The sequence below is a fragment of the Staphylococcus marylandisciuri genome (assembly GCF_025519785.1).
Lineage (GTDB): Bacteria > Bacillota > Bacilli > Staphylococcales > Staphylococcaceae > Staphylococcus > Staphylococcus marylandisciuri.
This window is the reverse complement of the sequence record NZ_JAOPKZ010000006.1, coordinates 57,672-153,454: the sequence shown is the minus strand read 5'-3', so window position 1 is coordinate 153,454 and position 95,783 is coordinate 57,672. Positions and strand designations below refer to the sequence as shown.

At 36.6% G+C, this 95,783-nt stretch carries 78 protein-coding genes and 2 tRNA genes (1 of these 80 only partly in view); 26 read left to right on the top strand and 54 right to left on the bottom strand.

From position 1 onward, the window contains the following. The first annotated feature begins 393 nt into the window (after positions 1 to 393). Positions 394 to 1,302, top strand: a complete 909-nt coding sequence (gene rihC / locus N9R04_RS05050; RefSeq protein WP_262855469.1) for a ribonucleoside hydrolase RihC — start codon at positions 394 to 396, stop codon at positions 1,300 to 1,302. 490 nt (positions 1,303 to 1,792) lie between these two features. Here rihC and N9R04_RS05045 read toward each other — a convergent pair whose 3' ends face one another. After that, positions 1,793 to 3,454: a phospho-sugar mutase gene (locus tag N9R04_RS05045; RefSeq protein ID WP_262855468.1), complete on the bottom strand. Its 1,662-nt coding sequence runs from the start codon at positions 3,452 to 3,454 to the stop codon at positions 1,793 to 1,795. A gap of 1,396 nt (positions 3,455 to 4,850) precedes the next feature. On the opposite strand from N9R04_RS05045, the gene N9R04_RS05040 reads away from it, so the two are divergent. After that, positions 4,851 to 6,125, top strand: a complete 1,275-nt coding sequence (locus tag N9R04_RS05040) for an LCP family protein (protein ID WP_262855467.1) — start codon at positions 4,851 to 4,853, stop codon at positions 6,123 to 6,125. 20 nt (positions 6,126 to 6,145) lie between these two features. Beyond that, positions 6,146 to 6,616 (top strand): DUF2538 family protein, encoded by a 471-nt coding sequence (locus N9R04_RS05035; protein ID WP_262855466.1) that lies wholly within the window; start codon positions 6,146 to 6,148, stop codon positions 6,614 to 6,616. Positions 6,617 to 6,739: 123 nt separating this feature from the next. On the opposite strand, the gene N9R04_RS05030 is transcribed toward N9R04_RS05035, so the two are convergent. The 4 genes from N9R04_RS05030 to N9R04_RS05015 form a co-directional block, all read right to left on the bottom strand. Further along, positions 6,740 to 7,342, bottom strand: coding sequence for a response regulator transcription factor (locus N9R04_RS05030; protein WP_262855465.1), 603 nt, complete (start codon positions 7,340 to 7,342; stop codon positions 6,740 to 6,742). Continuing rightward, positions 7,339 to 8,190: a sensor histidine kinase gene (locus N9R04_RS05025; protein ID WP_262855464.1), complete on the bottom strand. Its 852-nt coding sequence runs from the start codon at positions 8,188 to 8,190 to the stop codon at positions 7,339 to 7,341. The genes N9R04_RS05030 and N9R04_RS05025 overlap by 4 nt, the downstream gene beginning before the upstream one ends. A gap of 233 nt (positions 8,191 to 8,423) precedes the next feature. Then, positions 8,424 to 9,155, bottom strand: coding sequence for an ABC transporter permease (locus tag N9R04_RS05020; RefSeq protein WP_262855463.1), 732 nt, complete (start codon positions 9,153 to 9,155; stop codon positions 8,424 to 8,426). Between the two features lies 1 nt (position 9,156). After that, a complete protein-coding gene (locus N9R04_RS05015; RefSeq protein ID WP_262855462.1) occupies positions 9,157 to 10,017 on the bottom strand; it encodes an ABC transporter ATP-binding protein in 861 nt (286 codons plus the stop codon). Positions 10,018 to 10,228: 211 nt separating this feature from the next. Here N9R04_RS05015 and N9R04_RS05010 point away from each other — a divergent pair, with 211 nt between their 5' ends. From N9R04_RS05010 to N9R04_RS04990, 5 genes are all read left to right on the top strand, one after another. Then, on the top strand, positions 10,229 to 10,468 hold the full coding sequence (locus N9R04_RS05010) for a hypothetical protein (RefSeq protein WP_262855460.1): 240 nt from the start codon (positions 10,229 to 10,231) through the stop codon (positions 10,466 to 10,468). Positions 10,469 to 10,503: 35 nt separating this feature from the next. Further along, positions 10,504 to 10,923, top strand: coding sequence for a GNAT family N-acetyltransferase (locus N9R04_RS05005; RefSeq protein WP_262855458.1), 420 nt, complete (start codon positions 10,504 to 10,506; stop codon positions 10,921 to 10,923). Positions 10,924 to 11,221: 298 nt separating this feature from the next. Next, positions 11,222 to 14,989, top strand: coding sequence for a GW dipeptide domain-containing protein (locus N9R04_RS05000; RefSeq protein WP_262855457.1), 3,768 nt, complete (start codon positions 11,222 to 11,224; stop codon positions 14,987 to 14,989). Between the two features lie 895 nt (positions 14,990 to 15,884). Next, on the top strand, positions 15,885 to 16,892 hold the full coding sequence (locus tag N9R04_RS04995) for an acyltransferase family protein (protein WP_262855454.1): 1,008 nt from the start codon (positions 15,885 to 15,887) through the stop codon (positions 16,890 to 16,892). Positions 16,893 to 16,995: 103 nt separating this feature from the next. Continuing rightward, complete coding sequence (locus tag N9R04_RS04990; protein ID WP_262855453.1) at positions 16,996 to 18,156, top strand: aminotransferase class I/II-fold pyridoxal phosphate-dependent enzyme; 1,161 nt, start codon at positions 16,996 to 16,998, stop codon at positions 18,154 to 18,156. Positions 18,157 to 18,456: 300 nt separating this feature from the next. On the opposite strand, the gene N9R04_RS04985 is transcribed toward N9R04_RS04990, so the two are convergent. The 5 genes from N9R04_RS04985 to N9R04_RS04965 all read right to left on the bottom strand — a co-directional run bounded on the left by N9R04_RS04985 (position 18,457) and on the right by N9R04_RS04965 (position 23,769). Continuing rightward, positions 18,457 to 18,909, bottom strand: a complete 453-nt coding sequence (locus N9R04_RS04985) for a MarR family winged helix-turn-helix transcriptional regulator (RefSeq protein WP_262855451.1) — start codon at positions 18,907 to 18,909, stop codon at positions 18,457 to 18,459. A 231-nt stretch (positions 18,910 to 19,140) separates the two neighbouring features. Next, positions 19,141 to 19,959: a 1,4-dihydroxy-2-naphthoyl-CoA synthase gene (gene menB / locus N9R04_RS04980; protein WP_262855450.1), complete on the bottom strand. Its 819-nt coding sequence runs from the start codon at positions 19,957 to 19,959 to the stop codon at positions 19,141 to 19,143. Continuing rightward, entirely contained in the window at positions 19,952 to 20,758 is an 807-nt protein-coding gene (gene menH, locus N9R04_RS04975) for a 2-succinyl-6-hydroxy-2,4-cyclohexadiene-1-carboxylate synthase (RefSeq protein WP_262855449.1), read from the bottom strand. Before menH ends, menB begins: the two co-directional genes overlap by 8 nt. After that, entirely contained in the window at positions 20,745 to 22,424 is a 1,680-nt protein-coding gene (gene menD, locus N9R04_RS04970) for a 2-succinyl-5-enolpyruvyl-6-hydroxy-3-cyclohexene-1-carboxylic-acid synthase (RefSeq protein ID WP_262855448.1), read from the bottom strand. The genes menH and menD overlap by 14 nt, the downstream gene beginning before the upstream one ends. Continuing rightward, positions 22,417 to 23,769 (bottom strand): isochorismate synthase, encoded by a 1,353-nt coding sequence (locus N9R04_RS04965; protein WP_262855447.1) that lies wholly within the window; start codon positions 23,767 to 23,769, stop codon positions 22,417 to 22,419. The genes menD and N9R04_RS04965 overlap by 8 nt, the downstream gene beginning before the upstream one ends. A 182-nt stretch (positions 23,770 to 23,951) precedes the next feature. On the opposite strand from N9R04_RS04965, the gene N9R04_RS04960 reads away from it, so the two are divergent. Continuing rightward, positions 23,952 to 24,890 (top strand): 1,4-dihydroxy-2-naphthoate polyprenyltransferase, encoded by a 939-nt coding sequence (locus N9R04_RS04960; protein ID WP_262855446.1) that lies wholly within the window; start codon positions 23,952 to 23,954, stop codon positions 24,888 to 24,890. Positions 24,891 to 25,545: 655 nt separating this feature from the next. On the opposite strand, the gene N9R04_RS04955 is transcribed toward N9R04_RS04960, so the two are convergent. Then, positions 25,546 to 26,115 carry a GNAT family N-acetyltransferase gene (locus N9R04_RS04955; protein ID WP_262855445.1) on the bottom strand — a complete coding sequence of 190 codons (570 nt, stop codon included), beginning with the start codon at positions 26,113 to 26,115 and terminating at the stop codon, positions 25,546 to 25,548. A gap of 225 nt (positions 26,116 to 26,340) precedes the next feature. Next, complete coding sequence (locus tag N9R04_RS04950; RefSeq protein ID WP_262855475.1) at positions 26,341 to 26,808, bottom strand: N-acetylmuramoyl-L-alanine amidase; 468 nt, start codon at positions 26,806 to 26,808, stop codon at positions 26,341 to 26,343. 225 nt (positions 26,809 to 27,033) lie between these two features. Here N9R04_RS04950 and N9R04_RS04945 point away from each other — a divergent pair. Further along, positions 27,034 to 27,108 (top strand) — tRNA-Asn (locus N9R04_RS04945). A 2-nt stretch (positions 27,109 to 27,110) separates the two neighbouring features. Beyond that, a tRNA-Ser gene (locus N9R04_RS04940) sits at positions 27,111 to 27,199 on the top strand. 1,459 nt (positions 27,200 to 28,658) lie between these two features. Here the strand turns inward: N9R04_RS04940 and N9R04_RS04935 are convergent. Next, positions 28,659 to 29,225, bottom strand: coding sequence for a competence protein ComK (locus N9R04_RS04935; protein ID WP_262855443.1), 567 nt, complete (start codon positions 29,223 to 29,225; stop codon positions 28,659 to 28,661). Between the two features lie 279 nt (positions 29,226 to 29,504). Here N9R04_RS04935 and N9R04_RS04930 point away from each other — a divergent pair, with 279 nt between their 5' ends. Continuing rightward, on the top strand, positions 29,505 to 29,729 hold the full coding sequence (locus N9R04_RS04930) for an IDEAL domain-containing protein (RefSeq protein ID WP_262855442.1): 225 nt from the start codon (positions 29,505 to 29,507) through the stop codon (positions 29,727 to 29,729). A 70-nt stretch (positions 29,730 to 29,799) separates the two neighbouring features. Here the strand turns inward: N9R04_RS04930 and lplA are convergent, their stop codons facing one another. Beyond that, positions 29,800 to 30,789 (bottom strand): lipoate--protein ligase, encoded by a 990-nt coding sequence (gene lplA, locus N9R04_RS04925; protein WP_262855441.1) that lies wholly within the window; start codon positions 30,787 to 30,789, stop codon positions 29,800 to 29,802. Next, positions 30,770 to 30,907 (bottom strand): hypothetical protein, encoded by a 138-nt coding sequence (locus N9R04_RS04920; protein WP_262855440.1) that lies wholly within the window; start codon positions 30,905 to 30,907, stop codon positions 30,770 to 30,772. The genes lplA and N9R04_RS04920 overlap by 20 nt, the downstream gene beginning before the upstream one ends. A gap of 308 nt (positions 30,908 to 31,215) precedes the next feature. Between N9R04_RS04920 and N9R04_RS04915 the strand changes: the two genes are divergently transcribed. Together N9R04_RS04915 and N9R04_RS04910 are read left to right on the top strand one after the other, a co-directional pair. Then, positions 31,216 to 31,401: a YkvS family protein gene (locus N9R04_RS04915; RefSeq protein ID WP_262855438.1), complete on the top strand. Its 186-nt coding sequence runs from the start codon at positions 31,216 to 31,218 to the stop codon at positions 31,399 to 31,401. Positions 31,402 to 31,405: 4 nt separating this feature from the next. Further along, positions 31,406 to 32,008 (top strand): CPBP family glutamic-type intramembrane protease, encoded by a 603-nt coding sequence (locus N9R04_RS04910; RefSeq protein WP_262855437.1) that lies wholly within the window; start codon positions 31,406 to 31,408, stop codon positions 32,006 to 32,008. A gap of 268 nt (positions 32,009 to 32,276) precedes the next feature. Here N9R04_RS04910 and N9R04_RS04905 read toward each other — a convergent pair whose 3' ends face one another. The 7 genes from N9R04_RS04905 to N9R04_RS04875 all read right to left on the bottom strand — a co-directional run bounded on the left by N9R04_RS04905 (position 32,277) and on the right by N9R04_RS04875 (position 42,447). Then, positions 32,277 to 33,788, bottom strand: a complete 1,512-nt coding sequence (locus N9R04_RS04905) for a bifunctional metallophosphatase/5'-nucleotidase (protein ID WP_262855474.1) — start codon at positions 33,786 to 33,788, stop codon at positions 32,277 to 32,279. Positions 33,789 to 34,012: 224 nt separating this feature from the next. Next, positions 34,013 to 35,371, bottom strand: a complete 1,359-nt coding sequence (locus N9R04_RS04900) for a TrkH family potassium uptake protein (RefSeq protein ID WP_262855436.1) — start codon at positions 35,369 to 35,371, stop codon at positions 34,013 to 34,015. A gap of 18 nt (positions 35,372 to 35,389) precedes the next feature. Further along, the gene (locus N9R04_RS04895; protein ID WP_444544742.1) at positions 35,390 to 37,312 is read right to left on the bottom strand and encodes a S1C family serine protease; all 1,923 of its coding nucleotides are present in this window, start codon (positions 37,310 to 37,312) and stop codon (positions 35,390 to 35,392) included. Positions 37,313 to 37,771: 459 nt separating this feature from the next. Then, entirely contained in the window at positions 37,772 to 38,560 is a 789-nt protein-coding gene (locus N9R04_RS04890) for a TerC family protein (RefSeq protein WP_262855434.1), read from the bottom strand. A gap of 322 nt (positions 38,561 to 38,882) precedes the next feature. Beyond that, positions 38,883 to 40,445 carry a peptide chain release factor 3 gene (locus N9R04_RS04885; protein ID WP_262855433.1) on the bottom strand — a complete coding sequence of 521 codons (1,563 nt, stop codon included), beginning with the start codon at positions 40,443 to 40,445 and terminating at the stop codon, positions 38,883 to 38,885. A gap of 12 nt (positions 40,446 to 40,457) precedes the next feature. Beyond that, positions 40,458 to 40,619 (bottom strand): YueH family protein, encoded by a 162-nt coding sequence (locus N9R04_RS04880; RefSeq protein ID WP_262855432.1) that lies wholly within the window; start codon positions 40,617 to 40,619, stop codon positions 40,458 to 40,460. A 343-nt stretch (positions 40,620 to 40,962) separates the two neighbouring features. Next, entirely contained in the window at positions 40,963 to 42,447 is a 1,485-nt protein-coding gene (locus tag N9R04_RS04875) for a UDP-N-acetylmuramoyl-L-alanyl-D-glutamate--L-lysine ligase (protein ID WP_262855431.1), read from the bottom strand. A gap of 985 nt (positions 42,448 to 43,432) precedes the next feature. Between N9R04_RS04875 and N9R04_RS04870 the strand changes: the two genes are divergently transcribed. From N9R04_RS04870 to N9R04_RS04860, 3 genes are all read left to right on the top strand, one after another. Further along, complete coding sequence (locus N9R04_RS04870; protein ID WP_262855430.1) at positions 43,433 to 44,608, top strand: diglucosyl diacylglycerol synthase; 1,176 nt, start codon at positions 43,433 to 43,435, stop codon at positions 44,606 to 44,608. Beyond that, on the top strand, positions 44,586 to 45,770 hold the full coding sequence (gene ltaA, locus N9R04_RS04865; protein ID WP_262855429.1) for a lipoteichoic acid biosynthesis MFS flippase LtaA: 1,185 nt from the start codon (positions 44,586 to 44,588) through the stop codon (positions 45,768 to 45,770). The genes N9R04_RS04870 and ltaA overlap by 23 nt, the downstream gene beginning before the upstream one ends. 105 nt (positions 45,771 to 45,875) lie before the next feature. Continuing rightward, complete coding sequence (locus N9R04_RS04860; RefSeq protein WP_262855428.1) at positions 45,876 to 46,088, top strand: hypothetical protein; 213 nt, start codon at positions 45,876 to 45,878, stop codon at positions 46,086 to 46,088. A 298-nt stretch (positions 46,089 to 46,386) separates the two neighbouring features. Here the strand turns inward: N9R04_RS04860 and N9R04_RS04855 are convergent, their stop codons facing one another. The 3 genes from N9R04_RS04855 to N9R04_RS04845 all read right to left on the bottom strand — a co-directional run bounded on the left by N9R04_RS04855 (position 46,387) and on the right by N9R04_RS04845 (position 49,550). Beyond that, a complete protein-coding gene (locus N9R04_RS04855; RefSeq protein WP_262855427.1) occupies positions 46,387 to 46,899 on the bottom strand; it encodes a YjcG family protein in 513 nt (170 codons plus the stop codon). A gap of 89 nt (positions 46,900 to 46,988) precedes the next feature. Continuing rightward, positions 46,989 to 47,735, bottom strand: a complete 747-nt coding sequence (locus tag N9R04_RS04850) for an esterase family protein (protein ID WP_262855426.1) — start codon at positions 47,733 to 47,735, stop codon at positions 46,989 to 46,991. Positions 47,736 to 47,963: 228 nt separating this feature from the next. Then, the gene (locus N9R04_RS04845; protein ID WP_262855424.1) at positions 47,964 to 49,550 is read right to left on the bottom strand and encodes an alanine/glycine:cation symporter family protein; all 1,587 of its coding nucleotides are present in this window, start codon (positions 49,548 to 49,550) and stop codon (positions 47,964 to 47,966) included. A gap of 649 nt (positions 49,551 to 50,199) precedes the next feature. On the opposite strand from N9R04_RS04845, the gene cozEa reads away from it, so the two are divergent. Next, positions 50,200 to 51,285 carry a lipoteichoic acid biosynthesis protein CozEa gene (gene cozEa, locus N9R04_RS04840; protein WP_262855423.1) on the top strand — a complete coding sequence of 362 codons (1,086 nt, stop codon included), beginning with the start codon at positions 50,200 to 50,202 and terminating at the stop codon, positions 51,283 to 51,285. 89 nt (positions 51,286 to 51,374) lie between these two features. Here the strand turns inward: cozEa and fabI are convergent, their stop codons facing one another. From fabI to N9R04_RS04805, 7 genes are all read right to left on the bottom strand, one after another. Next, the gene (gene fabI / locus N9R04_RS04835) at positions 51,375 to 52,145 is read right to left on the bottom strand and encodes an enoyl-ACP reductase FabI (RefSeq protein WP_262855422.1); all 771 of its coding nucleotides are present in this window, start codon (positions 52,143 to 52,145) and stop codon (positions 51,375 to 51,377) included. Between the two features lie 240 nt (positions 52,146 to 52,385). Beyond that, entirely contained in the window at positions 52,386 to 54,221 is a 1,836-nt protein-coding gene (locus N9R04_RS04830) for a monovalent cation:proton antiporter family protein (protein WP_262855420.1), read from the bottom strand. A gap of 9 nt (positions 54,222 to 54,230) precedes the next feature. Continuing rightward, complete coding sequence (mgtE, locus tag N9R04_RS04825; RefSeq protein ID WP_262855419.1) at positions 54,231 to 55,616, bottom strand: magnesium transporter; 1,386 nt, start codon at positions 55,614 to 55,616, stop codon at positions 54,231 to 54,233. A 25-nt stretch (positions 55,617 to 55,641) separates the two neighbouring features. Beyond that, positions 55,642 to 56,496, bottom strand: a complete 855-nt coding sequence (locus tag N9R04_RS04820; protein WP_262855418.1) for an RluA family pseudouridine synthase — start codon at positions 56,494 to 56,496, stop codon at positions 55,642 to 55,644. Next, the gene (locus N9R04_RS04815) at positions 56,496 to 57,305 is read right to left on the bottom strand and encodes an NAD kinase (RefSeq protein WP_262855417.1); all 810 of its coding nucleotides are present in this window, start codon (positions 57,303 to 57,305) and stop codon (positions 56,496 to 56,498) included. The genes N9R04_RS04820 and N9R04_RS04815 overlap by 1 nt, the downstream gene beginning before the upstream one ends. Before the next feature lie 12 nt (positions 57,306 to 57,317). Further along, positions 57,318 to 57,953: a GTP diphosphokinase gene (gene yjbM, locus N9R04_RS04810; protein ID WP_262855416.1), complete on the bottom strand. Its 636-nt coding sequence runs from the start codon at positions 57,951 to 57,953 to the stop codon at positions 57,318 to 57,320. Positions 57,954 to 57,984: 31 nt separating this feature from the next. Further along, positions 57,985 to 58,332 (bottom strand): UPF0738 family protein, encoded by a 348-nt coding sequence (locus tag N9R04_RS04805; protein ID WP_262855415.1) that lies wholly within the window; start codon positions 58,330 to 58,332, stop codon positions 57,985 to 57,987. A gap of 185 nt (positions 58,333 to 58,517) precedes the next feature. Between N9R04_RS04805 and N9R04_RS04800 the strand changes: the two genes are divergently transcribed. From N9R04_RS04800 to yjbH, 3 genes are all read left to right on the top strand, one after another. Then, a complete protein-coding gene (locus N9R04_RS04800; protein ID WP_262855414.1) occupies positions 58,518 to 59,105 on the top strand; it encodes a CYTH domain-containing protein in 588 nt (195 codons plus the stop codon). Positions 59,106 to 59,233: 128 nt separating this feature from the next. Further along, positions 59,234 to 59,605, top strand: coding sequence for a truncated hemoglobin YjbI (locus N9R04_RS04795; RefSeq protein WP_262855413.1), 372 nt, complete (start codon positions 59,234 to 59,236; stop codon positions 59,603 to 59,605). A 16-nt stretch (positions 59,606 to 59,621) separates the two neighbouring features. Next, positions 59,622 to 60,410, top strand: coding sequence for a protease adaptor protein YjbH (gene yjbH / locus N9R04_RS04790; RefSeq protein ID WP_262855412.1), 789 nt, complete (start codon positions 59,622 to 59,624; stop codon positions 60,408 to 60,410). A 1,118-nt stretch (positions 60,411 to 61,528) separates the two neighbouring features. Here yjbH and pepF read toward each other — a convergent pair. The 4 genes from pepF to spxA form a co-directional block, all read right to left on the bottom strand. Further along, a complete protein-coding gene (gene pepF / locus N9R04_RS04785) occupies positions 61,529 to 63,337 on the bottom strand; it encodes an oligoendopeptidase F (RefSeq protein WP_262855411.1) in 1,809 nt (602 codons plus the stop codon). A gap of 49 nt (positions 63,338 to 63,386) precedes the next feature. Further along, on the bottom strand, positions 63,387 to 64,409 hold the full coding sequence (locus tag N9R04_RS04780; RefSeq protein WP_262855410.1) for a competence protein CoiA: 1,023 nt from the start codon (positions 64,407 to 64,409) through the stop codon (positions 63,387 to 63,389). A 285-nt stretch (positions 64,410 to 64,694) separates the two neighbouring features. After that, entirely contained in the window at positions 64,695 to 65,405 is a 711-nt protein-coding gene (mecA, locus tag N9R04_RS04775) for an adaptor protein MecA (protein ID WP_262855409.1), read from the bottom strand. A gap of 262 nt (positions 65,406 to 65,667) precedes the next feature. After that, the gene (spxA, locus tag N9R04_RS04770; protein ID WP_262855408.1) at positions 65,668 to 66,063 is read right to left on the bottom strand and encodes a transcriptional regulator SpxA; all 396 of its coding nucleotides are present in this window, start codon (positions 66,061 to 66,063) and stop codon (positions 65,668 to 65,670) included. A gap of 485 nt (positions 66,064 to 66,548) precedes the next feature. Between spxA and trpS the strand changes: the two genes are divergently transcribed. Continuing rightward, positions 66,549 to 67,541 (top strand): tryptophan--tRNA ligase, encoded by a 993-nt coding sequence (trpS, locus tag N9R04_RS04765; RefSeq protein WP_262855407.1) that lies wholly within the window; start codon positions 66,549 to 66,551, stop codon positions 67,539 to 67,541. Positions 67,542 to 67,798: 257 nt separating this feature from the next. On the opposite strand, the gene N9R04_RS04760 is transcribed toward trpS, so the two are convergent. Genes N9R04_RS04760 through opp3b form a run of 5 tightly spaced genes read right to left on the bottom strand, consistent with a single transcriptional unit; the run spans position 67,799 to position 73,503 of the window. Further along, positions 67,799 to 69,466 carry a peptide ABC transporter substrate-binding protein gene (locus N9R04_RS04760; RefSeq protein ID WP_262855406.1) on the bottom strand — a complete coding sequence of 556 codons (1,668 nt, stop codon included), beginning with the start codon at positions 69,464 to 69,466 and terminating at the stop codon, positions 67,799 to 67,801. Continuing rightward, positions 69,447 to 70,421: an ABC transporter ATP-binding protein gene (locus N9R04_RS04755; RefSeq protein ID WP_262855405.1), complete on the bottom strand. Its 975-nt coding sequence runs from the start codon at positions 70,419 to 70,421 to the stop codon at positions 69,447 to 69,449. The genes N9R04_RS04760 and N9R04_RS04755 overlap by 20 nt, the downstream gene beginning before the upstream one ends. After that, complete coding sequence (locus N9R04_RS04750) at positions 70,414 to 71,493, bottom strand: ABC transporter ATP-binding protein (protein ID WP_262855404.1); 1,080 nt, start codon at positions 71,491 to 71,493, stop codon at positions 70,414 to 70,416. The genes N9R04_RS04755 and N9R04_RS04750 overlap by 8 nt, the downstream gene beginning before the upstream one ends. Before the next feature lie 19 nt (positions 71,494 to 71,512). Continuing rightward, positions 71,513 to 72,577, bottom strand: coding sequence for an oligopeptide ABC transporter permease (gene opp3C / locus N9R04_RS04745; protein WP_262855403.1), 1,065 nt, complete (start codon positions 72,575 to 72,577; stop codon positions 71,513 to 71,515). Beyond that, positions 72,574 to 73,503 (bottom strand): oligopeptide ABC transporter permease, encoded by a 930-nt coding sequence (gene opp3b / locus N9R04_RS04740; RefSeq protein WP_262855402.1) that lies wholly within the window; start codon positions 73,501 to 73,503, stop codon positions 72,574 to 72,576. Before opp3b ends, opp3C begins: the two co-directional genes overlap by 4 nt. 207 nt (positions 73,504 to 73,710) lie before the next feature. Between opp3b and N9R04_RS04735 the strand changes: the two genes are divergently transcribed. Beyond that, positions 73,711 to 74,082, top strand: coding sequence for a DUF3899 domain-containing protein (locus tag N9R04_RS04735; protein ID WP_262855401.1), 372 nt, complete (start codon positions 73,711 to 73,713; stop codon positions 74,080 to 74,082). A gap of 250 nt (positions 74,083 to 74,332) precedes the next feature. Here N9R04_RS04735 and fabF read toward each other — a convergent pair whose 3' ends face one another. Then, positions 74,333 to 75,583, bottom strand: a complete 1,251-nt coding sequence (gene fabF / locus N9R04_RS04730; protein ID WP_262855400.1) for a beta-ketoacyl-ACP synthase II — start codon at positions 75,581 to 75,583, stop codon at positions 74,333 to 74,335. A 12-nt stretch (positions 75,584 to 75,595) separates the two neighbouring features. Next, positions 75,596 to 76,537, bottom strand: coding sequence for a beta-ketoacyl-ACP synthase III (locus N9R04_RS04725; protein WP_262855398.1), 942 nt, complete (start codon positions 76,535 to 76,537; stop codon positions 75,596 to 75,598). 402 nt (positions 76,538 to 76,939) lie between these two features. Between N9R04_RS04725 and N9R04_RS04720 the strand changes: the two genes are divergently transcribed. Continuing rightward, on the top strand, positions 76,940 to 77,134 hold the full coding sequence (locus N9R04_RS04720) for a YjzD family protein (protein ID WP_262855397.1): 195 nt from the start codon (positions 76,940 to 76,942) through the stop codon (positions 77,132 to 77,134). A gap of 281 nt (positions 77,135 to 77,415) precedes the next feature. On the opposite strand, the gene N9R04_RS04715 is transcribed toward N9R04_RS04720, so the two are convergent. The 3 genes from N9R04_RS04715 to N9R04_RS04705 form a co-directional block, all read right to left on the bottom strand. Continuing rightward, positions 77,416 to 78,906, bottom strand: a complete 1,491-nt coding sequence (locus tag N9R04_RS04715; RefSeq protein WP_306439814.1) for an aldehyde dehydrogenase family protein — start codon at positions 78,904 to 78,906, stop codon at positions 77,416 to 77,418. Between the two features lie 392 nt (positions 78,907 to 79,298). Then, positions 79,299 to 81,914, bottom strand: coding sequence for an ATP-dependent chaperone ClpB (clpB, locus tag N9R04_RS04710; protein ID WP_262855396.1), 2,616 nt, complete (start codon positions 81,912 to 81,914; stop codon positions 79,299 to 79,301). Between the two features lie 648 nt (positions 81,915 to 82,562). Continuing rightward, complete coding sequence (locus N9R04_RS04705) at positions 82,563 to 82,871, bottom strand: metal-sulfur cluster assembly factor (RefSeq protein WP_262855395.1); 309 nt, start codon at positions 82,869 to 82,871, stop codon at positions 82,563 to 82,565. 218 nt (positions 82,872 to 83,089) lie between these two features. Between N9R04_RS04705 and N9R04_RS04700 the strand changes: the two genes are divergently transcribed. Beyond that, positions 83,090 to 83,923 (top strand): Cof-type HAD-IIB family hydrolase, encoded by an 834-nt coding sequence (locus tag N9R04_RS04700; protein ID WP_262855394.1) that lies wholly within the window; start codon positions 83,090 to 83,092, stop codon positions 83,921 to 83,923. Between the two features lie 24 nt (positions 83,924 to 83,947). Next, positions 83,948 to 85,270 (top strand): CoA-disulfide reductase, encoded by a 1,323-nt coding sequence (locus N9R04_RS04695; RefSeq protein ID WP_262855393.1) that lies wholly within the window; start codon positions 83,948 to 83,950, stop codon positions 85,268 to 85,270. A 168-nt stretch (positions 85,271 to 85,438) separates the two neighbouring features. On the opposite strand, the gene N9R04_RS04690 is transcribed toward N9R04_RS04695, so the two are convergent. The 8 genes from N9R04_RS04690 to lepB (N9R04_RS04655) form a co-directional block, all read right to left on the bottom strand. Continuing rightward, complete coding sequence (locus N9R04_RS04690) at positions 85,439 to 85,831, bottom strand: YisL family protein (RefSeq protein WP_262855392.1); 393 nt, start codon at positions 85,829 to 85,831, stop codon at positions 85,439 to 85,441. A gap of 387 nt (positions 85,832 to 86,218) precedes the next feature. Continuing rightward, the gene (locus N9R04_RS04685) at positions 86,219 to 87,136 is read right to left on the bottom strand and encodes a fumarylacetoacetate hydrolase family protein (protein ID WP_262855391.1); all 918 of its coding nucleotides are present in this window, start codon (positions 87,134 to 87,136) and stop codon (positions 86,219 to 86,221) included. Between the two features lie 247 nt (positions 87,137 to 87,383). Further along, positions 87,384 to 91,052: a helicase-exonuclease AddAB subunit AddA gene (gene addA / locus N9R04_RS04680; RefSeq protein ID WP_262855390.1), complete on the bottom strand. Its 3,669-nt coding sequence runs from the start codon at positions 91,050 to 91,052 to the stop codon at positions 87,384 to 87,386. A gap of 4 nt (positions 91,053 to 91,056) precedes the next feature. Beyond that, positions 91,057 to 94,512 carry a helicase-exonuclease AddAB subunit AddB gene (gene addB, locus N9R04_RS04675; protein ID WP_262855389.1) on the bottom strand — a complete coding sequence of 1,152 codons (3,456 nt, stop codon included), beginning with the start codon at positions 94,510 to 94,512 and terminating at the stop codon, positions 91,057 to 91,059. 211 nt (positions 94,513 to 94,723) lie between these two features. Then, positions 94,724 to 94,915, bottom strand: a complete 192-nt coding sequence (locus N9R04_RS04670) for a hypothetical protein (protein ID WP_262855388.1) — start codon at positions 94,913 to 94,915, stop codon at positions 94,724 to 94,726. Further along, positions 94,875 to 95,018, bottom strand: coding sequence for a hypothetical protein (locus N9R04_RS04665; RefSeq protein ID WP_262855387.1), 144 nt, complete (start codon positions 95,016 to 95,018; stop codon positions 94,875 to 94,877). The genes N9R04_RS04670 and N9R04_RS04665 overlap by 41 nt, the downstream gene beginning before the upstream one ends. Positions 95,019 to 95,078: 60 nt before the next feature. After that, the gene (lepB, locus tag N9R04_RS04660) at positions 95,079 to 95,639 is read right to left on the bottom strand and encodes a signal peptidase I (RefSeq protein ID WP_262855386.1); all 561 of its coding nucleotides are present in this window, start codon (positions 95,637 to 95,639) and stop codon (positions 95,079 to 95,081) included. Between the two features lie 16 nt (positions 95,640 to 95,655). Further along, positions 95,656 to 95,783, bottom strand: partial view of a signal peptidase I gene (lepB, locus tag N9R04_RS04655; RefSeq protein ID WP_262855385.1) — the final stretch only. The gene runs 394 nt beyond the window's last position; 128 of the gene's 522 nt are visible here — the last part of the coding sequence; the start codon falls outside the window, past its right edge; the stop codon is at positions 95,656 to 95,658.

The following is a 95,783-nucleotide window of genomic DNA, read 5'->3' as shown; positions in this document are numbered from 1 at the left end:
CTGAGTATTTGTGGCGAGACTCCTGAGGGAGCAGTGCCAGTCGAAGACCGAGGCTGAGACGGCACCCTAGGAAAGCGAGCCAATAATACGAAGTATGGAATATGAAGAAGCACTCAGATGAAATGAATTAAATCATCTGAGTGCTATTTTTTCTGGGATTTATGTCCCAACCTCTTTCTCTCTAGTCAAAGACCTTTATGTCCCAGCCTCCTATTTTTTTCTGAGATTTTAGTCTTTACCTCTTAGCGCTAGTAATTTGGAATTTATACTCTTCACTTTTTTTAAGCTGAGTTCTAGCTATTATTCCTCTCCCCTATTTCAACTGTTCTTTTAGCGTATCTGACCTCATAAGTTGTAGAATGATATAGAAGGACGAATATGGGAGGAATGTAAATGAAACACTCGATTATAATTGACACAGACCCAGGTATTGATGATGCAGCAGCAATCAGCATCGCGCTAACCCATCCTAGATTCGATGTTAAAATGATATCCACCGTTAATGGAAATGTAGACATTGAAAAAACAACTATCAATGCTCTGAAACTCAAGAAGTTTTTCAATAGCAAAGTGCCTGTACATAGAGGGGCTGCTCAACCCTTAATGGCTGAAAATGTAGATGCAAGCGAAATTCACGGAGAGTCAGGGATGGCTGGTTACGACTTTGAGCCAGTAGAAATGAATGAACTGGCCTCATCACGTGCTGTTGATGCTATGAGAGATATGCTGTTAAAGAGTGATGAATCGATCACTTTAGTTCCTATCGGACCATTAACTAACATCGCACTACTATTAAAAACTTATCCCGAAGTTACACCTCATATTAAAGAAATAGTACTTATGGGTGGTAGTGCCCACAGAGGTAACATCACTCCACTAGCAGAATTTAATATCTATAGTGATCCTGAAGCTGCTCATATCGTATTTGAATCAGGCTTACCACTTACTATGGTGGGATTAGACGTTGCAAGAAACTCAACCTTAATCCATGAACATGTAAATGAATTAAGAGAACTTAACAACACAGGAGAAATGTTATATCACATGTTTCAACATTACCGCGGAGATGACTTTGAACAAGGCATTAACGTATATGATGCTTATACGTTACTCTATCTTCTCTATCCTGAAGAATTCGAAGTACTAAAGGCCAAAGTGCAAGTTGAAGTGAACAGTGAACTAACTAGAGGCGCTACTGTTACAGATTTTTCTTCACTTCATCCTAATACTTCAGTGGTTATGTCTATTAATGCGAAGCGTTTTAAAGAGAGATTATTTGAATCGTTAAGCTATGCACCATGATATAGTCATTTTATAGCGTTGATAAGTTTAATTTCTATCATCCATCACTGTGCTTAAATGTAATTTATGCTTAACGGTCAAAAGGGAGCGGAACCTAATGTAATGTCTCAGTCGCTTTCAGCGTCTTGGCAGTAGATGACTGAGTTGAAAATGCGCTTGTATCAAGCTTTTTCAATTCTAGTCATCCTTGCCGGGGCGAGACTACGAAATCTTTTTATACAAATTAGATTTCTGTCCCGTTACCTTTTAGCGTTCACTTTTTAAACGTTCTTGCTATAGTTTGTCGTCACTACAAATTAGGAGCGAAACAGAAATCTTATCTATCTACTAGATTTCATAGTTTCGCTCCATTAATAACGACTAAACTTTCAATATACCTGACAGTAATGAATATCTACTTCGGGTGATTCCAGTCAATACTTTAGCACTAGCTTTGATATTCGAGCCTCTCTATGTTCAATAACATAACTAATTAGATGCTTCACTCTTTTTATTGAACTGAGTCTACGTAATGCCTTTTAAACTCTTGCGCCACGTGATTAATATCGTCTACTTCGAGTGAAAAGTATAATTTAATCTTCGGTTCTGTTCCAGAAGGTCTTAAAGCTATAAATCCTTCCTTAAATATAAAGCGAATTAAATTAGCGTGCGGTAAGCTCAGCGACTGTTGTTCACCCGTTGTAACATGAGTGATAACACCTGCCTCATAATCTTCTACTGATTGTACTTCTAAGCCGCAAATCGACAGAACTTGTTCTCCTCTAAACTGATCCATAATTGCATTTATTGTCGACTTTCCTTCAGTACCTTCAAATTTAGGAGACAACGTGATATCTTTAAATTCTCCTATTTGTCTATAAATATCATCTAACGTATCTTTAAACGTTAGACCATTATCAGCTAATAAGTTCTTATACTTAATCACTAGTGGTACCATTTGTATGGCATCTTTATCACGTGAAAATGGCGCAGCTAAATAACCATGACTCTCCTCAAATGCGAGTAGCAATGTCTCTTCTTTCTGAGACTTAGATTCTAAAAGCTCGGAAATATATTTAAATCCTGTGAGTACATTGTTAACTTCAACACCAAGTAGATCGCCAAATCTTTCGGCTAACTCACTCGTGACTATAGATTTAGCCATATATAGTTGCTGACCGCTTTCTAGAGCTTCTTGATAGCGAAGCTTCATCATGATCAGGCCTATTTCGTTGCCGTTAAAGTAAGTCGAGGACCCATCTTCATATCTTTCAATAAAACCGAAGCGATCTGCATCCGGATCGGTAGCGATGATCAATTCCGCCCCGACTCTATCCGCCAATTTGACACCTAAATCGAAAGCTGCTAACTCTTCAGGATTCGCTCGTTCTACTGTAGGAAAGTCGCCATCAGGTCTTGATTGTGTCTCTTCAATCACAAAGTTATCATAATCTAGTGATTTCAATATATCAGCTACAACAGGCAAACTCGTACCGTGTAGACTAGTTAAGACCGTTTTAATGTGATTTGAATCTATGCGTCCTACTAGTTCTCGAACCTGAGCTTTATAGTGATCAGTCACCTCTTCAGGCAAGTATTGGATGAGACCCTGCTCTAATAGTTGGTTAAAGGGTTGTGTCTCTAGTGCTAAGGGATTGTCTATTTCATCAATACATACACTTAATTCTTCAGATGGTTCGGGTAACAGTTGCCCGCCATCTTTATTGTAAACCTTTATACCGTTATACTGCTTAGGATTGTGACTTGCTGTTATCATGATACCCGCATCGGCTTCTAAATTTCGAACTGCGAATGAAAGTTCAGGTGTAGATTTATAATCTTTAGAAATGATCACCTTTACGTTATTGATTGCTAAGACACTAGCCATTTCTTTAGCGAAATCTTGCGATAAGAAACGAGTATCGTAATGAATAACGATCGTCGGTTCATCGACTTGTCTCACCATATATTTTGCAAGTCCATATGCTACCTTTCTTACAGTGAAAGCATTTAACCTCCCAGGACCAATTCCGAAAGTACTACGTATTCCTGCAGTTCCAAAGGACAAAGTATCTTTAAAGCCATCATTTCGTTCAGCTTCAGTTTGATTATTGTAGAAAGGCTCAACTAAACTTTCCTCAAGCCTATCGAGCCACATTTTGTTATCTATCATGAGCTTCCCCCTATTTAACTGATAACCATTAAATATATACTCTTTATTCATTATAGCTTAAGCACTAGTAGAATTCACGTAACGTCTGAGTTGATCTATTATACTCTTACCAGGTAGACGTGTACTTACACTTAGCTCAATTTAATCAAGTTATGCACTACCTCGCTCTCTATGTTTTATGCTCCCATGATTAAATGGGAATGGCCACCATTCTCTACCTCAATAGTTTTTAAAGGCTTTAACATGTTTTGAGTTGAAATTTTCTAGACAGAGTTATAAAATTATTATTTATAGTACATTTTATCTTTACAAAATCTTTACGTTTTTAAAGTACTACTCGAACTCGGAATTGATCTAATAAGGACGTTACAAGTAAATCAAACTAGTCTACTCTCCTAGAAGATTTATGAGATAGTTAGAAACAAGGAGGTCGGGACAACAGCGTTGAGGGTTTGAGCAGGGGGCCCAACAAAGAGGGAGCGGGACAGAAATCTAATTTGGATAAAAAGATTTCGTAGTCCCGCCCCGGCAAGGATGACTAGAATTGAAAAAAGCTTGCTACAAGCGCGTTTTCAAATCAGTCATCTACTGCCAAGATGTTGAAGCGGCTGGGATTTAAGTCCCAGTTTACACAAGCACTGCGAGTTGGGGTGGCCCCAACAAAAAGGGAGCGGGACAGAAATCTAATTTGAATAAAAAGATTTCGTAGTCCCGCCCCGGCAAGGATGACTAGAATTGAAAAAAGCTTGATTCAAGCGCGTTTTCAAATCAGTCATCTACTGCCAAGATGCTGAAAGAGGCTGAGACATTACATTAAGTCCCAGTTTCCACAAGCACTGCGAGTTGGGGTGGGCCCACCAAATAGAAAACCTTATGTCTCATCCTCAGCCTATAATATGTTGTCATCATACAAGTAAGCTCTGATTGATACATGTTAGACTCATTTCCTCATTATATCAAATGAGAATCTAGTTGGATTCTCATTTGATGAGGTATGAATGCTTGTATGCCATCTTAAAGAGTTTAATTACCATCTCGTAATAAACTATAACGAAACAATGATTAATCTAATTTGAGTCTATTTACATCAAATTTTAATAATGAAATGTTTAAAAGCTAGAAACAGTAACGATACACTTTAATATCTTGAATTTCTAGCTTCATTTTATGTGGTTATACATAATTAGAGTAGAATTAAGTGTTTAAGTATGCAACACTGAGGTTAAAGCTTAACTTACAAGCAAGGAAATCATTACATCACTTGAGTATTCTAAGCTGGGAAGTAGATATACACAAGCTATAGTGGTCCTTCACTAGGATATGCAACCAATCTCGTTCCAAATCATATTATTAACCTCTCTGAGTATAAATACAAACTAAATTGGGAGTTTCAGTTATGAATAAATTGTTTAAATACTTCTTAATACTATTATCTCTATTACTCATCGTCGTACCCATAGTTTATGCGGTAACATTGTTAAAAACATCTCAAGGGGCTTTTGAAAGCTCTCATAACGATCATGATTCAGCTCGCAAATCAAACTTAAGATCTTCTAAAGTTAACGCTTCACAAGACCCTATCTCAATCTTATTTCTAGGTATTGATGAAAATGATAATCGTAAGAAGAATGGCCAAAGTAGTGAGAATTCACGAACAGATTCAATGATTCTCTCTACCTTTAACCAAGATAAAGAACAAATAAGAATGCTCAGTATCCCACGTGATACAATTAGTTATATACCTAAAGTCGGTTACTACGATAAAATAACTCATGCACACGCGTACGGTGGACCAACTGCTGCTATGGATGCTGTGGAAGCAACGATGAATGTCCCAGTCGATTACTATGCACGCGTGAATATGGAAGCCTTCGTTGATGCCGTGGATGAATTAGGTGGTATAGAGTACGATGTACCTTACGATATTAATGAAATTAATAAAAACGATGATGGTCGTACGAAAATTAAAAAAGGACGCCATAACTTAAACGGGGAAGAAGCGCTTGCTGTTGCACGAACACGTCATAAGGATTCTGACCTTAAACGTGGCCAAAGACAAATGGAACTACTTAAATTACTTTTTGCCAAGGCTCAAAAAGTGGATTCGTTAAATAAATTAGATAAAGTAATTAAAATTGTCGGTAAGAATTCAAGTCACAACTTGAACTACAAAGAAATCCGCGCATTAGCTTCAACATACTTGAAAAGTGACGTAGACATCAAGAAATCACAATTAACAGGCGATGATGATTATCTCAATGGGGTTTACTATTATAATCCTAGTATTAAAAGTATAATGGAATCATCAAATACTTTAAGAAAAGATTTAGGATTGTCACCTATTACAGATAAACGTGATTTCCTCAATCAACGTGTTATCGATCGCTATGGGCAGCTCGTACCTCAAACGAAATTAGATGAGGACTTACTAGGCAAGAATCAAAATGATACGACCTCAGACAAAGATGATGAGAAGACTTTACATTCACGTCATGGTAGCAACGACAATTCTTCAAATCGTAGTCATCAGTCTTCAGACCAACAAGATCAATCTCATAATATGAATCCGAATGGAACTAACAACTCTTATGATAATCAAAGTACTGATCAACAAGATCAATATGATCAAAACCAAGTTCCAAGCCAAGATCAAAATGTTAATCAATATTAATGATGGAGGGAACACGCCCAATGTCACGTAAAACGTATGAAAAATTATCTCATATCCATGGCATGTTTAATGTATTAGAGCAGCAAATCATTCATAGCAAAGATATGGCTTTATTCCGTGGGGAACTGTTCTATGTAAATCATGAACACCGCGAGAATTACGAAGCCTTACGTATCTACTATAAAGATAGTGAGAATAACCCTGTAGTCGATGGGGCTTGCTATATTGTTGCGTTACCTGAAATCTTTGATAAAGTAGATGTATTTGAATCAGAATTACCATTTTCATGGGTGTATGATGAGAATGGTCTTACAGAAACGATGCAATCAATCAGTGTTCCTATCCAGTATCTCGTTGCAGCAGCTCTTGAAGTCACTGACGTCAATATATTTAAACCCTCAGGATTTACGATGGGGATGAATAATTGGAATATCGCTCAAATGCGTATATTTTGGCAATATACAGCTATTATTCGTCAAGAAGCTCAATAGTGAAGAAATAATTAAGAACCCAGCTCTAATGATTTAGAATGACTTTTCTAAATTAGAGTTGGGTTCTTGTTATTCATATTAAGTTAGTATGCAATAAAAGTGATCTCAAAGCTATGTAAACAATTAAATCCATCCTTTATCTAAAGCTTTTTTCCAAGCATCAAAGCGATTATCTGCTTGCAATTTATCTATTAGAGTTGATATATAGTTACGCACTGTGCCGTTTGATAGAAATAACTTTTGAGATATTTCTTTGCTCGTCCGGCCTTCCCCTACTTCTCTAAGAACTAATTGTTCTCTAGGAGTAAGTGGGTTTTGTTCTTTAAACACAGAGGTTACTAGCTCTGGACTATACTCCTTTTCCCCTCTCATCACTTTATACATGGTCTCGATGAGTTCATCTACCGACCGCTCTTTGAGAACGTAGGCATCTACATCATTTGCTATAGCAGATTCAAAGTACCCTGGTCGTTTGAAAGTCGTAACAATTATAACTTTAATATCTAGTTGTTGTTCTCTAATCTTAGCTAATATATCTAATCCAGAAAGTTTAGGCATTTCGATATCAAGCAAAGCTATGTCAGGTCTCGTCTCTTCAATTTCCTCTAGAGCTTTGTGTCCATCTTCAACTGTACTAACAACTTTAATATCTTCTCTTAATTCAATGAGCTGAACCATGGCTTCTCTCAACATTGCCTGATCTTCAGCGATAATAATTCGAATCACATTTTTCCACCTCTTGGTATGGTTACTATAAGTTTAAGCCCATGTTGATTGTATTTTTCTAAAGTTCCATTTAAGACACTTACGCGTTCCTCTAAACTTGTTAAATGTACTCCTTGTTCTAAACCACGACCATTGTCATGAATAGTTAGACATACATTGTCATGCCCCTCTTGAAGTGAGCATTCTAAGTTTGTCGCTTGAGAATGCTTAATCACGTTATTGACCGCTTCTCTAAGAATCATCGACAGTATAGCTTGTTTAGTAGGATTTAACGTTCGAGCGCTTTCTCGATTAATGAAATCAAACTTTAATTCAATGTTAGTTAGTAATGTCTCTATATTCTTCACTTCATCCTCAAAAGACTGTATTTTTAAATCATTAATTATACTACGTACTTTATTTAAAGCATCTTTAGAAAGTTGATTTACTGTTTGTATTTCCTCTTTAGCTTTATCAGGATCAATATCGATTAATTTCATCGCTAATTCAGATTTAAGACTCAAGCTTGAGAAGACGTGACCCAAGGTATCATGTAAGTCTTGGCTTATACGATTGCGTTCCTGTTCAGTTATTAAAACATTGATATGCTCATTTTTAGCTTCTAACTCTTCTTTCATCTCTCTTTCTCTTACTAGTTTAAAGTTACCAAATAATATCAATAAAATAATTATATAAAAAAGTGAGAGTACCATTAGTTGCGGCAAACTGTAATTCTCAAATGTTATGATTTCGCTCACAATCATAGCGATAATTAAAGTTATTGTTTCTTTTGAGATGTAATGCGCTTTGATTATAAAAGGTATGAAGAAAGCACTATAGAAAAAGAAAAGCGAAACTTCTGGAGTCATAGAGAAAACAAAATATATGATGAATAAACAGTAAATAACAAAACAACAATAGAGTGCTGACCTTGATAACATCGGATTGAAGATGATCATCGTCGTATATATTATGAAATAAAGCACGACACACATTACATTGAGCCATAATGGACCTTTTGTATTCAAGAAAAGTCCAAATATGAGCATGATAATGTAAAGCAGTGATGATAAATGAGTTAAATTCAAATCAATCTTTTTCATTATTTCACTTCTCTTTTATTCTTAATAATGAGCGCTATTAAAGTAAATACTATACTATAGCATATCAAAGTGCTCATAGATCCCCAATTAAACTGTTCCCCTTTCCCTATATCTAATGCAACTTGCTTTAAATGATAAGTTGGTGTTTTGTATGCAATTACTTTTAACCAATGAGGAAATTGATTTACAGGAAACCATAAACCGCCAGTTAGCGCCAAGACGATATAGCAAATATTTCCAATACCACTCGCTTTCTGTATATCATTTAATTGAGCAATAAGTAAACCTATTGCTAAGAACAAGCTTGCACCTAGCCATAAGGTCAGTGCAGCACCTAACCATTCACTAAAGGACATTGTAACATGTCGTATCCACGCCGCACTTAAGAAAATAATGATAATAGATAGTGCAAATTGAATCATGGTTTTCAATACTTTAACTAAATAATAGCTACTTATAGGCATTCGAGTGCTAAAAAGTTGTTTCTGCCAACCTAGCTGTTGTTCTTCAACCAAATCTATAGGAAAAGAGAGCAAGCAAAAGCTCGTTAAACTAAACGTAGTCATGCTGAACATATATTCTTTTAAGAATTTATCTTCCATACCACTTGGGATCTCGATGATAGTTGTAAATAATAAATAAAACATTAAAGGTAACAAAATTGATAAAGTGAGATACACTTTTTTTCGACACAACATTTTCAATTCAATCAATAAATATGTTGCAAGCACACTATTTTACCTCCTCTTCACTATTAGTAAGTGTCTCAAGCAATGATGTTTTCCTAATTTCAATATCATTAAGGTCTACTTTTCTTTCTCTAAGCTGTAATAACACTTCTTCTACACGGTCAGTTGTAATACTGATGACTTGAGCTAACTTGATATTTACAACTTGTTCTAAATTAGCTACTAGATTGCTGTAGCGGAGTGGTAAACGTATTTCGGAGCTTGGTTGAAGTTGCTTTACCTCTTCTGGAGATTGTTGAAAACGCACCTTTCCTCTTTCAAGTAGAACGACATTATCTGCCACACGTTCTACTTCTTCAATGTAATGAGATGTGTAAAAAATTGTCGTACCTTTCCTTTTTAACGCTTCTATACATTCCCAAAAGTGCTCACGCATATTGACGTCCATGGAGCTTGTAGGCTCATCCATAATGATGAGCGGAGGTTGCCCCATTGCTGTTAAAGCAAAATCTAATATCCTCTGTTGTCCCCCGGATAATTGCTTAACATTTTGATCTAAAGTTTCTTTATTGAAACACGTTATATTTTTAAATTCTTTCAACGATACATGTGTTTTAAAGATCTGCCGATACAAGTGAAATAATTCTTTGACTTTAATCAAAGGTGGATAACTCGTTTTCTGAAACATAACACCTATTTTACCTTTAGCTAGGACATTATTTACGTCTAATATATTTCCAGCATCAGGCTTGAGATGACCAATAATTAAATTAATTAGCGTAGATTTTCCTGCTCCATTTGTACCAATTAAAGCCGTACACTGATGTTGCGGAATGTCTAAGCTGACGCCTTTAATGACTTGATGTGATCGAAACGATTTTTCTAACCCTTTTACTCTGATCATATTTTAACCTCCTTTGTAATAAATAATATTAAGTTTTGTTTTACTTAATTAGTAGCGAGTGTCATTTAAAATAGATGACACATGTCATAAAATAACTCTTCTTCATTTTATAATTAATTTGAGCTTTTTCATTACACATGCTAAATAAAGCTATGTAAGATATAATCTAAAGGATGATAGATAAGGAGGTCAGGACAAAAGCGTTTAGGATTTGTGCAGGGGGCCCCACCCCCACAAAGAGAAACTGGTAAACCAGTTTCAACAAGCACAACAAGTTGGGGCGGGACTACGAAATCCTTTTATTCAAATTAGATTTCTGTCCCGCTCCCGAATCGCGATCTTTTCTATCGACGATCTTGCTTTTGGGAGGCCGTTAATCTGTTTTTTACAGGACAGAAACTTTATTCCTCATCCTCATTATCACTTTATACGAAATCTATTAGTATCATAATTTAACTTTTAACATTATTTAAGAAGGGTGATTAAATGTTTAGAATAGTAAGGACTAAAGACGAATTAGCCGATGCTTTTAGCATACGTAAAGAAGTATTTGTAGAAGAACAACATATTCCAATTGAGAATGAACTTGACCAATTTGAAGAAATTTGTACTCATATCATCGGTTATATAGATGAGCAACCTTTTGCTGTTGCCCGTATACGAGCCATAGACAATCAAGCTAAGATAGAGCGCGTTGCCATCACTAAACCATACAGAAAACAAGGACGAGGTCATACCTTAATGAAATACGTCGAAACAATTGCTAGTGAACAAGGCTATACTGCTATTGTGTTAAACGCTCAATATTCTGCTAAAGATTTCTACCACAACTTAGGTTATCAAGTTTCGGGTGAAATTTTTCTTGAGGAAGGGATTCAACACATTCGGATGAGCAAGCAGCTTTAAACAAGTCCCCCTAAATTATAATTTCAACTAACTTAACCAGCTATTTACTATGACAGTGCGATATGAATGTTGGAACTCACCTAATATTTGACATTAGAATAGCGAGACAACCGTTAAACTAATAATGATTACACTGCTTAAGAATGCGAGTTAGTACGATGAAGTGAAGAAAGAAAATTTTTGTCACTCTCTCGCTATCCAAGATTACTTTTGTATTACAAAATAATGAAAAGAAACTTTTTATCGTAACTCCGTATTATAATGTATTTAAATTTTAAAAATATAAAGGAGTAAAAATATGGCTAAATCATCCATGAAATACAAGGTTCCAACTATACTCGCTTTCACTTTAGCCGGTGCAACTTTCACTGCAAATCACGCATACGCTTCAGAAAAATCAGAGAATCAGAATTCAACTTCAAACATTTTGGACAAAGCACGTTTACTCGAGACTTCTCAAGCTATTAAACAAGAAGTTCAAAACCCCACTACTCATATTGCTGGTACTCAAATTTATAAAGACCCATCTATCATTCAAACACCAAGCGTAGATCAAGCTTTTCAAACTGAAACGCGTCAAAATGATTTACTACAACCTAATCGATCTACTCAGTCTCCTAATACGAGTAAGCCAAATTTAGAAGACGTTCAAAGTGCTCCCGAGCAAGTAAAAGTAACTTCTCATACTAATAAGCTAGAGGCGGCCACAGATAATTTAGCTAACTCAGAAAAAGCTCAGCAGAATGATGAAACTTCTCTTCCCCACGATAGAGATAACAGTGCAAGTTTAAGTGACGATCAACAAGTCGAAGATCAGCCACAAGAAGAAACAGCTCACTCAATTGAGGAAAAACCATCAATTCAAAAGTCTTTATTTATAGATAATAGTCACAATATTGTTTCAATTAAAGATGAAAATAAAAATCCTCAAAATCATGTGGTTCAAAATACAAAAGATGATAATGATAGTAATTACGACTTATCATCAACGATTCAATATATAGGCGCTGAAGAATATGATCAACATAATGCAAAAATAAATAGCGATAATTCAAATTCTGTTGAAACACCGAAGTTGGAGTCTAATTTAAAAATCGCAGAACCTAATAAACATCGTACTGCCCCTCCTACTTCTCAGATCCAACCATTTTCAGGATTTAGAGTGGCTCAAAATGGCCCTAAATTAAAGTTGCCTCAATACAAGCCTAAAGTGAATTCATCGATTAACACATATATCCGTAAAAATAATTTCCCTGTACCTCAATATGAACAAGATATAGCTAGTTACTTACCACAATTTAGTTACCGTTATGGCAAACCTGAAGGTATTGTGATGCATGATACAGCTAATGATCATTCGACTATTGGCGGCGAAGTTAGTTTCATGAAAAATAACTACAGACTAGCATTTGTACACGCTTATGTAGATGGAAATCGCATTATTGAAACAGCAAATACGGATTACGGCGCATGGGGTGCTGGCTCATATGCAAATCAACGCTTCATCCATGTCGAATTAGTTCACACGCACGATTACAATTCCTTTGCGCGTTCAATCAATAATTATGCAGATTATGCAGCTACTAACCTTCTATATTACGGTTTAAAACCCGATAGTGCTGAATATGATGGTCAAGGAACAGTTTGGACACATCGTGCTGTGAGTAATTATCTTGGAGGAACTGACCACGTCGATCCTCACGGCTACTTAGCAGTGAACAATTATTCCTATGATGAACTTTACGATTTAATTAATGAGAAATATTTAATTAAGACGAATCAAGTCGCTCCTTGGGGTGTAATGAGCAGTTCGAGTATGAGTTCAAGTAGTAGCTCAATTACTACCAAACCACCTGAAACTCAAACCTCCTCACCTAAACAAGGTCATTTAAGCGTCTCTAATAATAGTGGTGTGGCTCGTATTAATAACCGTAACGATGGCTTATATACTACAGTATATGACCATAAAGGGATAAAGACCTCTCAAACTAATAAGACGCTAAAAGTTACGAAGTCCGCTTCAATTGGTACAGAAAAGTTCTACCTTGTTACCGACTACAATGATGATCATTTGTTTGGCTGGATTCATCAAAATGACGTGGTTTACAACAAAGCTGGAGCAATTAAAAAAGTGAAACAAACGTATCAAGTTAAATCAGGCGAAACACTTTATTTAGTTCCGTGGGGCACTTCTACTCAAAAAGCAGGTACAGTAAGCGGTAAAGGTAATCAACTGTTTAATGCTAGTCAATCTCAACTTATAGGTTCTACACAATACGTTTACGGTACGGTTAATAAACTTAGCGGTTGGATCAAGGCAGCTAACCTAGTTACTGCCTCAAAAGCGGAGCCTGTCAAACGCACTCCTTCTGCATCAAGCACCAAACTCGTAGTGACGCCACTTACTAATGCACGAGGTACTGTAGTTAAGAATAATCATGGCGTCTATACTACTGTTTATGATCAAGCAGGAGTTCAGAAATCATATGTAAATGGTAAAACTTATCATTTAACTAAAAAGGCAACCTTAGGTAAAAAGCAATTTTATTTGCTAAATGATCAGAATACTAACATCGGTTGGATGCTTATCGAAGATGTAGTCTATAAAGAACCTACGTCCAGTAACATGACGCAAAGTGTCTCAAAGATAGGACAAGTTAAACGTACTAATGCTGGTATTAAGGCTACGGTATACGACAAAGTAGGTAAACACGCTAATGTTTATAGTGATAAAACTTTTAAAATAAGCAAACAGCGTAAAGAAGGAACAGAAACATACGTCTTGCTCATGAACGAGCGTCAGAATACACCACTGGGTTGGATCAATACGAAAGATGTCACTATCAAATCTTTAAGTCAACCCGTATCGACCAAAGCTCACTATACTTTGAAATCTAACAATCATGGTCTATATTCAATTCCCTGGGGCACTCAACTCCAACAGATTGATAATTTGAAGCAATTAAAGAACAATATTTTTGTTGCATCTCAAACAGTTAAAGTTGATCAAGCGCACTATTTATTCGGTACTATAAATAATAAAACGGGCTGGATTTTAAGTACAGATTTAACCCCGGTGAAGACAGCTTCATCAAATCAAAAAGAAAGTAACAATAAGGCAAGCCGAATTACACCTTATAAATACGATTTCGTCATAACGAATAAAGGTGGCAAATATTATTCTTCACCAAACGCTAAAGCAGGTAATTCTCTATTAGGTTCATATGAAACAATCTTTAAAGTATTGGAACAACAGTCAGTAAATGGAGAAACTTGGTATCACGGTAAACTTTCAAATGGTAAACTCGTTTGGATTAAAGCTAGTGATTTGCGGAAAGAATTAGTTAGATATTATCGTTCTCATATGACACTTAATCAAGCAGCTCGATTACAATATAACCTTTCTTACAAACCACAAGTACAACACATACCTGGAAAATGGGACGATGCAACGTTACAAGAGATCAAACAAGCTATGGATACTACTAAGATAGAGAAAGATCCAGTACAAAAGTATCAATTTTTACGTTTAGATACGGCGCAAAACCTTTCTCTTGCATCATTGAACAAGCTGCTTAAGGGTAAAGGCGTGTTAGAAGGACAAGGTTCTGCCTTTAGCGAAGCTGCAAAGCTCTACAATATTAATGAAATCTACCTTATTTCGCATGCTTTACTGGAAACAGGTAATGGTACATCTACCCTCTCACGTGGAGGCGATGTAGTAAAAGGCAAAGTCGTAACTACAGGTAAAAAATACTATAACATGTTTGGTATTGGTGCTGTGGATCACGATGCATTACGTGGAGGATTTAACTTTGCTAAAAAAGCCGGGTGGAATACCATTCAGAAGGCTATAGTAGGTGGCGCTAAATTTATAGCAGGACGATATATTCATGAAGGCCAAAATACACTGTACAAAATGCGTTGGAATCCAGCAAACCCTGGACAACACCAATATGCTACTGATATAGGTTGGGCGAAACAAAACGCAATTCGCATCAAATCTTTTTACGATTTAATAGGTCAAACAGGTAAGTATTTTGATGTGAATACTTACCAAAAGTAAGCTCACTGCTTAACGTAATCCTATATATTTGAAACTTAACGACTGAGCGAACTTCCAGGAACATATAGTATGTATAAGGCTCGTCAAACTAAATATGTGGCAATAAATAATAAAAACATTAAAAATAACTCAATAACATAGCTTTCTAAGGTTAATATGAAGAATAGAAACCAGCACTTTGTCTGACGTCTAGAGCAAAAACACTCTAGCAGATATGACTCCAAAGTGCTGGTTGAACTTTTAAACGGACAGATATATAACGTTTGGTGGACCACCCCAACTCGCTGTGCTTGTGGGAGCGGGACAGAAATCTAATTTGAATAAAAAGATTTCGTAGTCCCGCCCCGGCAAAGATGACTAGAATTGAAAAAGCTTGATACAAGCGCGTCGTCAAATCAGTCATCTACTGCCGAGATGTTGAAGGGAGCGGGACAGAAATCTAATTTGAATAAAAGATTTCGTAGTCCCGCCCCGGCAAGGATGACTAGAATTGAAAAAAGCTTGATACAAGCGCATTTTCAATTCAGTCATCTACTGCCAAGATGCTAAAAGGGTCTGGGACATTACATTATGTCCCAGCCTTATGTCCCGGCTCTCCTTAAACCCTCAACGCTTTTGCACTGACCTCTTGTATTATTATGAAAGATAACCATAGCCCAATGAGAGTAGGACTTAACCCTCCGCACACGATTTCAATACTACAAGTGAAGTATCTATAGGATGTCTAACTCAATTGAAACGTGTTACAATCAACCTTTAAGCCTCTCGTCTTTCAGGTTAATGAGACGAGAAGATTTTTATACTATGGCTTACCTATTAAATGCGATATTGTTGCAATTTACCACTTATGTATAATAAATTATTAGATATTATTAATTATTAAAGGAGACAAACAATGGGCCATTCGATGCATAGAGACTATTACTTCGACAATGCACGCGCTATACTGATCTTTTTTGTCGTGTTTGGTCATCTATTACAACCTTATACATCATCAAGTCCTATCTTATCCGCGTTATATCTAACTATTTATAGTTTCCATATGCCAGGATTCTTATTTATCTCAGGTTACTTTGCTAAAAAGATTGGCGAACAAGGTTACCTTGAAAAGGTTTCAAAGAAATTACTAATTCCTTATTTTATCTTCTTCGCTTTCTTTTCTTTATATTATTATTTTACTGGGCAAACAGACGAAGTGACCTTTGATCCCTTCAATCCGGTCTTTGCCTTATGGTTTTTATTAACACTATTCTTATTTCATGTCATATTAGTTATTGTAAAGGATTATAAACCATATATCGTTCTACCAGTAGCTATAGTATTTTCACTATTTGCTGGTTTTTCATCTAATATAAACGAATACCTTAGCTTTTCACGCACAATCATTTTCTTTCCAGTGTTTTACATCGGTTATTTATTTACACAACGCCATACTACTATTCTACGTGACAAGCGTTGGTTACCTATTTCAATAGCAATTATTATTTCATTTTTCGTCATTTATTACATCCATCCTATTAACTCAGATTGGTTGCTCGGCAGTTCGCCTTATACGTCTTTAGAAGATGGAAAGCAAGGAGTCTATAGTCCACTTAAACGACTCATACTTTATTTCATCATTCTTATAATGATGTTCTCAGTGTTAAACCTCGTGCCTCAAGGTCGTCATTGGTACACTTATATCGGGCGCCGTACATTGCAAGTTTATCTACTGCACGGCCTTGTTATTGGTGTGGTGAGAGGATTTGAAATCTATCCATTTAAAGATTCAATCAATATTTTGACTTATCTTTACTTGATTGGGTTAAGCTGTCTGATTGTTTACATTTTAACTACTAATTTCGTAGTAAAATGGTCTAACCCGATCATTCATTTACAGAAACCTTCCAAATTTAAACCTTAAATTATATACCAACCGAGTTACATGCTTAGTATGTTAAGATAGAGTTCTAATAGTTTATCTTATACATATGAGATTGTAATTCGGTTTTTTTGAGGTGAAGATTATGAAGTTATCATTAAATAAACATTCAAAACATTTGAAAGCTCCTAGCATACGACAATTCTCTAATCGCATGAAAGGCATGGATGATTGTATCAACCTTACTATCGGACAACCTGACTTCCCTATGCCAGACGTAGTTAAGAAAGCATATATAGAAGCGATCGACAACGACCAAACGAGTTATTCTCACAATAAAGGATTAATTGAGGCCAGAGAGGCGATTCGTCAATACTTTAACTCACGTTATGGGTTCAATTATAGTACCGAAGAAATTATTATTACAAATGGCGCTAGCGAAGCTTTAGATACTACCTTGAGAAGTATCATCGATGAAGGAGATGAGGTTCTAATACCCGGCCCGGTATATGCTGGCTATATCCCTCTTATTAAGACGCTCGGTGGGCAACCCGTATACATAGATACCTCTCAAACTGACTTTAAAGTTTCTCCAGAAGCGCTTGAATCACATATTTCTAAACGCACTAAAGCGGTATTATTAAATTACCCTACTAACCCTACAGGCGTCACTTTAAGTCACGATGAGGTTGAGGCACTCGTTAAAGTTCTTCAAGGTAAAGAGATCTTCGTTATTAGCGATGAGATTTATGCCGAGAATACATTTGTTGGTAAGCATACATCGTTTGCAGAATTTAGTGAGATCAGAGACCAGCTCTTACTTATAAGTGGTTTGAGTAAATCTCATTCAGCTACAGGCATACGCCTTGGATTCTTATTAGGCCCTGAGTATTTAATCGACAAGCTTACATTTATGCATGCCTATAATTGTATTTGTACTAATGTCCCCGCACAAAAAGCATGTATAGCAGCTTTAAGGGACGGCTTAGAAGCGCCTCAAATAATGAATCAAGCTTATATAAAAAGAAAGAACTTTTTAGTTAATAAATTACAACAATTAGGTTTGGAATTAACTGCTCAACCTGAAGGTGCCTTTTATGTCTTCCCTAGTATTCAAAATTTTACAGAAGATGATTATGATTTTTGTGTGAAATTATTAGAAGAAGAACATCTTGCAATGGTTCCAGGTAGCGCATTTACCGACATTGGTAAGGGGCATGTGCGGATCTCTTATGCATATAATTTAGAAGATTTAAAAGAAGGTATGAAGCGATTAGAGCAATTTTTAAAGAGACATTATAAATAAGGTAGCTTTACCATGGGACATCGCTTTCTGGGATAGCTACTCGGTTTGTATATTCAAAAGATCAACATTGAAAGATGAAGGCCAGCGCTTTAATTGTCGCCTATCACATCAGCAACTAGGAAGAAACCTTATAAAGCCGCTTCCTGATATGCTGAGTGTTGGACGGACAAACAGAACTAAAAAGTGCTGGCTGAAATTTCGGGGCCACGCTTATAGCCTTAGAATGAATTGGGCTATACATCCCAAGCTCTTCAATACATCTATAAATCAATGCATAATTTTAAATATTAAATTCTGAAATTATTGATTTTTATACTTAGCAATGATGTTACGATCAGTGAATTTGCGTAAAAGATGATAATAACTCATTGTATCCTCTTCAGACATATCAAATTGTTGAAATACATCTTCCGAAATTTTACTAAATTCTTTCTTTAGTTCTATTCCCTTATCTGTTAATTCAATCTTGACCCGTCGCTCATCCTCAAGCGTACGTATACGATTGATTAACCCTTTCTTTTCAAGTCGCTTAATAATCGGACTGATAGTACCTGAATCTAAATAAAGCTCTTCACAAAGCGTCTTTATATAGATTGGACGGTCATTATCGATATATAGCAAGACAATGTAATTTGGGAAACTAATATCGTACCGCTTTAAATACTGATTAAATTGATTCACTATTTCTTTATTTGTTACGTAGAACAAAAAACAAAGCTCTTTTCTTAGTTCATCATCGTACTTTCTTGTCATAATCCACTCACCTCATCCTTTTTAATATATTCTAAAAATAAAAATATGTCAAATATTAATTTAAGAGTAATAAGATTTGTTTTATGATGTGTTAATGTTTTTATATAAGTTGTATAAATAACTTTTAGTGAAAAATCTAAATAACTTACTTTGATCGACATATAAAAGAAAAAGCGATTGAATGCTTAAATACACTCAATCGCTGTCTTAGTCTTTATCTTGATTCTGATATTAAGGGAATTTAGGGAACTGATCAAAATCAGGTTGACGTTTTTCTTTGAAGGCGTCTCTACCCTCTTTTGCTTCATCAGTCGTATAGTATAGTAATGTGGCATCTCCAGCCATCTGTTGTAAACCAGCTAAACCATCTGTGTCAGCATTCATTGCAGCTTTTAAGAAACGCAATGCTGTAGGTGAATGTTGCATAATTTCCTCACACCATTTAACCGTTTCATCCTCAATGTCAGCCAATGGGACTACTGTGTTTACTAAGCCCATGTCTAGGGCTTCTTGAGCGTTATATTGACGACATAAGTACCAAATTTCACGAGCCTTCTTATGTCCTACGATACGTGCTAAATATCCTGATCCGTACCCTGCATCAAATGAGCCTACTTTAGGTCCTGTTTGACCGAAGATTGCATTATCAGCAGCAATCGTTAAATCACAAACGACATTCAGCACATTTCCGCCACCTATAGCATAACCTCTAACCATAGCGATAACAGGTTTAGGTATAACACGTATAAGTCTTTGTAAGTCTAACACATTTAAACGCGGGATTTGATCGCCGCCTACATAACCACCGTGGCCTCTCTTCTTCTGATCTCCTCCAGAGCAGAATGCTTTATCTCCTTCACCTGTGAGAATAATTACAGATATATTTTCATTATCACGCGCACGGCTAAATGCATCAATCATTTCTTGAACTGTATCAGGTGTGAATGCGTTACGTACTTCAGGTCTATTAATAGTTATCTTAGCTATACCATTATAGAATTCATATTTAATCTCACTGTACTCTTTCAAAGTCTCCCACTGTCTAGACATGTTTGTCCTCCTTATTTAAAAAGCTTATTACTATTCTATCAAATTTCTCTCCATCTTCCACGTTAATAGTATGACCTACATTAGAAACAATCTCTTTATCTGTAGCAGGAATACCTTCTTCGAGTTGTTTAGCGATGCTACAGAACTTTTGATCCAATTCTCCTACTAATATTAATGTATCACATTCAATAGTATTGAGGTTAGACCACAAATTCGGCATGCGACCTGTACCATAGTCGCGCAACGCTTTAGCAAGCCGATTAGGATCCTGATCTAACCTCAATTGACGTATAGCACGTTGTTTATCTCTAGGCAGTGTCTTTTGAGTGTAAAATAATGGCAGTTTCTCCCAATCATTCACAAATACTTCTAATCCTGCTATATCGAGAACTTTAGCTCTTGATTGATCCACCAACAGACGTTCTTGTTGGTGATCATACTGTTTAATGCCGGCGGTCGTACTTTCAAGGATTAACCCCTTCAATGGCAACTTACCGCAAATAGCATAATTCAGCGCCACTCGTCCACCCATAGAATAACCGTGTAAATACAAATGATATTCTTGGTATTCAGTAAACAACTCGTCCAATGATTGGTTTATAAAGTTAAAATTCCACTCGTGGTCAACTTTAGAATCATCTTTGCCATGGCCTGGCAAATCGACTAACAGAACATTTGCTTCTTGCGTTAGTACGGGTAGATGTGATTCGAAAGTTCGCTGATCACTTATGAACCCATGTAGCATAACAAGTAATTTATTAGTTTGTCGTGTTGCTGGATAAAAGCTAGAATTTAACATTAGCAATATCACTCATTTTCTTATATAGAATTTGATGCTGAGTTAGATTATCCTCACGCTGCGTTATAATTTCATAAATGTGTGAACCGACATGAGATAATTGCAATTGTTTAAACGGTTCCAATCGCTCATAACGATGATAAGTGAAATGATATAGTGAAGCTGCATGTTCAAAGTTCAAACCAGTGGGTGTACCAAACAGTTCTTCAAAATAATTGCTGGCTGCCTCTTTTTGAGGTAAATAGGAGAAGATCCCCCCACCATCATTATTAAGAAGGACAATATTTAAATTGATATCATACAATTTAGACATCAACAGTCCATTCATATCATGATAAAAAGCTAGATCACCTATAAGCAACGTGGTCTTCTGATGGACTGCCATTCCTAATGCAGTCGAAACGACGCCATCAATTCCGTTAGCTCCTCTATTAGCAAATAGCTTTGCTTCGCAATTAATCGCTAAGTTATCAACATCTCTAATAGGCATACTATTGCTAATAAATAGCGCCTCATCACTATTTAATTTATCAAGCAGATGAGCTACGTAGCCTGATTCATCAACTGCTCTCCGTTTATAATCCTCAACTTCCACTCGCGCACGCTCTTCCAACAGTCGCCATTTTTTTAACCAATCAGTACGCTGACCCTTTCTTCTTTCATTAATCTGTCTAAAGAAGTCGTTAGCAGACATTTCATAAGATATATCAGGTGCGATGGGATAAGAATCAGGTTGATCATTATTTTGAACGAGAATCTGATATGCTGTCGTTTCTCCTAACCACTTGTTCGTTGCTTTAGACACTACTGGCTTACCTACTCTGATAATGTAATCAGGTTCGGCAGTTAAATTAGCTCTAAACAATAAATCATAAGTAGTCACGATATTAGGGTGTTGAGATTGTCTCAGTTGACTGAGAGGATCTGCCAAGATAGGTACATCGTGAATAGTCGAGTACTTTAATATCTGATCAACTTCTTGGTGTTGCATATCACCGACTACAATAAGCGCTTTAGGTTTATTTAAGATCGACTCGATAGGTTCAATTGATGCACTCTTTTGATAGTGTGGGATGGTGTAGTCCTCTGTTTGAAGTTGTGTTCTTAACTCTAAATTGGGTGTTAACGGTTCTCTAAATGGCAGGTTAAAGTGTATGGGTCCTCTGTGAGGCCCATACAGGTGTTGACTGGCTTTCTGAAGTTGAAAGTTAATTGTTTTAACCATAGCTTGAGAGTCATTACCATCAGCTACTGGAAAGTCGAATTGGTATTGCGTGTAATTATCAAACATCCGACCTTGATTAATCGCTTGTGGGGCGCCAATTCCGCGCAATTCATGAGGGCGATCGCTCGTCAGGACTACTAGCGGTAATCTGCTGATGTGAGCCTCTGCTATAGCAGGTGTATAATTAGCTGCAGCAGTCCCCGAAGTACAGAGTATACCTACAGGTCTTTCACTGCCTTTCATTAATCCTAAAGCAAAGAACGCTGCACTTCTTTCATCGGGATGCACCCAAACTTTAATTTCAGGATGGGCTGCAAACGCTATAGCTAACGGTGTTGAACGTGATCCTGGACTAATCACCACCTCACGGATACCATAAGCATACATGTCAGACGCTAACTTATACACTTGTTGCGTTAATGCCTCAATATGTTTATTCATAAGATTCTACTCCTAATGCTTTCATCATTGGTTTAAACTTCACTGCTGTTTCCTCTACTTCTGCGTCAGGATCTGAATTACAAACGATTCCACAGCCAGCGAACAATGTCGCCTGATTGTGTTTGATTAACATCGATCTGATCGCTACGATAAATTCACAATCGTCGTCTAAATCTATATATCCTACTGGAGCGCCATATAGTCCTCTAGTTCCAAATTCCTTCGTTTCAATATACTCTCTAGCTTCTTCTTTAGGAAACCCGCCTAAAGCAGGTGTTGGATGGAGACGATCTAATAACCTTATATAAGCATTTTCTTTTAATTCAGCTCTAATTTGAGTATATAGATGATAAAGATGATCATTAGTTAATATTTCAGGCTCACGGTTATAATCATAGTCTGTTACATGTTCACTTATATCGTCGATAATGCTGTTAACCACAAATTGATGTTCTTTCCGGTTCTTCTTATTAGAAAGGAACGCCTGAATATTTTTTCTATCCTCTTCACAGCGATGCGTGCGAGGTATCGTACCTGCTACTGCCTTAGTGAACAACACATTATTTTTAACTTCTATCAATTGCTCAGGTGTTTGTGAAAAGAATATACTGTCTTCAGATTCTAATACAAACAGATAGCTATTTTGTTCTCCACTCAGCGCACGCTGTAACAAATAAGGAACCATGATTTCTTCTTCGAATTGTACTAATCGACGTCTTGAAAGTACAATCTTATTTGTCTCATCTAATTGCTTTATCGTTTCAGCTACTAGGTCACGCCACTCATCTTTAAAAATATCTTCTATACGTCTGATGTTTTGAGGAGCTAATATGTGATTCTCAGGACGACGTAGTAGCTGTTGAATGACAGCTTTAAAATGGTTAATGTCAAATTCCTCACGTGGCACGGTATAAGTTATATATGTTACTCCTTGTTCCATTGTCGCTAATATTTCAGGCAGAATAAAGTGATTTATACCAAATTGACGCCACTCGTCTCCAGATTTATGCGCTGAAAATTGAAAGCCCCCGCAAATTTTTAAATGATGTTTTTCAGAGTGCGGATGGATACACTCGATTTTAGCCTTGTCTTTTTCCCATTCGTGAAAGATAGATTGCTTACTTTCAAAATCATTCTTATATCTCTTTAAAGCCTTCATACCGAAAAATGAAAGCGTGTTATCATTCTTTTTATAATAAAAGCGATTGCCTGCTTCATCATCCGTCAATTGAAAGAGTTCAACCGGGTCTAACTCACGGTCAATCTTCGCTTCTACTGATACAAAATCAAGGTTACTTTGATATACAGCTTGAATGATTTCATTATCCTTGACTTCCACAGTCATTAATGTCACTTCTTTCAACTCAATTTTTTTCCATTATAACATTGTACCATCTTTATAAAATTGTGTATTTATTATTGCTTAAAATCATTTACAATTATCGCCAATTTGACCTCTTTTAAAAGTTCTATTAAAATTAATTTGATTAATAAAAAATAAATATATGAATAAGAGGATTGATACGAATGGCATCTCAATATCAGCAGTATTCCACAGTGCGTAAATATTGGCAATTAATGAGACCCCATACGCTTACAGCATCAATAGTTCCCGTGTTAGTAGGCACCGCTACAGCTAAATTGTTTATAACGGGCAGTGAAGATCATTTAAAGCTGAGTTTGTTTTTAGCAATGCTTATCGCATGTCTACTGATTCAAGCTGCTACTAATATGTTTAACGAATATTACGATTTTAAAAAAGGATTAGATGACCACACTTCAGTAGGTATAGGTGGTGCAATAGTACGCAATGGTATGAGCCCTAAACTAGTCCTTAACTTAGCAATTGCTTTTTATGTCATAGCTGCTTTATTAGGAATATTCCTTGCAGTTCAAAGCTCATTCTGGATTCTTCCAATAGGTCTCGTCTGTATGGCAGTCGGCTATTTATACACTGGTGGTCCTTTCCCTATATCATGGACCCCATTTGGCGAATTATTTGCAGGCGTATTTATGGGTATGATTATTATCTTAATTTCATTCTTTATACAAACAGGTAACTTTCAACCCTATGCCTTTTGGATTAGTATCCCTATCGTCATAACTATTGGTCTCATTAATATGGCTAATAACATCCGCGATCGAGTTAAAGACAAAGAAAGTGGTCGAAAGACGCTACCTATACTATTAGGTAAGAATAATTCAGTCAGATTGATGGCTCTGCTTTACATTTTGGCATACTTATATGTAATTGGACTCATTATTTTCCATCCGGCGGGTTCTTTATTCTATTTAATCGTACTTTTATCTTTTAATATGCCAGTAAAAGCGATCCGTCGCTTTAAGAAAAATGATACACCTCAATCAATGATGCCAGCTATGGCTGCTACTGGTAAAACAAATACTATCTTTGGTATATTGTACGCTTTAGGTATTTATCTCAGTGCCTTAGCAGGGGTTATTTAATTAACTATTTTAAAAAACTATCCGTACTGCGTTTAATTCTTAGTCTTAACACTTACAAGATTTAACTTTTCAATCTTACAACGATGACTAGGATGACGCTAAGCGAACCACTAGGTACTATAAAGTTAGCTTGATAAAGGCAAGCAACTTATATTCGAGTAACAATCGAAATAGTTCTAACTGAGACTGGGACATAATGGTCTTTGACTAGAGAGAAAGAGGCTGGGAGATAAATCCACGCCTCTTCAACATCTCGGCAGTAGATGACTGATTTGAAAATGCGCTTGTATCAAGCTTTTTTCAATTCTAGTCATCCTTGCCGGGGCGAGACTACGAAATCTTTTTTGTTCAAATTAGATTTCTGTCCCGCTCCCTTAGCCAGCACTATTGGGCTTGTATGCCTAAGGATAATTTCTTAGACATGCGAGGCAGTGCTGGCTTTTATCTTTGTTATACTAAATGGTTTCTCTTCCAGGCTGATTATAATATAGAACAATATAACAAGACGCTAAGCCTTACATGTCCGTTCTCGCGTTACCAACAGTAACCTTTATACCAAACAGCATTCATCACCCACCTATGGAGGATAGGCGACTTCTACCTGAAGTAAGTTAAATATTAACTTTAGAAATGTTTGAGCACCTAGTTATTTCGATCAAGAATCCTTCCTATCGCTCTCATAAATCATATGATAATGATCGTGGTGGTATAGATCAATCTCTGAATCAATCAGAAAGCCTAATTTCTTATACAATCTTAATGCTTTATCATTCGACTTATCACAATTTAAACTTATTTTTTCATAAGGATGAGCTTGAATAATTGCCTGAATTAAATGGGTCGCTACTCCTCTACCTCTAAATTCAGGAAATGTTGCAATCGATTCAATATAATATTCATCGTCACGCGCTTCTTTAGTTGGCATAGGCAAACCATATGCCTTGATATCCTCATCCAAGTCTAGGTCTAACCAAGCATGCTCCAGTTGCATCTCATACTGTCCTGGATAAGCAATCAGAAAACCTGCAACCCGACCTTCTAGTTCACACACCCAAGTGTGGTCTATATGACTACGATATTTAACTTCACTCATACTTAATTGTATGATACGCAGCAAACGTTCTTTCTCAATTTCTCTCACCATAGGGGTATCTAGTCCCTGCCAAATTAAATAAATGAGTTTTGCAACTTCATCCCTATCTTTCTCTCTAGCTTTCCGTATCATGAGGCCCCACCTTCTCTAATAATATTCATTATTATTATATAACTATAACTTTTGAGTGTATAATATCTAGTTCATGAATATTTTATTAACTTTATTCACAATAAATGTATAGAGTAAGCACAATAGAGTACACAAGATTAACATTACAATTATTTGTTTACAAAGTAACACTTTAAATGAACATCTTAAATATTTGTAATTAACTCTCTACCCTAATATTCTATACTACAAATAATGAGCAACTCTATGAGTGATAATTGACATTTGAGTACTAGCAAAACCACAGGCTTGTAACAAGTTCCCTGGGTCACTCTGACAAGGTTGAATATCCTGATGACCAAACATGTGCTTCCAGTGATCAATATCCCATGATTTGCATGCAGCAGCCATAATTCTACAAGCATTATCTAACGATTTGCTCGACTTATACCTACTACTAAAGTAACATGCATCTAAACCCAATGATCTATCATTAGCATCGATGCCGTACCAAATCGTATCAGTTACGGTATTATTTAACACATGCCTTGCTTTCTCATCTAAGGGTATGCAAACGATCGCTTCTTGATCGTTTACAACTATATGTTCTGCCGTTGTAATTTCACATGGTGTGTTATATGTACGGGTATAGTAATCGACCCTATTTTGAGCCGTACTATTAAGTTTGCCAGTATAATGAAATACTGCAAAGATAAGTCTTCTAGTCTCTAAAGCTTGTCCATTATATATTGATCTAGCTACTATTCAGATAAGATTAAAATAAAACGGTTGTAAAGAGTGCTCTAAAATTTTGAAAAGAATGTATTAACATAGTGTAATTGTTCTTTAATTTTTTTAAGCCAACCTCTTGAAAAATTATGTGCAATTGCTATAATAATATTTGTGCTTGATAAGAAATTAATAGTAACTTAATAATATTCCACAGTAGCTCAGTGGTAGAGCTATCGGCTGTTAACCGATCGGTCGTAGGTTCGAATCCTACCTGTGGAGCCATTGGAAACGTACTCAAGTTGGCTGAAGAGGCGCCCCTGCTAAGGGTGTAGGTCGCGAGAGCGGCGCGAGGGTTCGAATCCCTCCGTTTCCGTAAGTTAAACCCTTCAACAATAAGTGTTGAAGGGTTTTTGTTTTTCACGTGTCAAAAATGTGTCATCACTTAAATCCTTACCTAATTCAGGCGGGGTGTTTCCCTATAAACATGAGGCTTGGACATAATGGTCTTTGACTAGAGAGAAAGAGACTGGGACATAATGTAATGTCTCGGCCTCTTTCAGCATCTTGGCAGTAGATGACTGATTTGAAAATGCGCTTGTATCAAGCTTTTTTCAATTCTAGTCATCTTTGCCGGGGCGGGACTACGAAATCTTTTTATTCAAATTAGATTTCTGTCCCGCTCCCAAAATTACAGAGTACTAAAACAAATTGAACATGAAACAGACAAGGCGACTTGTATACTTTATACCTAAAATTACAGAGTACTAAAACGACCGGATACGGGAAGTAGACGAAAAACACGTATACCTTATACCTAAAATTACAGAGTACTAAAACATTGTGTTGATTTTCATCGAGCATTTTATCGTATACTTTATACCTAAAATTACAGAGTACTAAAACCTACAGAACGTAAATGAGATGACTCTTTGAGTATCTTGGCAGTAGATGACTGATTTGAAAACGCGCTTATATCAAGCTTTTTCAATTCTAGTCATCCTTGCCGGGGCGGGACTACGAAATCTTTTTATTCAAATTAGATTTCTGTCCCGCTCCCATAATTACAGAGTACTAAAACTTAGGCATTAACTTTTTTATCAACACTATAAATAAAGCGATTACAAACCATGCTATTAAACCTTGAAACTTTTCTTTAGTAGTTGTTTTTCGTACTTGAACCTTAATTTTCATAAATTTGAAATGAGGAATATGGTCTAATTATATTAATGAGGGGCGAAAACCCTCCATTTAAATTTAATTCTCAAACGCAACTTCGATGCGAACTATTATTGAGTCAATTATAGCCTAGTCGAGAATTTTTCGCATTTCCGTATTTCAATTCTTTATCCTCACGTCCTCCACCTCCTTATTTTATTATAAGATAAAATGTTTCTGTTGCCTGCCTATTTTCTCAATTTTTTAAAATTTCAAACAAAAATAGAGGCTGGGACATAAAGGTCTTTGACTAGAGAGAAAGAGGCTGAGACATAATATAATGTCTCAGACTCTTTCAGCATCTTGGCAGTAGATGACTGATTTGAAAATACGCTTGTATCAAGCTTTTTTCAATTCTAGCCATCCTTGCCGGGGCGGGACTACGAAATCTTTTTAGTCAAATTAGATTTCTGTCCCGCTCCCTCTTTCAATATCTTGGCAGTAGATGACTGATTTGAAAATGCGCTTGTATCAAGCTTTTTTCAATTCTAGTCATCCTTGCCGAGGCGGGCCTACGAAATCTTTTTGTTCAAATTAGATTTCTGTCCCGCTCCCAAGATGATGTAGTGGCTCTTATAGTCATTCTATTTCACCTATTAAATTAACATCTCATTACTCTATGGTTTTTGTTGAAATTGAGCATATTTTACTAAAGCCTCAAATATATTCATCTGTTCTTTAGAGTAATCGATTGGAGCTTCTGGATCATATGTGGTCACACGAGCAGCCCTATCCATTTTATAGTAGTAAAAGACTGCATTGTGATACTGATGTCTTAAGCTATGTTCGGAAATATTGACAGTAATAGATTGGTTGTCTACGAATATGATTTTGCATCGCTTGTCTCTTAGAGCTTTAATCGATTGAATAAAATGAATATTAACCCAAGCATTTTCAAGTTTACGATCAGAATGTGTAGGGAAGAAATAAGTTGGAAATAGTGGAGTTAATAAAATGGGGGGCTTGCTGACAATTTCTGTCATTCGAGTCGCGTCATTTTTCTTATAGGCATACGTGCTGCCATAGAATTTACATGACCGCTCTATAATTTTTTGCGTTCTTTCCTGCGCTATCAACTCAGGTGATTTAAACTTTAATATCTTTGTGTAATCAAGCAGACCTCGTTTAGTAGGATAAGGCTGAATGGCCATATCATCTTTTCTAATAACATAACTTTCATTCATGATGAAACGCCTCCATAGCAGTTAGTCGTATTAATAACCTCCTTCATTATTCATGTAACTCTACTCAAATAATATAGCAGTTGTAGCAATTTTTCAATATATATTATGCTGAATTTTCTTTATTTTCTATAATTTAAATTCTGTTTTTTATTTTCTGTTATTTTTTAAAAATTGGCTAGACAATGGAATAGAGAGTATTAAAAAATCTGAAAATTCATTGATTTCAAAATATGTATCTTGTATAATATCTCTATAGATAGATAAAGGAGTTGTATAGTTATGAACTATAATACAAATGTCCAATACAAATCTTTGGAAGATTTTGTAACTTCAATTAATGATTTAGGGATCGATCTCCTCATTGAACACGCTTTAAAAAGTGTTCGCAAAGAAAAGCTTGAGAAACTTATTGATCAAGCACTTCAAGACAAAGATGAAGAAGCATTCAATCACTACACTTCCGAATACATTAAATTGGAGGATTCTTCTGTTGATATGTTCTAATCGTTTTAATATAAATAATTTAAGGACTAGTTGTAAACTATCGAGAGTAGCTAACAACTAGTCCTTTTATTTATGACATTAGGCGTATCAATTCGTCTCGATTTATTGCACCGAAATAATGATAGATATCGTAATTTGATAACGCTTCTTTAATACTATTAAAGTCATGCAATGTGCCTATTAAAGCTTCTTCTATATCTGAAACATCCCCCTCTCCAAAGAAATCACCAAATATCTTAGAATGTTCAATACGACCACGCTTGACATCTAACTTAATTTGCACAAATCCCTTTTCAAATTTGGCTTCTCTTTCAAAATTATATTTGGGGTTATGTCCGTAGTTCCATTCCCACGTTCTATATTTCTCATTACTTAACTGTTCGATATTTGTCCAGTCTTCATCGCTTAATGAATATTCCTCCACATGATCAGCTTCCCCAAATATGGTTTCTAAGATGATTTGTTTGAATCCTTCAATACTTAAAGATTCAGTTAAGAACTCAGAAATATTAGCGATTCGACTACGTACAGATTTCACACCTTTTGATTTAATTTTAGCAGGATTAACTTTTAATGCATTCTGTACCTCACCTAATTCACTATTTAGCATTAAAGTCCCGTGACTAAACATCCGATTGCGCACTTTAACCATGGCATTCCCAGATATCTTAGCCTGACCTACCTGGATATCATTGCGACCAGTCATTTCAGCTTCGACGTTTAACGACCTTAAAGCTTCTACTATGGGCTCAGTAAACTTTTTGAAATTGTGAAAGCTATGACCATCATCATCTGTTATAAAGCTGAAATTTAAGTTGCCTGTATCATGATAGACTGCGCCCCCACCAGAGATACGACGCACTACATCAATATTATGTGCTTCCACATATTCTTGATTTACTTCCTCTATCGTATTCTGATTTTTACCAACGATAATCGATGGCCTGTTCACGTAAAACAAAAAGTAACTATCGTCATTGGGCATATGCTTCAACACATATTCTTCCATCGCTAAATTAAGCGTGGGATCGGTAATGTTATTATTGCTTATAAATTTCATTCTCCTCATACCTCCGCCGATAATGATCTATTAACTGAGGTTGAGACATAAAGAGTTCGTACTCTGGGAAACCGATGGACGGCGTCCCAACAGAAAGGTTGTCGACAGCAACGCTCACGATTCGGGAGCGGGACAAAAATCTAATTTGATTAAAAAGATTTCATAGGGCCGCCCCCTGCTCAAATCCTCAACGCTTTTGTCCCGACCTCAGGACAGGTTTAGTTAACTCTACTTTATTTATGCCTTATTTCTAGTTTGATTGCCAATCATTTACTCATTAAAAGATGAATACTTAGTGCTATTCTCTTATTTCTTATTTTAAAAATGTTCATTTCAAAGTAAACTTGCGGTTTAATAGTTATTTGTTTATTTGTCTCGATATTTTTAGTACAATACTATCTAGTTAGCATTCTAGGAGGTCGTATTATGACTGTTGCAGAAGTAGGAAATATTGTTGAATTTTACAATGGTTTAAGAGGTCGTGTTGAAAAGCTTAATGACAATTCAGTTATTGTTGATCTCACTATTATGGAGAACTTTAATGACCTTGATTTACCAGAGAAAACAGTTATTAATCACAAGCGATATAAAATAGTTGAACAAGAAGGATAGTAAGATGAAAAAAGTTTCAAAAGCATTGTTATGGTTTATCGCTAGCTTTATCGTTTTTCACGTTATTTTATTAATTATGTGGGGAGAAAAAAACGAATACTGGTATTTATATACTGGAATTATGCTTATTGCGGGAATTAGTTATGTCTTTTATCAACGTGATATTGAATCGAAACGTTTATTAACTTCAATTGGCTATGGTATCATTACAGCTATTTTACTTATTTTGTGCCAACTCATTTTTGCAGCTATTAACTCAGATGTTAAATATGCTGAATTAATTAAGATGCTCTCCAAGACAGGCGTCTACTTTAAATGGCAAATGCTAGTAACTTTACTCGTCGTCATCCCTTGCCATGAACTATACATGAGAACAGTATTGCAGAAGTATCTCATCCATTTACACATACCTCAATGGATAAGCGTTACCGTGACTGCTTTGGCTTCTGCTTCACTATTCTTCTATCTTGATAATACACCGTTACTTATTTTTATATTCATAGCACAACTGATTCTCTCTATCAGTTATTTATTTACTCGACGTATTGCAACTACTATCGTTGCTCAAATTATGGCTATAGTTGTGTTACTCATTTTTCATGGTTAGCTGTTTAGTTAAACAGTCTAATATTAAAGCTAGAGATTACAACCAAATACAGTGAATCGCAGTAGACGTTTCATTAACTCCCGACTACTGAACATAAAGGGAGCGGGACAGAAATCTAATTTGAACAAAAAGATTTCGTAGTCCCGCTCCCTTTATGTATTCGTAAAGTTTTAAAATTAATACTCACAGCACTCTGTTCGTACTAAGAATATTCTTATAACAAAAAGAAACTTAGTTTAAATTGTAATAATACTGACTAACGAATTAATTAAGCCATTTTAACTTTAAAATACGCATCTACATTAATTCTATAATTCTTGTTACTTAAGTTACGTTTAATCAGCTCAGCCATAGTAACCTCAGAAGTGTGGTGAATAATAGCAGAAGATAAAATATGTCGGTAATTTCTATAACAATAATCTGTCATACCTACACGATACATATGATTTAAGTTAATATTATCTAGTTTGACACGTTCATAGGGCGGCTTAGTCATATCGACGGTATATTCTATACCCTGCCAAAATGTACAAAGTGTCTCGTCGATAATAGTTAAACTCAGTGTCTCATTATGAAACTCAAGATGCGCATAACTATACTCCAATATTCCCTTAATCTCTTCACCTTTCAAAGTGATATCTATAGGAACATCTGGATGAGGATAAGCCTCAAATAAGTCCGCATTTGTCACTCTACCCTTGAAACCGCGTTCGCCATTTCTAGGCAGATGTACACATGAAATATCGAAATCGCACTCTTTTTTTAAAGCATCATGCAGTAATTGAGTAAATGGATGCGGTCTTGTCACCACATCTTCTAATCCATTAACAATTAAATCTGGCGCATCTTCAGATACCACTTCCTCCATCCAATGCTCTACCGCTTTACGATCATAATACGTGGTATTAAGTAATGCATTGTCTTCAGGATAAATGTTTAAGTCAACTATCTTTGAATTAACATGGTCCACTTCATAAGACGTCGTGTGCTTCTTAAAATTTACATTTACGTGTACCAGTTGTTCCGCGTTCTGACCTGCCTGAACATATAACGTCTCATTCTCACTGCCTATATAAGTTTGGTGTTGGTGCCCAGTGATGAGTAAATCGATAACTCCTAGATTCTTGATTATCTTTTCAGCTTCATTAACTTCTTGTTTATGCGCTTTAGTAGATTGATCTAATTGATTTAAGCCACCATGATAAATGACGATCAGAAAGTCTGGAGATTCACTTTCATGAATATAGCGTATCCATCTCTTCGCTGTTAACATCGTTTTAGCCATTGTTACATCAGTTTCCATTTCAAAATGCTCTCGTTTCATTAATCCGTCAGATGTTAATCCGACAATAGCAATTTTAACTCCTGCAATCTTTTTGATGGTGTATGGTGTAGAGAAATAAGGCTCTTTAGTACGCTGATATTCTATATTAGCAGATAACCACGGAAATTTAGAGAGCGCTATAGAACGTGAAAAAAATGATAAACCAAATTTAAACTCGTTAGGACTAATACCGCTAGCATCGTAGTGCATAGCATTCATTAACTTTATCATTGGATGACGTTTATAAGGTGCAACCACCGCGTAATAATAAGCCGCTAATGAGCCAGCTAAACTTCCCCCGCTGTCTAACAATATGACATTCTCATTTTCAGCTCTAACCTGGTTCACATAAGTGCCGGCCCGATAAATATTCGAGCCATCTGGCCCATTAAGAAAATAACTGTGCATATCTGAGGTAGCTATTACATCTATAGAAATATTTTCACTTTTCATTATTTCGCTCGCTCCTAACCTATCTTTAGTAGTTTATCATGAGGAAGCTAAAGATTTAATCTATCTTATCATACTGTGGTCCACGAGTATAATCAAAAAAGATTAGGGAGGAGACAGAAACCTGATGATTTCATTAGCTCACCCCCTAACAGTCGTTACACATTTATAATAAATTTTATTATCTGCAGTATTTTACTACTTCAAACTTCAAATAATTTATCTCAATCTTAACCAATTTGAATACGTTCTTTTGGATGATGATATTTGTCAGGTTCACGGCGCCCACCTATCATGATAATAAAAGTGATGAGCCCTACGCGACCAATAAACATGAGAATCATAATCACAACTTTAGATACATCACTCAATTGATCGGTCACACTGAGTGATAATCCACAGGTACCGAAAGCGGACATAGCTTCGAAAAAGACTTGTAAAAATGTCAGCTTTCCATTTTCCGCAACTAACATGATAATGATACCAACAAAGGTTAATACATTAGCCATCGTAAATACAGCGAAAGAGCGTTGGATATCTAGACCATGTATCTCGCGGTTAAAGACCTTGATGGGTGTCTTCTCACTATTATTATTAAAGTTAAGTAAGAAAAGTAATAATATAGCAAAAGTAGTAGTCCGTATACCTCCACCTACTGAACTTGGTGACGAGCCAATAAACATCAATAGTCCCATAATTAAATTAGTAGCTTGGCTAAACTCGCTCACATCAATCGTTTGCAATCCTGCGCTACGAGTTGTAGATGATTGAAATAACGCATAGAATAATTCTTTATGCCACGACATGCCGTGAAAGACGTGCGTGTGTTCAAGCAGCAATATAATAAGCACGCCGAAGATAAACAATGCAAAGTAAGTAACTGTAGTGATTTTCGCAAAAAGTGAAAACCTAAAATTAGGTATTCTATTTTTAATGTAAGCTTTAGTTTCTAATAATACTGGAAAGCCGATAGAACCGAGCACAACGAGAAACATAACTATTGTTTGAACGAAATAGTCATTGGCATATGGAATTAAGGATTTACCGGTAATATCTAGCCCTCCATTAGTAGTAGCTGAAACTGATACGAAGACGCCTTGCATCAAAGCATAATTTAAATGATGGCTATCACGATAGAAATAGAAAGCGAGTAGCATAGCGCCCACGAATTCAATGATTAAAATCGTCCTTACAATTTCTAGAATCAACTTGACCGTTCCACTCATGCTATCTTTATTATTATCAAGCATGATAAGTTGGCGTTCACGTATACCTATATGCTTTCCTAATACCACCCATAGCATCGTACCTATAGCCATAACGCCGATACCACCGATGTTAAGGATGATAATGATGATGATCTGTCCGAAAGTCGTATATGTCTGTGAGATATCTACTGGGGACAAACCAGTCACACTAACGCCTGAAACTGCAACAAATAATGAATCGATCGGATTAACATCTACACCAGATTTATGAACGAATGGCAGATTCAATAATAAAAATGCTACCACTATGGCAAAAAGGTAGTACATCACTATACCTTGTTGCGGACTAGATTTTTTTAGTAATTGGTTAAAAATAGACAACCGCTACTCACCTCAAGATTACTTCAATTTAATATCTATATCTTTAATCTTACCATTTCTATAAACTTTAGCTGGTAGAGTTTCCTTATCGTCTTTATGACTGAATAGTATTTGTCTATAACGTAGTTTATCTTCGATATCTTTATCGTCCAATTTGACGATGACATCGTTCTTCCGTAAGCCAGACTTATCTCCTAAGGATCCTGGTTTAATATCACCGACTACAATTCCTTTTTTAACATCACTAGGTAACTGAAGTGCTGAGCGTTCGCCATCACTCAAGTCTGCTAGATTCGCAATTCTAATACCAGTATTAGGATATTTAACTTCTCCTTTTTGCTCTAGCTCTTTCGCTATAGTCTGCGCATCATTTACTGGCAATGCGAATGCAATTCCTTCAACTTTATCCATATCAATTTTAAGAGAAGCCACTCCGATAAGTTTTCCTTCTCTATTTACTACCGCACCGCCAGAGTTGCCTGGATTGACTGGTGCGTCTATCTGTATAGCGTTAATTAGCTCGTCGTATTCGCCATCTTTATCTATATCAACTGGAACGTGTCGATTCAACCCAGAAATGATTCCTTCTGTAACGCTTCCTTTGAAATCTACACCTAATGGGTTTCCTACGACAATGATAGGCTCGCCTAATGTGAGATTACTAGAGTCTCCTATCTCAATCGGCTTAACACTACTGTTTTTCTTAATATTTGCTTTTACTATTGCTATGTCAGACCACTTGTCGGAACCGATAACTGTGCCAGTGGTAGTTTCATTGTTATCATATGTAATTTTCTGCTTCTTCTTATCGCCTACAACATGTGCATTCGTCATCACATAAATAGCGCCGTCTACTTTTTTGTAGACGACACCTGAACCTAATTCGTTATCTTTCCCTGACTCCTCGGTCTCTTTATCAATTGAAGAACGGTCGTTTTTGGTATCGTTTTCTACTGTTACTACTGAATGAATTGTCTTATTCGCACTTTTCATCGTGTCAGTGTAATGCTTATCATCATTATTGTTGTTACTATTGAATAAGTGGTTAGAACCTTTGCCATTGTTATTAACATTATTGAAAATGGCGACTATAAGTATAATCAATAAGATAATACCTAAAGCAATAAGTAACTTGCTCCAATGATGTGTCATAAATGAGCGAAATCTTTCAAAATAGTCATTGCTTTGGTGTGCTTGCTTGTTGTGATGTGCAGCGCTGTCTTTATATTCATCATGATAATCCGCAGGGTGTTTATCATCATCAGAAACATATTTATCTACTCGTGATTGTTGCGCTTTTTCAGAGTAAAAGTTACTTGAATCATCACTGTCGTCTGTAGTACTATTACGTTTTTCACTATTATGATTTGAGCTTTGAGCATCTTCTTTATCAGTTGAAGCACCCGTTAGCTTAGGGTTAGGAATGATACTTTCTTTATCTTCTTTAACTGAATTCTCATCTTCTGTAGCACTTTCTTTATGTTTATTATTTAACGAATAAGGATCGCGTTTCTCGTGTTGCTTCGAAGATGATTTGAGTTGAATATCTTCACCAGAATCTTGTCCTTTAATAGGTTCTTCTTTATCTTGAGGAGTCTCTTTATATTCATTAGTTGTCTCTACTTTATCTTGATGACTAGAGGTGCCCTCTTCCTTATCCGGTTGTTTTACTTCATATTGAGAACTTGTACGCGCTTGTTGATGTTGTATCTCTTCTTGAGTTAACTTTTCAATACGTGCTTTTCTCATGTTGTCCTTAACGCGAGCTTCATTATTTTTAGCAAGCTGAGCTTCTCTTTCTCGTTCTCGTTCTTTTTCAGCTTTCTCTCGCTCTACACGTGCTTCTCTATCTTCATTGTGAAAGAATTCTCTTCTTTTTCGTTTATATTGGTGTCGTGGTATGACGTGTTTCTTGCCTCTATCCACTTCTTGCCCTCCTATCACTGCCTTAGCATTTATATCATATTATGACACAGAACCGTTGGAATTGCTCTCTTGTTTAGCAAAAATTTTATTATAGTATTATTTTTACAGAGTGTTGCCATAAATACTGCAGTTTCTCTTTAAAACTATGGGATAAAAATATCAACGTACCAGATGATTAAATTCTAAATTCACACTAAAATAATCGTTAGAATTTAGATGTGTTTGAATAGTTGAATCGATATACAAAGAGACTTTTCTCCACTTCCCTTATTGTATGACAAATAGGAATGACGTATCAATTATTCTCAGTAATTCACTATATGTAAGTGTTTATGTTATTCAACTTTATAAGTTCTTATCATCACTTCCACCTAAACTATAAAAAAGCATGAGATAGCAATTCTATTTCACTATCTCACACTCTATAAGAAAAAAAGTAAAAGTAAGTCGTGTAGCGTGTATAAAGTTGAAGGCCTATTTCTTTTTGTTCATTTTTAATGAAGTTAACCAACCGATAGCTACCAGCAATAGCATTACAGACCAGAAAATAATTTGCCATAAGGCACTGTGCGGAAACGCTTCTGGTAAGATCGCAATATCTTTATGAGCTAGAACTAAGACTACTAATTTAATACCTACCCAACCGACGATAGCGAAAGCAGCACCCTCAAGACCAGGATATTTATTCAAGAGTTCTACAAACCATGTAGCTGCAAATCTCATTAAGATAACGCCAATCATTCCGCCTAAGAACATGACACCAAACTGGCCTAAGTCCATGCCACCAAAGTGCACTCCAACTTTCGGAAGTGTAAACGCGATGGCCATAGCGGCTAGCATTGAATCTATAGCAAAAGCAATATCGGCAAATTCAACTTTTAATACCGTACCCCAAAACTCACCTTTCCCAACTTTATGTTCTCCCTCATCTTCCTCGCTATCTGAAGCGTCGGGATCACCATGCTTTTCAGCCCCATGTTTGAAGAAATGGTAGAGGTTTTTACCAGACATATAGAGGAGGTAAATCGCACCTGCAGCTTGTATAAACCAGAAATTAACGATAATACTAATTAAGAATAAAGCTAGAAACCTGAAAATAAATGCACCTAACAATCCATAGAATAGCGCCTTTTTCCTTTGTTCAGGAGGAAGATGCCTAACCATAACGGCCATTACAACAGCGTTATCAGCTGCCAATAACCCCTCTAAGAACACTAATACAACAAGGACCCATAAGTAAGGGAGGATTAAACTCAGATCCATCATGGACAACTCCTTTAAGTTTATAAAATATAAATAGAGACCTATGCTATCCAGCATAACAATGTTCATCTTCTGAGAAATCAACATCATATACTATAGCAAAGGTCTCACTTAGCATTAATATTTGCCCACTTTACCGGAAGAATAAACTTCGTAATGACGACAAAGTGATACTACTCATAAATTAGTTATGAACCGTGTAGTCGCATCTTAATTATTTAACACGAGCACAACTGCATTTATAAATAGTTAAGTTACTCCCCTCTGACTTATTAGAGCCATAGGTTTTCTATTCGAAAGTAATTATACACAATTAAAACAATTATAACAAACTATATAATCTTATTTCGGGGAATTTTTCTTCAAACCAACGTGTTGCAAATTCATTTTCAAATAAGAAGACAAGTTGGTCATATCTATCTTTAACGAGAATAGAACGTGACGTGTTCATCTTTTCAGCGATATCTTCTTCGTTTTCGATCCAACGTGCAATTTTTTGCCCTACAGGTTCCATAACAACCTCTACATTATATTCATTTTTTAAGCGATGTTCAAAAACTTCAAATTGTAATTGTCCCACAGCACCTATAATAATTTGATTTGTGTGAAGGGTCTTATAGTATTGAATCGCCCCTTCTTGTACCAATTGTTCAATACCTTTATGGAAGTGCTTTTGCTTCATTACATTTTTAGGCGATACTTTCATAAAGCGTTCAGGAGTAAATTGAGGTAAATCTTCAAACTCAAATTTTTGATTGCCTCCGACTAGTGTATCACCGATTTGATAATTACCTGTATCATATAAACCGATAATATCTCCAGCAACTGCATGGTTTACTGTCTCTTTATCGTCCGCCATAAACGAAGTCGAGCGCGAAATTTTTTGCTTTTTATTCGTTCTTTGGAGTTTCAAATCCATCCCTCGCTCAAAAGCACCACTAACGATACGCATGAAAGCGATACGGTCTCTGTGTTTAGGGTCCATATTCGCTTGAATTTTAAAGATAAAGCCAGAAAAATCTGTATCAAAAGGACTCACTTGACCATCATTCTTAGTTTGGCGTGAATTAGGCATAGGTGCATGATCTACATATGCATTTAAAAAGTTCTCTACACCGAAATTAGCAAGCGCCGATCCGAAGAAGACAGGTGTTAACTCACCGTTAAGTAACGCTTCTGTATCAAACTTCTCACCAGCTTCTTCTACAAGCATAAGTTCCTCTATAGCTTGTTCAAATGCACTGTCATTCACTATTTCATGTGTTTCTTCTAATTCATAATCATCGTTTAAATGAAGAAGGTTCTCTTCATCTCTAAAGGGCTCTATCGTTCTATCTTTACGATCGATAATACCGAAGAAATTCTGACCCATACCGACAGGCCAATTCATAGGATAAGTATCGATATTTAGCGTATCTTCAATCTCATCGAGCAATTCAAATGGCTCTTTACCCACACGATCTAATTTATTGATGAATGTGAATATAGGAATGCCTCGCATTTTACAAACTTTAAATAACTTTAGAGTTTGCGGCTCAATACCTTTAGCACAATCGATCACCATCACTGCACTATCCACAGCCATCAAAGTACGATAAGTGTCCTCAGAAAAATCCTCATGCCCTGGTGTATCTAATATATTGATATTGTAATGATCGTAATTAAATTGCATGACTGAGCTCGTTACAGAGATCCCACGTTCTTGTTCAACCTTCATCCAATCACTCGTTGCAAACTTCCCTGTTTTCTTACCTTTAACCGTCCCTGCTTCTCTAATGGCACCACCAAATAGAAGCAACTTCTCCGTTAAAGTTGTCTTCCCCGCGTCGGGGTGTGAAATAATAGCAAAGGTTTTTCTCGATTCTACTTCTTCTTTAATAGACATACCTATACTCCTTTATTTATATTCTAACCATCCAACTAATTTATGCGCGACTTGCTTAGCTTCTCCTTCATCCAATAGAGAAAAGAGACTCATAACAAGCGCTTCGATTTGTTCATATTTACGCTTCGCCTTTGTTATTGTAACAGACCATTCAAGATCAGGAATAGCTATCATGTGGCTGGGACATAATGTAATGTCTCAGTCTCTTTCAGCATCTTGGCAGTAGATGACTGATTTGAAAATGCGCTTGTATCAAGCTTTTTTCAATTCTAGTCATCCTTGCCGGGGCGGGACTACGAAATCTTTTTACTCAAATTAGATTTCTGTCCCGCTCCCTTCAACATCTCGGCAGTAGATGACTGATTTGAAAACGCGCTTGTATCAAGCTTTTTTTAATTCTAGTCATCCTTGCCGGGTCGGGACTACGAAATCTTTTTACTCAAATTAGAATTCTGTCCCGCTCCCTCCATCATTATATATGTACCCATTTAGCTCTTCTTTTTCAATTAATAAATGATTAATCAGCATGGGGTTCCCCACCAAATTTCTCGTATGCCGCTTCTAAACCAATTAAGTCATCGCGATGGGGAACTTTGATATGCCCCGGCATAATCTGATAGGGTTCTCTCCCCTTTGAAGCTAACACTACAGTATCTCCTGGTTCGGCCACTTCAATAGCATGACGAATTCCCTCAGCCCGGTCCTCAAATTCGATATAATTAGAATGTGTAGCACCTTTAGCTAATTCGGCAGTAAGCATTTTTGGATCGTCATTAGCCGGATTATCAGGTGTGAAGATCACATAATCTGCACGGCATGCGACTGACCCCATTTCCGGCGTCTTACCCATATCCCTTTCACCTGCCATGCCAACTAGGAAAATGAGTCGACGTTTAACAAAAGGTTTAACAGCGTCAATCAATTTATTCATTCCATCAGCAGTGTGTGCATAGTCGATAATGAGATCTATAGGTAAGTCAGGATCCAGAACCTCTAATCTTCCTTCAACTGGTTCTAAGTTAGCAACAATTTCGCTCAGTCTTTCAAAACTGATACCTTCACTCCACACTGCTATAAGTGCTGCCATAATATTAGAGATGTTAAATTTACCTACATAAGGAGATTTAATTGTAAATTGCCCGAAAGGAGTTACGAGATCAAAGGTAACGCCTTGTAACGATTCGTGAATATTCGTAGCCATAAATTGAGCCTCGTTATCTATTCCATAAGTGAAAACTTCAAATGGGGTAACGGCTTCTAGATGCTTAGAAAATTCATCATCGTTGTTTAATACCACGTATTTTTCTTTTGAAAGGTCTTGTCCTAATTGACTAAACAATAGAGACTTTGCATGACTGTACGCTTCCATTGTGCCATGAAAATCTAAGTGATCTTGAGTTAAATTTGAGAATATAGCTACATCAAATTCCACACCTCTCAAACGTCCTAAAGACAAACCGTGACTTGATACTTCTAATGTCATCGCTTCAGCTTGTTTATCTACCGCTTCTTTAATCTTTTTAGTTAAAGAGACTGTCTCAGGTGTTGTGTTTGCACCTTTAGATTTTTCTTCATTAATTTGAAAGCCATTGGTCCCTAAATAAGCACTATTTCTATTCAACGCTCTATAAATGTTATGTATCATAGTCGCGATTGATGTTTTACCATTCGTACCCGTAACGCCATAGGTTGTCAGTTTTTTACTAGGAAAATTAAATAATTTATTAACTAATAAACTGGCCACTCTTAAAGTATCTGGCACAATTACTTGTGTGACTTCCCCATCTATTTGTTGTTCTTTAGCAACTACTACAATCTTACAACCATTATCTACAACTTGTTGACAAAAACGGTGACTATCTACAGTATAGCCAACTGACGCGACGAAGATACTTCCTGACTCAGCTGTTCTTGAATCCGTAGTTATATCCTTAATATCGTGGTCTAAAGATCCTATGACTTGTTTTACTTTTATCTTGTCAAATAAAGCCTGTGCATTCACAATACTCTCTCCTTTAAATCATTCCTATTCATTATACACCTTTTGGGTATGGGACATAAAGGGCTTTAACTAGAGAGAAAGAGGCTGGGACATAAATCCCAACCTCTTCAACATCTCGGCAGTAGATGACTGATTTGAAACGCGCTTGTATCAAGCTTTTTTCAATTCTAGTCATCCTTGCCAGGGCGGGACTACGAAATCTTTTTATTCAAATTAGATTCCTGTCCCGCTCCCTTCAACATCTCGGCAGTAGATGACTGATTTGAAACGCGCTTGTATCAAGCTTTTTTCAATTCTAGTCATCTTTGCCGGGGCAGGACTACGAAATCTTTTTATCCAAATTAGATTCCTGTCCCGCTCCCTTCAACATCTCGGCAGTAGATGGCTGATTTGAAAACGCGCTTGTATCGAGCTTTTTTCAATTCTATCCATCCTTGCCGAGGCGGGACTACGAAATCTTTTTATTCAAATTAGATTCCTGTCCCGCTCCTACTTTCATAAGTCTTATCCTTGAAGGTTCATTCTCATTGAATACGATGAACTCTTTATGTCCAAATCGATTGAAATTGTCCTACCCTCACCTATTTAAAAACAATACAAGCGTACTTAAAATATACATTTTAAACTTTGTATTTTCTATGTAAACTCTATTTAAACTTTTATATAATAAGTATAAAATTGAAATGAAAATCGTGCGATTCATGTTATGCTACAAATAGGTTAGTATTGAGTCACTTTAAAATTATTATAAGTCGTATTTAGTATGACTCATACAACTTCAAATTGTAAAATGATATAATAGTTAGAAATATAAATACGTGACTTAGTTGTTCTTGTTGAACTATATTTATTTCTATCTATTGAACTAGACGCTTCATACTGCTTTCACACATGATTAAAATGCGTTACACTAATTTTGAACTAATTATGAACTAAATTTGAATTATTTTTTGAATTAAATTTGACTACTGGAGGGTGACTTTATATGGTTACTCAATATAAAAAGATTCTTATTATTACTGGTTCGTTTGGGAACGGTCATTTGCAAGTAACTCGAAGTATAGTTAATCGATTTCAACAAATGAATTTAGATCATATCAAGATAATTGAGCATGACTTATTTATGGAAGCACATCCAATTATTACCACTATTTGTAAGAAGTGGTATATTAATAGTTTTAAATATTTTCGTAATACTTATAAACAATTTTACTATAGTCGCCCTGATAAGTTAGATAAATGCTTTTATAAATACTTTGGTCTAAATAAACTATTAAATTTATTGTTAAAAGAAAAACCGGATCTCATTCTTCTTACTTTTCCAACACCAGTAATGTCAGTCTTAACCGAACAATTTAATATGAACGTTCCAGTAGCTACGGTTATGACTGATTATCGTATGCATAAGAACTGGATTACTCCTCATTCTGAACGTTATTATCTCGCGACAGAAGAAACGAAAGAAGAGTTTAAATCCATAGGGATCCCTGAGGAAAATATAAAAGTTACAGGTATACCAATAGCTGATAAATTTGAAGAAGATATCGATAAATCAGCTTGGCTTAGTCAGAACGGTCTAGACCCGACTAAGCCGACTATACTCATGTCTGCTGGTGCTTTTGGTGTATCAAAAGGCTTCGATGAAATAATTAAGTCTATACTTAATCGTAGTCCAAATTCACAAGTAGTGATGATTTGTGGTAAAAGTAAAGAGCTTAAACGTACGCTTGATGCTCAATTTAATTCTTACTCAAACGTGTTGATACTAGGCTACACTCAACATATGAATGAATGGATGGCTTCCTGTCAACTCATGGTCACTAAACCTGGTGGTATCACTATCTCGGAGGCTTTAACTCGAAAGATCCCACTCGTCTTCTTAAACCCTGCGCCCGGGCAAGAGCTCGAGAATGCTATATACTTTGAAGACAAAGGATTTGGTAGAATAGCTCTGACACCTGAAGAAACTATAGAAGTAGTTTCAGACTTATCTAACCACCCGCGTGAGTTAGCACATATGTCTAACTTAATGAGCGAGGCTAAAGTATCTCACTCTACTTATAAATTATGTAAGGATTTATTAGACTTACTTTATACTTCTACTCAAACGCAAGAAATTTATGGAAAGGTGCCGTTATATGCAAAGTTCTTCGTCAAATAACACAACGATTAGTAAAAATTTTGTTCTCATGCTACTCATTCTCTTTTTAATGGAGTTTGCACGTGGCATGTACGTTCTCGGTTATCTTTCAATGTTACCAACCGCTACTAAAGTAGCAGTAGGTATTACTTCTTTAGCGGTATCTGTTCATTTTATAGCAGATGCCGTTACTAATTTTATCATTGGTTTTATACTTAAGCGGTTAGGTACTAAGATTGTGCTCACCCTCGGTTTTTTCTTGGCTTTTGGAAGCTTGTTCTTAGTTATTTGGTTCCCTACACAACCTTTTGTACTTATTTTAAGCGCCGTGCTCTTAGGTGTGGCGGTGAGCCCTATTTGGGTAATCATGTTGGCGAGTGTAGATGATAGAGCTCGTGGCAAACAAATGGGCTACGTTTACTTCGCTTGGCTGTTAGGTCTACTTGTGGGTTGGATAGGCATGAATTTAGTATTCAAATTCAGCCCTACCAAGTTCGCCTTTCTCATGGCTCTTGTTGTGCTGATTGCTTGGGTTATGTATTATTTTGTTAGAATACGTTTAACGAACTACGATACTAGACCTGTCAAAGCGCAACTCGTGCAAATTGTCGATGTAATGAAGCGCCATTTAGTACTGTTTCCAGGTATATTGCTTCAGGGTACAGCTATCTCAGCTTTACTCCCTATATTACCGACTTACGCTCAGAAGACGGTAGGCGTTTCAACAGTTGAATATACACTCACTTTGATTATAGGTGGAATCGGTTGTACCATTTCGATGTTATTCTTATCAAAGGTTATAGATAGAAATAGCAAACAATTTATGTATTCTATTGTGTTCGGTGGCTTCGTTCTTTATATGATTCTCATATTCGCGTTAACATTTATAACCAACGTCTATATTGTATGGTTACTCGCGCTAATCATAGGATTAATGTATGGCGTCCTGTTACCCGCTTGGAATACATTTATGGCTAGCCATATCAATCCTAAAGAACAAGAGGAAACTTGGGGAGTATTTAATAGCGTACAAGGCTTCGGTGCGATGCTAGGACCGCTACCAGGAGGGCTTATAGCTCAGTTTACTGGAAGTGAAATTAACACTTTCTATTTTTCAGCAGCTGTTTATCTCTTCCTTGCAGTCTTCTATGGAATTTACTTCATGAAGCATCGCAGGGATTAATACAATCCGTCAGAAGATATCGCGACAAAAGCGTTTAGGGTTTGAGGAGGGGGCCCCACCCCAACACAGAGAAACTGATAAATCAGTTTCCACAAGCACTGCGAGTTGGCGGGGTCCCAACACAGAGAAACTGATAAATCAGTTTCCACAAGCACTGCGAGTTGGCGGGGCCCCAACACAGAGAAACTGGTATATCAGTTTCTACAAGCACTGCGAGTTGGGGCGGGGCCCCAACAAAGAGAAACTGGTAAACCAGTTTCCACAAGCACTGCGAGTTGGGGAGACCCTATAAAAGCGAAGCCGGAGGCTGGGACATAAAGGTCTTTGACTAGAGAGAAAGAGGGAGCGGGACAGAAATCTTTTTATTTAAATTAGATTTCTGTCCCGCTCCCAAGAAGAAACACTCAGATGAAATGAATTAAATCATCTGAGTGTTATTTTTTCTGGGATTTATGTCTCAATATCTAACTCAGTACATCTAAAATCACAAATTATATTAGCAATTACTAAAAAAGCACTAAGGCGATTTCATTTAACAAATCACCTTAGTGCTTTTTCGTGTGAAACTTAATTTAACTTTACTGTGAATATTTAATAATTTATGGAGAAAGCGTTCTTATCCTTCTAATTTATAAGTTTCGACGATCTTCCATTTTTCTTCGTCATTGTCATAACGCAATAGCGTTAGTTCATCGATAGTTTCCTTGTGGTCTACGCCTGCTAACTTCATTTGGCCATAGATGTCTTCAAACTCTTGACTTGTTAGGTCTTGAGCAATTGTAAAGTGAGGTACGAAAGGATGCTCAGCCTTGCCATAGAAATTATCATCATTAAATTGATCAAACAATTTCTGCAAAGTATCATTATTATCAACTTTAAAGTAGATTACATTTTTAGTAGGTGCAAAGCTAGACGCTTTAGTAGCATGAATTTCAGCGGCCGGAATACCTTCAATGCGGTTTTTCACTTCATTCTTGATAGAATCTAAATCACTGTCATTCGCTTCAAACGCGCTTTTAATAGTTAAGTGAGGTTTAATTAAAGCATAATGAGAGTCATAACGCTTACGGTAAGAATTCACCTCATCTTGAAATTCTTTTGACGGAATTAATGTTAATCCTAAAAGCATTTAAATTCCTCCTTTGTTTATCTTATTATACATTATATCAAAATTCTGAATAGAGCGTTACTTATAACTAAAGGTTAAGCACTCTATTTCTAAAACGATATGTCATCTGATAAGAAATAGATCAGTAAATCCTCTAATAGTCCTTGCCAGGACTTCCATTGATGACCGCCCTCAAATTCTTGGTAATGTGTAGTAATGTTGTGTTTGTCTAATAGCTCATGCAACGCACGATTTGGAGTTAAAAAGTCAGCTTCAGCGCCAGTTGTCGGTAAATTAAACTTCTGTTCTTCAAGCCCCACTGCGTGCCATATTGATAGTTGTTCTTTAAATTGGCACCGCTCCACTAATTGATTGATAGGTTCGGCGTATTGAGGGCTCAACACCCCAACCTGACTAAAGATGCGTGGATAGGATAGAGCGGTAAGTAGCGCGATACTCCCCGCCAAGCTGTCGCCTAATAGCACGCGACCGTGACCAACCTTATAAGTAGCAAAAGTGTTGTCAATAAATGGCAGTAGCTCTTGCGTTACTGCCCTAACAGTTTGCGGAGCTTTATCACCTTGAGGATGAAATTCTCTTCGTCTATCATCAACAGTTTGATAATGAAAACCTATAAATATTGCTTTCTCAATTTTCTCTTCTTTTCTTAACTTTTCATACTTGCGATGAACTTGGCCAAAACTAAAAAAATCTCGACCATCAAAGCAAATCACAACTTTATGTTTAAAAAGTTCAGTATAATCTTTCGGTAAATATACTGATAAAGTGATGTTACGGTTTAGTATATCACTTGGAAATTCAAAAGTTGTAATTTTTCCAGGTTGAAATTCTGTCATAGTTAAATACGCCCCCTAGTTAGCATACTATCATTGTACCAAGAGACGTATAATTTTAAAATATTAGTATTTGAGGTCGGGACAAAAGTGTTGCGGATGAGAGCAGAACCAAACGATGAGCAAAATTATTGTTCAAATCATGTTTAACCGCGAGTGTTTCTGTCGACCATCCTGCTGCTGGGATGCCGTTGAACGGTTTCCCAGTGCCCAGAAACTCTATGTCTCAACCTAATCAGTAATATCGTTATTCAAGTGTTTTTCATTTTTTAGTCGTTCAGGATAGTCTTTTAACCAGAAAGTAGCATTCGGTACTTCCCGAGGATCTGGTCGATAAATTGCGTAACGTCCCGATCCTAATCGTTTCCTTTGTATTTCATAATCTTTTAAAGCACTCAACGCTTTTCTATGAAGTATCCAGATGGCTATAATATTAAGCCAAGCCATCATTCCTACCCCTAAGTCACCCATTCCCCATGCTAAATCAGCTGTCTTTACACATCCGTAAACTGTAGCAATTATAAGTAATACACGAGTAATATTTATCCATAACTTAGTCGTCGCATTCGACGCATTTCGAGTTAGATATGAAATGTTCGTTTCAGTAATATAGTAGTAAGCTATAATCGTCGTAAATGCGAAGAAAAATAATGCTATAGCAATAAAGTAAGAGCCTATGCCTGAAAAAGCTGGATCAAAGTGATAGTGACTACCTTGGAACGCCTTATCAATACCAGCCTGAGCATACATCGCTGTACCAGTATAATCCCTATCGCCATTCGACATCTGAACAAATATTCCATTATCTTTAATTAAATTTGGTTTCCCGTCAGAGCTTGTCCCGCCATCTGTGACATTGTAAGTTCCTGAGATTAAAATAATTAGAGCCGTTGCAGTACAAACAAATAACGTATCTACGTACACAGAAAATGCTTGAACTAAACCTTGTTTCGCTGGATGTGAAACTTCAGCCGCTGCTGCTGGGTGAGGACCAGTACCTTGACCAGCTTCATTAGAGTACAGACCGCGCTTTACACCTATCTCAATCATCGCACCGAATATACCGCCGAAAGCAGCTTCCATGCCGAACGCTGATTTGAAGATCAAACCAAATAATGCAGGCACTTGATCGATGTTTAGTACGATGATAATAATAGCCATTAAGATGTAAGCAATAGCCATAAATGGTACGAAAGCAGTAGCTACGTTGGCTATTGATTTAATGCCCCCAAAGATAATCAGCGCTAGTAATACTGCTAAACCTATAGCTACTATCCAAGGATTAATGTTAAAAGCATTAGTCATGGAGCTCGCTATCGCATTTGATTGCACACCTGGTAGTAATAACCCTACAGAAATAACAGTGACCACTGCAAACACTAGCGCATAAATCTTACCGATTCTGCCCTTAATTCCTCTTTCAATATAGAAAGCTGGACCACCTCGGTATTCGCCTTTCGTTTCTTGTTTATAAATCTGACCTAAAGTCGATTCAATAAAGGCGCTGCTTGCTCCTAAAAAGGCAGTTACCCACATCCAGAATACTGCACCGGGACCACCGATAAATATAGCAGTTGAAACTCCCACAATATTCCCCGTACCTACTCTACCTGCGAGCGATAAGGCAATAGCTTGAAAACTTGATATACCTGTTGGTGATTTCTCACCTTGAAACATTAAGCGAATCATCTCTTTGAAATGTCTCACTTGAGAGAATTTTGTGAAAATTGAAAACAAAACTCCCGTTAGTAATAAGCCAATGACGAGAGGCTTACTCCACACAATCTCATTCAACCATGATACAATCTGCTCTACCATATGTATCACTCCCCCTTATCTAACATTACATAAATCGTAATGTTTTTATAGATTATACTCTTTATCAGATAGAGCTTCAACTTAATTTATAAAGACTATGTAAAGATATGTGCGCAAATGCTCTGAATTCATTATTATAGATCGCATTTTACGTCGATAAGATTGCGTAATGGAGCCCCCCCACCCAATTATATTTATCACAAGTGAGTAAAATATTGAGCACTTATGTTTGACTCATCTTACACACCAAGGTTAGGTCACGTTTCATTCTCGTCTTAAATTCGTTTTATTGTAGGGAAAATAGCTGATCGAGTATTTAGTTGAAACGCTTAGACGTTGTTAAACTCAAGAGCAATTTCATTATTAAATAGACTTTCTGACGTATTAAATTTATTTTTAATATACTTTTAAGATATAGTAATTTGGGAAATGATATAGAGAGTGCAGTATTTACGTAATTATAGCCATTTTAACGTAACGCAAAGTATAAATAGATGATGAGCGCAGTATGATATCAATAACTTTGCAAAGGATTCTTTTCTCAGGATGTCGTGTGCAGCTCACTGATAAAAATATCCTTTTGTTAAACGTTCTAATGAGCTATACTAAAATGTAACTGTAAATTAGTTTATTAGGAGGAAGCTAACCAATGTTAAATAAAGTTTGGTTTAGGACAGGGATAGCACTTATCATCTTGTTCGTATTAATTAAATTGGTTATGGAAGTACATCAAGTTTTCACTCCATTTATCATCATTATTCAATCAGTGTTACTTCCATTCCTACTCAGTGGTTTTCTATTTTACATATGTCTACCACTGCAAAAGTTATTAGAAAAGTATAAAGTTCCTCGCTGGGGAAGTATACTCATTATCTTCATTGTGCTCTTTGCTTTAATTGCACTAGTCATAGGGGTCGTTGGCCCATTAATGGCCACACAAGTTGAAAATCTTATTTCACAAATCCCTACTCTCCAACATGAAGCACAAGATCTTATTCACTTTGCACTAAATCAAAAGGATCGTTTACCGAGCGATGTCACTGATCGAATTAATAGTATGGTGAAATCTGCTGGTGATAGTACTACAGATGTGCTCTCTAACTCTGTAAGTTATATATCATCATTTATTTCAACACTCTTCCTGTTAATCATGGTGCCGTTCTTCTTAATATTTATGCTTAAAGACCATGAACGTTTTATACCGTTTATTGCGCGTCTTTTTAAAGGAGAACGTAAAGTCTTCGTAGTCAATCTATTAAAAGACTTAGACCATACCTTGAAATCATATATTCAAGGACAAGTACTGGTAAGTATTATCTTAGGTATTATGCTGTACATCGGTTACTCATTAATTGGATTGAAATATACAGTATTACTCGTCATGTTCGCCAGTGTAGCGCACTTAATACCTTTCCTAGGTCCATGGATGTCATTTATACCCGCTGCGATAATAGGTATTATTGAAAGTCCTATTACGTTTATCTGGGTTTGTATCATTACGTTGATTGCACAACAAGTTGAAAGTAATGTGGTAACGCCAAATGTTATGGGTAAATCTTTAAGCATTCACCCATTAACTATAATCGTCGTTATCCTTGCTTCAGGCGAACTAGGAGGATTCGGTTTAATCATCGTAGCTGTTCCACTATATGCTGCAATTAAGACGATTGTTAAAAATGTCTTTAACTACCGTCAACATATTCTAGAAAAAGCTAATAGTGATGTTAAAGATTAGAAGATAAAAAACATACTAAGATGAGGGGAGCGGGACAGAAATCTAATTTGAATAAAAAAGATTTCTGTCCCGCTCCCTTTTTACTACTCTTATTTAATCGCGTGGAAACCAGCATCAACATGAATATTTTCACCAGTTACACCACTTGATAAATCTCCGAGTAAGTACGCAGCCGTTTTGCCTACTTCCTCTTGATCCACATTACGCTGTAATGGCGCACGTTCTTCAATCTCTTTCAGAATCGCATTAAAGCCACCTACACCTTTAGCACTTAGTGTACGTATCGGACCTGCAGAGATAGCATTAACACGGATGTTATCTGCACCTAAATCAGCAGCTAAATAACGCACATTAGCTTCTAAACTTGCTTTAGCTACGCCCATTACATTATAGTTCGGCACGGCGTATTCTCCACCAATATAAGTAGTAGCTACTATACTACCACCCTCATCCATGATCTTTCTCGCTTCTCTAGCTACAATCGTTAATGAGTATGAACTTATATCCTGAGCTAATAAGAAGCCATCTCTTGAAGTATCTGAGAAGCGACCTCTTAATTCTTCAACATTAGCAAATGCAATAGAGTGATAGACACCATCGATACGACCGATTTCTTTACCAATCTTTTCAAAACCGTTAACCACATCTTCATCACTTTGAACATCGATTTGGTATAAGTGCTTTTCCGTTTGGTTTAAGTCATCTACTAGTTTCTCTAATTGCTTTAAACTACGTTCTTTACGATAAGTAAACACTAATTTAGCACCTAATTGGTCTAATACTTTTGCCACGCCAAAACCAATGCTTCTCTTGTTCGCAATACCCATAACTACGAACGTCTTACCTTCTAAACTAAACATATCTTTAACTCCTTTTTTAACTTAATTCGGTTTACAAGTGAATTCAGTTACTATAGTCATCCCGTCAACACTTGCTTACGAAACGCGCTTGATTATTCCACTAAACATTTTAACATTGAGACTAAATGATAAACAATTGTTATTACATTTAACGCACTAGTTTATGGGAGCGGGACTACGAAATCTTTTTATTTAAATTAGATTTCTGTCCCGCTCCCGATAGATTAACTATCCTAGTAGTTAAAATTCTAATTCTCGTTTTAATTCATCAACATATTCTTTTGACCCTGTAACGATAACACGATCTCTATAACGTAATTGCGTATCGCCATGAGGGACGATAGATTCATTGTTACGTATAATACGTACGAAGATAATATCGCCGCCAAATGGGAAATTTCGTAACTGTATACCATCGAATTTATGGTTTAGCATAGCAATCTCGTATAGCGATGTTTCAACATTACTCAAGAGGTTTAACATATTCGGCGTTTCAATAAGGCCTTTGAGTAAAATCTTATTACTCGTAAAACTACTAAATATCTCAATTCCTTCTCGTCTCAATTCTTGATCATCTGAGTTTGATTCTAGACGACATATGACCCTTTTAATACCGTGCGCTTTAGCCATAAGCGCCACATTTCGGTTGATATCATCATCATTGGTCGAACATACGATAATATCTTGCTCAAATAGGCCTAATTTCTCTAATAAGTCAACTTCATAATCTGCTATTTCGATAATTGTGATATCATCGGACAGTCGTCGATTATCGCTTAAATCGTTACGATAATAAAGCGAGACTTGATACAACTGGGATGATAAATTCTGTGCTATAGGTATAGTTAATTGATTCTTACCTATCATACTGACCTTAATACGCCTTGTACTTTCATCCGGTATGGGGAAGAGCTTCTTAAATACTATCGGTACAAATACGCAGGTTAGCACTGCACTCAACACTAATATACCAGAAAGGTTGGCTGATATAGCACCTAACTGTTCAGCAATCTTAGCGGCTGCTATAACTAAGGATAGCGTCGACGTTAATAAGAATGCCGATGCTATCGTAGTACGCGTATCAAACCATCGCCGGATATAGAATACAGGAATGATCTTTGAAGCTAGGAAGGCGATAATTAATATAGGTATAATGATTAACATGGATGGCTCTTTAATCAAGGCTGGTATATTTAAATCCACACCTACCATGATAAAGAATATAGGAATAAAGAAGCCGTAGCCAAATGAATCTAACTTCTCAATCATATCTTGGTCCGGTCCTAATAACGAGACCACCACCCCTGCTAGGAATGCACCTAAGATATTTTCAGCTCCTACACCTTCAGCTAAAGCTACTAAAAATAAAATAAGAGCGAATACTGCCCGTATACCAATTTGAGTCGTTCCATCCATTAATTTGCGTAGATAAGTGACTTTCTTTAACTTTACACCTAATAGATAGAAGACGATTGCAACCACGACGAGCACCAAAGTTAGCCATAATGGTGCACCGCTTTTAGCGTTTAAAGCACCATACGCAGTTAACAGTATCATCGTTGACAAATCAGCTAATACAGCTACAAGTAAGATAAACTGCCCTATGGTCGTGCGCATGATGTTCATTTCTTTTAACGTCGGTACTACAACCCCTAAAGAAATGGTCGATATAATGATGACCATGAGCAGTACGTCATCGATCAGTCCGAACCATTTAAATAGGTAAGCGAAAACGATTGAGACAACCATGATCAGAGCAAACACAGTTGTAGCCAATCTCAAATGACCGGGCGACTTTGAATCAGACTTTTCTTTCCCACTCGTTCTAGTGTCCTTTTTGAAGGCTTTAAAATCTATCTCTAAACCACTTAGAAACATGAGGAAGATAAATCCTAAAGTGGATAATATCTTCAGCATGGCATCCTTCTCAACGATATTGAGAAAAGAGTGACCAAGTATAATACCCATCAATACCTCTGCGATCACAATAGGGATGAAATTTAAATTTAGTCTATTGATGATAATTGGAGTAAGAAACGCAGCGAGAACGACGACGACTAAAGATACAAATTCCATAGGTCCTCCTTACGTTAAGTAATTCATCAATGATGTAGCTAATCCAAAGTAGATTAACATACTGATGATGTCGTTTATTGTAGTTATGAATGGTCCACTTGCCACAGCAGGGTCAATGTGAAGTTTATTCATAATTAGTGGTATAACCGCACCCATGAGTGTACCTACTGTCATAGCTGCAGTTAAACTTGCTCCAACTATCAGAGCTAGTATCGGTTGATGATGGAGAATCATAATACACAATATCAGTAATACACCACAAACTACGCCACTTAAAAGACCGCTTCCTGCTTCTCGCAACGCCACTAGAAATTTACTCTGCTCATTTATTTCTCCGGTTGAAATCTTACGCACTGAAACGGCCAGTGATTGTGTTCCTGAATTACCTGACATCCCGCTAATGATAGGAATGAAAGCACCTAATAATGCGACTTTAGAAAGCGTATCTTCAAAAGAACCAATTAAAGTAGCAGTAATCATACTTAAGAATGTCAAAGTAATAAGCCACGGCAATCGTTTACCGGCTGTCTTAAATATCGAATCATGTTTAGCGTTTACATCTGAAACCCCTGCTAAACGTGAGTAATCTTCACTAGCTTCTTCGTCCATAACATCTAAGATATCATCGATAGTGATAATACCGAGTAGATGATCTTGATAATCAACAACTGGCATGGCGATGAAATCATAGTCTCGCATCTTTTGAGCAACGTCCTCTTGGTCATCAGCCACATTGGCGCTTACGACACGTTCACTCATTATATCTTCTATGTACGCATCATTCTCTGCCACAATTAAATCTCGCAGTGATAACACGCCGACCAATTGCTTATGGTCATTAACAGCAAAGATGACGTAGATCGTTTCAGCATTTGGCGCCTGCTCTTTAACGTGCATTAAAGCCTCTTTAACAGGTGTGGTTACTTTAAGAGAAATGTACTCCGTAGTCATTATACCGCCGGCTGTGTCTTCTTCGTAATGAAGTAAGGCTTTGATCTCTTTAGCATCTTCTTTATTCATTAAAGTAAGCATACTTACAACTTTCTGCTTGGACAATTGATTCATGATATCAACAGCATTGTCATATGACATGTATTCTAGCACTTTACTAGCATAATTAGCATTCATCGAATCAAATAATGGGTCGTATTCTTCTTCTTCAAACTCAAGTTGTTCAAAGAAATCTGCCACTTCTTCAGGAGATAATACTTCGAAGATATGCTGTCTAATCTCATTATCACTATCTTCGAAATATTCACTTTGTTCATACGTATGCATGCCGAGAAATTCATCTCTAAATTCATCGATGTGATTATCTATTAACAATTGATCTAACAATTCTTTATTGTATACTTCTTTTTCATTTAAATATTTATTATCGTGCTCGTTTGCCATAGCACACACCTCCAAACCCTAACAATTACACCATATTGAATATAGTTTCTATTGATTGGTATTTATCTTTTATGACTATTTCTTTCTTAGTTATAGGATGTATAAATTGAACTTCAACACAACGCAGTAACTGTGACTTATAGTTATGGTGCTTTCCCTCATACAAATCATCCCCCACTATAGGATGACCTATGTACGCGAAGTGCACTCTGAGTTGATGGGTCCGTCCGGTAATTAATTGTGCACGACACAGACTATACGCTTGTGACCTGTTAATTAGCTCTAATTTCGTAACTGCAGGTTTCCCATCCGTTCGTACTTCACGTCTAATAATGCTATTATCAGCTCTCGCAATAGGCGCACTAATTGTAAAGTCATTAAAGATGTGCCCATAACAAATAACATAATACCATTTTTGCATCTGGGCATACGACATTAAATGATGTATGAAACCGTGCTTTGCAAATATAACGATACCTAGAGTATGACGATCGAGGCGTGTTACTATATGAGGCACAACTTGAGACCCACGTTGTTGTAAATAGCCTATAACTTGTTCGATTAAACTCGCATGAGGATGTTCTCTTGATGGCGCGCAATTTTGATTATTAGGCTTTGAAACTATGATGAAATAATCATCTTCATATAAGATATTCAATGGTTGCACATGAGGGATTAAATATGAACTGTAAGTCTCTTTAGGTAGATACACTTCTAGCTTATCACCAATGGAGAGTTGATAACGGACGGTCACTTTCTGACCATTAACTAATAAAGCACCATTACGTTTAATGGCACTTAACGTCTTTTTAGAATAGAGTTGCCGTTGAAGAAAATGACGCAGTAAAGTTTCTTCCTCAACTAGATAACTAAAATGCATTAGTCATCTTCCTCGCTAGAGATGAAGGAGTCGTGGACACGCTTCCAAAATGGAAATGGTCTAAAGCGAGCGAATCTAATCTTCTCATCTGCTACACGAAACTGTATGGAATTCACATTCTTATGTCGAATACTTACATGGTCAATAGTAGTTAAAATTGTATCGATATTTACTGGTTTAATTAAACATGTATGATGTTTAGGTAAGACCAGCGGTGAACCCACTGTTCTAAACACTCTATTATTGATAGACGCAATTTCTGTTAATTGCATCGCTTCTAAAGATGGATGGATTAAAGCACCACCTAACGCTTTGTTATAAGCAGTTGACCCAGATGGTGTTGATACACATAAACCATCTCCTCTGAAACGTTCAAATTGCTTACCTCTTATATTTACATCAACGACTAATGTGGAGCCATTTTCTGTTTTCATAGTTGCCTCATTCAAAGCTAAATGACGCGTTTCATAACCGTCATTATTATAACGAACGATCAGCTCTAATAGTGGGTATTCGATAACTTGAAATTCCGAGTTCGTAATTTCAATGATAAGTTTTTCCACTTCGTGTGGTAGCCAGTCAGCATAAAATCCTAGATGACCCGTATGCACACCAACAAATGCGCACCTTGAAAGCATATGGCTATATTGATGGAAGGCTTGCAACAATGTGCCATCTCCGCCTACAGATATTACAATTTCAGGATCTTCTACGTCTTCAATCATCTCAAAGTCTTGCATATAATTCATCATCTTATGTTTTAATGCATTGGACTTTGAATCGCCTTTAGATAATATCGCATATCGCATGCTTACACCCCACTAGTCGTTATCATGTTTTTTGGCCCGCTTTTTAGAATAATACTTTTGAGCTTCTTGAATCTCTTCTTTAATTTCTGACATTTCTTCATCTAATAAATATGCTGCTTCCGCTGCACGCTCTAGCCGATGTTGTATTTGTGGAGGATAATCTCCATCATATTTATAACGCAAAGTATGTTCAATTGTCGCCCAAAAGTTCATAGCTAATGTGCGTATTTGTATCTCAGCAAGTATTTCTGTTCCACCACTTAATGTCTCTATAGGATAAGCAATTATGACGTGATAAGAACGATATCCACTTTGTTTAGTATTATTAATATAATCGCGCTCTTCAACAACGCGAAAATCTTCACGCTGTCTCAGTAAATCAACGACGACGTCAATATCATCTACGAATTGGCACATAACCCTTAACCCAGCGATGTCATACATCTCTTCATGCAAACGATCAAAGGGTATTCGTCTCTTATTTGCCTTATCTATAATGCTAGTCATAGGTTTCACGCGGCCAGTCACAAATTCAATAGGTGAAGCTTGTTCACTGACATCATATTGTTTACGTAAACCCTTTAATTTAATCTTTAATTCATCTACAGCTTGTTTATATGGAGCTAAAAACAGATCCCATTGATTCATAATGTTCACTCCGCTTCGGTACTACCGCTAATTATTTTAACTCGAAGGTTTCTTCTACCTCACTAACAAATTCTTTACCGTAGTTAGAGTTACCTTCTATATTATCGAGGATATAATTTAACTCCTCCTCGAAATGCTCAAGTTCAAGTTCGTCATTTACTATAACCTTTTTCCCCTTATGATTATGTAACATTGACCACGTTTCTTGAACGAAGAGTAAATAGGAATATGACTCACCATCGTCAAGTATATATGCGAACGCATAATTATCGCTATCTACGAGCATTTGGCCTGCCTCAGTTAATCCTTTAGTAGACTCTTCAGTATAGCACATAATGCTATCATCAGATATTTTAATTTCATTTACATAAATACGCATACGCTTCCTCCTTATTCGCTAATTATTTTAACATAATTCATTTATACATAACACGTTACAAGTAATACGTAGATTGATTCAGAATATCAATATTAAATACTAAACAATCCTTATATCATCTTCAATCGACATTACTTTTAAAATTTCGCCGTGTTCTTCATAATAGGTGTGAAGGAGTGAATGATATGGCAACGAATAACGAAATAGAATTCAAACAATTGTTAAGCGAGGAACAATACTCACAACTTAAAAACGATCACTTTAAACATACTCCAGCCTTCACACAAACAAATTATTATATAGACACACCTGATTTCACTTTAAAACACCATCTGTGTGCATTAAGAATTAGAAAAAAACATAATACTTTAGAAATGACTTTAAAGGTTCCAGCTAAAGTCGGCTTACTTGAATATAATTTTGAGACAAATGTTCAACCTCACATCGGAGAGCAACTTCATCCTTCCGCCCTTCCTCAGGATATAACAGAAGAACTTGAGTCCATTAATGCTAACATCCATCAATTAGAAATACTAGGTTCCCTTACCACTACGCGAATGGAAGTAGCTAAAGGAGACAATTTACTTGTCTTAGATAAAAGCGAATACTTAGATGTAACCGATTACGAACTGGAGTATGAAGTAGATAACTATGATGAAGGACGAGTAGAGTTTCGACAATTATTACAGTCATACGGAATTGATTACCAAGAACCTGATAATAAAGTGAAGCGCTTTTTTGACCGCAAGGAGCTGCTAACTCATAAGTACTAGTTAGTAAGAACTTATCCCTCCCGACATGCTATAACCTTGTAGTCACCTATGTTATACGAAGTCAAATTACTTCCATATGTAACGATTCATGTTATATTAATAGTAGATTATTCAGAACTGGTGAGAATATGAAACAAACACCTTATGAAATCATTGGAAAAGACGCGCTTTACGCTATGATTGATCATTTCTATAGATTAGTTAAACAAGATGATAGAATTAATTACTTATTTCCTGGTGACTTTGAGGAAACAAGCAGAAAACAAAAGCAATTTCTAACTCAGTTTTTGGGCGGGCCTTTACTGTATACTGCTGAGCACGGTCATCCAATGTTAAAGATGCGCCATATGAATTTCCGCATTACTCCATATGAACGTGACGCTTGGCTAGAGAACATGCACATTGCTATCGAGGCTGCAAACTTTCCGTCCGGCGTCGGTGAGTATTTATTTGAAAGACTTAAACTGACAGCTAATCATATGGTCAATTCCGAAAATTAATTGTAGGTGAAAAAACATGACTGGAGAATTAAAGATGTTACAACCTAATAGTCGTGAAGATACAAATCTTTCACCTGTAAGTAAAATTGAGATCTACTCTTTCTTCGATCCGTTTAGCAAAGATTGTTTTAAACTATCTGCTATTCTATCTAAATTACGTATTGAGTATAAACAATATATTCGTGTTCGACATATACTAAACCCCTCTTTGCGTGTTCTAACTAAATGTCAGGCTCAAAGTACTTCTGAACTAGATAATATCGCCCTTGCCTATAAGGCTGCAGAACTGCAAGGACGGGTACGAGCTGAACGTTTCATACACTTAATTCAAAATGAAATTATCCCTAAAAGAGATATCATTACCGAAGATATGGTCAGTGATTGTATATGTAATGCAGGATTGGATTATAGCGTTTTCAAAGAAGACCTTCATCATAATAAGCTGAAAGATAGCCTACAAGTTGATCTGCATATAGCTCGGGAAATGGAGATTGATGAAGCACCATCATTAGTCTTTTTTAGCGAAGATGTTCATGAGGAAGGACTAAAGGTAGAAGGGCTTTATCCTTATCATATTTACACTTATATCATCAATGAGTTAATAGGTCATTCTATTGAAAAGGAACTCCCCCCTTCTTTAGAGGGTTACATTCAATACCAACAGCTCGTCACGAAAGAAGAACTACTGACTATATACGAATGGCCAGAAAAAGTCCTCAATAAAGAGTTAAAAAAATTAGCTTTACAACAAAAGATTGAAAAAGTCAGTTGCTTAGAAGGGCATTTTTGGAGAGCTAAGATATAAATAGATATAATTCTACTAAAGAAAAATATGGGAGATACAGTTTAAATAACTATATAAATACTTTTTTTATAAGCTATCTATACGTTCAAGGGAGCGGGGCAGAAATCTTTTTATTCAAATTAGATTTCTGTCCCGCTCCCTCTTTTTTGATTTAATCTATATAATATACGATTCAAGACCTTATATAACGCATATTTTCATATTTGATAAATCTAGAGATAAACCGAACGCGACGAAATCAGTTTAACCAACCGAAAGTAGAAAGGGCCTCTAAATCATTACTGTGAAAGCGATTATAGAATGAAGATAAAAATATAATTTGCGATTACAATTGTGAAGCACTGTATGTTGGAAACAGCAATATCTGTCATTTAACACTACTAACACCTACCAGCCGGCTAAGAGCCTAAATGGTACAAGTAAATATGATAAACATACGATTCATAAAATAATTAGTTTTAGACTACCAGGATTTAAATTTCAGAGACGAGCATTGGTCGGCCTATCTAATACTAGAAGATATCGCTTTGGATAAACACACTACCATTTGAAAGAGGCTCAACTAAAAGGATGAGGAAGAAAGCAGAAAGATGAAGACTCTTGTTAAGTCAACGCTCTCAAAGTAATCACTTAACAATGAGGGGATTTTGTCGAAAGATAGCAAACTAGATAGTGCTAATAAATTTTTAAATGAATTGTGAAAAGTCAATTTTTCTTTTTCGCTATTAAACTTCTTCTCTTATAAATTAAGTCATCAATTCCCCTTCAACTTACTTCGACGAGATCTACATCTATGAACAGTCAGGATATCCACTTTGTAAAGTATAGTTCTTATGAAACACTTTTAAAGCTATAAACCTTTCAAACGCATTCATATTCACTTTAATGAATACACAGCAATTCATTAAAATTTAACATGAAAAAACGCCGTGTCTAATATACACGGCGCTAAACAAAGGGGATGGGAGAAATTTTTCACTTCAAACAAAGGGGTATGTTTGTTATGTGATTAATTTCATGGTCATAATATAACACGCCCCCTAAGCCTTTTCAACCTGAAATATATAATTTGTTCAATTTGTCACAAACTGTTCAAATTGTAAGCGAATACAATCACATTAAGCTTTCATCAGCTTTTCAAAAGCATCTAATTTTTGTTCAAACACTTGGCATGCTTCCTCGATTGGTTCAGGTGTTGTCATGTCTACTCCAGCATTTTTAAGGATTTCAATTGGATAATTTGAACTTCCTTTTTTCAAGAATTCATTTATATAACGTTCCACTGCTGGCTGACCTTCAGTTAATATTTGATGACTTAAACTTTGCGCTGCGCTGTATCCTGTTGCATATTGATACACATAATAATTCATGTAGAAGTGTGGAATACGAGACCATTCTTTACTAATAGATTCATCTGTTTCAACAGCATCTCCAAAATAAGTTCGATTAAGTTCCGCGTATTCCTCATTCATTCGTTGAGCTGTCAATGGTTCGCCATTTTCCTCGATTTGATGAATTTTGTGCTCGAATTCTGCAAACATAGTTTGACGGAAAAGTGTTGCGCGGAAACGTTCTAATTCTTGATTTAACAGCAATAAACGTTTTTCATCATCAAGGTGTTTGTCCATATAATCACTGAGTAACGCTTCGTTACAAGTTGAAGCTACTTCCGCTACGAAGATCGTATAATCACTTAGGTTGGAAGGTTGATTCTGTCTACTGAAATAACTGTGCGCTGAATGACCAAATTCGTGTACGAGTGTATAGAGGTCAGAGACAGTGTCAGTCCAATTAAGCAGGATGAACGGATTAGTTAAGTGAGTGCCAGAGGAAAATGCGCCTGAGCGTTTTCCTTTATTTTCATAAACGTCTACCCAACGATTATTTAAGCCCTCTTTAATTACTTCTAAGTATTCTTCACCCATCGGTTTAAGCGCTTCTAACATCCACTCTTTCGCCTCTTCGTACGGCATTTCAAATTTAATATCCTTGACTAAAGGAGTATAGAGGTCGTACATCTTCATATCATCCAAGCCAAGTAGTTCTTTTCTTAAGCGCGTATAACGATGAAGTAATGGTAGATATTTATGAACGGTTTTCACTAAATTATCGTGTACTTCTTCAGGAATATGGTTATTACTAAGCGCGGCATGTCTAGCGGACTTATAATTGTGAGTACGTGCATTGAAAACGTTCTTCTTCACTTCACCTGCTAACGTTGAACTTAACGTATTATTATACGCCCCATACTTAGCATATAAATTATCGTAAGCAGATTGACGAAGTGTGCGATCATCAGATTCTAAACATTTAATAAATGTGCCTTGAGTTAAAGGATGACGTTGGCCTTCCGAATCGATCGCATCCTCGAACTCTAAATCCGCATTGCTGAACATACCATAAACATTTTCCGGAGTGGATAATGCATCTTGAGCTTCAGTTAATAATTTCTCTTTATCTGCGGTTAAAACGTGCGGACGTTTTTTATTAATTAATTCCAAATCGAATGCGTAGCGTTGAAGTTTATCGTTCTCTTCAATAAACGATTTAATTTTATCTTCATCTATTTGCAGAATTTCGGGTACTAAAAAGCTCCAATTTGAACTAAATTTAATAACTAGCTGGTGCGCACGAGCTTCAAAGCCAGTATATTTATTATTTGATGTATCTTGATCTTGCTTGAGGTGAGCATATACATAGACTTTCTCAAGCTTCGAAACGAGCTCATCCTCTAAAGCCAACGCATTATATAGCGTTTCAGAGCTATCGCCTAAATGCCCTTTATACTGCTGCTCATCTCCGATATGAGATTCCACTTCTTTAAACGCTGCTTCAAAAGCGTCATCATCTTTAAATATAGTAGATAAATCCCACGTATGATCAGGATATTTACGTTCTTGTTCTTCTCTCGTTAATTGTTGACTCATATTTAACTGTAAACCTCCTATAAGTTAGTATTACTGCAATTTTCTCACGTTAATAACTTTTTTGCACGCTTTTAAGTTTTAGCGCAGTGCACAGGGTGAAATATTGTGTTACTAAATCTTTGAGTAACTCGTGAGTATTCCGCTCTCTATCCAAGAAATACCTCGTTTTTATACATTTTATAAATTCCCGCTCTGAAAACCGCTGTAAATGACAGCTATATAATATTTGAATCTGCCAAGCTATAGGGTGCGATGCAACATATAATTGCTGAGGTAATATATAACCACAATAAGTAGCCACCTCACTGGAACTCATTCTTAAATTATACATCGCCTCTAACGTAGGTTCATGTACAGAATTAATTCTTCGACAGTATTGTAAGTATCTTTCAACATTACGATAACTTAATTTGTATAACTTAGGAACTGTTTGCATGATTGGACTAAATACCCGCTCACTATGACATTGCTCACTTTGCCCCATAAACCATTGCCCACCGATATGTTGAAGTTGGGTATATATAATAAGACTTTGTTGTTTCTCTGACCACGCAAATAACTTTCTTTCATAACTATCTATACATGCACTTTGAAATTGTGAAAGTTTGATTTTCTGATAATAGCTCTGTGGCTCATTAATCACCCATATCACTTTGTAACCTAAAGCGCGAAGTTCATGCGTCCTGTCTTTTAATAATCGCATACTAATATTAGATAATTGAATTTCAATGGCTAATTGTTGATTAACAGTTATATCTGGACATCGTTGGCCGTGATTAATACGTTTCTCTACTTCTATGGTGTATCCTCGCTCTTCTAATTGTTGAGCAACGACGTATTTTGCTTGATAGTGAGCTAACGTTTCTTCCTGATATATGCAACTCAATTGATGTGCTTGGTGAGCAAAATGTGCTCTGACATTCTCTCCTTTTCTGAGGATAACTTTAGAATTACACTCAGGACATCGATACCTAATACCCTTCACAGCATTAAAAGCTAACACACTATTATTATTATCATCTATAGCACGAAGCATCTCGTTCACCTCATTATAATACACGTCAGTGCGCATGATCTTACTTTAGTGAATTGAAAATAAATGATAATAAAGTGAACCTAAAAATCTCAGCAACCGAACATGTTTAGTATTTTCGTAATGTTTATAGCAAAATTGCTGAGATAACATGACAGGGAGCGGGACAGAGATCTATTTTGAATAAAAAGTTTTCGTAGTCCCGCTCCCCACAAGCAACGTTTCGTATATAAAAAACAGCAGTAAGATCATTTTCAATCAGAAAATATCTTACTGCTGTTTTTAAGCTTTTATCCCCCGACCTCTGTGTTATAAATGAATAAACTATTCAACACGATCTGGGAAATAGCGTCTAATTTGAGCTGTCACATTATGACTCATAATTATTTTAGCATAATCATTTAAAAAGACTTCAGACTTATCAGATGGTGTAGCAAATTCTAGCAACTGACTATAACTATCGTTAATCGTTTCTTGATCAACATGATCATCGAAGTGAATAGCGTAGTAATAGTCATGATTTATACTGTATAATAAATCTTCAAAGTCACGCGTTGGTAAATTATTATGATAAGCGAAATAGATGATTTCTTCTAAATCATTAAATTTAACCATAACTGATTGCACTTTGTAAGACGCTTCATCATTTTTATTATTTTTTGAAGATGATTGTTGTTTCTGTTCAAATATATCTTCAAGCGTAGCATCTTGATCCAGGCTTTGTGATAATAAGTCGTTAACTTGATCATCCAATTGATTACTAGACTCACCGTCTGACATGTTCATAACATCATCATTTTTAGACTTAGATATAGTTACTTCTACACCCTTTTCAAAAGCATGTACTTGAATCCACAACGGGCCTTCTACTACGAAATCTTCTTCTTCGTTAATTTCTTCCATCATGTTCCAGAAGAATTCTTCTCCTCGCTTACGATTAGCCCATAGATCTTCCTTTTTAAAGCCTCTATCTTCAATATCACTATAAGTTATATATAATTTGACTGTTGAGTCATCAACACGTTCTATTCTCATATCATCTCACTCCTTAACAGTCGATGAATAGTACTATCATTGTATTAGAACGTAACTTGAAATACAATCCTTTTGTTTGATTTAAATTCACTAATTTGACTTGACTTCTCATAGTAACATATACCCGTGACAATACCCAAAAAAACAGCACTTCACTCATGAGTGCTGCAGTACGAACCTCTATTTCAATGTCTAGGTTAAAAACAAACCACAAAGAAGCACACGAGACTTACTTTATGGTTTGAATATATTGCACCAAGGATCAGTCAACTAAACGCTGCGCTTCTTGTAATTGGAAAGTACGTACCTTTCGTGGCAAGAAACGTCTGATTTCATCTTCGTTATAGCCTACTTGAAGGCGCTTTTCATCTAAGATAATAGGACGACGTAATAGCCCTGGATTATCTTGAATGATATTATAAAGGTCTTGCAACGGCAACGCATCAATATCTACATTCAGTTTTTGATAAGTCTTAGAACGTGTAGAAATGATTTCATCAGTTCCATCTTCAGTCATTTTTAAGATTTGTTTAATTTCGTCTATAGTTAAATGTTCAGAAAAAATATTACGCTCCGTATACGGAATGTCATGTTCTTGTAACCATGCTTTCGCTTTACGGCAAGATGTGCAACTTGGTGAAGTAAATAATGTTACCATACATCTCACTCTCCTATTATATGAATCTTATTTCTAATTATTCACATTATTTATTAGTTTAAAAAATCGTTCTAATAGCACTACGAGGAATGATTGACTTCCAGATCATCAAAAGCGCGTTGACTCCTACAGTAGTTAAACTTAGCACATCTTTAATAATAAGAACCGAGGACGTTAGATTAAACTAACCAAAGCACTAACTATAATCAACTTTCTACTTTATCAAAATCTATAAGCAATCATTTGTACATTACAAATAATATAGTCTTTTTATCGTATAGTTACATTGTACCCAGTCAAAATTAAAATTAAATGAGAAATTCTTATTTTAATCATAATGATTTAAAAAAGATCTTACTCATGTTACAGTTGAGCATTCATAACTACTCTTATATATAGTCTAACATAACTTACAAATGATTGAAATACTGTTATAATAAGTGTACAATAAAGAATTTTATAAAAGAAAGTAGGCATCATTTCTTATGGAAACATTATTCTCAGGAATTCAACCTAGTGGTATACCTACCATCGGCAATTACATAGGAGCACTTAAACAATTTAGCGAAGTACAAGAGGATTATGATTGTTTCTTCTGTATAGTAGATCAACACGCGATTACTGTACCTCAAGATCGCTTAAAGTTAAGACAACAAACACGTCAACTTGCCGCCATCTACTTAGCATCAGGAATCGATCCAGAGAAATCTACATTATTTATACAATCTGAAGTACCCGCGCACGTTCAAGCAGGTTGGATGCTTACAACAATCTCTTCTATTGGCGAACTAGAACGTATGACGCAGTTCAAAGATAAAGCCCAGAAACAAACGGAGGGTATCCCAGCAGGACTCCTCACTTATCCCCCTCTCATGGCTGCAGATATAGTCATCTATAATACGAATATTGTTCCCGTAGGTGAAGATCAGAAACAACACATGGAATTAACACGCAATTTAGTTGAGCGCTTTAATAGTCGCTATAATGATGTACTCATCAAACCTGAAGTGCATATGCCCAAAGTAGGTGGTCGTGTTATGAGTTTGCAAGACCCTACCCGCAAGATGAGTAAAAGCGATGATAATCAAAAGAATTATATTTCTTTATTAGATGAACCCCATATCGCCGCCAAGAAGATTAAAAGTGCCGTCACGGATTCTGATGGCGTGATTCAATTTGATCGTGAAAAAAAACCAGGAATTTCAAATCTCCTATCTATCTACGCAGGACTCACGGATAAATCTATCGAAGAGCTAGTAGAAGCTTATCAAGATTCAAATTATGGCACGTTTAAAGGAGATTTAGCTGAAGTTGTCAAAGACTTTCTTACTGATTTCCAAACGAAATATGAAGCTTTCTATAACTCAGAGGAACTCGATGAGATTCTAGATTTAGGTCGCGATAAGGCTCAACGAGCCTCATTTAAAACACTTAAGAAAATGGAGCGAGCGATGGGTCTTGGGCGCAAACGAAAATAGTTAAAATGACAAGAGGGAGCGGGACAGAAATCTTTTTATTCAAATTAGATTTCTGTCCCGCTCCCTTTTATATCTACATTTTTAATTTAAATTGATCGGACCATGCATTACTCGAAACACTTTGAACTATGTAATCGAAGTGAATACGTGAGAGATGAACAAATCATGGTATGCTCTCCCAACGATCTTCATAAGCTTGTTGATCGACGAGAAAGAGGTAGAGAGCCATTCGAATGCTACACCTTACTTTTTTAACGTTATTGTCCTTCCTTTTTCTTGTCACCCGTTTTGCGGTCGATGCTTTTATCGATATAAGCGTGCTTGAGTGACATCTCTCCACCAATGTAATGATATACTATTCCTTTTACTTGAGGGCTACGCAAAGAAGCTTTACCCTGTTGATAAATAGGTGCTACTGGAGCTTCCTGAAGCAATAATTCTTCTGCTTCTGTCAATTTATCCATGCGTTCTTTCTCTTTAGTTAACAGTGAGCCATTAGCCTCTTTTAACATCGAATCGTAATTTTTATTACTCCAATCCGTGTTATTTTGAGCACCATCTTTCACCATTACTTCTAAAAATGACGTAGGATCAGGATAATCCGGTCCCCATCCTGATAAAGACATTTGGTAAGACATAGATAGTTCAGCGTTTACTCTCTGTTTAAATGGCATTTGTTTAATTTTAACTGTGACGCCAGGTAAATTTTTTTCAATATCTGATTTAATGTATTCAGCAGAAATTTTAGAACTTGGTGTATCTTCTGTATTTAAAGTAAAAGTGAAATTATCTTTGCCTAATGCTTTTTTAGCTTTCTCTAAATGTGTTTTTGCTGCTTTAGTATCGTATTTTAATGGCGATTTGACTGTATCAGCGTAATCTGTCGTACTATTTGATGCTGAAGTTGTCTTTTTAGCTGTAAAGTTATCAAATGGTTTAGAACCATCACCTAACACATTATCAACATAGGCTTGCTTGTTGACTGATTGCGCAATTGCATATCTTAAATCTTTATTTTTAAACTCAGGGACCTCTTTTTCATTCATTTTTAAGAAAAACGTTGAGGCATTTAATCTTTTAAATAAAGCTGGGCTATCTTTATATTTATCGACTTGTTCAGCTGTAATTCCTGTATTGTCTACAGAACCAGTTTCATAGAGCGAAGCACCAGCTTGTTGATCTTTCAATATCTTATAGTTCACTTTATCTAACTTCACTGATTTTTTATCCCAATATTTATCGTTTTTAATCATTTCGATTTTATTTTCAGGCGCCCACTTAACGAGTTTAAATGGCCCATTATATACTGCTCTATCAACTTTAGTTCCGTATTGGTCTCCCTCTTTCTTAGCAATTTTTGCATCTTGAGGCATATACGTTCCAAAAGCTAACAGTTCATTAAAGTAGGGAACTGGTTTTTCTAAATCAATTTGTAGTTTATATTTATTAATAGCTTTAACCCCTAGATCTCTTACAGGCTTCTTACCACTATTGATTTCTTCTGCATTTTTAAGGTAATTCATAATAAATGCATATTCAGATCCGGTCTTAGGATTCACAGCTTTTCTCCAGCTGTAAACAAAGTCATCAGCAGTCACCGGGTCTCCATTAGACCATTTAGCATCCTTACGAAGTTCGATAGTATAACGCTTCTCACCGTTAGAGATGTTAGGCATTTTCTTCGCTACTCCAGGTATAGCCTTATCATTTTTATCTAGAACGTACAGACCTTCATACAATTGATTGAACATAGTAAATGAAACGTTATCCGTCGCCATGACCGAATCTAGAGTACTCATATCTTGCGCTAACGTACTTCGATATACTTGACCTTTATCATCATATAAACTTTTCGTTCCACAACCACTTAATACAAAAAGAGCGGCAACTAGCGTTGAGAACGTTTTAAGACATTTTAACTTCATTCGCTTCCCCTCCCTTTGCATTAACCTTTTGTAAGTCGTTTTTTAAGATTTTCGCTTCTTCATCCGTAGTGAGCACGTAATGACCATTTTCAATCTCATTTAATTCGCGCAAGCTATCTTTTCCATCACCTTCATAAGTGATTCTTACACGTTTGCGCTCACTTTCAGGATCTGGTTGAGGCACTGCAGAAAGTAGAGATTTCGTATACGCATGTAAGGGATAGTTGTAAATATCGTCTGCTGTTCCAATTTCTACTATTTTACCGAAATGCATAACAGCAATACGATCAGATATATATTTCACCATGGATAAGTCATGAGCAATAAATAAGAAAGTGATATCTCTTTCTCGTTGTAACTTTAAAAGTAAGTTGACTACTTGAGCTTGAATAGAAACGTCTAAAGCTGAGATAGGTTCATCAGCTACAATAAATTCCGGCTCTACTGCAAGAGCACGTGCTATTCCGATACGCTGACGTTGCCCGCCTGAGAATTCATGAGGATATCGGTTTGCATGTTCTTTATTTAAACCCACTGTTTCTAATAAATCGTAAACTCGTTTCTTGCGGTCTTTCTTACTATTTGCAAGTTTATGAATATCAATACCTTCTGCAACGATGTCCATGACTTTCAACCGTGGATTTAACGAAGCATATGGATCTTGAAAAATCATCTGAATTTTCTTATTAAATGTTAAAAATTCTCTCCGTGACTTAATATTCTGTATATTAATACCATCGTAATATATATCGCCACTCGTAATATCATTCAATTTAATTATCGCTTTCCCAGTTGTGGATTTACCACAACCTGATTCCCCTACTAGACCAAACGTTTCTCCTTTGAACACATCGAAAGAGATGCCATCGATAGCACGAACTTCATTGCGTTTACCTTCGTTAAAGTATTGTTTTAAATTCTTCACTTGTAATAACACTTCATTTTGACTATCCATCAAACGACACCCTTTCTACCTGTTTAGGTTTAGCGTAATTATTTGGCATCTCACGCGCTCTTTTCTGTACTATTTCAGGTGGCTCAACGTCCGGTGCCCGTTCATCAAGTAACCACGAGCGTACATAATGAGTAGGAGATACTTTAAACCAAGGGGGCATCGCTTTAAAGTCAATGTCTAAAGCGTATTGACTTCTTTCAGCAAATGCATCACCTTGAGATGGATTGAGTAAATCTGGTGGCGTACCTGGGATCGCTAACAGTTCTGTCTCACTTCCCGTTTCAAGGTCAGGCATAGAAGACAGCAATCCCCAAGTATATGGATGTTTAGAATCATAGAAGATTTCATCTACTTGACCTGTTTCAACCATTTGTCCCCCATACATAATAGCGACGCGGTCGGCGATATTAGCTACCACTCCTAAGTCGTGAGTAATAAAAATGATTGAGGTTTCAATTTTCTTTTGTAAGTCTTTCATTAAATCAAGAATTTGCGCTTGCATAGTAACGTCAAGTGCTGTAGTAGGTTCATCAGCAATTAACACCTTTGGCTCACAAGCTAAAGCTATCGCGATGACAATTCTCTGTCTTTGACCACCTGAGAATTGATGCGGATAAGCATTAAACCGCGCTGCCGCATTAGGCAGCCCCACTAGATTTAATATTTCTATAGCACGCTTTTTAGCTTCAGCTTTATTGTAATTTCTGTGCTTTACTAAAGGTTCCATGACTTGTTTACCAATTTTCATAGTCGGGTTTAATGAGGTCATGGGATCTTGGAAAATCATTGATATATCTTTCCCACGTAATTTAATGAGTTCTTTCTCTGGTTTTTTTGTGAGATCTTCTCCTAGAAATTCAATGCTTCCTTTTTTAATTCTTCCAGTGTCTCCTTGAAAGAGTTTCGTAATTGCTTTAGTAGTAACTGACTTACCAGAGCCTGACTCACCTACAATAGCGAGCGTTTCTCCCTTATCTAGATACAAATCTACTCCACGGACTGCTTGCACTTCTCCTGCCTTAATATCAAAGGAAACATGCAAGTCATTAATTTCTAATAGTCTCTCTGACATATGTTTATGCCTCCTTTAATTATTTTCGCATTTTAGGGTCAAAGGCATCGCGTAAACCATCGCTAAATAAATAGAAGAATAATATTAACAGACTTAATATGATCGCTGGAATAAACAACTCATGGGGGTGTATAAGTAACATTTGTCTCCCATCGTTTACTAAAGAACCAAGAGAAGTCTTAGGTGCTGGTACGCCGATACCGATAAAGCTTAGAAATGCTTCGAAGAAAATAGCACTCGGCACTGTGAACATTGACGTTACGATAATTGAACCTAATGCGTTAGGTAAGATATGTCTAAAGATGAGTTTAGGCTTTGAAGAACCTAAGGTACGTGACGCTAGTACGAATTCTTGATTTTTTAATTTTAAAAATTCACCACGGACGACACGGCTCATACCGATCCAACCAGTAACTGTCATGGCTAAGATGATCGTCCATAAAGAGGGTTCGAATATTAATACGAATAATATAACTACGATCAAGTTAGGGATTGAAGCAATAATTTCAATTAAACGTTGCATGAAGTTATCTATTCGTCCACCGAAGAAGCCTGAGATAGCCCCATATATTACTCCCACAAAGATGTCCAGTATTGCAGCCGCAATGCCGATAAATAGGGATACTTGAGTTCCTTGCCATGTTCTAGACCACATATCTCGACCCAATTGGTCAGTACCAAACCAGAAATTTTCTTTCACTCCGGCTTCCTTATAAGCATCATGCCCATCGGAGCCTTGACCATCAAAAGGAAGGAAATGAATTTGATCCAGTACAGGTATCTTAGCTGGTAAATCACGGCGTTGAACATCTTGTTCAGCGAAGTCGTGCGAACTTAACATCGGTCCTATAAACGCTAAAACGATGAGGAGAATGAGACCAATCATTCCGATAACAGCAAGCTTGTTGCGTCGCAATTGATCCCAAGCATCATTCCAAAAACTCTTACTTTCTCTTTGCAGTTCAGGTTCTTTTTCAATATTTCTTTCACTTCTGATAAAGTCTTCAGCTACAATAGCTTCGGAAGTATGAGTAACCACAGCATTAGAATGATTGTCTTGAAAGTTCTCACTACTTTTTGTCATGACTTATTCCCCCCTTCTACACGGATGCGCGGATCAATTACTCCATATAAGATATCGACTACGAAAATAGAAACTATGAACAAAGTACTAAATAATAATGTAGTGGCCATAATTACCGAAAAATCATTCGTCGTGATTGAACGTACAAACTGATCCCCTAAACCAGGCACTCCAAATATTTGTTCAATCGTCAATGTACCCGTTAATATCCCGGCTAACATAGGGACAATAATAGTAATAACTGGTATCAAAGCGTTTCTTAGAGCATGACCGAATAACACCCGCATCGTTGAATTACCTTTAGCACGTGCTAAAAGTATATAATCCGCACTAAGTACTTCAATCATTTCAGCACGAATGTATCTCGCCACCGTTGCTACTACAGTTGCTGACAGGGCTAATGAAGGTAATACAGCCGTAGAGATACCTTCCCAACCTGCTACAGGGAACCATTGTAAACGTACTGAAAATATATATTGTAGAATAACTGCTAGCACAAATGATGGAACGGATACGGCAATAACTGAAATCACAGTTGTAGAATAATCCACCCAAGTATTCTGCTTCGTTGCAGCTGCAATCCCTAGAATTAACCCAATCGTAACGCCAATGACCATCGCAGCCAGACCCATTTCCAACGAAGGAATCAAACGTGGTTGAATGAGATCCCAGACTGGCTGGTTATGGTATTGGAAGGAATATCCAAAGTCTCCGCTAATTACGTTTTTTAAATAATGCAGATATTGAACAGCTACAGGATCATTTAAACCATATTTCTCGTTTAAAATTTGTTTTTGCGTAGCATTCAACTTCGCATCGTTAAATGGCGATCCTGGCATCAGCTTCATTAGAAAAAATGTAATAGTTATAATGACAAATAATGAGATGATCATATAACCGAAGCGTTTTAAAACATATCTAAGCATTTTACATCCCCCTAGTAATAATAGTAAAAGCTAACGTCATAATTTTCAGAAATATTTAACAATATTATATAGTTAATTATTGCCTAAATCAATAAGTAAAATCATTTTTTATTTAAACTAAATTAAGGAGGAGTACTAAAAATTGAAAGACAGGTAGATTTTTAGGTTATAATATATACATGTGGAAATGCTAGGAGCGATTGAACAATGAGATTTAAAGAGATTGGGTTTTTCATATTCTTGACACCCATACTCACATTACTGTTGTGGGCATTGGGTACACGTGATTTTTTAAGTTATATAAATATTTTGTTTTACATAGCAACTATTTTAGCTATTGTATTTTTTTGCATTATTATCCTTCAAGAAGGTGTGTTAGACGCTACAAGTTACGGAATGCGTCGCTTAAAATACCAACTTTCAAGTCATAAAAAGCAACGCGAAATGAAAAGCGATGAATTTTTTAATCCTACTTCAGTTAAAAAAGATAGATACTTCGTTTCCTCCTGGGTAAAAACTGCTTTTGTGATCAATAGCATTTACTTTTGCTTGTCAATTATTATTTCAATTTTACTTTAGATTGATAATCTCATAATTGCGCTTCTATTAAATGGATTGATAACTAATATTTGATTTTAGTAAAGTTGGATGAGTAACATGGAGCATTCATATTTGCACTAGCACCTGTCGTATTCAGGCGTTTATTGTAATAAAGTTATACACCTTGAGCGGTTTTAATATTATCATCCACAATATGATGTAAAAATAGGGAGCGGAATAGAAATCTAATTTGAATAAAAAGATTTCTATCCCACTCCCTCTTCATATTTTAGTATGATTTAACATATTTTTTAAATAATAACACAGCATTATGCCCACCGAAGCCAAGGCTGTTACTCATCGCATAATCAATGTCTAAATCAGCCGCTTCATTTGGCGTAAAGTCAAGGTCGCATTCAGGATCAGGACTATCAGCGTGGATGGTTGGAGCTACACGTCCATCTCTGATAGATAGTACCGAGAAGATAGCTTCAAGACCACCTGTGCCTCCTAATAAATGACCTGTCATAGACTTCGTCGAACTAATCTTTAACGACTTCGCTGCTTCACCGAATGTGTTCTTGATCGCTTGTACCTCTGTCAAATCGCCTACAGGTGTGCTTGTACCATGAGCGTTTAAATACTGTACCTCATCTGCAGTTATTCCTGCGTCACTTAGGGCTGCTTGCATAGCACGGGCGCCTCCTTCACCTTCAGGAGCCGGTGCAGTGATGTGATGTGCGTCGCCTGTAGTGCCATAACCAACTACTTCGGCATATATCTCAGCACCGCGAGCTTCCGCTGATTCAAGTGATTCCATCACAACTATTCCAGCGCCTTCACCCATGACGAAACCATCTCGTCCTTCCTGAAATGGTCGACAAGCAGTATCTTTATCATCGTTTGTAGATAACGCACGATTAGCACTGAAACCAGCTAAAGCCATATGAGTAATAGGGGCTTCTGTTCCCCCTGCGACCATGGCATCAGCATCCCCGCGTTGAATTATTTTAAAAGCATCACCAATGGAATTAGTACCCGTAGCACATGCTGTCACAGTTGAACCATTCGGACCTTTCAACCCTAAATCAATAGAGACTTGGCCGGTTGCCATATCTGGAATAAGCATAGGAACGAAGAAAGGACTTACACGTCTCGGCCCTCTTTCATTCAATTGATTATGCGCTATCTCGAATGTCTCCATGCCACCGATACCGGATCCAATCCAAGTCCCAATTCGCTCAGCGTTGTCCTCCGTGACTTTGAGCTTTGAATCTTTTAACGCTTCTCTAGCTGCTACGACGGCATATTGTGTAAAGCGATCCATGCGTCTAGCTTCTTTGCGCTCTATGTGATCTTCTATATTAAAATCTTTCAGCTCACCTGCTAAACTGACGTTATATTGAGAAGTATCAATTCGTGTGATTTCATCGATTCCATTCACACCTTTTAATGCATTCTGCCAGGTCGACTTTGCGTCGTTGCCAATTGGAGACAATGCACCTACGCCTGTAATTACCACTCGATGTTTCTTACTCATCTATTTCTCCTCCTATTTTCCCCATTTTAAGGTAATTGCACCCCAAGTCAGACCGCCACCGAATCCGACGAGCACAATTGTATCGCCATCCTTCAGCTTGCCATTCTTTAATTCTTGATCAATACTAAGCGGTATAGAAGCTGCTGAAGTATTTCCATATTTATCTACTGAAACGCTCATCTTTTCTTCAGGTATACCTAAACGTAACCTTGCAGATTCCATAATACGTATATTAGCTTGATGTGGAATAAATAAATCTATATCGTCAGGAGAAAGATTCGCCTTTTCAACAGCTTTATTTGATGCCTCACCCATAATACGAACAGCAAACTTGAAGACTTCTCTTCCATTCATGACAATCTTGTGAGTGTCTTGATCTTGATAAAGATACTTACCACCACTGCCATCAGAACCTAATTCGTAGCTTAAAATACCATGGCCTTCCGACACTTCACCAATAATTGCTGCACCAGCTCCATCACCGAAGAGCACAGCAGTAGACCGATCTGACATATCAGTAATCTTAGATAGTTTATCTACACCTACCACTAAGACATTATGGTAATCTCCAGATTGAACAAACTGTTTCGCATTTATCATTGCATACATAAAGCCACTACAAGCAGCAAGCTGATCCACTGAGGCCACTTTGCCTATATCTAATTTCTCCTGCAAAATATTTGCTACAGAAGGGAACGGATAATCTCCTGTAGAAGTAGCGACGATAATCATATCTATATCTTTAGAAGATATACCTGCATCTTCAATTGCTTCTAAACTCGCTTTATAAGCCATATCTGACGTATCTTCGTCATCTTCAGCCCATCGTCTCTCTTTAATACCAGTCATCTTTGATATCCATTCATCTGAAGTTTCTAGAAATGACTCAAAGTAAGCATTGTCTATCACTTTACTTGGCGCATACGCTCCAAATCCTTTAATACCCACGTTCATGGTCGTACACCTTCTTGTAATTATAATTTAATACCAGGTATTAATTTAACATACCCTTTATTCTTAAAACAACAATTAGAATTCAGCTATATAAGACTATTCACTACATTATAGGTTATCTTCCTCCAGAACACAATTTTTCATACGGTTACTAAGAAATATCAATCACTTTTAGTGTGGCTATTTCTTTTTTAGCATAAGGAACGACCTCCTAACCGAACTTAACTGTAGGTTAATTTAAATCTACTCTATACAAATGTTTAATTGTTTAATATAATAGATTATGAATGTAAATAATAGTTTGCTTTATAGCAATTCTTCAAAGTTAAATAATAAGTTTCTACTTTAAATATGCAAGACTGTAAGCTAAGTCACAGTAAATTATAAAACGGAGGCGTAGCAATGAAATACATAGCAGTACTATTTTGGTCTATTCTATTATTAGAAATGGTAGGATTTGTCCTTTCAAGCTTAAACGGTGAAGCTTCTAGTGACCTCGTGTTTCCTATTATAATAGCCGTCATCTTCACCATCTTTGTTGCACTTTTTGATCTAGTCATTGGTTCAAATCATGATTCTACTAAAGAAGAACTATAACTACAGATAGAATGCTAAATCCTACGTATATATAGATGGATATATCGATTAGGCGTGTAGGATATATAATCTTAAAAAGAACAGCAGTAAGATATTTTTCTAATAGAAAATTGTCTTACTGCTGTTCTCTATTTATATAATACGTTGTATTGAATAGCTTTTTTACTTCACTCTTCTATCCCATTATATCGATAGATGTGTAAGAGGGGAGCGGGACAGAAATCTTTTTATTCAAATTAGATTTCTGTCCCACTCCCGTCATTATTTCACTCTATATTCTCTTAATATAATCCAGTTTTTTCATCACTAGTATCAATGAAGATGTTCTTAACTTGTTGATAGTTTTGGATAGCCGCTTTGTAAGTTTCACGACCTATACCAGATTTCTTGTATCCACCGAATGGCGCGCCAGCTGGAACTTGGTTATACGTATTGATCCAGACACGACCTGTACGCATCGCTTTTGCTACATTTAAAGCTCGATTAATATTTGTAGTAAAGATACCACCTGCTAAGCCGTATTCAGAGTCGTTAGCCACTTGTATTGCTTCCTCTTCATCTTTGATCTTAATGACCACAAGTACCGGACCGAAGATTTCTTCTTGTGCGAGTTTATTATTGTTATCATCTACTTCAATGATAGTAGGTTGGAAGAAATATCCTTTATCTAAGCCGTTATCAGTTATGCGTTTACCACCAGTGATAATACGTGCATCATCGGCCTCTTCTGCATACTGAATGTAGGATTGAATTTTCTCCATTTGCTCTTCGCCTGTTTGACTACCCATTAAAGTGTTTTCATCAAACGGATCTCCTACAGTAATATTTTCAAAGGCTTCCTTCAAGCGTTCCATAACTTTGTCATAAATGGAAGATTGTAAGAGCAGTCTAGAACCAGCACTGCATACTTCACCTTGATTGAGTAATATGCCCATTTGAATACCTTCAATTGTCTTTTCTAAATTAGCGTCGTCAAAGACGATGTTAGCACTTTTACCACCTAGCTCTAGCGTAGTTGGGGCAATGCGTTCAGCACCTGCTTTCGCAACTTGATAACCCACACTAGTAGAGCCAGTGAATGAAAGCTTATCAATACCTTCATGGTCAAAGATAGCTTGACCTGACTCGGAGCCTTTACCTGTTACAACGTTAACCACGCCTTTAGGTAACACATCTTGAAAGATTTTCGCTAATTCAATTAAAGTGAGAGGCGTTGAAGAAGAAGGTTGAATGACTACGGTATTTCCGGCTGCTAAAGCAGGACCTAGCTTCCATGATGCGAGCAATAATGGGAAATTCCAAGCAACTACAGCGCCGACCACACCAATAGGTTCATGGCGAATAATACTCATATGGTTTTGATTTAAATCGTTAACCGTACCTTCATCAGTTGTCAGTACACTGGCGAAATATTTGAAGTGCTGTGCTACGAACGGTAAATCAAAACCGCTAGTTTCTCTGTACGGTTTACCATTTTGAAGGGATTCAATAGTCGCAAAGTGTTCAGCTTTTTCTTCAATGCGACGACTAATTTCTAAGAGATAATCCGCACGTTCATCTTTAGAGATTTTACTCCATTCATCGAAAGCGTTGTGTGCTGCTTCTACCGCTTTGTCCACGTCCTTCTTAGACGCTTTCGCAACTTTCGATAACACTTCACCATTAGAAGGATTAGTTACTTCAATTGTCTCTCCACTTTCACTATCTTGAAATTCGTTATTTATAAATAAGCCATATTGTTCATCTAAATAATCCTTTACATTTACAGTCATAATAGACCTCCTCACTGAGAATTAAATAATATCTCATTTATTTTAAGGCGTTAACTACAGTATGCTTTTATCTACACTATCCTTATTCCCTTTTATTAGAATTTTAAAAGCCGTAATATAAATTTTTTACCCATAGCTATGAATTTTCTCATCTTAAAATAGAAAAAGGAAGACAGAAATCGCTTTGATTTCGTTGTCTTCCCACTAGTTGAAGCGACGAACACAAGTATTCGCCAATTTTGTGCTCACAGACTCCTACTTAACTATTCAATTATCCACCTTGTTTCACGCATGTAATGCTTGTGCCGTCTCATTAAGAACATCTTAACGAGAAGTAAGCTTAACCGCTCACTGAACTGAGGTCTTCGTATCATTCTATATTTCTATTAAAATTAACTGTCAGCAGTGTCAGGTTTGTCCATGCTAAATGTTAAACCATCGTCAGTCAATTCAACCTTGACGTTTGTTCCTTCTGGCAAGTGTTCTTTAATCATGCGACGAGCAAGTGGTGTTTCAATTTGACGTTGAACGAAACGCTTCAATGGACGTGCGCCAAATTGAGGTTCATATGCTTCTTCCCCTAACCATTGCTTAGCTTGATCTGAAACATCTAGGCTGATACGTTGATCCATTAGGCGAATATTTAACTGAGCAATAATTTTATCAACAATATGGCTCATATCTTCTACGGATAACGGTTTAAAGAGTACAATATCGTCCATTCGGTTTAAGATTTCTGGTTTAAAGTAAGCATTCAAGCTATCCATGACAGCTTTTTCAGTGTCATCTGTAATAACGCCAGAATCTTTTACATTTTCCAACAGTATTTGTGAACCAATATTGCTAGTCATAATAATGATTGTATTCTTGAAGTCTACGCTACGCCCTTGTGAGTCTGTTAGTCGACCTTCATCTAGTATTTGTAGCAAGACATTAAACACATCGGTATGCGCTTTTTCAATTTCATCTAACAATATCACTGAATATGGATTACGACGTACAGATTCCGTTAATTGACCGCCTTCATCATGGCCTACATAACCAGGAGGCGCCCCAATCAAACGAGAGACAGAATGTTTCTCCATGTACTCACTCATATCGATGCGTATCATGTGTTTTTCAGAGTCAAAGAGTGTGGAAGCTAAAGATTTAGCTAATTCAGTCTTGCCGACACCTGTTGGACCGAGGAATAGGAAACTACCGATTGGACGGTTAGGATCTTTAATACCTGCACGTGCTCTAACTACTGCGTCTGATACTAAGTCGACTGCTTTGTCTTGACCTACTACGCGCTCGTGTAGAATATCTGAAAGACCAAGTAATTTCTCTCGTTCACTTTCTACTAGTTTAGAAACGGGTATACCTGTCCAAGAACTTACGATGTCGCCTATTTCTTCATCTGAGACGACTTCTCTAATAATTCTGTCAGCGTCTTCACTTTGTTCATCTTGAAAGGCATCTTCTAGCTCACGTAGTTCTTTTTCAAGTTGCGGAATTTTACCGTGCTGTAATTCAGCAGCTTTTTCAAGGTTATAATTATTCTCAGCATCCTCGAGTTCTTTACGGCTTTCATCGAGTTCCGCACGCTTATTTTGTAATTTAGATATTTTTTCTTTCTCTTGTTCAACTCGTGATTGTATTTCTGATTGTTTTTCTTTTTCATTTGACAGTTCTTCTTGTAACTCTTTCAATCGTTGTTGACTCGCATTATCTGATTCGTTTTTCAACGCACTCTCTTCGATTTCAAGTTGCATAACTCGACGATTAACTTGATCTAATTCTGTAGGGTTTGAACCCATTTCTGTGCGAATCGTTGCACATGCTTGGTCTACTAAATCGATCGCTTTGTCTGGTAAGAATCTATCAGTAATATAACGATCTGAAAGTTCAGCAGCAGCCACTAGCGCACGGTCTTGTATGCGCACGCCGTGATACACTTCGTAACGCTCTTTTAAACCTCTGAGGATCGAAATAGTATCTTCAACGTCTGGTTCACTCACTTGTACTTTTTGGAAACGACGTTCTAATGCAGAGTCTTTTTCAATATTTTCACGATACTCGTTCAGCGTTGTAGCACCGATACAGTGTAATTCACCACGAGCAAGCATCGGTTTTAACATGTTGCCCGCATCCATGGAACCTTCAGTCTTACCTGCTCCAACAAGCATGTGGATTTCATCTATAAACAATATAATCCGGCCATCTGATTCTTTTACTTCTTTCAACACCGCTTTTAATCTTTCTTCAAATTCACCACGGTATTTCGCTCCGGCTACTAACGCGCTTAAGTCAAGTTCAAAGATCGTCTTGTCTAATAGGGACTCCGGTACGTCTTTCTTAACTATTCTTTGAGCTAAGCCTTCTACTATCGCCGTCTTACCCACACCAGGTTCACCGATTAACACCGGGTTATTCTTAGTTTTGCGACTTAAGATACGTATAGCATTGCGTATTTCCTCGTCACGTCCAATGACAGGATCCATGTTCCCTTGACGAACTTCTTCTACTAAATCTCGACCGTATTTTTCTAATGCTTCATAGTTAACTTCTGGGTTTTGAGATGTCACATGATTTCCTCCTCTAACTTTCTTAATGATTTCTTCGACGACCTCTTTCTTATTACCAACAACTTGCTTAGTCGTTTCATCTACTTCAATGGCTGCAAGCAATACGTGTTCCATCGAAATATATTCGTCATCATATTCTTTCATGTAAAACTCAGATTTATTAATAAGTTCGTTCGCTTTTGCGCTAATATATTGCCCATATTGAACGTTATCTACCTCTACTGAAGGATATTTCTTTAGCTTATCCTCATAGACTTGAGTTAAATGATCGATATCGATATTTGCTCTTTCTAATATACTATGAAATAAACTTTCGTCTTCTTCTAGAGCTGCTTTTAAAATAGCTTCAATTTCTATATTTTGATTTTCATAGTCTTGTGATAATCCTATAGCTTTTTGTAAAGCTTCTTGAACCTTATATGTCATTTGATTAATATCCATTTTATTCACCTCTACTCAACTTTATGACAAGCAAGTGAACTCGCATCTTTCATTAAATAATATAGACTAAATGGTCTCATCGTTTAACGACATGATCAAAGAACATTTATTGACTTTGACTTTCTTTGACCTTAATTTTATTATAAACCCACTCTCAGGATTAATCAACCTTAAACGTCAAATTTAGTTAAACTTTTTCGATATTTTCTTTTTCTACTTAATAAACGACTTAGTATATTCATTTAAATCAACCTAATATCCAACTGTATCTCTACTGACTATTCACCTGTTTACTAGGCCTCAATATATTTCTTCCCCTATTAAAAGTTATCCTCAACCTGCATTTAAAAAGGGAGCGGGACAGAAATCTAATTTGAATAAAAAGATTTCATCGTCCCGCCCCGGCAAGGATGACTAGAATTGAAAAAAGCTTGATACAAGCGTATTTTCAGATCAGTCACCTACTGTCGAGATGTTGAAAGAGGGAGCGGGACAGAAATCTAATTTGAATAAAAAGATTTCGTCGTCCCGCCCCGGCAAAGATGACTAGAATTGAAAAAAGCTTGATACAAGCGCGTTTTCAAATCAGTCATCTACTGCCAAAATGCTGAAAAAGGCTGGGATTTAAGTCCCAGCCTCTTTACTCATTTAACCGATGCCTAAAGCTATCTTCGCATAGCGAGACATCATATCTTTATCCCATGGTGGATCCCACACGATATTAACTTCAGTATCCTGAATCTCTGGAATATCGGCTAAAGCAGCTTTAACCTGATTTACTATTTGTGGTCCAAGCGGACAACCCATTGAAGTAAGTGTCATCTCAACAGTACATAAACCATCGTCGTCTACATCTACTTTATATACTAAACCTAAGTTAACGATATCAATACCTAACTCAGGGTCAATAACCATTTCTAGCGCATTAAGTATACTATCCTTTAATGCTTCATCCATTTGTCTCACCTCACAGACTTTCATTGATATAAACAATATATCAAATATCTTACAAAACGCCAATAAAATGCTATGATGTTAGGGAGCGGGACAGAAATCTAATTTGAATAAAAAGATTTCTGTCCCGCTCCCTCTCAGAGATGTGTAACTAGCAATGATTAAAGACGAATCTCAAGAACAAATTATATTCACTTAAAATAATGAGGAGATCAACCGTTATGACAGTAACAAATCCCTATTTAATATGCTTAGATTTAGATGGAACTTTACTCAATGATGACAAAGAAATTTCCACTTTTACAAAGCAAGTATTACTAACACTTCAAGAACAAGGACACCATCTTATGATCGCTACAGGACGTCCCTATCGTGCCTGCGACATATATTACCATGAGTTAAATATGCATACTCCCATAGTTAATTTCAACGGTGCCTACGTTCATCATCCTAACAATCCTCATTTCAAGACTATTCATGAGGAGCTTGATTTAGATGTTGCTTATGAAATGATTCGTTCACTAAAAAAATATGAAGTTTCTAATTTAGTCGCTGAAATACGTGATCATGTCTACATAGATAACTACGATGAACGGCTCTTTGAAGGGTTTTCAATGGGCAACCCTGATATAGAAATTGGTAACTTACTTGAAAACCTTCAAGAGCCTCCTACTTCTCTCCTTGTTGAAAGTCCAGAGGATCAGATTCAAGAAATTAGAGAGATGCTCAATCATTTCTATGCGGAAAATATAGAACATCGCCGTTGGGGCGCACCTTTTCCTATTATTGAAATCGTGCGAAAAGGCATTAATAAAGCTCGTGGAATTGATTACGTCAAATCATACTTGGGAATTAAAAGTGAGAATGTCATAGCTTTTGGCGACGAAGATAACGATAGTGAAATGCTTAAATATGCGACGCACGGAGTAGCCATGGCTAATGGTTTGGATGAAATTAAAGAGATCGCTAATGAGATAACTTACTCAAATAATGAAGATGGTATAGGTCGTTATCTAAATACATTTTTTAATCTACAATTAACTTATTCATCATAATCACTCATCGCAGGAGGAAATAAATTGACTAAAATAGTAATAGTTGGCGCTGTTGCTGGTGGCGCAACTGTAGCGAGCCAAATTAGACGCTTGGATCAAGATAGCGAGATCCTTATCTTTGAGAAAGATCGCGACATGAGCTTCGCGAATTGTGGCCTCCCTTATTATTTAGGCGGAGTAGTAGAAGAAAGAGATCAAATCTTAGAAGCAACACCCGAAGAATTTTATGCAAAGAAGAGAATCAGGGTCAAAACGTATCATGAAGTTATTCAAATCGACGATAATCGTCGAACTATAACCGTGTTAAATCGCCAAACAGACGAGACATTTGAAGAGAGCTACGATGAGTTGATATTAAGTCCCGGTTGCAGTGCTAAAAGTCTTGGCTTTAGTAGCGATATGATATTTACCTTAAGAAATATGGAAGATACGGATGCGATAGACGACTATATCAATAAGCACGACGTCAAACGCGCCCTAATCGTAGGTGCGGGTTATATCAGTTTAGAAGTATTAGAGAATTTATATCGTCGCGGGCTTCAACCCACGCTTATTCATCGCTCTAGAGGAATTAATAAATTAATGGATCAAGATATGAACCAACCCATACTCGATGAACTTGAGAAACGAGGTGTTACTTACCGTCTTAACGAAGAAGTCAAAGCCATAAACGGACGAGAAGTGATTTTCACTTCAGGTATAGTTGAGACTTACGATTTAATTATTGAAGGTGTTGGCGTCCAACCCAATTCAGAGTTCATTCGAAGTTCTAATATTTATTTAGATGAGAAAGGTTACGTACCAGTAAATGACAACTTTGAAACGAATATAGCGCATGTGTACGCTTTAGGGGACGTCATCACGTCGCACTATCGACACGTTGATCTTACCGCTCATGTCCCTTTAGCTTGGGGAGCCCATCGTGCAGCATCTATCATCGCTGAAAGACTCAATGGTAATACGAGTATTAAATTCGAAGGTTATCTAGGCAGTAATATTGTTAAATTTTTTGATTATACTTTCGGAAGTGTAGGAGTCAAACCTCAAGAACTTCAGAAATTTGATTATGAAATGGTAGAGACGAAACAAAATCAACACGCTGGCTATTACCCGGGAAATGAAACACTTCATTTACGCGTCTATTTCGAGAAAGCAACACGCAAAATTCTGCGTGCTGCTGCAATGGGTAAAGATGGGGTAGATAAACGCATTGACGTACTATCTATGGCAATGCAAAATCACCTGACCGTCGATGAACTTACTGAGTTTGAAGTAGCATACGCGCCGCCATATAGTAGTCCGAAAGATCCCATAAACATGATAGGTTATAAAGCACGAAATAAATAAAATTGAGTTGCTCATACGTATTAAAAAACACGGGAGCGGGGCAGAAATCTAATTTGAATAAAAAGATTTCTGTCCCGCTCCCTCTGTTAGCTATAACTTAGTTTGAATACATATTAATTGGTTCATTTAAATCCTAACGAGGACTGTATTGTCGGTTCCTAAACTTCCTTAATGAATACCAAATAGTGAAGAAATAGGACCCCAAGGTAATATAACGCCGAGTACCATCGTTATAATAATCATAATGATCGTCCACCATAATTGAGCGTGACTTGGTTCCCCTTTCTTACGTTTAGCAATTGTTACTTCCATCAGTGCTATAACAATTAAACCACAAACCATCTTACACGTAAGTAATAAATGTCCTCCGCCATGGTGAGCAGACATTTCTTGAATAAAACTCCAAATGCCTGAAACTAAGACTAATACCATGCTGATTCTCAATAAAATATGCGCAATTTTATAGAACGGCGTTGCACCTTCTCTTGCTGAAAAGTTAAAGTACGTCGCAAAGAAAAAAATAATTGCAAGTACCCAACTTGTAATATGAATATGTAACAAAACATATACCCCCACATTAAAATTATATTTAATGCTTATTATAATAAAAACTAACTTTTATTGCGAATTAAAAGAGAGCAAAGACTGTAACACACATCTTCCAACTCAGTTTAGATGCGTTGATCTCCTTAAATGAAGTAGCTGATAAATCTTAACACTAATCCTACTGACAGCTGCGCGTTCTCTCCCAGAATTAAGCCCTTTGATGCGCTCGCAATAACTTGAGATAACGCCCACGGTAAAGTGTAACTCGCTATTTCGCAATAAATGTTTAAGCATTCATCTCTGTAACTGCTTTACACGGAAATCAACAGAATGTTTCAGCCTCTGCTCTCATGACAAAGGTCATCTATTTGTTGCTCATACGAAATCGATTTAACTAATCACTTATTTCTCATCATTTTGAGAAATGAAATTCGTCAATGTCCCTATGTTATCAATTGTTACCTTCACTTCATCACCTGGTTGTAAAAATTTAGGTGGCTTCAATCCAGCTCCTACGCCTGCAGGGGTACCAGTCGCAATGATATCTCCTGGATGTAAAGCAACATATTTAGAAATTTCTTCAATTAATTCATCAATTTTAAGAATCATTTCACTCGTATTCCCGTCTTGACGAATTTCATTATTTACTTTTGTCACGATATTGACATTCTCTGGTGTTGGCAATTCATCTTTAGTCACTATATATGGCCCCATTGGACAGCCACCAGTTAAACTCTTAGATAAAAAGGCTTGGTCTTGTTCATTTTGTGCTTTACGGTCGGTGATATCATTAATAATCGTATAGCCATACACATAGTCTAAGGCAAGTCCTTTAGGTATCTTCTCACCAGATTTACCGATAACTATACCGAGTTCGCCTTCGTAGTCTAATTGATCTGTTATATCTTTATGGTTCGGAATCGTACTATTATCTCCTGTTAATGACGAAGCAGCTTTAGTGAACACGTACAGTCGTTGGACCTCATGATTTAATTCATCTGCATGCTCTTTATAGTTTCTACCAAATGCGATGACATTATTCGTCGGAGTTACAGGCGGCAAAAACTCTATCTCATCAAATTGAACTTTATACTCATCTGCTTTGCCACTATCTTCAGCAGCTACGACAGCTTTACGCACCTGTTCTTGAAAATCTACAGATTGATTATGTTGTAAACCCTGTAATAAAGTCTTAGGATGAAATTCAGCTTCTTGAGCGAAATCTGCAAAGACTCTTTTCAAATCCCAGGCAGCTTCTTCTCGCTTCACCTTCACCCCATATGAAGTTTCTCCGTCGTATCTGAATGATAGGAATTTCATTCAATATCAGCTCCTCACCTATATCTTATAGCTATTATAACTATATTTTTAAAGAAATCACAAATATCTGAGTATCACAATTTTCGAAATATTAATCATTACCTAGTGACTATAAAGTGAGGCAGAACTCATCAGAATTTGCCTCACCCCATAGTTGACTGGTGTGCCATAACGGGACAATATACACAATTTACTCAACTACTGCGAACACAATACAGCTTTCTCTCCTATCTCAAATTTCATAGCGCTAATCGTCCGCATCCTCAAGAGATAAAGTCTTAAATTTAAAGAAGTATAAATATCCTTTCACTTCAGTTTTCAAAATAGCTTCCAGTGTATCTTTATAATATTGCATTTGTATTTTGTAACGTTGCCGTAATTGCTGTCCTATTTCCTCATCCGTCATACCTTTCCGGCGCACAAAAGCATCTGTCTTATAATCTACAAAGTAATAACAACCATCCTTTTGATAAATCAAATCGATCATTCCTTGAATAATCGAAACGTCTTCTTCGCTATCTTCAATATGGTCTACACTTCTTTGATTGACTACGAAAGGTAACTCTCTATATACATGGTCACTCTGAGCTATCTCCATATATAACGGACTTTCTATAAAGTGCATGATATCATCATAACTAATATCTTTTTTGGCATTATCTTCAATAATATTGCTTTCAATTAATGAGTTTACGTATTGATCTAAATCATCTCGACTGAGCCGTTCAACTTTAAATGGTAAATGTTGCATAACCGTATGCATAAGCGTGCCTATTTCGTTTGCCCTACGTCGCTGATTCTCACGCATAAATGAGGGCCTTTCATAGGAGGCATTACCTATTCGATATTGTCTTACTCGATCGTAATTAGTCTCAGATTGTTGAGTTTCTAACTGGCGTTTGAGCTCTGAAACTGATTGCTTAGACGGTTTCTCAGTATCTTTCTTGTATGGGTATTCATAACTGAGTTGATGATCGATTTGTTTCTTTAGTCCATCATTACCAGTTGTACTTTGTTCTATTTCACTGACATCTCGTCGTATGTCCTTAGTCTTGTTGGAATTCTCAGCTAGTTGACTATAATGCTCTATCTTTAAATTAACAAAAGGTCTCATATCGGGAGAAACATCTTCAATCTTATGCTCAAAGCGTAAGTTCTCCGGTAAGTGAGTGGATTGATACTTAGCAAGTATAGGATAAATCAATTCAATAGGAGATTTAGCCGTTAATCGATCACTCACAGGTAAATGAGAGTGCGTTACAGGTTTGTTTATCATATTCTCCAACTCTTCTTCCTCATTAACACGCCCGACGAGGAAGAGCTGCTCTTTTGCCCGCGTAAGTGCTACGTATATAAGGCGCATTTCTTCTGAAACCATTTCTTTCTCAGCTATAACGCTATAAGTTATCGAAGCAAGTGATGGGAATGTAATTTGACTCTCGACATCAAAGTATTTCATACCTAACCCAAACTGTTGATTCAATATGACAGGTTTAGTCAAATCAGTACGCTGAAACTTTCCACTTAGATTAGCATAGATAACAAATGGAAATTCAAGCCCCTTACTACTGTGAATCGTCATCATTCGCACTACATCATCATTTGGGCTAACTACGTGTTCTTCACCAAAATCTTGTCCTCTTTCTATAAGCTTATCTATAAAACGTATAAATTGATACAGACCTCTAAAGCTCGAGTTCTCAAATTCGATCGCTTTATTAAATAAACCATATAGATTCGCTCTTCTACCTTTGCCACCAACGATGCCACTAAAGTACTGAATAACGTAATGATCATTATAGAACTTATCAATCAGTTGATACACGGGATGTGATTGGCTAAACGCTTGATAGTGTTTAATATCCTTTAAGAAGTAATTCAATTTATCTATAAGATCCTGGCGAGCCTCCTCACTACGTAGGTAATGATCGATTGATTGGTAAAAATAATCGTCATTAGGACTTACAACTCTAATTTCCGACAATTCATCTTCGGTAAATTGATAAATTACCGAGCGCATGAGCCCTACTAAATAAATATCTTGAAGCGGGTTATCGACTGTGCGTAAAAAGGACAGTATAAGCTGAACTTCGGTCTGAGCAAAATAACCTTCTTTACTGTTAACAAAGAATGGAATATCGTGATCCTTAAACACTTGTTGTAAAGTGTTAGCTTGTCCGTAACTCCGCTCGAGAATAACGATGTCATTATAATTAGGTTTGCGATATTTACCTTGCTTCATATCGTAAACTTCTTTATGTGCCATAATATATTCTACTTGTTGAGCGATGTATTCTGCCTCTTGTTCAGTTGCGGTAAGCTCTGATTCTTCATCTTTCACGATCATAGTGAGTTCAAGCGGGTGTTCCCTCTCATCAAATGGAGCACCATAATAAAGTTGTGCAGCATCATCATATTGTATTTCACCTACTGATTCATCCATCATGTGCTTAAATAAATAATTTGTTGTAGTAAGCACTTCTTTACGGGAACGGAAATTAAGTGAGAGGTCAATGCGTAAGCCAGTTTCATTACCTTCGGAAGTAAAGCGCTTATATTTATCTATAAAGAGGCTCGGATCAGCTTGGCGGAATTTATAAATGGATTGTTTAACATCACCAACCATAAATAAATTACCATCCGCTTCGCTACCCCTCTTCATACACTTCAGAATAGTTTCCTGAACTCGGTTAGTGTCTTGGTATTCATCCACCAGAATTTCAGCAAACTGTTCTCGATATAACTCTGCTATGTGAGATGGGCTACCATCACTATTCATTAAGATTCGTAAAGCAAAGTGTTCATAATCTGAAAAGTCTAGAATATTACGCTCACGTTTTTTTGAGCTAAAGCGTTCGATGACATCTTGAGCCAAGCGCGATAAGTACTTCACTCGAGGTGCTAATCGAGCCATATCTTCACGCATATCATCTACATCACGAGATAAATAATCTTCTTTTACTTTTTTAATATGTGATTTATATCTATCAAATTGAGCTTTTGCGTCAGCTAAGGTTTCTTCCAGTCCTTCGTTAGCTTCTTTAATCTTCTTGGAGATTGCTGGAAAGCGAGCAGGCAATTGATGATCCAGAATGACATCCGTCTGCACTTCACTACTTCGCAATGCCTGTTTAAGGAACTGTAATTCAGTTTCTATTGTTGCTAACTGTTTGTCTGTTCCACTGGCCATAGAGAATAAATCATAGCTGTTCTCTAACGCTTCTTTCCCTGCTTCAAGAAAGACTTTCACATAACTTTTCAGATGTTCCATCAGATGTTCAAATTCGTCAGCGTTTTCGTATGCATTTCCTAGTGATGCTAACCAACTCATTGGGGTTGGATTGGCAACGCTAAAGTAATAAAGCTTTTTAACTATTTCACGGAGTTGATCATCGTTACGATCTGTTGCTAAGTGTTCAGCTAATTCAAGGAAAGCAGGATCGAGTTGATTATAGTGATGCTCTAACACTTCGTCTATGGCTTCCTCAAGTAAGAGAATATTCTCTGCTTCATTGCTCGTTCTGAAGTTAGGATCAATTTCGAGTACGTCATAATGCTGTTGAATTAATTTCAAACAGAAACTATGCAAAGTGGAAATTTGAGCTTGATGAATTTTGACACGTTGATTTTTCAAATGCTGGTTATTCGGATCTTTAATAGACGCTTCTTGGATACGCGTGTCCACACGTTGTTTCATTTCTCTAGCACTTGCATTAGTAAAAGTCACGACAAGTAAACGATCAACATCGATTTCATCCCGTATGATTCTCTGTATGATGCGCTCAACGAGAACAGCAGTCTTACCGGACCCAGCAGCTGCAGCTACTAATATATCTTGGTCTTTAGCATATATACTCTTCCATTGCTGATCAGTCCACTGCACCTCTTTAGGCTTCGTTGGAATTGTACTTTTCATCTTATTACTCACCTTCAATCTTAACGTCTTGAATCGCTTCTAGTGGGTTAATCGTTTCATCAACCGTTCGATAGTATTTACTATCTACAAGTCCATCCACATGACAAACGGGTTTATATTGACAATATTCACATGGTAGTTTCTGATTATATTTCAACGGCGCCACCTCTGTGTGACCATCCATTATGTCTGAAGCAATATCCACAAAGTTCTGTTGATTATGTTTGAGAAATTTATATATCGTTTCCTCATTAGCCACCTTACTCGTTGTGCTCAAAGCTCCATCTTTTTTAACTTGTAGAGGAACAATATCAGATTTGAATTTAGGTTCATAACGACTATCAAACGCTTGAAGCACAGATTCGTCATCGTTTAATAAGCCATTTAATTTAAAGTCTTTTAAAAAGTGCTTATCAACATCAACTTGTAATAAATCGTTAAGTTTGAAAGAAAGTCTCGGGTGGTGAACGTGGAAATATAATAATCCTCCAGGCTTAGTCAAATCCGATAAACCTAGGCGCTCCTTATTCTGTAATACAACGTCCATGTAAGTCATCATCTGCATTTGTAGACCATAATAGACTTTAGTGAGATCTAAACTGCCACTCGTCGGCGAAGATTTATAGTCGATGACGTTGACGAAACTTTGCTCTTTATCTTGGTAAGTATCGATGCGATCAATCTGTCCTCTAATGTTGATAGGAATGCCTTGTTTCGTTTGAAGTGGAGCGGCTTGCAATTCAGATTGATGACGTGGTTTACGCCTAAAGCCTGCTTCAAAGCGAGTAGGTACAAATTTAGAATGTTCTCCTTGATATTTTAATGCTTTCAATGTGCTTTCAACTATCGTACCGATACGTCGCGATAGATATCTATAATATGAGGTTGAATCGAGAACATTAAACTGTACTTCAGGTAAGATCTCATTTAATGCTTCAGTAGTTAACTGATGAATCTTACGTGGATCTAAATTTTTAAAATCACCATTGAGCCGTTCTGATATATAGCGTAACACTTGGTGGAATATATCTCCTAAATCAAAGTTCTCTAACTTGTACTTAGTCCGCTCATTTAACTTTAGGCCATGAGATGCAAAGTGCTTAAATGGACAGTTCTGATAACCTTCGAAACGAGACACGCTGGCATGCATAGATTCACCGTATAAATCTTGAGTTAACTTTGAAGAAAGTTGCACGGTTGCATTTCTATAAGTTAATGCTGTAACAAGATAGCTTAGGCCTTGATTTAAACGATCATTATCTCGTATCACTTGATATACATCTAGCCATGTCTCCGCTACAACCTCCCCATTCAACCATGATTGGAGAGCTTCAAATAGTTCGGTCTTCGCTTGGTGCGGGTGCTGCAATAAGGAAAGTGGGTCGCGTTGATGAAGATAATTGATATTGTGCACTGACAGCCCTTCAAATAAACTCACAATTTGATCGATGTAAGGGCTCGGCTCCCTTTCATTACCATTATTGCTCATTAAACTATATGACAGTGTTAATTGTTCTCGCGCTCTAGTCAACGCAATATAGCAAACAAAAGCTTCATCCATTTGTAGAATATCTGAAGTCGGACTCAGCTCTATCGAAGCACTTTCTTCAAACAAACGTTTCTCTTCATCAGTAATTAAGCTCGAACTACTAACCGGTTGTGGTAAACTTCCGTCATTCACCCCAAGCAGATAAACGTGAGCTTTATTATCTACTTTCGCTAAATCCATCGTTCCAATGCTGACTTGATCCAACGTCTGTGGAATCATAGTAAACTCCAGTTGTTCTAAACCTATATCTAGCAATTCTAAGAAACGCTGTTGCGACATCGGCTTATCGCCAAATACAGTTACTAAGTCGTCTAAAGTTTGAATAAACCCATTCCAAATTTGATCAATTTCTTCAGCTTTTTGAGTTTGATTTGCGACTTCGTATTCATCTCTTTGAGTCATGAGTTGACTTGGCAAATCGTAGGACTCTACAGTTTCATATAACGCCGTTGCATATCCTCTAGCGGTTGAGACAGAGTTGAGCTTTTCTTCAAAGTGAAGGATTTTATCTATCACAAACCTTTTTAATTGGATCACTTTTTCAAATGTCTCCGTCTCTTCTTCAGTTAATTGATGACGTTTTAACCCCATTTTACTAAACTGTTCAATGGTAAAATATTGCTCGTCTATCCATCGCTGTCCATAGATACCACGCTCTAGCACAAAATTCTCTAGTAGATCTATATAATAATCACTGTGAGGTATATGCGCTGTGAGAACATTTGTCTTAAGCAGTCGCATCAATGGTTCAAATTGCCAACCCGTTTTTACTACCTCGAGTAGTGCTCTTAACATTTCCATCACTGGATGATAGGTCATCGAGCGTTTGACGTCTATATGATAAGGAATATCGTATTGAGGTAAAATAGATTCTAATAGATAGGCGTAGCTTTCATCCCGGTATAAAATAGCTACATCTTGGTAACGTCGTCCGAGATCTCGATTTTCTGTTATAATTCGACGAGCAATTTCATTTACCTCTTCACGCATGGTCGAAGCTTCTAGCATTTGAACATCGCCTTGTGCCAACGATACCTGAGGCTGCAATGCATCAAAGTTGTGCTCTAAATGCACTAAATCACGAGTGGAGAAACGCTGTTGTTGCGTAAAGGTACGCTTATCCATACGGATACCTAAGTCGTTACTGATATCTTCAAGGTGAGTTAAGACTTCTGACGGCTTCCTAAATAAACTAAAGGTATCTTTATCACCATTAGTCGTGAGTAGCACCGTCACTTTTTTACAATGTTGAACTAACCCTCGAATAATCTGATATTCAAGTGTCGAGAAATTGTGAAATCCATCAATGTATATTTCTGCTCTAGAAAGCCAATCTGATTTAGGCATCAAGGAAATAAACCGTTGTAAAGTATCTTCAGTTGAGACATAGTTACCTTTAATACGTTCCTCTAGATGTTGATAAATATGGGCGATATCATGCAATTTATCTTTCATTCTCGTCTGAAGGGTGTGAGACTCAATAAACTCTGTTAAATCATCAGGCGTAACTGCATATTTTTTAAAATCTTGAATTTGTTCATATACTTTTTCACTAAAACCATAATAGTTAACTTGAGATCGATATAAACGGAGATGAGATCTTTCTTGTTGCAAAATGTCATAAATCAGCATTTCGGTAGCTGCTTTAGATAATTGTTCTTCGTTTAAGCCTCCTATCTCTTGAAACACACGATAGCTTAAACGTTCAAAGTGGAGTACTTCTGTTCTCAAGCTGCCTTGGAGAGCGACATCCTCAACAAAAGCTTGCTCTAATTGAAATGTATTTTGAGTGGGAGCAATCAGAACAATAGGGTCCCCCAACGGTTGAGCTTGCATCTTTTCTTTAATTTCAGCTAACATGGCTTGCGATTTACCTGTACCAGCAGTGCCGAACCACACATTTAAATCCATCAGTTATCTACTCCTTTGAAAGTTATTCTAACACAATCGCTATCGCGGTAAGTAATTTAATAACGGCTCTTATACAAAATATAAAATTTAGTTTTATACACCGATCTTAAATAACCGCCAGTTAGCATACTATGTCTTTATATAAATTTAAAGGGACCCTGACATCCATTTATTAATAGAAACTAATTTGACAGGGTTGCTGTAGATTCTCTTATAAAATAGAAGTGAAAGCTGGTGTAAAAAAACTAAAAAAGAGGGAGCGGGACAGAAATCTAATTTGAATAAAAAGATTTCTGTCCCGCTCCCCTTTACTTATACATTGATTTGTATTGGATGACTTCTCTGTGCTTGTAGAAACTGTCTTACCAGTTCCTTTTTGTTGGGGCCCCATCCCAACTTCCATTGCTTGTTGAAACTGTCTCTCCAGTTTCTCTGTGTTGGGGCCCACCCCAACTCGCTATGCTTGTTGAAACTGTCTCACCAGTTTCTCTATGTTGGGGCCCCACCCCAACTTACATTGCTTGTTGAAACTGCTTACTCAGTTTCTTTTTGTTGGGGCCCCGCTATTACGTGCTAGGATTGAAATTATATTTCCACTCTTTGAATGGCCAATATCTTAAGGAAACTTTTCCAACCACTTGATCTCTATCAATCAGTCCAAAGGAACGACTATCTTTACTGATTTCACGATTATCGCCAAGCACTAATAATTTATCTTTAGGAATCTTAGCTTCGCCATTATTAATTTCTTTTGAATCCCACGATTTGTCAGTAATATAATCAATTTGTTTGTGTTTTTCATTATAATCTAAATAAGGTTCCTTAACTTTCTTACCATTTACGTATAGCTGATCTTTCTTATATTGTATGTGATCACCAGGTGTGCCAATAACACGCTTAACGTAGTCATCTTTTTTATCATGATGAAATACAATGACATTACCTTTGTGGATACTACCGAACTTCACGCCCGCAATATTAACTATGACTCGCTCCCCATCTTTCAACGTTGGATACATAGAGTCACCCCGGACAGTATAGGATTTGCCCACGAAATTAATAATAATTACTATGGATACTACAGCAATTGCTATCGCTATAATCCATTCCTTTACTTCCTTATTCAATGTCTACACCTCATCTTTATTTAAATTGCCAAGTCAATAACTTTAAAGGATAATATCTCAAACTCACGCTTCCTATTACATGGTCTTGCTGAATAAAGCCATACTGTCTTGAGTCGGAGTTATCCTTCCTATTATCATTGAGAA

Excerpts from the sequence above, each read along its gene's own strand:
- rihC (WP_262855469.1), top strand. The coding sequence starts at position 394 with ATGAAACACTCGATTATAATTGACACAGACCCAGGTATTGATGATGCA.
- N9R04_RS05045 (WP_262855468.1), bottom strand. The coding sequence starts at position 3,454 with ATGATAGATAACAAAATGTGGCTCGATAGGCTTGAGGAAAGTTTAGTT.
- N9R04_RS05040 (WP_262855467.1), top strand. The coding sequence starts at position 4,851 with ATGAATAAATTGTTTAAATACTTCTTAATACTATTATCTCTATTACTC.
- N9R04_RS05035 (WP_262855466.1), top strand. The coding sequence starts at position 6,146 with ATGTCACGTAAAACGTATGAAAAATTATCTCATATCCATGGCATGTTT.
- N9R04_RS05025 (WP_262855464.1), bottom strand. The coding sequence starts at position 8,190 with ATGACTCCAGAAGTTTCGCTTTTCTTTTTCTATAGTGCTTTCTTCATA.
- N9R04_RS05015 (WP_262855462.1), bottom strand. The coding sequence starts at position 10,017 with ATGATCAGAGTAAAAGGGTTAGAAAAATCGTTTCGATCACATCAAGTC.
- N9R04_RS05005 (WP_262855458.1), top strand. The coding sequence starts at position 10,504 with ATGTTTAGAATAGTAAGGACTAAAGACGAATTAGCCGATGCTTTTAGC.
- N9R04_RS05000 (WP_262855457.1), top strand. The coding sequence starts at position 11,222 with ATGGCTAAATCATCCATGAAATACAAGGTTCCAACTATACTCGCTTTC.
- N9R04_RS04995 (WP_262855454.1), top strand. The coding sequence starts at position 15,885 with ATGGGCCATTCGATGCATAGAGACTATTACTTCGACAATGCACGCGCT.
- N9R04_RS04990 (WP_262855453.1), top strand. The coding sequence starts at position 16,996 with ATGAAGTTATCATTAAATAAACATTCAAAACATTTGAAAGCTCCTAGC.
- N9R04_RS04985 (WP_262855451.1), bottom strand. The coding sequence starts at position 18,909 with ATGACAAGAAAGTACGATGATGAACTAAGAAAAGAGCTTTGTTTTTTG.
- menB (WP_262855450.1), bottom strand. The coding sequence starts at position 19,959 with ATGTCTAGACAGTGGGAGACTTTGAAAGAGTACAGTGAGATTAAATAT.
- menH (WP_262855449.1), bottom strand. The coding sequence starts at position 20,758 with ATGTTAAATTCTAGCTTTTATCCAGCAACACGACAAACTAATAAATTA.
- menD (WP_262855448.1), bottom strand. The coding sequence starts at position 22,424 with ATGAATAAACATATTGAGGCATTAACGCAACAAGTGTATAAGTTAGCG.
- N9R04_RS04965 (WP_262855447.1), bottom strand. The coding sequence starts at position 23,769 with ATGACTGTGGAAGTCAAGGATAATGAAATCATTCAAGCTGTATATCAA.
- N9R04_RS04960 (WP_262855446.1), top strand. The coding sequence starts at position 23,952 with ATGGCATCTCAATATCAGCAGTATTCCACAGTGCGTAAATATTGGCAA.
- N9R04_RS04955 (WP_262855445.1), bottom strand. The coding sequence starts at position 26,115 with ATGATACGGAAAGCTAGAGAGAAAGATAGGGATGAAGTTGCAAAACTC.
- N9R04_RS04935 (WP_262855443.1), bottom strand. The coding sequence starts at position 29,225 with ATGAATGAAAGTTATGTTATTAGAAAAGATGATATGGCCATTCAGCCT.
- N9R04_RS04930 (WP_262855442.1), top strand. The coding sequence starts at position 29,505 with ATGAACTATAATACAAATGTCCAATACAAATCTTTGGAAGATTTTGTA.
- lplA (WP_262855441.1), bottom strand. The coding sequence starts at position 30,789 with ATGAAATTTATAAGCAATAATAACATTACCGATCCCACGCTTAATTTA.
- N9R04_RS04915 (WP_262855438.1), top strand. The coding sequence starts at position 31,216 with ATGACTGTTGCAGAAGTAGGAAATATTGTTGAATTTTACAATGGTTTA.
- N9R04_RS04910 (WP_262855437.1), top strand. The coding sequence starts at position 31,406 with ATGAAAAAAGTTTCAAAAGCATTGTTATGGTTTATCGCTAGCTTTATC.
- N9R04_RS04890 (WP_262855434.1), bottom strand. The coding sequence starts at position 38,560 with ATGGATCTGAGTTTAATCCTCCCTTACTTATGGGTCCTTGTTGTATTA.
- N9R04_RS04885 (WP_262855433.1), bottom strand. The coding sequence starts at position 40,445 with ATGTCTATTAAAGAAGAAGTAGAATCGAGAAAAACCTTTGCTATTATT.
- N9R04_RS04880 (WP_262855432.1), bottom strand. The coding sequence starts at position 40,619 with ATGATAGCTATTCCTGATCTTGAATGGTCTGTTACAATAACAAAGGCG.
- N9R04_RS04870 (WP_262855430.1), top strand. The coding sequence starts at position 43,433 with ATGGTTACTCAATATAAAAAGATTCTTATTATTACTGGTTCGTTTGGG.
- ltaA (WP_262855429.1), top strand. The coding sequence starts at position 44,586 with ATGCAAAGTTCTTCGTCAAATAACACAACGATTAGTAAAAATTTTGTT.
- N9R04_RS04855 (WP_262855427.1), bottom strand. The coding sequence starts at position 46,899 with ATGCTTTTAGGATTAACATTAATTCCGTCAAAAGAATTTCAAGATGAG.
- N9R04_RS04850 (WP_262855426.1), bottom strand. The coding sequence starts at position 47,735 with ATGACAGAATTTCAACCTGGAAAAATTACAACTTTTGAATTTCCAAGT.
- N9R04_RS04845 (WP_262855424.1), bottom strand. The coding sequence starts at position 49,550 with ATGGTAGAGCAGATTGTATCATGGTTGAATGAGATTGTGTGGAGTAAG.
- cozEa (WP_262855423.1), top strand. The coding sequence starts at position 50,200 with ATGTTAAATAAAGTTTGGTTTAGGACAGGGATAGCACTTATCATCTTG.
- fabI (WP_262855422.1), bottom strand. The coding sequence starts at position 52,145 with ATGTTTAGTTTAGAAGGTAAGACGTTCGTAGTTATGGGTATTGCGAAC.
- N9R04_RS04830 (WP_262855420.1), bottom strand. The coding sequence starts at position 54,221 with ATGGAATTTGTATCTTTAGTCGTCGTCGTTCTCGCTGCGTTTCTTACT.
- mgtE (WP_262855419.1), bottom strand. The coding sequence starts at position 55,616 with ATGGCAAACGAGCACGATAATAAATATTTAAATGAAAAAGAAGTATAC.
- N9R04_RS04820 (WP_262855418.1), bottom strand. The coding sequence starts at position 56,496 with ATGCATTTTAGTTATCTAGTTGAGGAAGAAACTTTACTGCGTCATTTT.
- N9R04_RS04815 (WP_262855417.1), bottom strand. The coding sequence starts at position 57,305 with ATGCGATATGCGATATTATCTAAAGGCGATTCAAAGTCCAATGCATTA.
- yjbM (WP_262855416.1), bottom strand. The coding sequence starts at position 57,953 with ATGAATCAATGGGATCTGTTTTTAGCTCCATATAAACAAGCTGTAGAT.
- N9R04_RS04805 (WP_262855415.1), bottom strand. The coding sequence starts at position 58,332 with ATGCGTATTTATGTAAATGAAATTAAAATATCTGATGATAGCATTATG.
- N9R04_RS04800 (WP_262855414.1), top strand. The coding sequence starts at position 58,518 with ATGGCAACGAATAACGAAATAGAATTCAAACAATTGTTAAGCGAGGAA.
- N9R04_RS04795 (WP_262855413.1), top strand. The coding sequence starts at position 59,234 with ATGAAACAAACACCTTATGAAATCATTGGAAAAGACGCGCTTTACGCT.
- yjbH (WP_262855412.1), top strand. The coding sequence starts at position 59,622 with ATGACTGGAGAATTAAAGATGTTACAACCTAATAGTCGTGAAGATACA.
- pepF (WP_262855411.1), bottom strand. The coding sequence starts at position 63,337 with ATGAGTCAACAATTAACGAGAGAAGAACAAGAACGTAAATATCCTGAT.
- N9R04_RS04780 (WP_262855410.1), bottom strand. The coding sequence starts at position 64,409 with ATGCGCACTGACGTGTATTATAATGAGGTGAACGAGATGCTTCGTGCT.
- mecA (WP_262855409.1), bottom strand. The coding sequence starts at position 65,405 with ATGAGAATAGAACGTGTTGATGACTCAACAGTCAAATTATATATAACT.
- spxA (WP_262855408.1), bottom strand. The coding sequence starts at position 66,063 with ATGGTAACATTATTTACTTCACCAAGTTGCACATCTTGCCGTAAAGCG.
- trpS (WP_262855407.1), top strand. The coding sequence starts at position 66,549 with ATGGAAACATTATTCTCAGGAATTCAACCTAGTGGTATACCTACCATC.
- N9R04_RS04760 (WP_262855406.1), bottom strand. The coding sequence starts at position 69,466 with ATGAAGTTAAAATGTCTTAAAACGTTCTCAACGCTAGTTGCCGCTCTT.
- N9R04_RS04755 (WP_262855405.1), bottom strand. The coding sequence starts at position 70,421 with ATGGATAGTCAAAATGAAGTGTTATTACAAGTGAAGAATTTAAAACAA.
- N9R04_RS04750 (WP_262855404.1), bottom strand. The coding sequence starts at position 71,493 with ATGTCAGAGAGACTATTAGAAATTAATGACTTGCATGTTTCCTTTGAT.
- opp3C (WP_262855403.1), bottom strand. The coding sequence starts at position 72,577 with ATGACAAAAAGTAGTGAGAACTTTCAAGACAATCATTCTAATGCTGTG.
- opp3b (WP_262855402.1), bottom strand. The coding sequence starts at position 73,503 with ATGCTTAGATATGTTTTAAAACGCTTCGGTTATATGATCATCTCATTA.
- N9R04_RS04735 (WP_262855401.1), top strand. The coding sequence starts at position 73,711 with ATGAGATTTAAAGAGATTGGGTTTTTCATATTCTTGACACCCATACTC.
- fabF (WP_262855400.1), bottom strand. The coding sequence starts at position 75,583 with ATGAGTAAGAAACATCGAGTGGTAATTACAGGCGTAGGTGCATTGTCT.
- N9R04_RS04725 (WP_262855398.1), bottom strand. The coding sequence starts at position 76,537 with ATGAACGTGGGTATTAAAGGATTTGGAGCGTATGCGCCAAGTAAAGTG.
- N9R04_RS04720 (WP_262855397.1), top strand. The coding sequence starts at position 76,940 with ATGAAATACATAGCAGTACTATTTTGGTCTATTCTATTATTAGAAATG.
- N9R04_RS04715 (WP_306439814.1), bottom strand. The coding sequence starts at position 78,906 with ATGACTGTAAATGTAAAGGATTATTTAGATGAACAATATGGCTTATTT.
- clpB (WP_262855396.1), bottom strand. The coding sequence starts at position 81,914 with ATGGATATTAATCAAATGACATATAAGGTTCAAGAAGCTTTACAAAAA.
- N9R04_RS04705 (WP_262855395.1), bottom strand. The coding sequence starts at position 82,871 with ATGGATGAAGCATTAAAGGATAGTATACTTAATGCGCTAGAAATGGTT.
- N9R04_RS04700 (WP_262855394.1), top strand. The coding sequence starts at position 83,090 with ATGACAGTAACAAATCCCTATTTAATATGCTTAGATTTAGATGGAACT.
- N9R04_RS04685 (WP_262855391.1), bottom strand. The coding sequence starts at position 87,136 with ATGAAATTCCTATCATTCAGATACGACGGAGAAACTTCATATGGGGTG.
- addA (WP_262855390.1), bottom strand. The coding sequence starts at position 91,052 with ATGAAAAGTACAATTCCAACGAAGCCTAAAGAGGTGCAGTGGACTGAT.
- addB (WP_262855389.1), bottom strand. The coding sequence starts at position 94,512 with ATGGATTTAAATGTGTGGTTCGGCACTGCTGGTACAGGTAAATCGCAA.
- N9R04_RS04670 (WP_262855388.1), bottom strand. The coding sequence starts at position 94,915 with ATGGAAGTTGGGATGGGGCCCCAACAAAAAGGAACTGGTAAGACAGTT.